We start from the raw sequence: 115,343 nt of genomic DNA on the forward strand, positions 1-115,343 counted from the left end.
CGCTGCCACAGCGCGTTATTGTCATCCAACCAAAACTTCGCAACAGAACCCCACAGGGCTCAGTGTCCCAGGATCTGGCTGAGGAACAGCTTGGTCCGCTCTGATTGCGGGTTGTTGAAGAACTCTTCCGGTTCGTTCTGTTCCACGATCTGGCCTGCGTCCATAAAGATCACGCGGTTGGCGACCTGGCGGGCAAAGCCCATCTCGTGGGTCACACACAGCATGGTCATGCCTTCTTCGGCCAGCTCGATCATGGTGTCGAGCACCTCTTTGATCATTTCGGGGTCAAGGGCTGAGGTCGGCTCGTCGAACAACATGATCCGCGGCATCATGCAGAGCGAACGGGCAATCGCCACACGCTGCTGCTGACCACCCGAAAGCTGGCCGGGATACTTGTCGGCCTGTTCGGGGATCTTGACCTTCTCCAGGAAGTGCATCGCACGCTCTTCGGCCTCTTTCTTGGGCGTCTTGCGCACCCAGATCGGGGCCAGCGTGCAGTTTTCCAGAATGGTCAGATGCGGGAACAGGTTGAAGTGCTGGAACACCATGCCAACCTCGGACCGGATCTTGTCGATGTTCTTGAGGTCATTCGACAGCTCGGTCCCGTCCACGACGATCCTGCCCTGCTGGTGTTCTTCCAGCGCGTTCAGGCACCGGATGAGGGTGGATTTACCCGACCCCGACGGCCCCGCGATCACGATCCGCTCGCCCTGATTGACGGTCAGATTGATATCGCGCAGCACGTGGAAGGCCCCGTACCACTTGTTCATGTTCGAGATTTCGATGGCGACCTCGTCGCTCACCTGCATCTTCGAGCGGTCGATTTCGCGTTCAATTGCAAGTTCAGACATGTGTTGAACTCCCTATTTCTTTTTGTGGCCTTTGTGGAGCTTGTCTTCGAGATACAGGCTGTAGCGGGACATAGAGAAGCAGAAGACCCAATAAACCAGGGCGGTAAACACGTAGACCTCATTCGAAAGACCGATCCATTTGGTGTCGGTGATCGTGGCGTTTGCAATCCCCAGCAGGTCATACAGCCCGATGATTAGAACGAGGCTGGTATCCTTGAACAAGCTGATAAAAGTGCTGACAATGCCCGGTATCACGATCTTGAGAGCCTGCGGCAGGATGATCAGCCGCATCGATTGCCAATAACCAAGCCCCAGCGCGTCCGCCGCTTCATACTGTCCTTTCGGGATCGATTGCAGACCGCTGCGAATGACTTCGGCCATATAGGCGGATGCAAACAGTGAAATCCCGACCAGTGCGCGCAGCATCTGATCCATTGTCGTGCCCGGTGGAAGGAACAGGGGTAGCATGACCGAGGACATGAACAGGATCGTGATCAGCGGTACGCCTCGGATGAACTCGATGAAGATCACGCACAGGCTTGAGATCGCGGGCAGGTTTGACCTGCGACCCAGCGCCAGAATAACACCCAGCGGCAGGGAAACCACGATGCCGGTCAGGCCGCAGACCAGTGTCAACAGCAAACCGCCCCATTTCGAAGTTGCCACCTCGGGCAGGCCTAGGCCTCCGGCCAGCAGAATGGCCGTGATCAGCGGATAGAAACCTGCGAAGGTTAGACCATACCGGCGATAAGGAAGCTTTTCGACCAGACAATAGCCAAGTGCCACAGGCAGGAGGGTAAATGCAATCCAGACCCGCCACACTTGCTCTGCCGGATAGAAGCCAACGATGAACAGGCGGAAACGCGCGGTGATCACAGCCCAGCAGGCACCGCCGCTGGTGCAATCCTCTCGTGATGTTCCTATCCAGTCTGCCGAAAAGATGAGCCAGTTCAACAGCGGCGGGACGTACCGGATCAGAAGGTATAGAATCAGAACCGATACTATTGTGCTGCCGATTGAGCCGAACAGTCGGGTACGTATCAACGTGAGCAGATTGACACGCGCGCTGGCCGGTGGCGGAGACGGGGGGATAAGCTCATCTGTAAAAGACATAACGCCCTTACCTCTCTTTCAGAGCGACACACGCATTGAACCAGTTCATGAAGACCGAGATCAGCAGGCTGATCGTCAGGTAAACGCCCATTGTGATCGCGATCACCTCGACGGCTTGACCGGTCTGGTTCAATGTCGTTCCGCCAAAGGTTGCGACCAGATCGGGATAGCCAATAGCCACCGCCAGAGAAGAGTTCTTGGTCAGGTTCAGGTATTGGCTTGTCAACTGAGGAACGGCCACGCGCATGGCCTGAGGGATCAGGACAAGCTTCATCATCTGGTTGGGTTGAAGGCCGAGCGCGGCCGCAGCTTCGCGCTGACCGGTGGACACCGACTGGATGGCCGACCTGAATATCTCAGCAATATAAGTGCCGGTGTACAGTACCAATGCCAGCAACAAGGCAGTGAATTCCGGTGAGATGACCATGCCACCGTTAAAACCAAAACCTTTTTGCACGGGGAAATCCCATTCAAGCGGCCGACCGCTCAGGAAATAGGTCAGAACCGGCAGCACGACGATCAGGGCGATCGAGCTTTGTATCACGGGAAAAGCCTCTCCCGTTTCGCGCTGTCTTTTCCTGGCCCAGACCGCCAGCGCGACTGAGGCGGCGATCGCGAGGGCGAATGCCAGCAGAACGAGGCCAAAACCGTCTTGAACGATCGGTTGAGGGACGAAGAGACCCCGGTTGTTGAGCTGCGCAATGCCGAACAGGCCGATACTTTGACGGACACCGGGTAACGCCAGCAGAACGCCATACCAGAACAGGATCTGAAGCAGCACGGGTACGTTTCGCAGACTGTCCACATAAGCATAGGCAACGCCGGCCGACAGCCAGTTGAGTGACATCCGCATGATGCCCATGACCAGCCCAAGGATGGTTGCAAGAACAACCCCCAAGCCCGCCACGACCAGCGTGTTCAACAGGCCGACGATGAACATCTGCCCGTGCGTGACGGGCTCGGGGAAGAACACCAGCATCTGGCTGACATCATAGCCGGCCGGCGTCGAAACAAATCCGAAACCGGTGGATATTCCTCGGTCCAAAAGATTCTTGGCTGTGTTGCTTATTATGAAATAAGCAAATGCTGTCACGCCGCCGATAGCAGCGAGCTGCATGACTATGCCTCTGAACTTTGCGTCATAGATGCTAAAGCGCATCTTATTGTGTGACGCCTCGTCAATGGCGGCCATTGTTACCTCCCCTACTTTTTGGTTGAGGCTACTTAAGGAAACCGGATTTGGGGTTTCACTAGGGGGCTCCTTGCTGCGGCTAACCAACCTTGAAAGAGCGCCAAGTAGCGTCAAAAAAAGGAGCCACGTTGCAGCGGCTCCTTTCCGTATTTCTTTCGATCAGGCCGCGTTGGTGTCACGCTTGGGCCAGGCTTCTGGATCCAGATCCAGATCAGCGAAATCGTCGATGTTCAACACCGGCCGTTCTACGCCTTCGCTGAGCTGCTTGCGGAAATCACGCAGGATGCGCATCGCAATCGGGAACAACATCATGATCGCCAGCAAGTTGACCAGCGCCAGCACGCCCATCATCGGGTCCGAGAAGAAAAAGACCGCAGTAGCATTTGGTGCGACGGCACCCAGCAACACGATCCCCATGACGGCAACACGCAGTACCTGAATGGCCATCGGGTTCTTTGACAGAACCGTCATGGCGTTTTCACCCAGATAATAGTTGTAGATGATCGAGCTGAAAGCGAACAACAGGATTGCCGCAGTCAGGAAGTACTGAGTCCACGCGCCCAGATGAGAAACCAGCGATTGCTGGGTCAAGGCCACGCCATCGATGTCTTCGGCACCCGGCACATACACGTCGCCCAAGAGGATCACGAAGGCTGTGCAGGAACAGATCAGGATCGTGTCGATGAATACCGAAAACGCCTGAGTGATGCCCTGGCTGACGGGGTGACGTACTTCGGCTGTCGCAGCGACGTTCGGAGCAGATCCGAGACCCGCTTCGTTCGAGAACAAGCCGCGACGCAGACCCTGAGCAATCGCAGCACCCATGCCGCCACCCACAGCTTCTTCGAGGCCGAATGCGTTGGCAAAAATGCTGGCCAGAACGCTGGGCACTTCACCGATGTTCAGTACTATAATGATGAGAGCCATCGCGATGTATCCGATTGCCATGATCGGAACGACCACATCGGCGGCTTTAGCAATCCGATGAATGCCACCAAATACGATTGCGCCGGTGATTGCGGTCAGGAACAAGCCGGTCCACATCCGATCGATACCCAGGCTGTCATATGCAGCTCCGGCAACAGTGTTGCCCTGGAATGCGTTGAAGCCGATGCCGAATGCCGCGATCAGGCAGACCGCATAGGTGATTGCCAGCCAGCGGTATTCCTTGCCCAGGCCATGCAGGATGGCACGCGCCGGACCGCCGCGGTAAGAACCCGTTCCGTCTGCACGCTTGTAGAGCTGCGCCAACGAGCATTCAACGAGGCTTGTCGCCATGCCCACAAGCGCGATTGCCCACATCCAGAAAACGGCACCGGGTCCGCCCAGAGTGATCGCGACTGCAACGCCGGCAATGTTACCACCGCCCACGCGTCCGCCGACCGAAACCAGCAACGCCTCGCGCGCTGAAATCTTGTTTGGGTCCGCTTCCTTTTTGCTCAGGACGCGAAACATCCGCTTAAAGAACCGGAACTGTACAAATCCGGTCGCAACCGTGATGAACACCCCAAAAATGACGAGAATGGGGATGAGCGACCATCCCCATGTAAGGTCACCTATGACCCCAAATAAGCTTTCCAACAGTTGCATTTCATCCTCCGGTTCATCTGTTCACTGATGATTTGACGAGAGGACGCTAGGGGGGGAGCTGAAGAATAACGATTGGTAAGACAGATAGGGTTGTACGCTAGTTGCACTAGGAGTAGCATCAACTAGCAAAGGATAGGATATGCCACGAGATTTACCAGAAAATCTAAGGTTGCTGTGCAGTTATCACCAGTCTATTGCCGAAGTCTGCCGTCGGCTTGGGGTTAATCGCTCTCAGTTCAATCGGTATCTGAACGGACAGACACTGCCCTCGCTTAGACTGATGCGCAAAATGTGCGATTTCTTCGGTATTGAAGAAGCGGAACTGCTCATGCCGCATGGTCAGTTCAAAGAGTTGATCCGCTTGAAACCACAGGGCGTTGGTGTCGAGATAGACAAAAACATCGTGATGACGAAAGCGGAACAAGTGATACAAGCCTCGCGGTCCAAGTTGGACACTTATGCAGGCTACTACTTCACCTACTACAACTCGATGTCCAATCCAGGAAAAATACTGAAAGGGCTGAGCAAAATCTATCGCACCCCATTCAGCATGAACATCAAAACGCTCGAAGTCATCGGCAAGCGCGGTCACGGCGGATTCACCTGCAAATATGAAGGGGCGTGCTTCACTCTTGGTGATCGCTTGTTCATTACCGCTATGGAAACACTGACATGCAACGAAGCGATCCAGATTATCTTGTATCCAAGTTATACCAATCGAATTCGCTTTCTGAGTGGCATCATGTCCGGAGTGGCCGCACAGGCGACACGCCCCCCTTCGGCGACGCAGATCGTGATGCAGTTTCTGGGGACAAGTGTCGATCTGCGCAAATCGTTGGATATCTGCGGGCTATTCGATGCAGAGGCGGAGCAGATTCCCGCAGAGGTTCGCAAGATGATCAGCGGATCACTCAGAGAGGGCACTCACCTGCTGGAAGCCGCCCCGAACTGAATGGGTGGCGTCAGGAAAACTCGCCGCAAGCCGAGCGTTCGAGGAACTCAAATTGAGCTTTAGGCGTTGAAAACTTACTCAATGCATACATGAGTTTGGCGTAAGATGCCTCGACCGTCGCATCGCGCCCATCAATCACCCCGGCGTCTTTCAGTATTGCGCCAGCAGCATACGTTCCCAAGGAAATACCACCTTCGGAACACTGGCTTACCGCGACCACGGGAATTTCACGTTTGGCTGCCAATTCCAGAGCGGTGTAGAGGCCGGGTATTTCAGGCAGTGTTCCTGATCCATAGCAGCGAAGAACAATACCATTGGCGCGCGCGGCACAATATTCGGCGACACTGCCCGACATACCGGGCGCAACAGCTAATACCGGAATGTCGTATTCGCCAAACTGCTGCACCCTAAAACTGTCCCCATCTCTTTTTGGAGGCAAATTTGTCGGAGATGCGTGAAATGCGTCAAACGCAGTTGAATGTGACTTCCGCACTCTGGTTCCATGCAAGAGCTGCCCGGCAAACTGAACCCAGACACCAGCTTCCGCCCTGAGGGCAGCATTCATGGCATCGGTCAGATTGCCCAACCCATCATTATGTTGGACCGTGAGTGGGAGCATGGAGCCGGTTACAACAACGGGTTTTCCAAGACCCTCTAGTGCGAAACTGAGCGCGGAAGTTGTAAAGGACAGAGTGTCTGTCCCATGGGTGATCATAAAGGCGTTATAATTATCATAGTTTTTTTCGATCTGAGAAGTTATCCAGTTCCAGTCTTTAGGTGACGCGTTGGCGCTGTCGATCAAAGGGTCTGAGACAACAAGATCATATTGGCCTTCTATCCTGCCCTGGCTATGCAATTCGTTCAGGCAATCTTCGACGATGCCCAATTCAGGTGCATAGCCCATTTGCGTCTGAACCATTCCAATGGTTCCGCCGGTATGGATAACAAGTGTTTTCAATGTTCACTCAGCCTTACAGAACGATTTTTCAACAAGGTTTCTAGCCAGAAGACGGGTAACATCTACCAAAGTTTTCTCATCGCTTTCCAACTCAATCAGAGGCAGTTCGGTACATGCCAGCAAAACGATGTCGCTCTGAAGTGTGCCGATCAGTGCTTCGAACCGTTTGATGACGTTCGGGTCGCCTCCTCCAAGTCGTTTGACGTCATAAATGATCTGGTGCAGTTCCGCAGGGTTCTCTGGGATCTCCACCTCAAACTCATTGGACAACCTGTGATAGGCGGACCAGCTGTCCATCTTGCTGACCGGCGCAGCACCCAAAAGCGCGACACAGCTGTGCTCTTCACGACGCAGGTAGTCTTCGACAACATCACCCACCGACACCAACTCCGCTTCTCTGGGGTCCGCCTTGATCTGCCGTTCGTAGTAGTTCAAGGTGTTGCACGCGATAGCGATATAGTCTGTCTGGCTGGCCAGATCCGTGAAGACCCGTTCCAACTCTGGCCAGACTGCAACGTCGTTTGTTTCCAACTCCATGGATAGGCCCAAAATAGGGGAGGATATGATCCTCACGCGAGGGCCGTCCAAATCCCCCAAGTATTTTTCACCCATAAGGTCCTTGGTTTCTTCAATGACCTTCATCCACAGATCAGCGCCGGCCTCGGGCCCTGATCCGGCAATGAGGCCGATTCTGCGGCGTTCACTACGGGGGAGAAATTCCATTTTATGTCCTTGTCGGAAAAAAGGCCCCGGAACCAATTTGTTCCGAGGCAGTTCGGGGAGGGGATTAGCGAATGGGGGCCGCGTAGCGAAGTCCGCCGTTTTTCCAAGTGTCGTTCAGGCCACGTTCCAGACCCAACGGAGTGTCTGGCCCAACGTGACGATTATACGACTCGCCATAGTTGCCTACGCTTTTTAGGATCTGATATGCGAAGTCGTTGCTCAGTCCCAGCGGCTCCCCGATGTCGCCTTCAACACCAAGAATACGTTTGATTTCCGGGCTGTTGGTGTCGGCTTTGATCTGATCGACATTCTCAGAGGTGATCCCCAGTTCTTCACCGGTATCCATCACCCAGAGTGACCAGCGAACGATGTCTCCCCATTGATCATCACCCTGACGCACAACCGGACCGAGAGGCTCTTTCGAGATGATCTCCGGCAGGATCATGTGCTCGTCCGCGTTTGCAAGTTGAACCCGCGCCGCAGCCAATGCGGAGGCGTCAGTCGTATAGACATCGCAACGACCCGCTTCGTAGGCGGCAACGACTTCGGCTTCTTTTTCAAAAGCCACAACCTTGTAAGCCATGTTGTTGGCATCGAAATAGTCTTTGAGGTTCAGCTCGGTTGTTGTCCCGGTCGACGTGCAGACCGTCGCCCCGTCCAGCTCGGTTGCGCTTGAAACACCGAGGTCCTTGCGGACCATGAAGCCCTGACCATCGTAATAGGTGACGCCAGTGAAATCCAAACCCAGAGCCGTATCGCGATTGTAGGTCCAGGTTGTGTTGCGCGACAGCATGTCGATTTCGCCGCCCTGGAGTGCGGTAAACCGGGTTTTCGCTGTTACCGATGTGTAATCGACCGCGTCCGGATCGCCAAACACGGCCGCTGCAACTGCCCGACAAATATCAACATCCAGCCCTTGGAAATTACCTTCATCATCAGGCGCGGCAAATCCAGCCAAACCGAAGTGTACACCGCAAACAACCTTGCCGTTCGCGCGCACGTCATCGAGGGTCCCAGCGGACGCAAACCCGGCTAACAGGCCCAATACAGCGGATGTCCCGACGAGTTTATATATGTTCATTTCAACCTCCCTTGAGTGCAAAGCCGAGACTTCTGGTCCCGGTCGATATGCGCATCACAGCAGAGTTCCAGGAAGGTTGGCCTTTTGTAGCTCTGCATCTTGGCTTCGCCAATCGATCACTAAAAAGCGTCAGATAGCATCTAAAGCACGTATTTTTGCGCCTGCCGAGCTTGCAACAGCCCGCATCCCGGGTGCAGGACCCGATAAACGTGACCGAAAACGGAGAGCCGCTGTGAGACAGGAAAGCGATGCATTGGGAAGCCGGGACATTCCGGCGCAGGCCATGTACGGCGTTCATACTAAACGCGCGTCCGAGAACTTTCAGATTTCGGGACAACCTCTGGCCCATTTCCCCGAACTGGTCGCGGCGCTGGCCCAGGTCAAATTCGCCGCGAGCAAGGCAAACCATGCTCTTGGCATGATAGACAATGTGAAAGCCCAGGCCATACAGCACGCCTGCGACGACATCATCGGAGGCAATCATCATTCCGAGTTCATTGTCGACATGATTCAGGGCGGTGCCGGCACCTCGACCAACATGAATGCAAATGAGGTGATCGCAAACCTGGCGCTGCTCAGGATGGGCAAGGCATCGGGGGAATACGAACATCTGCATCCCAATGACGATGTCAATCGCTCGCAATCGACAAATGATGTGTATCCGACAGCGCTGCGGCTTGCGGTTTTGTCTCATGTTGACAGCTTCGTCGCAGCGCAATCCCATTTATGTGCCACGCTCGAGGCGAAGGCGCTGGAACTTGATCCGGTGATGAAGGTGGGCCGAACCCAATTAATGGACGCAGTCCCAATGACTCTGGGACAGGAATTCAGGTCCTTCGCCAACACGATCGAGGAAGATATCGACCGGTTGAAGGAAGTTTCGCAGCTCTTGCATGAGGTTAATCTTGGCGGAACCGCGATAGGCACCGGGGTCAACGCACCCGTTGGGTATTCCGAACTGGCCATTGCAGAGCTTAGCCAAAAATCAGGCTTTGAGTTAAAGCCAGCGCGCAACTTCATAGAAGCTTCTTCTGATCTTGGAGCTTTGGTCACTTTCTCCGGGATATTGAAGCGTATTGCCGTGAAGCTGTCCAAAATCTGTAATGACTTACGCTTGCTTGGAAGCGGTCCGCGGGCCGGGTTGGCTGAAATCAGACTCCCGGCAGTTCAGGCGGGATCGTCAATTATGCCCGGGAAGGTGAACCCTGTGATCCCCGAAGTTGTGAATCAGGTGGCTTTTCAGGTGATTGGCAATGATCTGACCGTTACACTCGCTTCCGAGGCTGGCCAACTGCAGCTGAACGCAATGGAACCGATTGCCATTCTGAATATTCTGCAATCGCTGCGCATCCTGAAACGTGCCATGCTCACGTTGGCGGATCTTTGCGTTGCTGGAATCGAGCCTAATATTCAAAGTTGCAAAACAACATTGGAGAGTAGTTTGGTCATGGCAACTTTCCTCGTGCCAGAGATCGGGTACGAGGCTTCTTCGCGGCTGGCCAAATACGCGATGGCTAACGGGCTGTCGCTAGAGATGGCGGCCGAAGAACTGGGATTAGATATCACCGAGAAACTGTGCTCATTACAAGGACAAAGCTAGGGTTTTGTTACAAACTTTTGACTATTGACGCGCTCGAATGCAGACTGTGAATGTTCCCCAAAAAGGCTGGATCTGCATCGGATTTGAGGATCTCGGTGAACCCTCCACCCAATGCTAAATGTGCGAAAATCAGGACATACGGTATGTTCACCAGATGCAGCACCCTGACTAAATAACAGGATCGAAGGATCACACAGACCCACTCGAAAGCGTAAAAAGCTGGTGGGTAGGTTCAAATCTCCATGGCAGGCGCAAAGGTTCCTTGTCGCTCACGACCAGATCAACACCGTATTCCAACCCCGCCGCTGTCAACTCTCCATCGTCTCATACCGCCAAGCCAGAACCGATGCTTTCGACTTCTGGGACAGTTATGCTTCCGAAATGAGCCTGACAGGCGCAGGCCAGACTGACGTCAGCAGTGTGCAAACAAGTTGGCTGCCCCTCGAAGGTAAGTATCCAGCGCCGCCCCAACAAGGAGGAAATCCTAACCCTCTTGTCGCTATATCAGGTATCTGTCTAATATCGCTGGCCTTTCAGGCGGTTAATTACCATCTCGGTTGCGTTACCAAGACAGCTTCAGAACCTCAGAACGGCACCGGGCGACCGCATCGCGACCGCCCGGGCACATCATTTATTCTGCCGGAGCCGCTTGTTTTTGCCGTAAACCGTCGCGGTAAAGCGCCTTTGCGAGCGCCACGCACATCAGCCCCATAACCATAGTGAACGGCAACGCACCGATGATCATCGCGTTCCGCAACGCGTCCATGGGGTTGTTCTCACCCGCAGCCAGAATCAGCGCTCCGATCACCGCCGTCAGGATCAGGCCCCAGATGATCTTGTGCTTGTTGCCGATATTCTGATCACCCCCGGACATGATGGTGTTCATCACCAGAATGCCCGAGTCCGCCGATGTGACCAGGAAGGTCATGATCAGTACAACGCACATCACCGTGATACCGGACAGTAGCCCGCCAGTGATCATTTCCTGCAAGGTCACGAACAGTTTTGCGGTGTTCGATGCACCGATGATTGCGCCCTCGGCAGTACCATTCAGTTCGAGGTCAATCGCAGTGCCGCCCAGGATGGTCATCCACGCAAAGCAAACCAGAGCTGGCGCGAAGACACAGCCGATGATGAACTCACGGACCGAGCGACCCTTTGAGATACGCGCCAGGAACAACCCCACGAAGGGCGAGAACGCGATCCACCAGGCCCAGTAGAACGTGGTCCAACCTGCCTGCCAACCGAATTGGCGACCCGGATCACCGGCAGCGTAGACCGAGGCAAGAACCGATTCCGGCAGCGCCGCGGCATCGCCTTCAAGACCGGATTTAAACCCGTCAAACGAACCCCACGGGTTGGTCGCACCGCTGTACAATGCGTCTGCAAATGGTGCAGCCTCACTTGGCAGGGCTGCATCAAACGCTGCCGCCGACTGCGGGTTGAAGGCCCCGAAGCTGAGCGAGATGAAGTGCAGGATGTAGTCGACAAATGCGGTTGCATAAGTCGTCATCGCAAACAGAAACGATCCGAAGACGACAAAGACCAGCAGCAGGATCAGCGACAGCACAAGATTCAGGTTCGACAGATACTTGACGCCACGACCAACGCCCGAAACCGCCGAGACAATCGACAAGCCCATGATCACGAACAGACCCGCAAGCAGGCCAACCGTGCTTGGTGCAGGTGCTTCGCCTTCACCGCCGATGTCCATCATCCATTCCATACCTGAAATGGCGTAAAGGCCATCGATAAACTGCGAAACGCCGTAGCCGATTGTGACCGACACACCCAGAATGGTCGCAACCACGCCAAGTACATCCACCACATGGCCCAGAAAACCGTTCATCAGCTTGCCGAACAACGGCGTCAGCGCGGTGCGGATGGTCAGGGGCATGTTGCGCGTATATGCGTAGTAGGCAAGCGACAATCCGGTTACCACATAGATCGACCATGCATGAAAACCGTAATGCAGGAAGGTGTAGCGATATCCCGACTGCAGTGCTTCTTCGGTGTTGCCAACCACATCGCCGGCGATGACAACCGGGTTCGATCCCCAGAGGCCCAGAGGCTCAGCGGTCGCAAAAACCATCAGACCGACACCGAGACCAGCGCCGAACATCATCGAGAACCAGGAGAAATCCGAGAATTCAGGTTTTTCACCCTCGGGGCCCATAAGCCGCTTTCCGGTTTGTGGCAGCACCGCCACGACAAACAGGAAAAAGGCAAAGAAGCCCACGATGATGATATAGAAAGCGTTGAAGTCTTCCAGCAGACGCGAGTTCAGGCTTCCCAGAACACCATTCGCGTTTGCGGGCCAGACCAGTGCCCAGATGACAAGCGCAACCATGATCGACTTGCTGAGCAAGGCAATCGCGACGCTGTGGCCTTCATAAAACCCACCCGATGACCGCTTGATATCAAGATCGGTGAAAGGTTCCTTCATTGACATGTGTTTCCTCCCTGTTCGCACGTGTCCCGATTTCCAGGATGGTCTTCACCGGCGTCCTGGAATTGCGCCACAAGGCCCTACACGAGCAGGGCCTCAATTTTTGCAAGCGTCGCTACATTGACAGCGACACCATCGGATTTTGCCGCCATACGCTTTGCCCGGCGACCGTCACCGGGCAAATGTGCGCCTTCCTGCGACCGGATCGCTTCGACAAGATCGACAATTCCGGTCGAAAATGCGTCATTTGCGGTCGCAGATGCGTCAATCGCGATGAAAAACTGACCCGTCTTCGGGGGGCCGCCAGCGGTCCCCGAAAAAGGTGAGGCGTGAATACCCAGTGTCGCCCCAGTCAGCGCGGCGGCCAGAACTTCGGTCAGCAGGGCCACGCCGACGCCCTTGTATCCCCCAGACGGAGCCATCGACCCCTTGAGCCCGACATTCGGGTCAGTGGTCGGATTGCCGTCAGCGTCCAGCGCCCAGCCCACCGGGATCGGCTTGCCGTCGCGGGCGTGTTTCATGACCTCGCTTTTGGCGATGGTGCTGGCGCTCTGGTCGATGAGCAGCGCTGGCTGCCCGTCCGAACCCGGTGCCGCAATGGAAAACGGATTGGTTCCCACCACTGGCTTTGCCCCTCCGGAAGGGGCGATCGACGCCGGAGCGTTGGTGAAGCCCAGGCCAACCAATCCGGCCTGCGCCAGCCGGTAGGTATGGTAACCCAGCACGCCACAATTGTAGCTGTTTCGGATCGCAAGCGCGGCAATCCCCTGACTGCGCGCGGCGGGGATCAGCGCCTCGAACCCCGCATCAATAGCTGAATGCGCAAATCCGGTGGCCGCATCGACCGTTACGACGCCGGGGCGCGGCTGCGCCAGAACCGGCTTCGCCGTGCCATCCACCTTGCCGCACTGAACATGCTCACAGTAGATCGGGATATAGGCCAGACCATGGCTGGCGACCCCATCTGCCTCGGTCGCGGCGGTTGCAACCGCCAAGGGGCGCGCGTTTTCTTCGCTCGTTCCCGCAGCCATCAGCGCCCGGAATGACAGGTCCTCGATTTCAGCAAGCGACAGGGTGCGGGTTTCGATCATATCAGTCTCTTTCTCAGTCGTTGTCAGAAAGTCCGGCCCCCGCGCCGAGCAGGCGAGATTCCTCGGTTGCCGGGGCGTAGGTGCGATGGGCAAAGCGGTTGAGTGTCTTCCAGGCCGACGGATCAGGCACCGCGCGTGTCTTCCGCGCAAGCGGCGCGGTCAGGCACCCACCCAATGCAACCTCAATGAGATCAACCCGGGCGGGGCATTGGTTTTTCATTAAAAGCTGCGCCCCATCGGTTGCAGCTAGGAAATCACCGGCGGAAACGCTGACGATCGCCTTCCGGCTGCGCGCGGCATGGGCCGCGAAGGGCATTAGCAGCAGAGGCGATGCAAGCTGTCTGATCCTGATCGAACCCGATTGCAGCAGATCGGATCGATCCGACAGCAAAGCCCCGGTCATCAGCGGGCACAGAACGCCGGCCCCGGTCCATTCGCCCCGCAAATCTGTCGGAACATGCGCGCCCACAGAACCTGCGAACCCGTGTTCCAGCAGCCGAGTCAGTTCTGCCGCGCCGTCAATCCCCTGCGCGCAAAGCCAGCGGGTCGCCTTTGCGGCCTCTTCAGCCACACCCCAGGCGTATCCCGCACCGCGCGCTGCACGTTTTGCCGTGGCTTCGACCTCGTTCAGGGAAAAACTCATCGCGCAAGCTCCGGGTAGACCCACAGATCGGCGCTTTCCGTGGTCAGTTCCTCCGGATAAGGTGCACCTGCATACATGCAGATGCGCACCCAACGGTCCGACCGGGGATCGAAGTGAGTGGCGCCGAAGAACGACAATTTGGCCCGCAACATGTCGATGGGCAGGACGTCCGCACCAATCGTGTTGTCACGGATTTCGCCATAGGGCGCGACACGGCTCATTTGTGCGCGGCGCACTGTGTGACGATGTTCGGGGTGGCGCAACAGGAAGTCGGCAATCAGAGCGTCACCCGACCAATCCGCCAGTGCCTTATAGGCAAGCGCCGCATCACGCGCCGGGGCGAGTGGCTGTTCATAGTCGGCTATCGGTTCGTCAAACCGTTCACCCAGTCGGGGTTCGAGCTTTTCTTCGGATACATACCAGGCGCGTGCGCAGTGCTCGTGGGCGTCCCAATCCAGATCCAGCGCCCAGCCAAAGCTGGTATGGATCAGGTCACGTACCGTATCGACCGGCATCACACCATCGATCACGTGCGCACTGCTGTTGCTGTCGGCCATGCAACTGCTCAGCCCATCAACCAGATCGCCGTAAGGTTCGAGGATCAGAGAGCCAAGCAATTCCTGCCCTTCTTCGCCGAGCGCGGTCTGAGACCAGAGGATCAGACGGTCCCAGGGCCGATTTTCTGACAGGTCGGTCTGGCCGAGATACGCTGAAATCGCGTGCAGGTCAGCAGTCAGTGCGGCAAGCTTCTCGATCTGGATCGGGTGCTCGGACTGCCACCACGAGATCGACAGTTTGCTGCGCTCGAACACCTCGCGGAAATGAGCGGCTTCGGCGTCCGACGCCGTCTGAAGGGAACGAACCCGGGCAATGGCCTCTTCGCGCACCATAATCCAGTTGTTGAACAGGATCGGGTGGTTGACGATGAAAGGCGCCATTCCCAGCCCCGTCGAGTTGCCGATACCCAACCAGCGGGCAATTTGCGGGTTCAGCTGCGCGGTCTGCGCGCCGCCCTTGGCTGCCGCCATGTGCTGCACAAGATCGCGTACAAATACCCGGGTCAGGTAAACCGACAGCATCTCGGCCTGAAACGGACCGTTGGTTTCCGGGCGATCCGCGATCGTTTCCCGATCCGCTGCGCCGAACTTGCCTGATCCGTAGACCGCGGTCGTCCGCATCAGATACCCGACCTTGTAGATCTGTTCGAGATCCGGCTGCTGACCCGCGGCCAGCCGGTCGACCACATGCGCCCACAGCCGGACCGAGCGGTTGGCACGCGACAGCGACAGCTCGCTTTCGCTCACGCGACCTGCCTCCTGCAACGGTACGTTCTGCGACAGGCGTTCGATATCATCTGCGGTGGGCACACCGTCGAACAGGGCAAAGGTGGCATCCCAAGCCTCGGCGATCACCCGATCCGAGCGTTGATCGGGTGGCAGATCGTGAGCAAAGGCAACCAGAGAATAGGTGTGATCGGGGCCTTGTACTGAATAGACCGCATGACCCACGCCTTTGTCGTCAATATCAAAAACGGGACGCGAGAATTCCCACTGCTCGGCGGCCATCCGGCGGGTGAGCTGGCGCATGAAGCTGAGACGGCATTGGTGAAGCGAACCCAGACGCGAAAGGCGCATCACCATTGAGGGATCGCGACGCTCGATATTTGGGTGCGCAGTGTTCATGGGTTTTGCGGTCCAAAGTTCTCGGCGAAGAACCGATACCAGTTGCGCCCCATGATGCCGGCGACCTCCTCGGCATTCATGCCGACATCGCGCAACCCCTGCTCGATATTGCCAAAATCCCGATTGTCCCGGAACCAGTTCGGCATCGGCGGGAACCCGGCATTCGAAGCCGAGCCTTCACCGTAGTCGATCTCTTTCGTCCAGCGCCCGACGCGCATCCATTCGACCACGCTGTCGGGTTGGTCCTGACACAGATCGGTCCCAATCCCCAAATGCTGCGCCCCGTACTTGTCGGCGGTGCGGGCGATCATCTCGCAAAAGCTTTCCAATGTGCAGTCGGACTTGTCCTTCAGGTGATGAGGATAGACCGAAAAGCCCAGCATCCCACCTTTTTCCGTCACCGCGCGGATCACGTCATCCCGCTTGTTGCGCAGGGCCGGAGACCATTCGTGCGGGTTTGCATGAGTGATGGCGATGGGACGTTCCGAAATCTCAGCCGCTTCGATGGTCGAACGATCCGCCGAATGGCTCATGTCAACCACCAGCCCCACGCGGTTCATTTCCTTGATCACCTGTTTGCCCATACGGGTGATGCCAGTGTCTTCGGCCTCATAACAACCCGTCGCCAGCAGAGACTGGTTGTTATAGGTCAACTGCATGAAGCGTGCACCCAGATCGTGCAGGATTTCAACCAGACCGATATCGTCTTCGATGGGGCTGGGGTTCTGAAACCCAAAGAACACAGCCGTCCGTCCGGTTTCGCGCGCCGTGTCGATATCGCTGGCCCAGCGGCCTTTCATGATCAGGTCCGGGTATTGTTCGAACCAGCGGTTCCACTTCTCGAAGTTCAGAACCGTTTCGCGGAAATTCTCATGATAGGCGATGGTGACGTGGATCGCGTCCACGCCCCCTTCGCGCAGTTGGCGGAAGATCTTCTCCGACCAGTTGGCATATTGCAGCCCGTCGATCAGCATCAGACGGGACCTGCGCTGATATAGGCAGTTTTAACGGTGGTGTAGAACTCCGCTGCTGCCTTGCCCTGTTCACGCGGACCGTAAGAGCTGTCGCCGCGACCACCAAACGGGACGTGATAATCGGTGCCTGCGGTGGGCAGATTGACAGTGACAACCCCCGTGCGTGCAGTGCGGCGGAAGTGAGTGGCACGTGCCAGAGATTTGGTGACAATGCCCGAAGTCAGACCGAAATTGGTGTCATTGACCACGCTCAACGCTTCGTCATAGCTGCCGACCTTGATGACGCTGGTCAGGGGCGCAAACATCTCCTCGCGGTTGATGCGCATGTCGTTATTTGTGTTCAGGAACACGCCCGGCGACATGTAGAAGCCGTCATGCGGCATCTCCAAACGCTGACCACCACAAGCCAGTTCCGCGCCTTCGGATTTGCCCAGATCAACATAAGCGAGGTTCTCGCCCAGTTGCTGTTGGCTGACGACAGGTCCCATCTGGGTACCCTCTTCCAGCGCATGACCTACTTTCATCGCCTGTGCGCCAGCGACCAGTTTCTCAACAAAAGCATCGTGGATGCCTGCGTGCACCACCAGACGCGACGAGGCGGTGCATTTCTGACCGGTACCGCCGAACGCGCCGCCCAGCGCAAGCGTCACCGCCAGGTCCAGATCGGCGTCGTCCATAACCGCTAAAGCGTTTTTCGACCCCATCTCCATCTGCACCTTGGTCAGGTTCTGAATGGCTGCAGAGGCGATGCCCTTGCCGACCGGAACTGAGCCGGTGAAGGAAATCGCGTTGACCTTCGGGCTTTCGACCAGACGTTGGCCAATGCTCCGCCCTGAGCCCATTACAAGGCTGAACAGACCCTTGGGGATATCCTGCCGCTCGATGATTTCGGTCAGAGCCACTGCTGAGGCAGGCGTGATATTGGCAGGCTTCCAAACGACTGCGTTGCCATAGCAGAGCGCTGGTGCGATTTTCCATGACGCCGTCGCGGTGGGGAAGTTCCAAGGGCTGATAATTGCGACTACGCCCACAGCCTCGCGCCGTACGTCGATCTCGATATCCGGACGGACGGAATCGGCATTCTCGCCGATCTGACGCAGGCATTCGGCGGCATAGTAAGTAAAGAACTGGCCCGCGCGATAGACCTCGCCCTTGCCTTCGGCCAGCGGTTTGCCCTCTTCACGAGCCAGCAGCGTGCCCAATTCCTCGGCACGGGCCATCAACTCGTTGCCGATTGCGTTCAGAACGGCTTGCTTACGTTCCAGCCCATAAGCCGCCCACTCCGTCTGCGCGACCCGCGCCTGATCAAGCGTCGCCTCAAGCTGGTCGGCGCTGGCTTGCGCGAACATGCCGACCAGATCGCTCAGATCAGAAGGGTTGCGGTTTTCGATTTCGCTTTCGCCCGCCAGCCATTCGCCAGCGATCAGGTTCAGTTTGGTCACAATGCGCCCCAGAGTCAGAATTCGTTTGTCACAGGATGGATTTTTGAGGACGCATCAGTCAAACTCAAATAACTTAAGCAGACTTCAAGGAATCTGAAGTATGGCCATCAAGATCGAAATGCTGCGGTGCTTCTGCGCCGTAGCGCAAACCGGTAATCTGATCGACGCCGCCGACCGTCTTGGTCGCACGCAATCGGCCGTTTCGATGACGCTGAAGCAACTCGAGGACCATCTGGGCAAGAAACTGTTCGAGGGCGAGCGCAAGAACCAGCTCTCACCGTTGGGCGAGCAGGTATTCGATCTCGGCTTACGTCAGGTGCGGCAATACGATCAGGCTGTTCAGAACATCGAAGCTGCAGCACAGGCCCAGCAGGGTCTGATCCGCATCGTTTCAGTTCCCTCTGTTGGCGCCTTGATCTTTCCGCCGCTGCTGGACCACATGACGCAAGAGTTCCCGGGCTTGAAAATCGAATTGCGAGATTCCGATACCCAGCAGGTATTGGATGCCATCGCCCAGGATCAGGCTGATATTGGCATCGCGTCCGGCTATCATCCGTTGAACGGGGTCCGGACTATACCGCTGTTTCAGGACCCCTTTGGTCTTGTCGCAGCCTCGGATCATCCCCTGATCACACGGGCAGAACCGCTGAGCATCGCCGACATCCCGACAGCGCCATTCGTAAGAAATACTCTTTGCGACCTCATTCGGACAGCAGCGTTCCGAACTGCCATCGAAAACGCTGAGATCACAATTCACAACACGCATTCTCTGGTCACCCTCGTACGGACAGGGCAATGGATAACAGTGCTGCCGCAAGCAGTTACTGAATTCTTGCCGGAAGCGGTTTCGTTCCGCCCGATATCGGACCTGCAGGATAGAAGGCAGGTGTATCTGTACATCCGCGAGCGGTCGCGGTTTCAGGATCTGACCGAACAATGCAGCGCGTTCATCCTGTCGCGCAATTTCGCGTAGAGCGAGGTTCAGCCCAACTCAACCGCCCCTTAGGCGCTGCATCAGGTAAACTTCAGCGCCTTCCGGGATCGGTTCAGACAACCCGGTTGCGATGATACGCCCGTCGACGGCGACCGAGACGCCAGCATCAACTGGGGCCTGCAACCGGGGATACAGGCGCACCAGTTCTCTCAACAGCTCCCCCGTGGTAGCCGCCTCGACTTCGACCACCTGCTGACCTCCGGTCAGAGACCGGAGGCTGGACCAGAGGTGCACCTGAATCATTTTTCCTTAAGCGCCGCCAGAATGCGCGGCGGTGACATCGGTAGTTGCTTCATCCGCACACCCGCTGCGTTTGAAACCGCGTTGGCGATAGCTGCCAGAGGCGGCACGATGCCGGTTTCACCCACACCACGCACGCCGAACGGGTGGCCAGGGTTCGGAACCTCGACAATTACCGTGTCGATCATCGGCAAGTCACTGGCGACCGGGATGCGGTAGTCGAGGAAGATCGAGTTCTGCAGGCGGCCATCGTCGCCATAGATATATTCCTCGTTCAACGCCCAGCCGATGCCCTGCGCAGCGCCGCCCTGATACTGACCCTCCACATAGGTGGGGTGAATCGCCTTGCCGGCATCCTGAATGACCGTGTAGCGCGTGATGCTGGTTTTGCCGGTCTCGGGATCAACCTCGGCATCCACGATATGAGTGCCGAAGGATACCCCTGCGCCTTCCGGGGTGGCTTCGAAATGACCCGAGATCGGGCCACCGGTTGCGCCCATATCAGCGGTGATATCCGCCAGCGGCAACGGGTCGAAATCGCCCGCATTGGGGCCCGAGGGCACTGCGCAGCCGTTCTCCCATTTCACCGCCTCGACCGGAATACCCCATTTGACCGCCGCGCGTTCACATAGTTTTTCGACCGCGTGCCGCGCCGCCTTGATCGTGGCCAGCCCGCTGGCATAGGTCACGCGGCTGCCGTGGGACACGTCGTTATAGCCCAATGAGGCCGTATCTGCGACAGTCACCCGGATATTTTCGTAGGGAATGCCCAGAACCTCGGCCGCCATCAGCGCCATGGACGCGCGCGAGCCGCCAATATCGGGTGTGCCGACCATGACCTGCGCTGAACCGTCCTCGGACAAGGCCAGCGAGACGCTGGTTTCGCCACCGTGGTTGAACCAGAAACCGCAGGAAATCCCGCGCCCCTGCCCCGGTTTCAGCGGCGCAGAATAGTGCGGGTGCGCCTTGGCAGCCTCAAGCGTTTCGACAAGGCCGATACGCTCATAGGTCGGGCCATAGCTGGCCTTGGACCCCTCGGCAGCGGCGTTTTTCAGCCGTACATCGACAGGGTCGAGGCCCAACTGATTGCACAACTCATCCAGCACGGACTCCACCGCAAACGCCCCCATCGGCGCGCCGGGTGCGCGATAGGCGGCCTGTTTCGGACGGTTGGCCATTACATCATAACCCACCTGCCGGACGTTGGTCAGATCATAGGGCGCAAAGGCGCACATGGCGGTCATGTCGCCCGGTGCGCCGGGGAACGCGCCGCCCTGCAGACGGAATATCCCTTCCGCCGCCGTGATGGTGCCGTCCTTCTTCATGCCGATCTTGATATCCATCGAGGCCGAGGCGGTCGGCCCGGTGGCCCTGAACACTTCGGAGCGATTCATAACCAGCTTGACCGGGCGGTTGGCCTTGCGGCTCAGCGCCAGCGCAACCGGTTCGATAAACACCGTGGTTTTGCCGCCGAACCCGCCACCAATCTCGGACGCGGTCACCCGCAACTGCGAAGTCTCGATCCCCAGCAGTGCGGCGCAGGTCTTCTGGGCGATCCAGTGACCTTGAGTGGTGCACCACAACTCTCCTTTGCCATCCATGCCCAGCGACGCCAGACAGGCATGGGGCTCGATATAGCCCTGATGGGTGGCCTCTGTGGTGAAACTGTCTTCGATGATCAGGTCGGCCTCGGCAAAACCAGCTTCGACATCGCCATGACCGCTTTCGTGATAGCGCACGACGTTCGGATGCATCCCCGCGGGCACCGAATAGTCCGCCGCGCCTTTTCGGATCACCGGCGCGTCCGGGGCCATTGCCTTGTCGACATCGGTGACATGAGGCAGGATTTCATACTCCACCTCGATCAGTTTCAGCGCATCTCGGGCAGCCAACGCGGAGGTTGCGGCTACGGCTGCAACCGCGTGGCCGTCATAAAGCGCTTTTTCACCGGCCATAACGTTTTCGAGCACGTTATAGAATTCACCTTCCAGTCCGGGCTTGAACGGGACATCTGCGAAGTCCGCACGCGTGACAACGGCCTTCACATCCTTGAGCGCTTCGGCCTTTGACGCATCGATCTTAACGATCCGCGCATGTGCGTGAGGCGAGCGCAGGATCGCACCATGGAGCATACCGGGCGCAGACATATCCGCCCCGAACTTGGCACGCCCCGTAACCTTGTCCAACCCATCCGGGCGATCGGGACGGGTTCCAACAAAACTGAAGATGGATTTACGATCGTCGAGTGCCATTACGAAGCCTCCCGCAGTTCAGCCGCCGTATCCATCACGGCACGGATGATCTTGTCATACCCGGTGCAGCGACACAGGTTGCCCGCCAGCCAGTATCGAGCCTCTTCCTCGGTTGGATCGGGGTTCTTCTCAAGCAAGGACTTCGCAGCAACCAGCACGCCCGGAGTGCAGACACCGCATTGCAGGGCGGCGTATTCGATGAACTTTTTCTGCAGCGGATGCAGAACATCCCCGTCGGCAATCCCTTCGACCGTTTCGATCTGCTTACCGTCGGCCTCGACACCCAGCATCAGGCAGGAACAGACCAGACGCCCATCGACAGTCACCGAACACGCGCCGCAGTCACCGGTGCCGCAGCCCTCTTTCGCGCCGGTCAGATTCAGCTTGTCCCGCAGGCAATCCAACAGGGTTTCGCGCGGATCGCAGAGATATTCGACCTCATCGCCGTTGACGGTGGTCGTAACGTGGAGCTTGCTCATGCTTGTTCTCCCTTGGCACGGGCATAGGCGACTTTGGCGGTGCGCTTGGCCAGCACGCCAGCGACCTCTGTGCGGAACTCAATCGTACCGCGTTTGTCGTCAATCGGGTTACACGCGGCTGACGCGGCAGCGGCCAACGCCTCCAGCGCGGCGTCATCCAGCGCGGTTCCAACAATGGCCCGGGCCGCATCTTTGACCAGCAAGACCGTGGGCGCAACGGCCCCCAAAGACACGCGCGCCTCGGCAATGGTATCACCATCAAGGCGCAGGTTCACACCGACGCCGACAACGGCAATGTCCATTTCGGTCCGGGGGATAAACCGCTGATAGGCATCCCCGCCGTTTTCGCCACGTGCCGGGATGTTGACCGCTGAAATCACCTCACCCCTGACCAGCGAGGTTCTGCCGGGGCCGGTTGGAATATCTTCGACGGCCACTTCACGTGTACCACCGGGGCCGGTGACGCTCAGCGTGACCCCCGCCGCCACCATGGCGGGCACGGAATCAGCTGCAGGAGAGCCGTTGCAAAGATTGCCGGTCAGCGTCGCACGCCCTTGCACCTGCGTCGAGCCGATCAGATCCATCGCCTCGACCACGCCGGGCCAATCGCGGCCGAGCTCCGGGTGTTCACTCATCTCGGCACCAGTCACCGCAACGCCCAGCGTCCAACTGCCGTCGGCGTTGCGGGTGACGTCGTGTACACCATCTATCTTCTTGATATCGATCAGTGTATCAGGCGTCACCAATTCCGAGCGCAGTTGCACCAGAACATCGGTGCCGCCCGCAAGAAACCGCGTGATACCCGTTGCATTTTCTGCCAGCGCCGAGGCTTCGGCAAAACTGGCGGGGCTGTGATAATCCATGAAAGTACCTCGCACCTGTGATCAGGATTCACTGGGTTTTGAGAGGGACGTTAGTGCAGCAACCGCACTTCGTCCATGGCAAGCACGACCTATTTTTTGGTGCAGGTATGTCGGATTCAGACGTTGATCAGAGGTCGATCTCGATCACGCCATCTTTTTCCGCAGCGCGGCTTTGGCACAGGATGATCGCATCCTCACGCTGTTTGTTCGACAGAACAAAGTCACGATGTTCGATGTCGCCCGAGATCACACCGCATTTGCAGACGCCGCAGATACCGTCCGAGCATTTGACATCGACGTGAATCCCCGCCTCGTTCAGAACCTGAGCCGCGTCCTTGTCGGCTGGCACCGTCAGATCCCGGCCCGATCTTGCCAGCTTCAGGGTAAAGGCGTGATTCTCGTATTCTGGCTGCTCGGGAACCGAGAAGTATTCCAAGTGCCGCGCCTCCTCGGGGAATCCCTGCGCTTCGGCAGCCTGCATCACGCCGTCCATGAACCGATCAGGGCCGCAGGTATAGACATGCCAGCCGTCCTGATAGCCGCCAAGGATCACATCCAGATCGGCACGGGTGCCTTCATCGGAGAAATGGTAATGCACAAGATCCGCCCAGGGCATCGCGGCCAGATCATCCAGATACCCTGCTCCGGCGCGGGTGCTGGCGGAATAATGCAGCTCGAACGGTTTGCCCAGAGCGTACAACCGATGTGCAAAGGCAATCATCGGCGTAATTCCAATGCCACCCCCCATCAGGAAGGTATTCGAGGCGGTCTCGTCCAGTTCGAAATGGTTGATGGGTTTCGAGATGAAAACCTTGCGCCCTTCGCTGAAGATGCGATGCAACAGGGCTGATCCGCCGCGTCCCTCGTCCTCACGCAGCACACCGATCTGGTAGGTTGTCCGATCGGACGGGTCGCCAGACATGGAGTACTGCCGCAGAAACTCGGGCGCGACCAGCACGTCCAGATGTGCGCCCGCAGTCCATTCAGGCAGCGGCGCACCATTGAGGGTCGAGAATTCGTACTTGGTAACATCGGCCGTCATCTTGTCGACTTTTGTCAGTTCAACCCGCATCACCGGAGCGTCCCCGGCGATCTGATAGCGGTGGATGACCGACATATCGCCCGCAGCCTTGCGGGCCTTGTATTCATCGGCGGTCAGCATCGCCTCGTAGGCCGCAATCCCCGCCTCGCGGTCCATCGCAAACGGGTAAGGCCACGGGTGCGGCGCAAGGTAGGCCGGATAGACCGCAAGCGTCTGGTCCTCGTATTTCAGATCGAGGTCCTTTTGCAGATCGCGCCGGTTCAGGGGATGTCGTGTCGGGCGATAGGCGCCGTCGGGCTCAAGCTCGATATCCCACCACCATTTCTTGATGTCGTTCAAACCGCCATTACCGACCGCATCATCCAATTTCGCCAACGCCGGAGCCGCTTTTGGGAAACTCATCGCAGCCCAACGGAACGGGCGTTCCTTGAAGATGCCTTCAAGATTCCACGGACAGGTTTTCATGCAGCGCCCACACATCGCCCCGCCTGGCGTCGTAACCCGGTAGGTCGCGCATTTCTGGCTGTCGGATTTCCAGATTTCATAGCCGTTGAACATCAGCTTCGGCCCGGCGGTGATCGCGCCGGACGGGCATTCCCGCGCGCACTTGTTGCAAGCCTCACAAAAGGTCTGCAGGCCAAAGTCGATGGGTTTGTCATGCGCCATTGGCATATCTGTTGTCACCACGCCGGATTTCAGGCGTGGGCCAAGGTAGGGGTTCAGAATGACCTCTCCGATCCGGCTGACCTCTCCCAGCCCCGACAGCAACAACAGCGGTGGCTGCAACACCTCCCCATCCATCACCGTATGGGCCTTTGCCTTGTAGCCGAGATTGCGGATCTGCTGCGCGATCACGCCGCCCAGAAGCGAAAACCGCAGATAGGCCCGCATCGACTGGGCCACGCTGATCCAATCGTCACCGCTGGCGCCTTCCATCGTTTCGTAACCCTGATCGATGATCATGCTGATGGCCTGATCGTGAGGTGGGGTGATCTCCTCGCCGGTCGCGTCGTGGGAATACCAGCTCCATTCCGGGCACCGGCTGAGGCCAACGGCATCGACGCCCAGAAAATAGGTCGCGGCCTTGATGTTGGCCGCGTTTCGGTCGGCATCCGATGTTTGGGTGAGGTCAGCGCTTTCGCCATCCTGCAACAGGACAAACGCGCCCAGCGCACGGCGCTGCGCAAAGCTGGGCGCCGCCTTTCGGACATAATACCCGCCCTTGGCCGCCTCCTGCAGGTTTTTGCCCATGTCACCGAATTGCGCACGCGCGAACATATCGGCTCGTTTGGGGACACGGGCGACGTTTTCCTCGTCGATATAGGTCGTGGGACGATCAACGCGTTTAAGGTTTTCAAACGGATGTGCACCGTCGACATACCGGCGTTTGGCATAAGGGTCGCGATTCAGCGCATTCTTCGCAAACCCCGCCCCCAGCCACCACGCCGGGCCTTGCGTGCGGAACCACGGTTGTTCCGCCATGGGGCAAAGCGGGCGGTCGTGCCCAATTTCCATTTCGGTGGTGACAGCGGCAAGCCCAAAGCGTTTGCCGAGCCACGGCACAACGACTTCACCGTCCTCCACCGAAGCCAGACCTGCCGCCACAGCCAGTTTGTCGAGATCAACCTCGGACGACATCGCCGAATGCGCCCGCGCGTCAAAACCCAGCAATCGGATGTAGTTGGCGATCACCACCGCATTCTCGGTGGCCAACAGACAGGCGCGGTGATCCTGCGCATCAGCGATCCAATCGGCCCCCGGCTCCGAAGGGTCAGGGTCGCGGTTGAATTCATACAGAAACACGATTGCGTGGCGATGGCTGCCGATGGGCTTGGGGGAGGCCTCCATGCTTTCCTTCAGATCGGCCATGATCACATCGATGCCCGACGCCAGCGTCTTGGTCTGCCGCGTCTTAAGTGCATGGGCCAGCCGGTCGATATCCGGATTGCGCCGCGGCTCGGGCAGCATCGCGCCAGAAGAAAGCGGTCCGCAGCCCATCATCGATGCATCGTTGAAATAGCCGAAAGCTTTCAGGTGGGTGGCGCGATCAACAGGGTCAGCGGGGATTTCCGAGGCGACCGGATTCACGAACCCATCGCGGATCGCGTCCATCATCGCCTGAAACTCACCCATCGCGTTTACGATGCTTTCGGGCTGATCAGGCCGATGAAAGCTGAGGCTGCGCATGGGGGAAACCACGGTCAGGTCGGGTATCCGATCCTGCCGCGCCAACCGTTCCAGGGGGTATGGCCCCATGTGAACGGGTCGGTTCTTGTCTGAAAAAAAGCGGGTCCCCATCGCGCGCCTCCTGCTTGCTGCCCTCCCCCTAACCCGGCATGGACACCAAATCCACTCATGAATAATCATAGATGGTATGAGGAAAATTGATTTCACCGATCTGGATGGCAAAGTCCTAAGAGTATTTCTGACGATACTCGAGGAGAACTCGGTTTCAAAAGCCGCTGATCGGCTGGGCGTGACACAATCAGCCATCAGCCATACGCTGGGCAGGTTGCGGCAGGTACTGGGTGATCCGCTGTTTGTACGCTCTGGTCAGGGGCTGACCCCGACCGAACGCGCTTTGTCGTTGAAAGAGCCGGTTCAACGCGTGTTGGATAACATGCGCGCCCTCACGGAAGAGCGCCCGTTTGATCCGCTGTCCGAACAGATAGAGGTCAAGATCGCCGCGAATGATATGCCGCGAGAGCTGATCTTTCCCGGCCTGCTGCTAACGGCAAGGGCCGAAGGGGTCCGGCTGCGGATGGAGTTCATCCCCTCGGGCGTTCCCGACCCGGACCTACTACGGAGCGATCGGTGCCAGTTGATGCTAACTCCACTTCCACCGGATGGGCCGGATATCTTTCAGAAACGGCTGGTGACCAGCCCGCTTATGGTGTTCTACGACGCTGCGCACCGGGACCCTCCACAGAACTGGCGGGCTTATTGCGACAGTGACCATGTCGAAGTGCGCTTTACCGATGGCCGCAACGCCCGTGCCGTGATGCGCGGGGTAGATCAGAGCCAAATCAGGCCACCAGTCGTGACCTTGCCGCATTTCAACGCAATTCCGCCCTTCGTGAAAGGCAGCGATCTGATCTCAACCGATACGGCGCTGATGAAACAGGGTCCGCTGGCCGATCTGGATTGCGCACCGTTGCCGTTCGAATGTGATCCGGTATCGATTTACATGGTCTGGCATCAGCGGTCGGCCAATGATCCGGCACATCGCTGGTTGCGCGGCCGGATCGAGACCATCGCGGCGACGCTTCAGACCTGAGACAATAGCCAGTCGCGCATCTGCTTCACCAACTCCGGCTGGCGTGGTTTTTTAGGGGTCACGATGAAAAAGCTCAGATCGTCGACCAGAACCTCAGACAGGGGCTGCACCAGCCGCCCCGCATCCAGTTCCGCCGAAACAAGCGGCGCATTGGCCAAGGCAAAACCCTGACCCGAGATTGCCGCATCTATCGCAAGGCTCGTCTGGCTGAAACTCATCGTCCGAGGACGACCCTCGACCCCTGCCCGTTCAAGAAACAGCGGCCACAACCCGTGCGAGTCGCTGAGCAGCACATGTTTCGTAAGGTCGGCCGGTCCGGTGATCTGCACCGCCAGTTCCGGGCTGCACACCACAACGAACTCGGTTGAAAACAGCGGTGTTGCAATCAGGTCCGGCGCAATCGACGCACGGCTTTGGCGCACCGCAATGTCAATCCCGTCCGACCGAAAGTCGGCCAACCGCTCACCCGCGTCAACCTGCACCGAGACATCGGGATGGCTGGCCATGAAACCACTCAGGCGCGGCACCAGCCATTTCGAGGCAAAGCTGGGCGTGACAGAGATGGTGATCTGACGTTGACCCGACAGGTCATCCACAGCCTCCTCGATCAGACGAAAGGCCCGCCGCAAGGGGGCATGGAATCTACGCCCCGCTTCGGTCAGGCGTAATCCGCGCGGCAATCGTTCAAACAGACTGGCCCCCAATCGCGCCTCAAGCCCCCGGACCTGTTGGGCAACGGCGCCCTGAGTGACGCTCAGCTCTTCTGCAGCCAAGCGAAAGTTCAGATGGCGCGCGGAAGCCTCGAAGGCGCGCAGTGCATTGAGGGGTGGGAGAGCTGTCATGGCCAAAGCCTGTAGATTTTCTACAGGTTTAACGCAGCAGAACTGATTGGTCAAACAGGCCAAAGACGCCCATTTTCGATGCAAACAACGCATCGGAGCGAAAAGATGACAAAAGTTGCATTAATCACGGCTGGCGGCAGCGGCATGGGCGCGGACTCGGCCAAACGGCTGGCCGCAGATGGGTTCAAAGTCGGCATTCTCTCATCCTCGGGAAAAGGAGAGACTCTGGCGCATGAACTGGGTGGTGTGGGCATCACCGGTTCGAACCAGTCGAACGACGATCTGAAGACGCTGGTCGATGCCGCAATGTCCCATTGGGGGAGGATCGATGTGCTGGTCAATTCCGCAGGCCATGGCCCGCGCGCCCCGGTGCTGGAACTGACGGATGAGGACTGGCATGCAGGCATGGATGTCTATTTCATGAATGCCGTGCGGCCCACGCGGCTGGTGACACCGATCATGCAGGCGCAGGGGGGCGGAGCGATCATCAATATCTCGACCTTTGCCGCATTTGAACCCGACCCGGTCTTTCCCACCTCAGGCGTATTCCGCGCCGGGCTGGCGGCGTTCACCAAGCTGTTCTCGGACCAATATGCCGTCGACAACATCCGCATGAACAACGTCTTGCCGGGTTTCATCGACAGCCTGCCCGAAAAAGAGGAATTCCGCGCCCGCATTCCACTGGGCCGCTATGGGCGCAGCTACGATGAGATCGCCTCGGTCGTGGCCATGCTCGCGTCCGAGGGCGGAGGCTACATCACCGGGCAGAATATTCGCGTCGATGGAGGCATCACGCGCTCAGTCTAGCGTCAGAACCGCGCCTTAATGAAATGCGTCAGCGCCGCGCCGGATTCGAAAAACGCGCGGCGTAGGCCGGTCCAGTTTTCGCTGTATTCCGACACCGGCAGCACGGGCAGTACCGAGGGGTCTTCGTTCAGCAGGCTCTCTGCCATCAACCGTCCGAATACGGTGCCCGGCCCGATGCCGCGCCCCGAAAACCCATGCACGGACAGTGCATTCGGACCGATCTGAGTAATCTTGGGGATGTGATCCGCGGTCATGGCAATCCGCCCTTGCCAGCCCTCGGAAAGCGGTTGACCGGTCAGTTGCGGGTACAGCGCCGCCAGTTTGCGTTTGACCCAGGCTTTGTGTGCGAAGCCACCAGCGCTGCTCAGTTCGCCCATGCCGCCTATGATGAACCGGCCCGCCTGATCCAGACGGAACGACGTCATGATCAGACCGGTATCCCAGCATCCTTCGCCTTGGGGCAAAATGCTGGCCCGCAGATTATGTGACAGCGGTGCGGTGGCGTACTGAAAGTAATAGACCGGCACATAGTCAGGCGCCGTATCGGCAATGCCCTGATGATAGGCGTTTGTCGCCTGAATGACCGATCTGGCGCGCACGGTCCCGGTCTTGCCTTGTATAACCCAGCCCGCCGCTTCCTGCTGCAGAGACTGAACCGGACTTTGGGTATGAATTCGCGCCCCTGCCTCTTGCGCGGCCCGCGCCAGTCCGACCACATAAGCCAGCGGCTGAATGGTGCCGGCGCGGGGGTCAAACAGTGCGCCATGCACTGCCGCGCTACCCGTACGCAGGCGAGCAGTCTCGGCATCGAGCAGTTCGACCGGCGCGCCCGCACCGCTGAGTTGCGCATGTCGCGTCTGCAAGTCCTGATAGCCCGAGGCCGAATGCGCGCAGTGCAGAGTTCCGTTTCGGACAGGTTCACATGCGATCCCATGCGTGCCGATCAGGTCAAAAACCTCTGTAGGCGCATTGGTCAACAGCTCGATCAGCCGGTTGCCCGCCTCTTGCCCCAAATGTCCCCGTATCTCATCGGGCGGCAACCAGAGCCCCGCATTGACCAGCCCGACATTCCGCCCCGATCCGCCATGCCCGATCTGATGCGCCTCAAGTAGACAGACAGACGCGCCCGCTTGTGCGGCCCTCAACGCGGCAGAACATCCGGTGTACCCACCCCCAATGACCGCAAGATCGACCGTCACGTCACCCGAAAGCGGTCGCGCGTCCAACCGTTCGCAATTGGTCTGTCGCCAAAGCGAAAGATCATAGTCACGCATGACGGAACCTCGTCAGGGTTTCGGTGGTCATCGGGCGGGTCTCAGCCGGTTGCTAAGGCGCGCTGGTCATCCCGCCCCATGGCAATCAGGAACGGGTCCGCCTGCTGCAGCGAGTGGAACGACGCCTTGTCCACCATACCCCGCCACTGAGCCAGTATCAAAGACTGCGCCACCGCGCCGCCAAGTGTCGCACCGGGGCCGGTAACAATGAACAAGTCGGGTGCAAACTCGCGCGCGGCGGTCTGGATGGCGCGCGTGAAATCATAGGTCTCGGTCACCTGATGGCCGAGTGTATAGTCCCGCAATGCCTCTGTATCCGTCGCCCCGGGCCACCAGATCTTGCCGCGCCCATCGATCATCGGGCACGCGGGTTGTCCAAAAAGATCGGCGCCGAGCCGGGCCCGGCCTTCCGCAGCCACCGACGCCTGCAGCGCGGTATGGAATGCGGCATGATTGGCCAATCGCAATGGGAACCGATCCTGTACCCTGGGTTGGCTGGCCTCAAACGCTTTCAATCCGGCCTCATTCCCGGCCAGCACAAGCATCCCGCCAAGATCGATAGAAAGCGCCAGAACATGATCTTTCAACGCGTTGATCCGCGCGACCTCGTCCTGCACTTCGGCCTTGCGCTTCGGATCGCTGTTCCAGCCTTCGCCCATGAACGGATACACCAATTGTCCACCGATCAGATGCTCCTGCATCAGCGTGCCCATCGTGTTGACCACACGAAAGCCGTTCTCGGCAGTCAGCGCACCTGCAGCTGCCAGTGCGATGTACCAGCCCATCGAATTGCCGGTCACCGCGACCACTTCGATATCTTCAGCCAGCGCTTGCGCGTCTCCCAGCGACGCTGCGTAGATCAGAGGCGAGGCCACGTCGCCACGCGAATACGTCCCAACACTATAACGATCGGCCGCATCAAGCGCTGTTATCGCATCTTGTCCCCTCTCGGAACGAATGGCATCGAAGCTGCGGAACAAATCCATGCGATCCGCGTGGTGGCGATGCAGATAGCCAAGCTCGGGTTTGTTATAGGTGCCCCGGCCCGGGCAGATCACAACAGCGGTGCGGGTCATGATTTCCCTCCGGTCAAAGCCAAAGCGACGTCAACTATTCCATCTTTTGACGGCAGAGGTGCAGCATAGGCCGGTCCGGTGGCGATAAAGCAATCCTCGGCAACAACGCGCGCGATTGAGGTGGAGGGACTTTCTTCGGCGAAGAAAGTCATCAATGCCTCGGACTGGCTGCCTGTCCGCCGGCATTCGTCCACAATCAAAACATGCTTGCATGTTTTGGTAGCCTCGCGCAGCGCCTCAACCGGTAACGGAGCCAGCCAGCGCATGTCGATAATCCGGGTGCTCAGACCCGCTTCACGCAGTTCCGGAAGGGCCTGATGAGACAGGTAGTGCCCATTGCCATAAGTCACGATGGCCAAATCAGTGCCATCGCCATGCACACCAACCTCGCCCAGCGCGATCCTTTGATCCGGGGACGGATAGGTGGTCATCCATCCGCCATCCTGTGCCCCATGCAAATCGCGCATCGGATAGAGCGCAATCGGTTCAAGAAACACGACAACACGCTGCTCTTCACGCGCCAGTCGCACACATTCGCGCAACATCTGCGCCGCATCGGCCCCATTCGACGGGCAAGCGATGATCACGCCAGGAATGTCGCGCAGTACCGCCAGAGAATTGTCATTGTGGAAATGGCCACCAAAGCCCTTCTGATATCCCAACCCGGCGATCCTCAGAACCATCGGGTTCGAAAACTGTCCGTTCGAGAAGAACGGCAACGTGGCAGCCTCACCCCTTATCTGATCTTCGGCATTGTGCAGATAGGCCAGAAATTGAATCTCTGGGATCGGGACGAACCCGTTATGGCCCATGCCGATTGCGAGGCCGAGAATGGATTGTTCATCCAGCAACGTATCAATCACCCGATCAGGGCCGAAGCGCTGCTGCAATTTCTGTGTCACGCCATAGACGCCGCCCTTGCGTCCGACATCTTCGCCCATGCAGACGATTTCGCCATGTTCCAGCATCAGATCGGTCAGCGCCCAGTTGATCAGACGGCTCATCGGGTGCGGCTCGGCCATCGCACGCATGTCGCCCCCAAAGGCTCTCGCACGCGTCCCTGCGTCTGGCCCATTGTTAGGCTTGCAGGTGCGTTTGGGAGGGATCAGGCTGGCCATCACCTCGGATGCATTGGCCAAATGCGGGCGTGTTGCAGCTTCAGTAGCGACGCGATCCGTGCGGGCACAGGTATCGCGATAGGTTTTTAATGCCTGATCTGGCGATAGCGCCCCCGCCTGATCCAACAAGCGCACGGTATGTAGCAACGGATCGTTGGCCTCATCCGCCTCAACTTCGGATTTCGGCAGGTATGTCGTGGGCACATCCGCCCCGGCATGACCATAGAGGCGCACAGTTTTCAGATGCAGGAAGGCCGGTTTCCGACGCTTGCGGACGTAGTCCGCAGCTTCTTTCGCAACGGCATAGGTTTCATAAATATCCAGCCCATTGGCCTGAAAGTACCTGATCCCCGGCCTATGCTCCATCGATGCCTGAATCCAGCCTTTGGGCGTTTTGACCGAGATGCCAATTCCATTGTCTTCGCACACGAAAAGCAGTGGCAGCGGCGTCGATTGCACGCTGGTCCAGCCTGCGGTGTTAATCGCCCCCTGTGCGGTCGAGTGATTGGCCGAAGCGTCTCCAAATGAACACATCGCGATCCCGTCTTCCGGCAATGCGCGATGTTCCGGCGGATTCCGACGTGCAGCCCCCAACGCATAGGCTGCACCTACCGCTTTGGGAAGATGGCTAGCGATCGTCGAGGTCTGCGGTGGAATCATCAGTTCCTTCGACCCCAACACCTTATGCCGCCCACCTGAGGTCGGGTCCTCTTTCGAGCAAGCGAAGCTGAGCAGCATATCCCACGTGATCTGCTGACCCGGCACCTGCTCTGCCCGCGCGATCTGGAAGGCCGCATCACGATAATGCAGAAAGGCGATGTCGGTCGGACGCAGGGCCTGAGCGACTGCGGCCATACCCTCATGCCCCGATGAGCCAATCGTGTAGAACCCCTGCCCGGCCTTCTGCATCGCACGGCTGGTTCTATCCAACGCCCGGCTAAGAACTTGCGACCGGAACAGTGAAACGGCGTCGGTGCCGCTCAACCCCTGACGCGGTGGCGCGCCGTCGGGAAGGTCACGATCTGCGACGCGTTTCAGAAAATTCTCATGTACGATCTGGGCGCGGTCCATGGCTCTCGCTTTATCTGCTCTGTATCATCGGCTTCCACCTTCGGTGAGGGCTCACGCCGCCTCTTGTTTTGTCCCGCGCTCCGGCGGGAGTTTCAAGATCACATATGGCAATGCGCTCCAGCACTCATCGCTCTGGCGACTGGAAAAAACCAGTGTTATTGCGTTTAGAAGGTATGAGGATTTGTCATATGATTGCGCCACGACGGTTTTTGCCCTCGATCTCGTCCCTGCTCGCGCTCGAGGCCGTGGACCGGCTGGGAAGCGCATCGGCTGCAGCCGCCGAGCTATCATTGACGCAAAGCGCAATCAGCCGGCAGTTGAAGACCATGGAAGACCAGCTTGGGGTTCAACTGATCGAGCGCAGCCAGATGCGACTGCACCTGACACCTGCGGCCAAAGATTATGTGCAAACCGCAAGGTCCGCGGTGCAGGAGTTGGCGCAGGCCGCACTGAAACTCAAAGCAAACCCGGCAGGCGGATCGCTCGATCTATCGATCCTCCCCGCGTTCGGAATGCACTGGCTTGCACCTCGCTTACAGGATTTTGCGCGTTGCCACCCTGAGGTCACGGTCAATCTGGGCACTCGGCTGCAACCCTTCGATTTCACCTCTGAACCGTTTGATGCCGCCATCCACTTCGGCCAGCAGGACTGGGCCAGCGTCCACTATCTGCCCATCATGCGGGAAGAGGTCCTACCCGTCTGCGCCCCGTCCCTTGCTGCCGGTCTCGATAATTTAGATGCGCTACGTTCCGCACCTCTGTTGCATCTGGACTCGCGGCCAGACGCCTGGGAGCGGTGGTTCGAGATGCAAGGGCACGCTGTCACAGGCCTGCGTGGAATGCTGTTCGACCAGTTTTCAACCATGATTCAGGCCACGATCCATGGGCTGGGTGTGGCTCTGTTACCGTCTTATCTGGTGCAGGACGATTTGAGCGCCGGGCGGCTTGTTCAGGCGTGGGATGGACCAAGCGTCAGCCTAGGCAGCTACTATCTGGTCTGGCCCAGTGACCGTTCCACACCAGAGCCGCTGCGGTCTTTCCAGGATTGGGTCAAAGACCAGTTAGAGACCGATACCGTGTCTTAAAACCAGTTCAGAACTTACCGTTGTCATTCTTCCAGGCGCTACGCGGCGCAATGGCTTCAACTGTGTCCCAGTGCTCGACGATCTTGCCGTCAGCCACGCGAAACAGATCGTAGAATGAACTGTGGGCACCCATATATTCGCCTTCACACACGGTCAGAACGAAATCACCCTCGGCCAAAACCCGATGAATATGTTGATAGTTCACAATGCCCGGATCAGATAGCTCAGCCCGCAGGGCTGTCAGGTTATCGGAGAAACGCGGGCTGTGCTCCACAAAAGTTGCGGTGTCTATACAGATATCCATCTGGTTCAGATCTCCTGCAATCAACGCCGTTTCAACGAAAGTACGCACAAAGGTCCGGTTCTCCTCGGTTTTCTCTACATCTCGAACCTCAGTTGGACCATCCACCATGCTGCGCCCCGCACCATTCGGACCTTGCCGTTTCTGGATATTGTCCCAATGCTCAACGGCCTGGCCATCTTCAAAGCGAAACACTTCGAAGCCGATATTCCGGCGTGAGAAATCGTATTCCGTATGCGCAAAAACAAATGCACCGTCTTCAAACGCACGCACGATGTTCACACGCGGTGAGGTTTCAGACAAGCGCTTGAACAAGGCCGCCAGCCCTTCACTGCCTTCATGGGTTTGCGGATTGTGCTGAATGTACCGAGCTTCGTTCACGACCGATACCGGGCCCGGGTCACCGGTCTCGATGCTTTTCAGTAACGCACATATCCGGTCTTTGTTGGACACAGTCATGGCAGGTTTCCTCTCGGTCGGACCATCCCATGATCACAATGGCAGGCGAATTGTGTGGCATCAATGTCAATGCAAGCCAATGATTGCGCGGCCTTCGGCCTTGCGTCCTGCGGACGGCGGGGAGGCCAGGCAGGCGCGGGCTGCGCCCGCGCCTGCCTGGCCCAACGGGAGGAGACGTTCCGTCAGGAATGTCGACGACGGGCGGGAGTGCTTTGAGTCAGACATCCAGCGAGCGGGCGATGAGCTCTTTCATCACTTCGTTGGTCCCGCCGTAGATCATTTGGACTCGCGCATCTGCATAGAGCCGCGCAATCGGGTATTCCATCATGAACCCGTATCCGCCAAACAATTGCAGGCATTCGTGCATAACCTCGTTCTGCACTTCCGAACCCCAGTATTTCACCATCGAGGCCGTGGCGGCATCCAACTCACCGGCCTCCAGTTTGCCAATGCAATCATTGACAAAACTGCGCAGTACTTCAGCTTTGGTTTTGCACTCAGCCAGCTTGAACCGGGTGTTCTGGAAATCCATCACGCGCTGCCCAAAGGCTTTACGTTCCTGTACGTATTTCACGGTCTCGGCGATGGCGAAATCGATTGCGCCCAGCGCCATGATCCCGATGGTCAGACGCTCCCAAGGCAGCTGTTTCATCAATTGATAGAAACCCTCCCCCTCCTCCGGCCCCAACAGGTGCGTCATCGGCACTTTGACGTCCTCGAAGAACAGCTCAGCCGTATCGTTGCCTTTCATACCAAGCTTCTTGAGGTTTCGCCCCCTCCGAAACCCCTCGGCCCCCTCCGTTTCGACCGCGATCAGAGATACGCCTTTTGCCCCCAGAGACTTGTCAGTTTTAGCCGCAACGATGACCAGATCGGCAGATTGCCCGTTCGTAATGAAAATCTTGGACCCATTGAGCCGATAGGAATTACCGTCTTTCTCTGCCGTCGTCTTCACCGCCTGCACATCCGATCCGGTGCCCGGTTCGGTCATCGCCAGCGCACCGATCATCTCGCCCGACGCGAGCTTCGGAAGCCATTTCTGCTTCTGGCCCTCGCTGCCATAGGTGGTGATATAATGAGTCACGATGGACTGGATACCAAAGCCCCAGCCTGCATCCCCACGTGCGGCCTGCTCATACAAAGTCACGGAATCGAAACCCATTCCGCCGCCCACGCCACCATATTCTTCGGCAATCGAACCGGCCATCAGACCCGTCTGACCCGCCTGACGCCAGAACGCGCGGTCAACCACGCCATTCTCGGCCCATTTCTCGGTGTTGGGCACCAGCGCATCATCCATGAACCGGCCCGCCATTTCGGCAAACATCCGGTGTTCGTCAGTAACCCAGGCAGCGGTGCTGGTAAAAAGCGACATCAAAAGCTCTCCAGATCAGATGTTTGCTCAAGGCTACTCTCCCGTGCGTTTCCTTCCAATCCGTGTGACGTGGCGTCCGCGTCAAGCGCTACGCAACGTCGTTTGGAACAGACAGCGATCCGCAGGGCGATGTGTTCACATCTGCGTTCGTCCCCCTGACAGACCGGGCGGCCCCGCTCATATTTAGGATCAGCCACCGCAGATCCCAGGAGACACTGCAATGCCCCGCGCCTTTTCTGAACTGACCTTCACACCAGCCGTTCGTGCGCATCAGGAGCGAATGGGCTCTGCCGCGACCTACACGAAATTCATCGAAACCGGACCAAGGCAGGGCCATCAAATCGGCCCGGCGGAAGAGGCATTCATACGTGCCCGTGATGGCTTCTATCAGGCCACCGTGTCCGAGACCGGCTGGCCCTATGTTCAGTTTCGCGGCGGGCCGGTCGGGTTTCTGAAAGTGCTCGATCCGCAAACTATCGGTTATGCGGATTTATCGGGAAACAAACAGTATATCTCTCGTGGAAATCTCGATGGCAACAATCGCGTGGCTTTGATTCTGATGGATTATGCGAACAAGCGCCGCCTCAAGATTCTCGGGCGAATGGCGTTTTCGGAAGGTGCCGAGGCAGCAGCCGATCTCTATATTGAAGGCGCCGAGACCGAGGCCGAACGCGCCGCGATCATCAAGGTCGAAGCGCTCGACTGGAATTGCCCTCGCCATATAACCCCGCGTTTCACCGAAGCCGAGCTTCGACCCCATCTGAACGATCTGGGCCAGCAACTGGCGGTGTTGCAGGCGGAAAACCAGAGATTGCAAAGGGAACTCGCCGCGCTAAAGGCCGCAGGCGCATAGATAGGCCGAAAGGCCGGGTGCGGCGATCGCGCAAAGAGGCGAACTGGCCCCTTGACCTTCCCGTTACTGGAACCTCTATGTGGAGTACGAAGTTCACTGTCGGGACGACTCGCATGTCCGATTCACTGCATACACATTTCAGGATCACCGGGATGGGTTGCGCCTCGTGCGTTGGCCGGGTCGAAGGGGCGCTGCTCGCGGCACCGGGCGTGCGCGCTGCTGAGGTCAATTTCGCAACCGAAACGGCGGATATCACCTATGATGAATCGTTTGCCGAGGTTCTGAGCGCGCTTGAAGTGGCGGGATATCCGGCTGCAACCCAGCAGATCCGTCTGGACGTCGACGGCATGAGCTGCGCGTCATGTGTGGCCCGGATCGAGCGTACCTTGCGGGCAATCCCAGGCGTGGTAGAGGCGGCGGTCAATCTGGCAACCAACAGTGCCACTGTGACCTATGCCGAGGGCGCGACCGAACCGGTATCGCTGGCCAGAGCCCTGACAGAGGCCGGATATCCGTCACGCCCAACAGATACCCGTGCCGCAGAACGCGACGGCAAGGACGATGCGCTTGCCGATTTGCGCCGTGCCACTATCTTTGCTGCTACACTGGCATTTCCGGTGTTCGTACTGGAAATGGGCGGGCATCTGATCCCTGCATTCCACCATTGGGTCCATGCAACCATCGGCGCACATACGAGCCACCTGATCCAGTTTGCCCTGACCTCGGCGCTCCTCATTGGTCCGGGGCGAGTGTTTTATGCCAAAGGTATCCCCTCGCTGCTGCGCGGAGCGCCCGATATGAACGCGCTTGTCGCGCTGGGGACAGGGGCGGCATATCTGTACTCGGTTCTGGCAACCTTTGCGCCGCAGATACTGCCGCAAGGCACCGCCAATGTCTATTTCGAAGCCGCAGCCGTCATCGTTGTGCTGATCCTGTTGGGCCGCCTGATGGAGGCCCGCGCCAAAGGGCGAACCGGGGCGGCGATCCGCAAACTGGTCGGGTTGCAACCCAAAACCGCACGGGTCGAGCGGGACGGAACCACGCTCGACCGGCCCATCGCCGAAATTGCGGTCGGAGACATCGTGCAAATCCGTCCGGGTGAACGCGTGCCTGTCGACGGCGACGTGCTGGACGGAACCTCGTATATCGATGAAAGCATGATCACGGGTGAACCCGTACCGGTAGGGAAAGCCAAGGGCGATCCGGTTGTCGGTGGAACGGTAAACGGTACCGGCGCGCTGCGTATTCGTGCGACCCATGTGGGCGCTGACTCGGTGCTGGCGCAGGTCATCGAAATGGTCGAGCAGGCGCAGGGGGCGAAGCTGCCGATTCAGGGGTTGGTGGATCGGATCACCTACTACTTTGTGCCCGCCGTAATAGGCCTGGCCGTGCTGACGGTTGCGGCATGGCTGTTCTTCGGCCCGACCCCGGCCCTGCCGCTGGCGCTGGTGGCCGGGGTTTCCGTGCTGATCATCGCCTGCCCCTGCGCAATGGGTCTGGCGACGCCGACATCAATCATGGTCGGCACCGGGCGCGCGGCTGAACTTGGCGTCCTGTTCCGCAAGGGTGAGGCGCTACAGCTCTTGCAGCAGGCGAAGGTCGTCGCATTGGACAAAACCGGCACGCTGACACTTGGCCGCCCGGAACTGGAAGACATCATTACGACAAACAGCTTTGACCGCACCGACGTCCTGCGCCTGTCTGCGGCTGCCGAGGCCCGCTCGGAACACCCGATCGCCACCGCAATTACCCGCGCGGGGCCGGAAGAACTGCCCGATGTAGAGGAGTTCGAGTCTCTGACGGGCCTTGGTCTGTGTGCGCGGATCGAAGGGCGTTCGGTTCTGATCGGCGCCGACCGGCTTATGGACCAACACAAGATCGACCTTAGCGAGTTGCGACACGAGGCGCAGAAGCGGGCTGCCGAGGGCGCTACGCCGATCTATGTGGCAATTGACGGCAAAGCCGCTGCGGCGCTGGCGGTCTCGGACCCGATCAAGCCGGGCACGCCCGAGGCGCTGGCACGTTTGCACGAGATGGGTCTGACTCTGGCCATGGTCACGGGCGATAACACTCAAACAGCGCAAGCGCTGGCCAATAGGCTGGGCATCGACCATGTCACTGCCGAGGTGCTTCCGCAGGGCAAGGTTGATGCCATCGAAGCGTTGCGGCGCCAGTTTGGAACACTCGCATTTGTTGGTGACGGGATCAATGACGCACCCGCGCTGGCGACAGCGGATATCGGCGTGGCAATTGGCACGGGCACCGATGTAGCCATTGAAACGGCGGATGTGGTGCTGATGTCGGGCGATCTGCACGGGGTCGCCAATGCGGTCGAGATCAGCCGTCGCACAATGCGCAATATCCGTCAGAATCTGGGTTGGGCATTTGGATACAATACGCTGCTGATCCCGGTCGCGGCTGGCGTGTTATATCCACTGGGCGGCCATTTGCTTTCACCCGCGCTGGCAGCCGGGGCCATGGCGCTGTCCAGTGTCTTTGTCGTCTCGAATGCGCTGCGTCTGCGACGTATCCGGACCAGCCTGCCCGGGACAGAGCAGAAGGTATCCGGTCAGGAGGCAACCGCATGAATATCGGAGATGTCGCGTCCCGCACCGGGCTGCCGGCCAAAACCATCCGCTATTACGAGGATATCAACCTCATCAAACCACTGCGCGACGACAACGGCTATCGCCGGTTCCGCGATCAGGACATCCATAAACTGAATTTTCTGGGCCGCGCCCGTACGCTGGGATTCACCATCGAGGATTGCCGCACGCTTTTGGCCCTTTATGAGGATGAAACCCGGGCCAGTTCGGACGTGAAACGCGTTGCGCGGGATCATCTGGCGCAGATCGATACCAAAATCGCCGACCTCAAAGACATGCGCGACACGCTCAGCCATCTGATCGATGCCTGCGCCGGCGATGATCGCCCGGACTGCCCGATCCTGAAAGACCTCGGAGGTAAAACCTGACGCAGGGTTGCCCTTTGGTCCAAGCTTTGCTTTGTCTCTGCTGAACATCACGACCAGCTGTGCCGCAGGGGCCTGGGACGGATAACAGAGAGGATCATCAAATGGCGAAAATTGCGTTCCTTGGTCTTGGAGTCATGGGCTACCCGATGGCCGGACACCTTCAGGCAGCAGGCCACGAGGTCACCGTTTACAATCGCACAGCAGCCAAAGCCGAGAGCTGGGTTGCCCAGCATGGCGGCGCGATGGCGTTGACCCCAAAGGAAGCTGCAAACGGGGCACAGTTTGTGATGGCCTGTGTCGGTAACGACGACGATCTGCGCATGGTCTGCGTGGGCGAGGACGGGGCCTTTCATGGAATGCCAGACGGGGCCGTTTTTGTGGACCACACCACAGTATCCGCCAAAGTCACGCGTGAGCTTTACGAGGCTGGCAAGACGCAGGGTATTGCGTTTGTGGATGCCCCGATCTCGGGTGGACAGGCGGGGGCCGAGAATGGTGTGCTGTCGATCATGTGTGGCGGCAACAGGGAAGCCTATGATGCGGCCGAACCGGTGATGCAGGTTTATTCCAAGATCTGCCGTCGCATTGGGGAAAGCGGCGCGGGTCAGATGACCAAGATGTGCAACCAGATCGCCATTGCCGGGCTGGTGCAGGGCCTTAGCGAAGCATTGCACTTCGCCGAGAAGGCCGGCCTGGATGGCCGCGCGGTGGTCGAGGTGATCAGTCAGGGTGCGGCGGGCAGCTGGCAGATGGCGAACCGGTACGAGACCATGCTGGATGATCATTTCGAGCATGGCTTTGCCGTCGATTGGATGCGCAAGGATCTGGGAATCTGTCTGGATACGGCGAATGAGACCGGCGCCTCGCTGCCGGTTACCGCGCTGGTCGACCAGTTCTACAAGGACGTGCAGAAGCTGGGCGGCGGACGGTGGGATACCTCCTCGCTGTTCAAGCGGCTGCGCACGCTGGGCTAAAAGGGGGCTGTCTGCCCCCCATCGCGCCAAGGCGCGATTCCCCCCGAGGATATTTTGAGCCAGATGAAGAGGACCACAGTGGTAACTGCAAGAGGTATCGTATGAGCGCCATGAACGCTTTCTGGGCTGACCGCCTGCGTGAACACTGGGGTCTGGACGCCCGTCTGACGCAGTTGGATGGGGAATATGACCTCAATTTTCTGGTCCAGGCAACCAATGGGCAGGATTACGTGCTCAAGGTGATGCGGGCCGGATGCGATGCCGCGCTGGTGGATTTGCAGATCAAGGCACTGGAACATCTCAGGGCAGCGGCACCGGGCTTGCCGTTTCCCGCCGCCCTCTCCGATCTGAGCGGGACGCCGTTGCCTGAAATAGCCGACGTGCAGGGGCAACCGCGACTGGTTTGGCTGCTTGAACGGCTGCCTGGGCAGAGCTATGCCCGCAGCGCGCCCAAAACCCAGGATCTGATCCTGAAACTGGGTCGTGTTCTCGGTGCGACGGATCGGGCGCTGGAGGGTTTCACGCACGACGGCCTGCATCGCGTGGATTTCAAATGGGACCTGACCCAAGCTGGTTGGATTTTTGATCAACTGGGGGCAATTTCTGATCCGCAGCGACGTGCGCGATTGCAGCAGATCACTGCGGATTTCCATGCCATTCGGGATCGGCTGAACGCCTTGCCAAAACAGGCCATCCACAATGATGCCAATGACTACAATATTCTTGTCGAAGGCGACCTGAGCGAACGCCGCAATGTCTCGGGCCTGATTGATCTTGGCGATATGTGCGCCGCGCCGCGTGTATGCGAGTTGGCAATCGCCGGGGCCTACATCGTTCTCGATCACCCCAAACCAGAGTGCGCATTGGCTGCTTTGGTGCGCGGGTATCACGCTGCAAACCGTTTGCGCCCCGATGAAATCGACCTGATCTGGCCCCTGTTGCAGATGCGCCTGGCGGTGTCTGTGGTGAACTCGGCCCTGATGGCGGTACAGAACCCGGACGATCCATATGTCACGATCAGCCAAGCACCGGCATGGCGGTTTCTGGAAAACGAGTCAATCAATGGCGCGCTTATGTCCGCCCGCCTACGTGCGGCTTGCGGCCTTCCGGTTGTGGAGGGGGCCGAGCGTATCCACGCCTATCTGGCCAGCCATCGAGGGCATTTCGCCCAAATGTTCGGGCAGGACCTGAACGACATACCAATGGGCTCGCTGTCGGTGGAAAATTCGACATGGCCGCAGAATCCGTTCCACATGCCGCTCGACGAGGCGGCGCGCGTGGGCGAAGAGTTCGGAGAGGGTCTTTGGCTTGGTTACTATAACGAACCCCGCCTGATTTACGCTGAGCCGGGTTTCCGCAAGGGACCTTGGAAAGCGTCGGACCGGCGTACGGTGCATCTGGCCGTCGATGTGTTTGCGCCCGCCGGAACGGTGCTGCACGCCCCGCTCAGCGGTCGGGTCGAGGCGGTTGAGAACAGAGACGCTCACCTCGACTACGGCGGCGTAGTGATCCTGCATCACGAAACGCCAGAGGGGGACGCGTTCTATACACTTTATGGCCATCTAGACCCCGAGGTCAGCGCGCGGTTGAAACCCGGCGATCCCGTGGCGCAGGGGGCGGCCTTTGCCCGGCTGGGCGACGCCAGCCAGAATGGCGGCTGGGCGCCGCATGTGCATTTCCAACTGGCGCTGACAACCGACGGGATGCAGTCCGATTGGCCGGGCGTGGCGGACCCGGATGAGCTGGAGCTATGGCACGCGGTTTGCCCCAACCCTGCAGCGTTGTTGAATCTTCCGGATGAGAAGGTATTCTACCGCCCGACCGACAAGCAGATGATCCTGAAGGATCGCCACGATCACTTCGGCGGCAATCTCAGCCTGACATACGACGATCCGGTCATGCTGCTGCGCGGCTGGAAGCATCATCTGTTCGACGAATGGGGGCGGCCCTATCTGGATGCGTACAACAACGTGCCGCATGTGGGTCACGCACACCCACGCATTCAGGCGGTCGCGGCGGATCAGCTGAAGCGGATGAACTCGAATACACGCTATCTGCATCCTGCGCAGACTGCCTTTGCCGATAAGGTATTGTCGAAACTACCGGACCATCTTGAGGTTTGCTTCTTCGTAAACTCTGGGACCGAAGCCAACGAATTGGCCCTGCGTCTGGCGCGAGCCCATACGGGGGCAAAAGGGATCGTGACACCCGATCACGGCTATCACGGCAATACCAACGCTGCAGTGGCGATCTCGGCTTACAAGTTCAACAAACCCGGCGGAATCGGTCAGGCCGATTGGGTGGAGCTGGTCGAGGTCGCAGATGACTATCGCGGGTCGTTCCGGCGTGATGATCCGGACCGTGCGACTAAATTCGCCGATCTGGTCGATCCGGCGATTGAAGTGCTTCGGGCGAAAGGCCACGGGCTTGCGGGCTTCATCGCCGAGACCTTCCCCTCGGTCGGGGGGCAGATTATCCCGCCAAAAGGCTATCTGCCTGCGGTCTACGAAAAAATCCGAGCCGCCGGAGGGATCTGCATCGCCGATGAGGTGCAGACCGGTCTGGGTCGCCTGGGAGACTTTTACTTCGGCTTCGAACATCAGGGGGCAGTGCCCGACATCGTGGTGATGGGGAAACCTATCGGCAACGGCCATCCGCTGGGCGTTCTGGTCACGACCCGCGCGATTGCCGAAAGCTTCGACAACGGGATCGAGTTTTTCTCGACCTTCGGTGGTTCCACTCTGTCCTGCAGGATCGGGAAAGAAGTGCTGGATATTGTCGATGACGAGGGTTTGCAAGAGAACGCCCGCGCGATGGGATCACGCCTGCTGGATGGCCTCAAACAGATCGAAGCAGATTTTGGCTGCGTCGGCGATGTGCGCGGTATGGGCCTGTTCTTGGGTGTGGAACTGATCAACCCAGATGGCTCGGAAAGCGGCGAGATTTGCAGCTACGTCAAGAACCGGATGCGCGATCACCGTATCCTGATCGGTAGTGAGGGGCCGAAGGACAATATCCTGAAAATCCGGCCACCGCTGACCATCGAGGCGGACGATGTGGACATGATCCTTTGGGCGTTACGAAATGTGCTCGAAGAAGTCGGCGATTATAGTCCGGCGCTCTCGTGTGATCATGATCATCACCATGCGGGATGCGGCTGCTGCTGATAAAACAAAACCCCGGCAAAATGGCCGGGGTTTTGCTACCACCGATCAGTGGAGCACCGCGTTCAGGGGTTGGTGCCCGGTCGTCGGCAACGGTATCGCTGCGGTCATCCGCCGCAAAGCCAGACCCAGTTCTTCGGACAATGAGGCCAGCGCAGGGGCAAAATCGGGCCTCACAATCAACGAGGCCATCATCATCGCGTCTTCGCGTGCGCCTTCGGATGCTGCAGCGATCATCTGGGCGAAACAGTTCTCATCCGCCCCCAGACAAGCGCATCCAAGCCCGTGGCGCACCAGAGGCCGACGTCCGTGATGGGCGCAGAGCGAACACAGCCGATCCAGCGCGAGCATGGTTGCACGCCCGCGATCGGCACCCAGCGCGATATCGAAATCGCTCGCGGCATTGGCGCGGCCCGTGGCCCCATCCCCCCAAAGTCGTAGATACATGACTGCGCCAGCCTCGACAGGGCTCAGGTCGGACAGGCGGCCAACCGCCGCCCCACCACGCGAAGTAGGTGCGCTCATTTTGTCAGTATCAGCTTGCCTGCGCGGGTGATCCGCAGCGTATACAGCTGATCGCCCAGTTCGATATGGGCCAGATTCCCGCCATTGGTAAGCTCTTCGGCCTTGTGGGCCGGAAGCATCGAAACAGCATAGCTTTGGGTCGAGGTAGGGGTTTGCGCGTTCATCGGGGCATCTCCAGAGCGTCTATGGCACATGGCCTTGTCTGTTGTGTTTCGCTTGATCTGGCTGACCCCGTCTAGGGTTGGCTATCTGTTCGTGCTCTTAATCTGATAAAAATAGTAAGATTTGTCAAGTCTAGGTTTTTGAAACCTCTTTCCCGGGTCTCTATTGCGCCGTATCGCGTCGCGACTTAGGCATAGGTCATCAGTAAACAAAGGCGGATTCGCAGATGACAGCAATCGTGGTATTTGATCTGGACGGCACCCTGATAGACAGCCTCGCCGATCTCGCGGCCGCCGCAAATCGAATGCTGCATGATCAGGGGCTCCCCGCTTTGCCCAACGAGACGATCGGCAGATTCGTCGGAAACGGCCTGCCTAAGCTGGTTGAACGCGTGATGAAGCACTGCGGCCTGGAACCGGAACGCCTCAAGGAACTGACGCAACTTACTCTGGCGTATTATAATGCGGGCGCATGTGATCGCACCGTGGTCTATCCCGGGGTATTCGAGGCGCTGGATGAACTGCGTGACATGGGCTGCGTTCTTGGCATCTGCACCAACAAGCCTGAGGCTCCGGCCCGGCACGTGCTGGGCGCGCTGAACCTGCTGCCCTATTTCGACGCGGTTCTTGGTGGTGATACGTTAGCGATACGCAAACCCGATCCGGCACATCTGCGCGCCAGCTTCGAGGCGTTGCCAGCGGTGGGGCCACGGATCTTTGTTGGTGACAGCGAGGTAGATGCCGAAACCGCCCGGCGGGCGCAGGTGCCGTTTTTGCTGTTCGAGCAGGGATATCGTAAATCGCCAGTCTCTGAGATGCCGCATACCAGCAGCTATGCAGACAGTGCTGAGTTGCCCACACTTGTCCGGCGAATCTTGCAGAACGAAGCATTGCAAGCATAGACCCCCGCCAAAAAAGCTGAGGGGCCGGCCAAGGGGGTAAGAAGCCAGCCCCTCATCGGGGGAAAATAGTGAAAGTGGATTGGGCGCACTGGCCCGTTGGTTAATTAACAGTTAACCCATCCGTGCCGATCCCGAAATTGGGGGATTCCCGTAGCGCTCGAAATTCTTATACGGCACCCGGAAATTCTACGCTCGCACAAGCCCTGAAAGCGGAGTTTCCGCGTTTGTGTCACAAGCTGTTGGAACGGCTTTCACAGGCGATTTACTGAATACATCTGCCCTGCGTTCTGAGCGACTATCTGAAAGCCTGAAATCGTGGCTTTGGAGAAATGCTACTTCCAATCATGTTCGCGATTGACTTGAAGGCTACAAACCCCAAGGCAAATGAACTCGTCGGCCTCAAACCATTGTTTGCGCACAAACCGTGAATGCACCGCGCCCGGGGTATCTCTGCGCTATAGGGTTTGGGTCCTGCGCATCGGGCGCGCTGCGCAACAAGCGTCCGAGCAGGGCCAAACCATCAGCCTGACTGGATGACCAACAGGGTTAGAAGATCACATTCAGCATCAACAGCGAGACGATCAGGAAAATGATCGTCATGATGCCGCCGGAGCGCACAAAATCCATAACCTTGTACCCTGCAGGTCCCATGATCAACGCATTGACCTGATGGGTCGGGATAATGAAACTGTTCGAGGTCGAAATCGCGACGGTCAACGCAAAGACCGCCGGGTTGCCACCAGCGGCGACCGCGATTGAAACCGCAAGAGGCACCAGTAGGACGGTGGCCCCGACATTCGACATCACCAGCGAAAACGCAGTCGCCATAATGGCAACCCCGGCCTGAAGCGCCCAGATTGGCCATCCGTCCAGGATGATCATGATCTGCTGCGCAATCCATGCTGCAGTCCCCGTATTCTGCACCGCCTGACCCAATGGGATCAGGCAGGCCAAAAGAAAGACTGTGTTCCACCCGACCGCCCGGTAGGCCTCGTCCACACTCAACACGCGGGTCAGCATCATACCCGCAGCGCCCGTCAGCAGGCAAAGCGACAACCGTACATCGGTAAACAGGATCAGCGACAAAGAGATCACGAAAAACAACAGCGCCCAGCCTACCTTTTGCGGGCGCAATTCGTCCTGCGGGAAATCAGACGTGACCACCACAAAATCCGGGTCACGCTTGATCCGCATCAGGTTGTCCCAGCGCGTGTGGGCAACCAGCATGTCGCCCGCCTTGAACTTCTCAAGCCCGATCTGGGTGGATTCATGCGTATCGGTCTCAACATGGCTGAGCGTTTCCTCGCCCCGGTGAATCGCCAGAAGAGACATTCCATACGTCTTGCGAAACAGAAGCTCACGAGGGCACTTCCCAATCAGTTTACTGTCGGGTGTCACGACGACTTCGGCCACACCGGCATTCGTCGGCGCAAACTCCTCGACAAAAATATCCAGATCCGGAAGCACGGTCAGCCCGAACTTGGCGGCGAACTCTTCGACCTCCCATCTCCGACCGACAATCGCCAATCGGCACGGCGCAGCAATTTCGGCCGTCAGCACCTGGACCATCGAGGTCTTGCCGCGATAAAATGTTGAAATGATATAGAGATGGTTTTCAAAGTTTATATCCGCCAGAATCTGCCCGACCAGCGGGCTGTCGGCGGGCACCACCACCTCGAAAACATCCGCCTTCAGCCCGTAAACGCGCTGAAGATACTCCTGCGTCCCGCGCCCGGTACCGGTACTTTCTGACCCTGAATCGCCCGGCAATACCCACCGCCCAAGCAACAGGAAGTATGCAATGCCCGTCAGGATCAGCACCACACCTACGGGCGTGACCGAGAACAACCCAAAAGGCTGCATCTTTTGGGCCTCGGGCAATCCTTCGTTCGCTGTTTGGATCAGGTCATTCAACAGAATAAGAGGTGAGGACCCCACCATCGTCATCGTCCCGCCTAAAATGGCGCAAAACCCCATTGGCATGAGCAAACGAGACAACGGGATTCCCGATCTCGACGAGATGCGGCTGACCACGGGCAGGAACAGGGCCGCCGCCCCGACGTTCTGCATGAATGAAGAAATAACGCCCACAGTACCCGAAACAATCGGCAGCACCCGGTTCTCGGACTTACCACCATATTTCAGAATGACAGCCGCGACTTTGTTCATCAGCCCGGTCTTATCCAACCCCGCCCCCACGATCATGACTGCGATGATCGAAATGACCGCGTTGGATGCGAAGCCATCAAAAAGATGCGGAACATCGGCCAGATTTTCCAGACCCGGAGCGTAACTCAGAAGACCGACAAGTACCAAAACCAGAATGGCCGAGAGATCAATCCTGACGATTTCTGACACAAACAGGAAAACCGTGAATGCCAGAAGCGCGGAAACCACACCCATCTCGTAAGTAAATGCCAATTGCTCCACTAAGATCACCCGGGTCCGTTCGCAAACCTAATAGACATTTCTAGGCAATCAGCGTGGGTCTGTCATGGGTTTTGTAGCGATGTTATCTTCAGGGTCTTGGTAATTTTTGTTGTTGATATCTAACGCAACCAACCGGTTCTGTCGCAAATTCCTTTGAAGGAAGAGAAGACAAAGCAGGCGAGTTGACTATCCTACCAGTTGAACAAACAACTGAAACGAGGAGAGTCCGGGCGTGAATTGACCTTTGCGGATCATGTTGACCAGTTCGATGCCAGCCAGGGCAGATGCGGCTGAATCGAAAGACGTGAAACCCAACATGGGCGTGATCCGATGTTTGATGAATCGATTGCCTTGTTCAATGATGTTGTTGAGATACTTCTGCCTCACCATCTCGATCAGTATCGGTCAACCAAAGCCTTTCAGCATCTTGTTTATTGCATTGATGCCAGCAGTGTTGGTCTCGCTTTTGTCGATAACAATCTTTCGTGGCAAGACACGAACTTCTTCAACAATTGTCTGGAAGGTATGATCCCTGCCGCCACTGTCGCAACGGCGCGCAGAATGTCCGGCCAATTCTGGACGATCAGATTTTCCCGGACATTGCCGCCGATAAAACCGCGCAATTCTCTGGGGCTTTTGCAGGATCGAACACGTACAGGCGTTTGGATGGCAGATTCCGGATACGTGGGATGAACCGATAACCCAACAGGGATGAAACGGCAAAGACATGATCCGTGACGCCGCCCGTATGGGCATATTGCTCTTTGATCCGCTTGCCCGTTTCGTTCATGAGCCGGCCGTCGAGGATGTAGGGCGCTTCGCTCAGTCTCGCACGATCCTTGCATAATGGTGGTCGAGACGTGAAGACAACAATGGAAGCAGCCCGACAATAGATAATCTGTGCCGACCATGAACTCATATTCCATCAAATTCTCCGCAGATGCTCGCGTTCATTCGGAGATCAGAAAGCGCGGCGGGTTTGGTATTGCAGCAGCAACGGTCGTCATCTTTAGATTTTACGAACCCCAGGGCGCAGCTTTGTATAGCTGGCGTTCGCTAGTTCACATGGAAATTGTCCCGGCGCTGCGCATATCAAGACATTTTGTGCGATGGGCTCAAAATCAGCGCGGAAATGGGTTGTGCTTTTAACACATAGTATGCATGCGTCTGTTGGCTCCAGATTGAACAAACGTATTTGCGCTAGATCCAGGCATTGATTTCGAATGCTGGTGACAAGGACGTGGATTTGCGTTCCGGTCAGCTGCAATGCGACCGACGGGCCGAGCGTTGCAATGCCGCCGCCATACATTTCGCCCGTATACCGGCATTGGCCATCGCTCAGGTAGTGCACCCGCACCTGCGCGGCGAACGGGGTGTCGCCGGGGCCTTTGCCGCCAATCCCGACCTCAAATGTCGCGCCTTTGCCCAGTTCGTGGGCCTTGGCAGCCAGTTCCGGGTCATGCAGAAGCCCCAGGATGGTCGAAGGCGCATTCTGACGCACAAGCTCGCGTAGCAGACCAGTTGTGTCTGCCGAAGCACCGGCACCGGGATTGTCCTGCGCATCCGCGATTACAACAGGTCCCTTTCCGGTTGCCTTTCGGGCGGTTTTGACGGCGTCTTTTGGGCTCAGCAAACTGGTATCGAACTGTGTTTCCGCCGTTTGCAGCTCTACGAATATCTGCTCCGCCATTGCGTTGGCCTCGGACTGTGAGTCGCCGTAAGCCAAGACAGATGGTCCACAATCGGCTGTATCCGCTGCGGTAAATCCAACGGCGAGTTCAACCAATCGCGCGCCCGGCCCTTCGAAGGCATCCAGCGCGGCGTACAACGTTTTGGCCGGGGCCACTTCGGTATACTGGCTGTGCAGCGGGATCAGGTACTCACCTTGCCGCCACGCTTTAGCAGGCGGACTGTTTGCACAGATGTGACGCATCATCCGGAAGGCTCGCGCTCCTGTTTCCGCCATGTCGAGATGCGGATAGGTGCGGAAAATGGTCATCGCATTAGACAGATCCACCATTTGGCCAGAGATATTGGCGTGCATATCCAGGCTTGCGACAAGCGGAAGGTCTGACCCAATGACCTGTCTGATCCGAGACAGCAGCTCTCCCTCACCATCATCCCTCGATTCTGTGACCATGGCGCCGTGTAGGTCCAGGTAGACCCCATCCAGCTGCGTCATGTTCGCAAGCGCATCAGCGATGCGCCCGGCAATGTCGTCAAAGGCGTGATCCGTGACCTTGCCACCCGGTTCAGCGGCACACCACAGGATGGGAAGCAATTCTACTCCGTCCGCCAAGGCAGTTTTTGCAAAACCGGCGATAGGCAGGTTCATGCCTCGGGTTACGTTCAGAACGTCCTGACCCCAAAGCAGTTCCGGCCAGCTGTCGGCCTGTTCAAAGTCGCTTAGCTGTGTTGGAGTATCGATGAAGGTATTGGTTTCGTGCTGAAATCCTGCGATTGCAATTCTCATCTGACCCTTCAGCCGCTTATTGCTGCACCAATTCGGCGGTCAAAATCTCACGCAGCTTTGCCGCCACGATATCCGGTTTGTGGCGGGTCATCGAAACATGACCCAGGCCGGGAATTTCGTGGAACACGCCGTTCTGCGCAAGATCAGAAACCACCTTGCACATGACCGGAGCGGTTTGAACATCCTCGGAAAAGGCAACTACATGCATCGGGACCGCGCAAGTTTTTAATCCCTCGCGGCAGTCGAATTCCAAACAGGCCTCCCACTGATCAATTGTCGCCTGCGGGTCGCGATCCCGAAAACGCTCGGTGTAGGAGGCTTTGAGCTGCTCCCAAAGTTTAGGCTCGTGCAGCGCTTTTGCCGGGAATGCGTAAACTGCATAGTGGGGCGCCAGGAAATAATCGGGCAGGGTGATGCCATCCTTGCGCAGGTTGATCTCGGCCTGCATCCAGTCGCGAGTGAACCCGTCAATATAAGCCGAAGTGCCCATCGGAATGGCCAACCGCACCTTGTCTGGGAAGTCTATCGCGGTTTGCTGCGTGACCAGCCCGCCCAACGACAGGCCACATACGGTAGCTTGCCCACCGGCAAAAGCGTCAATCACCGCCGCGCAATCCGCCGCGTAATCATGCATCGTCCAAGGTGGAGGAGGTGACTGCGTCTCTCCCGCTCCCCGTGGATCATAGGTGACGCATTTAAAGTTATCCGACAGACGCGAGAATTGCTCGGAATAGGCCTCAGCCGTCTGATCGCCGCCGGGGACAAATACGACCGGCGGCCCGGCTCCTTCGACGACGACCCGCATGGCGACGCCGCCGATGGTCAATTGATGTGTTTCTGAATTTGGCCCAAATTCAGGGAAAGCTGACATTGGAAGGCTCCTGTGGCCGCAAGGATATGTTACATGCCGTTGCGGGGAATGATGTGTGTCTCTTCTTCTTCGAAAATAAGCTCTTCGCCCGACCAAGCCTTGAGGCGTGAGGTCAGGTGGAACTCGGTCGCTGTCGCCCGTTGCTCGGAATAGGTCCAGATTTTCGCGGACCAGTCGTCGCGGTCGAAACCGGCCGTTTGCTCCATGGTGGCGACGGCGGACAAGGGATCGCTGGGGTGGATCGTGTAGCGCCGGTCCGACACGTCGCTCAGTACTGTTCCGATGTCATCAAGACGGAAATCGCCCACCGGTCCAAACACGCCGCCATCCAGAAAGAACCGGTGGGTCATCTCGCCATTCGTCAGGTCGGTGTGGACCGAGCGTTCCATTGACCCTTCGCGAACACGGGTTTTTCTCGAGGCATCGGCTGGGGGAGCCGGTACCGGCAGCGGGCGCGGTTCAGCGTTGCCTTCAGGCTGGGTTCTGACCGGCAGAGTCAGCCGGGACGCACCGGGCCGGATCGTAAGCGTCACGGGCTGCGGAGATGGCCAAAGAACCGGCCAATAAGCCGAGGCGATTTGCAGCGTGACCCGATGGCCCACCGACACCCGGTATCCGGTTCCGTACAGGGGAATCGAAACGGTCATGTCTTCGCCGGGCGTGATCGGTGTGGGTTGGGTGTCGCTCTCACGGTGGTTGAGGTTGCAAAACCCTCGCGCAATCAGCGTTTGCGCGCCGTCCGGGGCCTCATCCACCAGTAGCGCTGCGACAAACCCCTGTGGCTGGTCAGCGGACACCGTTAGGTCAACGCGAGGCTGTCCCAGCAGGTCCAGCGGTTCGTTCAGGGGCGCCCCCTTGAACTGCAAACCGCCACCCGCGTCGATCCTGCAATCCAAAGCCATATCTCCGGGGATCGCGAACGAGCACATATCGCCCGCAGCGGCTCCGAACGTCTGCGGCGAGCAGATCGACAACGCGGCCCCGGCCTGTGCCGTTTCGCCCAACGTCCGGTCATTTAGCCAGAACGTCTGCTCGAAGATATTGGGCGATGGCCAAGAGGATTCTTCGACCCAGCATCCTGTGCGCTGCAGATGGGTACCCGAAGGGGCCGCGCTGTCTTGCATGAAAAACCGCAACGGGGGTTCATCCATCAGGCCGGTGTCTTTCCCCTTCAGCCAATGATCCCAAAACCGGATCACCTCTCCGACAAAATCGGCTTTTGGTCCGGGGATGCCTTCATGCGGATAAAGATGTGCCCAAGGTCCCATCAGAATTTTAACGGGGCCTTTGAGATGTTCGGCAATCCGGAAGGGCGTGTCACGATACAGGTCCATCCAACCGCCGAAGAAATACACCGGAACCTCAACATCCGCGTAGTTCTCGCAGATCGATCCGCGCCGCCACATCTCATCATGTGTCTGATGTTCCAGCCACATAGCAGGCCAGAATTTCGCGCCTGTCAGCCGCTCCCGCCACATGTCGATCCAGCGATCGGAGCCGACAATCTCGGGGTCGGGTGGCATCGCATTATAAAGCTGCATGATCGAGCCCCACCAGAAATTGTCATTGGCCAGACAGCCGCCGTAAAAATGAATGTCCTCACGCCACCGATCATCCGTGCCCATCACCGGGGCAATGGCTTTCAGCGCCGGAGGTCGCGTCGCCGCGACCTGGAACGCGTTGTAGGCCCCCCAGCTTTTGCCGAACATGCCGACATTTCCATCGCACCACTCCTGAGCGGCAATCCATTGAATGATGTCATGGCCGTCCTGAATTTCCTGATGCGAGTATTCGTCCTCGACCACGCCCTCACTGTCGCCATACCCGCGAATGTCCACGCGGATCGATGCGTATCCCGCAGCCGCAAAATACGGGTGTATGCTCTCGTCACGCATACGTGTGCGATCCCGACGCCGGTAAGGGATGTATTCCAGAATACAGGGCAGCGGTGAGGTTCTGGCAGACGAAGGCAGCCAGAGCCGCGCCGCGAGTTTTGTCCCGTCGGGCATGGGTATCCAAACGGTTTCAAGGACCTCAATGTCACTCATGATGCGGCCTTCTCTACTATTTCCGGCGGGCGAGCGCCGGGTTCGAGGGGGAAATGACAGGCAACTGCACGCCCGTTTGTGACCTGCCGTTCAGGCGCATCCATACTGCATCGCGATTGCGCCCAGGGGCAACGTGTGTGGAACTCACAGCCCGCGGGGCGGGCCAACAAGGAGGGGACTTCGGCTGGGAGCGTGATCCGGTCATGGGTTTTGTCCGGATCTGGCTCGGGGTTGGCCGACAGAAGCGCCGCCGTATAGGGGTGTTGCGGGGCGCTGAAGACCTCTTCGGTGTCGCCGGCCTCGACAAAACGGCCTAAATACATCACCGCGGTTCGATCCGCCACATGGTGCACCACGTGCAGGTTGTGCGTGATGATCACCATCGCCAAGCCCAGCCGTTCACGCAGATCATTCAACAGGTTCAGGACTTCGCCCTGCACCGACACATCCAGACCAGCCGTGGGTTCGTCCGCGATGATCAATGCCGGGTCTAGCGCAATGGCCCGCGCCACGCCGACCCGACGGGCCTGGCCACCGGACAACTGATGTGGAAAGCGCGAGGCGAAACTTGTCGGCAAACCCACCAAGGTCAGAAGTCGCGCGGCTTCCTCGCGCAGATTGCGGCCTTCGATCCCGTGGATGCGAAACGGTTCAGTCACCAGATCGCCGACGGTCATACGAGGCGAGAGAGATCCCACGGGGTCCTGAAACATCATCGACATGCGTTTGCGCACCGGCTTCATCGCCTTGCGATCCAACGTGTCGATGCGCTGATCCTCAAACGTAATCGCTCCGGCGCTGATCTCTTGCAGGCCGTTCGCTGCGCGAGCCAGTGTCGTTTTGCCAGAACCGCTTTCACCGACGAGGGCAAAGGTTTCGCCCCGATTGACCTCAAAGCTGACCCCGGCCACGCCAAGGATTGCGTTTTTACGTCCCAGCCCCCCGACCGGAAATGAGACCTGAACATCTTCGACCTTGAGAATGGGATCGCTACTCATGCCGTCACCCCGGTTTCTGCAGGGGTGTCTGCGACAAAGCAGCGGGCGATATGGCCACCTCCGATATCCTTATCGGGTGGTGGTGCCGAGCACGCATCACTCACGCGGTCGCAGCGGTTGGCAAAAATACAGCCGGTGGGCCGCGCACGCAGATCGGGGATTTCCCCGGGGATCGTCGGCAGATTCCGGGTGCGTTCGCTTTGCCGTGCCGGATCGCATTCCAGCAGCCGCGCCGTGTAGGGGTGGCGCGGGTCCTGGAAAATCTGCCGGACGGTGCCGCGCTCCACGACTTCGCCCGCATACATGACCACCACGTCATCACACAATTCGGCGATGACACCCAGATGGTGCGAAATGAACATGACCGAACAGCCGATTTTTTGCTGCAGGTCTTTCAGCAGCTCGATCGTCGTCACCTCAAGCGTCGCATCCAGCGCTGTTGTGGGTTCGTCCGCGATCAGCAGGGCAGGCTCCATCATCAGGGCCATGGCGATAGCGATACGTTGTTTCATCCCACCCGAGAACTGGTGCGGATAGCGCACCAGTGCAGCGCGGGCATCGGGGATGCGCACCAGTTCGAGCATTTCGACCGCGCGGTTCAGTTTTTCTTCTTTGGACAGGGGCGAGCGATACTGAATGTTCAGCATCTGCTTGCCGACCGAGATCACAGGGTTCAGCGCACCCATCGGGTCTTGAAACACGGTGGCGATACGCGGGCCACGCAAATCTCGCATACGTGACGGGGGCAAAGTGGTCAGTTCATCCTGACCCTCAAACAGGATCGATCCGCCGTCGACGCTGCCATTGTCAGCCAGTAGCCCCAGAATGGCGTTAATCAGCGTGGACTTCCCGCAGCCGGATTCGCCCACGATGCCAACGATCCGGTTTTCGGGCACATCGAAGCTGACGTTTTTCAAGGCGTGCAGGGGCCCGGCCTCGGTTGAGAAGGTGACGTTCAGATTGTCTATGCGCAGCGTGGTCATCAGCGTCCTTTCAGCCGGGGATCAAACACATCCCGCAGCGTCTCGCCCAGGAAGGTAAAGCCCAGCGTTGTGATGATGATTGGAACACCGCCCGCAATCGCGATCCAGGCGGTATCGCGGATATTGGTGAACCCGTCATTCAGAATCGACCCCCAGCTTGGGGTCGGAGGGCGCACACCAAGGCCCAAAAAGCTCATCCCCGCTTCGATGCCGATGACGACAGGGATGTCCATCGACGCGAGAATAACCAGCGGGCCGATCACGTTTGGCAGAATGTGCACCCGCAGGATACGCGCCGAGGACGCACCCATGCTTTGCGCAGCGGTGACGTATTCCGAGGTTTTTAAAGCAATGGTCTGGGTACGGATGATCCGCGCATAACCGGGCACAGTTACGAGAACCACGACGACCATCACTGCAGTCAGCGACGGCCCCATCAGCGTCACCAGCGCAAGGGCCAGCATGACGGTAGGAAAGCTCTTCATCGCGTCGAACAGCAGGATCATCAGGTTGTCCAGCCAACGCGGCCCGTAGCCCGCAATCAGGCCCAGCACGATACCGATCACCAGCGACACGGCGGTCGAGACCAGAGCTACAAACAACGCGATCCGTCCGCCATGCAGCACACGTGCAAACAGGTCTCGGCCCAGTTGATCTGTGCCCATCAGATGCTGTGTACTTGGGCCTTGGAATCGGTCACGCGGGTTGATCTTGGTCGGGTCCCAGCTGGTGAGCAGATCGGCAAAGACGGCGCCAAAGATCACGAACAGCACAAGGAACAATCCCAAAGCGCCCAGAGGCTCTCGCAGAATTTTACGGATTGGGCGCCACAGCTCGGCCATGCGCCCGGGGGCGGGGTTAGAAACTGCTTCTGACACGGGGATCCAAAGCTCCGATGATGAGGTCTGCCAAAAGGTTGAGGAGAACGAACAGGACGGTGGTGATCAGAACGGTGCCTGTCACGATGGGGAAGTTGCGGGTCAGGATGGCGTCATAGACAAGCTTGCCAACGCCGGGGCGGGCAAAGACGATCTCGGCAAACACAGCCGAGGACAACATCTGACCAATACCCACGCCCAACAAAGTGACCGTAGGCAGGATCGCGATCGACAAGGCATAGCGATAGGTGATCGTCCGATCCGGCAGCCCAAAGGCGCGCGCAGTGCGGATATGGCTGGCCTCAAGCACTTCGAGCATCGAGGCACGCACCATGCGGGCGATATAGCCGACCCAGCCCAGACCAACCGCCAGCGAAGGCAGGATCAGATGCGTGAGCTGATCGCCAAGATTACCGGGCTCGCCCGCACCGATGGCAGGCAGCCAGCGCAGTTCAACCGCAAAGATCAGCAGGGCATAAATCGCGATGACAAAGGACGGCACTGCAATCACGGCCACGGACAGGATACCGACAACCCGATCAGCCCAGCTGCCGCGGCTGACCGCCGCCCAGCAGCCCAGCGGAATGCCAAGAGCCACTGACCACGTGATTCCGCCGACGATCAGGGCCAGAGTGTAGGGCAGTTGCTCGAGCACGACCGTGGTGACGGGGCGGCCTGACAGAACCTCATCGCCCAGATCACCTGTCCATGCCCCGATGTAGAAGTTCCAGAACTGAACCAGAACCGGCTGGTTCAACCCCATTTTCTCGCGCAGGGCAGCGCGCATTTCCTCGGTTGCCCGAGGCCCTAGCGCGACCGAGGCTGGGTCGCCGGGGATCAGGTAGATCATGCAGAACAGCAGGAACATGGCGACCGACACGATCGCAGCGGCCAGCCCAAGCCGTTTGATAAAATAGCTCAGCATACGCACCCCCCAAAAGGCCATGCGGGCGGCTGTGCGCCGCCCGTTTGCGTGGATCAGGCGGGTTTGAACAGCGGCAGCAGCGGCTCGCCATTCGGTTTGAGGCCCGGGTTGACCGTATCCTTGTGGATCAGACCAACAACCTCATGCGTCAGGAAGACATAGCAGCCGCTTTCGTCCATGAGACCCTGCATCTTCTTGTAGATCTCATCGCGCTTGGCCGGATCGCTTTCGACCAGACCCTCTTCGTGCAGCGCCTTGTATTCCTCGTTGTTGAAGCGCTCCCAGTTCCAGACGCCAACCTGTTCCGGTGTGAACCAGACGGTCGCCCAGCTTGGGTCGGGGTTCATCGAGAACCGGCTGAGAACCAGCTGAAGGTTCATGAAATAGTCGCCATCCTTCGAGCCCAGCGTCCAGAATGTACCACTGTCATTCTGCTTGATCTCGCAGGTGATGCCGACATCAGCCAGATTGGCCTGAATGACCTGCGCCGCAGTCAGACGTTCTGACTGGTTAAGGATGTCCAGAGTCACAGTCATGCCTTCGGCACCCGCTTCGGCCAGCAACTCTCGCGCCTTGTCTGGGTCATAGTCATAGGTCACGCTGTCCCGGCTACCCGGCAGACCCGGTGCGATGATGCCGTTGCCCACGGCGGCGGCTCCGAAATAGGCCGCATCGACCACGGTCTGACGGTCAATCGCGTGCTGGATGGCACGGCGGATACGAACGTCTTTTAACGCTTCGTTGTCGTGGTTCATGCCCAGCCAGACATAGGCCAGCGAGGGTTTTTCTTCGACTACAGACCCGGCGGGCGGGTTTTCCTTGAGCCGCGGCAGCGAGGATACCGACGTCCAAGTGTAATCCAGGTCGCCCGCTTCAAAACCCAGTTCGGCGGTCGAGGGGTCCTCGATGGGCAGGATGTGAATTTCTTCGTACCCTCCGGGCTCATAGGCCCAGTCCGGGTTCCGCTTCAGAACAGTTTTCTGTTTGGGGACCCATTCTGTCAGAATGTACTGGCCAGATTGCGCCACCGGCTCAGACCCGATCTTGCCGCCTATTTCTTCGACTGCTTTGCGTGAAACGATGCAAGAGGCGGGCGTCGGCAGTGTCGTCGTCCACAGTGGCACGAACTTGTTTTTCAGGTGGATCAGACCCGAGAGATTGTCTTTGACTTCAACCTCCTTCAAAGCGCTCCAATCGCCAGCATAGGGGCTTTCATTGGCCGGGTCTGCGATACGCTCAATCGAGAATTTCACATCATCGGCGGTCATCTGGCCGAAGCCATCGGTAAACCCGATATTGTCGCGCAGTTTGAATGCAATGGTCAGGTCGTCCAGCTGTTCGATGTTTTCAACAGCAATGGGCCGCCAGTTCCACTCGTCGCCCTGTTGGTTGGACACCAGCGGGGCATAGATCGACCGCATGATGTCGGCCTCGGGCAGCGCTAGCCAGAAGGCTGGGTCAAGCACTTGCAAATCGCTATAAGACCGGATTGTCAGGACCGAGCCATCGGCACTGACAGCCATATGCGGAAATGCGAGGCTGGCCGCACCCAATGCACCAGCACCGGCCAGAACGGAGCGTCGGGAAACGTCCCCTTTGAAAATCGAACTCATTTGCTTACTCCCTGTTTGTCTTCGTATCCAGGCATCTGCCCGGTTTGGTTGCTTGCGGGCAGGCGCCCGCGACTTCAGGTGCCAGCAGGCGTTATCCGTTCTTTTTCTTGTGTGACTGTGGCAGTTGCTCTGCAGCACCAAGGGCTGAGAATCTTGGGATGATGACGGGTGAGTTCACCCAGATCATGCGCGCGGGTTGATCGGTTACGTTACGCAGGACGTGCAGAATTTCTCCAGGAAAGCTGAAACTGTCCCCATTGCGCAAGGTGACGGTTTCGTCCTCAAGAACCAGTTCCAGTTCACCGTCCAGAATGACACCATGCATCTCGCCATCGCGCGAGAAGTACTGGTCTACGACCTGTTCGGAATAGGGGCGGTAATCTGAGACGCCCAAACAGAACCCACCGCCAATTGAACTGGATAGCAACTGATCCGCATAGCCCGACTGCGCGATGGGTTCGTCGTACAGAAGGTTCAGGTTTCGACGGTTGGATTGACGCACGACATAGGCGCGCTCCAGCGGCCCAGAGCCGGGGCGATGGTTGAAAAACCATTCCTCGGGAACACCAAGGGCAGCGGCAATGCGTGAAATCTTGTTGAGCGAGGCGCTGACGGTGCCGCGCTCGATCGCGCTGAGGTGGCTGATCGAAACACCGCTGCTGTTTGCAAGCTCGGCCAATGTCATCTGGCGGGCTTTGCGCAGCTGACGCACCTCAGCACCGAAAGCTGCAAGACCCTCTTCGCTGGCCGTGCGGGTGTATTTTTTCGATGTGCCCTGGCTCACGAATCCTCCTTACGCTCGCTGGTGTTTTGGAAATGCTACGTTGGTTTTTCTTTTTCGCAAGAAAAATTATCTATTTTTCTTGTATTGGTGATGCCTCCCTGCGCTTGCTACCATCGGACGCCCATGCGCAGCGCGTCGTAGATTGCTGCGTGAATGTTGCGTGCCGATACAGCGTCACCGATGCGATATAGGCCAAATCCGGCACTGGGATTGGTTTGCGGAAACAGATCGCCTACGCCGGAGACAAGCACACCCTGATCAACCGCTCCGCGATTACGCGACAGAGGTTTGAGATCAAAGTAGAGATCGTCCAGAGGCCGCGTGCCCTGATTGATAACCACCTGATCATATTCTCTTTTTTCGATAAGTTCAGAATAGTCGGTGCCGATATGGGCTTGCAGATGATTGCCTGATTTTTCGATCGATTGCAGAGTTCGGGTGACAGTGAACACGGCCCCGGTTTTCTGCAACGAGCGCATATAGGGCACCAGATTCATCGCCATAACTTCGGGCGCAAAGCTACGATCACGAGTCATGACTTCGACCCGTGCGCCAGAGGCGGCGATGACCTCGGCGGCCATCAGGGCCGGGTGATCGCCTGCATCGTCAAAGATCAGTACGTTCTCACCCGGCTGCACGTCGCCGGACAGGATATCCCAGGCGGATACCGCCAGTTCATTGCCCGAATCTAGGATCGTTGCGTCCGGCAGGCCCCCGGTCGCAATCACGACCATATCCGGTGACAGCGCGGTCACGTCACTGGCTTCGACATAAGTGTTGAACTGAAATTGAACATCTCGCGCAGCACATTGCGCTATGCGCCAATCGATAATCCCGATCATCTCGGCGCGGCGCTTGGATTGCGCGGTCAGGCGAACTTGCCCGCCGGGCTCGGGGGCAGCCTCCAGAACGGTGACATCATGGCCACGTTCGGCAGCAACGCGCGCCGCCTCCAGCCCGCCGGGGCCTGCGCCGACGATTACAGCGCGGCGGGGTATTTTAGCGGCGGGGATGACATGTGGCATCGACAATTCACGTCCCGTGGCGGCGTTGTGAATGCAAAGCGCTTCACCCGCCTGATAGATGCGGTCGAGGCAGTAGGTGGCGCCGACGCAGGGCCGAATGTTATCTTCCTGTCCGGTCTGGATCTTGGACACAATCATAGGGTCGGCCATGTGCGCGCGGGTCATCCCGACCATGTCTAACAGACCCGAGGCCACTGCATGTCGCGCAGTCGCCACATCAGGGATGCGCGCGGCGTGAAAGGTCGGCATCCCGATCTCTGCCCGCACCCGCCCGGCAAAATCCAGATGCGGCGCACTTTTCATGCCCTGCACCGGGATCACGTCCGTCATCGCTGGGTCTGTGTGAATGCGTCCGCGAATGACATTCAGGAAATCGACCTGGCCGCTGTCACGCAGCCTGCGCGCGATCTCGGGCCCTTCTTCCTCGCTGATGCCGCCCTTTTGGATCTCATCCGCGGTATAGCGGACACCGACGATAAACTCTGGCCCCACGCGGTCGCGGATCGCATCCAGCACCATGAAGCCAAAGCGCAGCCGGTTGTCGAAGTCCCCGCCGAATGGCGCGTCCATCGTGTTGGTCAGCGGCGACCAGAACTGGTCCAGCAGATGCCCGTAGGCCTGCAACTCGATCCCGTCCAATCCGGCGGCTTGCATGCGTTCAGCCGCATCGGCATAGTCGGTCACGATCCGCTCGATATCGAAGTCTTCCATTTTCTTCGGAAAGGCCCGATGTGCCGGTTCGCGATAATGCGAGGGCGACAAAGAGGGCAACCAGTCACCTTTGTTCCAACCTGTACGCCGCCCGAGATGGGTCAGCTGGATCATCACCGCGCAGTCATGGGTGTGGCAGGCGTCGGTCAGTTCGCCCATCCAGCGCACGACCTCATCCTTGTAGGCGAGGATATTGTTGAACACCGGCGGACTGTCACGGCTGACGGTGGCCGAACCCGCAGTCATTGTCATCGCAACGCCCGCTTTTGCACGCATTTCGTGATAGGCGCGATAGCGTTCTTTGGGCATTCCGTCTTCTGGGTAGGCGGGCTCATGACTGGTGGTCATGATCCTGTTTTTCAGGGCCAGGTGCTTCAGTTGATAGGGTTGCAACAGGGCGTCGCGGCTCATGGCGAGGTTTCCCGGTCAGACGCCTGAGGTGCAACGACATCCTTGGGAATGACGACCGGTGAGACCGCCCAGATCAGCCGGCACACTTGATCCGTCCGATTGCGGGCATGATGCGGGATGCGCGCGTCAAAGCTGTAGCTGTCACCAGTGCGCAGGGTGATGAACTCATCCCCGATCTGCATTTCCAGCTCGCCCTCCAGAACCAGCCCGTGCTCTTCGCCTTCGTGCTTTTGCAAGGGATCTTCGGGGCGTTCAGAGTGCGGCGCATAGACCGCCATGCCCATATAAAACTGCCCGCCGATCGAGCTGGACAGCAGGTGATCGGTATAGCCCAGCTCAGCCGCGTCCTGTCCGTAGAGCGTATTGAGTGCACGACGGTTTTGGGCGCGCACAACAAAGGCTTGTTCCATTGGGCCGGCCCCGGCCCGGCGGGCAAAGAACCAATCCGGCGTGACGCTGAGCGCGCTGGCGATGGCCTGCAATACATCGACCGAAGGCTTGGAGACCCCGCGCTCGATCGCCGACACGTGGCTGAGCGAGATACCCGCCTCTTCGCTCAGCTGTTTGAGCGTGAGCTGGCGGGCTTTGCGCAGCTGCCGAACCTCACTGCCCAGCGAGGATATTGCGGATGGCAAAGCGACGACGTTGTCAGATGGCATACGGCTCTCCGAAAAATGACTTGAGCGGCTAAACTCTGTCAAAATTGAAATCAGACTAGAATTTTAAAGTCAAATTCTATTTTAGATCGAATACAGCATACCTATTGCAAGTTCGATCTGGATTTGCAGAACTGGGGTGAACACTAAACGCACGCAGCGGATCATTATGGCAGATCAGATCGACTATCCTTTCGACGTGTCAGAGACGGATCATCTGTGGATCGAAATGCCCGACGGCGTGCGCCTGGCCGCGCGGTTGTGGCGCCCGGTGGCGCAACATCCGGTTCCAGCCATTCTGGAATACATTCCCTATCGCAAAACCGACATGGTCCGCGCGCGGGATGAGCGGAACCATCCCTATTTTGCTGCCCACGGCTATGCCTGCATCCGGGTCGATATGCGGGGATCGGGGGACAGCGAGGGGCACATGTCGGATATGTACGCACCGGCAGAGCTGGACGATGCACGACAGGTTATCGAATGGCTAGCTGCACAACCCTGGTGCAATGGTCGGGTCGGGATGTTCGGTACATCCTGGGGCGGTACCGCATCTCTTCAGGCAAGTGCCAATGCGCCTGTACCCTTGAAAGCCACAATCGCCGTCTGCGCCACGCATGACAGATTTGAGGATGATATCCACTATATGGGCGGTTGCGTTCTTTCGGATACGTTCGAATGGGGAGCAACGCTGCCCTCTATCCTGGCATCTCCACCGTCGTTGAATGTCGGGCCGGATTGGAAATCGCTTTGGAAAGAGCGGATCGACACCCTGACATTTCCCTTGGAAAACTGGCTGCGTGAGGAGGGGCGTGGTGACTATTGGCGCCACGGCTCGGTAGTTCACACTGCGGATAACCTTTCGGTTCCGATCCTGTCAGTCGGCGGGTGGAGTGATCGCTATTCCAATTCTGTCATGTCTTTGGTTGATGCGCGCCCCGATCTGGTCTGGGGAATCGTTGGTCCGTGGGGGCATCATTATCCCGACCACGGTAGCCCCGGGCCTTCCGTCGGCTTTCAAGAGCTGGCGCTGGAGTGGTGGGATCATTGGTTGAAATCGGATCAACCCGACACCCCTGAATGGCCGCGCCTGCGAGTCTGGATGCGCGAATTCGATAAACCGAGTAACAGTTTGGCCCAAAGATCCGGGAGATGGGCGCAAAGCGGGCCAGCCTCGCAGGAAAGCGCGATGCAAGATTGGGACTTGTCCACGTTGAAATCCAGCGACGGCACTGCGCCATGGCGGATTCCCGCAGACCCGACCGTTGGGCAAACCGCCGGGGACACAGGGTATTTTGGCCGCCCCGGTGGGCTGCCTCTTGATCAAACCTCAGACGGTGCCCGGTCATTGGTGTTCGAAACGGCTCCTTTGGCCCAAGACGTCATTATCTATGGTTCGGTTACACTGGCTCTGTACGGTGAGGCTGGCGACAAACCGGGGCAGATTATCGCCAGACTTAACGACGTAAATCCAGAAGGGGTCGCTGCACGCGTATGTTACGGCGTTAGAAACCTTTCGCTTGACGAGAATTTAGATCGTGCCCCCTCAACGATGAAAACAGGCGAATTCAAGGGGAAGATCCGACTTCATTCGACGGCCTATCGCGCGCGCAAGGGACACAGCTTGCGACTGGTTTTGTCTTCATCTTACTGGCCTCTCATCCATACGAAGTTCCCGGCCTTGGATATACAGATAAACCACGCAACGCTGTGTTTGCCTATTCTACTCCATGAGCCCGAAGACTTGTCTGAACCATTGCCCCCGGCACAAGACCTGCCCGTGCAGAAGCGGTATTCCACCCATGCGTCTGACACTTTGTCACGCTGGACACAGACCGCTGGGGACAAGATCGAGATGGGCTGGCATCAGCCGCTTCTGAAGACGACCTTTGCCCAGACAGAAACCGTTTTCAGCTATGAAACCAGCATGACGCACAAGCTGGACACTTCAGATGGCGTTGAGACACAGACAAGCGTCCGTCACAGGATGGTTTTCGAACGGCCTGACGGGACTGCGGAGGTTTCGGTCGCTTTGACTGCCTGTACCACAGGCGATCACACAAAGACGGATGCCGAGTTAAATGCGACATGGAACAATCAACCCTTCGCAACAAGACAATGGCGTATTTTGTAACGATTCGTTGGTCGATTCATTGTCGGATTTAGCGCTTCTGCTTTGTCGGATCTGAATTAATGTGGGTTATCGACCTGTGATCCATCGGGATGATGTTTTCGGGCGCTGGCGGTCGATAGCACAGTGCACTGTGGGACGTTTGCGTTGTAGTGTCTCCTCAATTGCGCAATCAGAATTTGGACTTCGCGTAGGCTATAGAAAGTTTCACCGTTGAGCAGTTCATCTCTGAACCAGCCATTGAAGCTGTCACTGCACTCTAATTAATCAGAATTTTCGGATTCACGGCGTTCTGGGGCGTTTTTGTACCCTTAATTGCAATATATCCACAGGTTCCTTGGCTTATGGCTTGACCCCACTTGAGCGCTGCCGGATTGCATCGGCGCGCATCAGAAGCGCTTGACGATTTGCGTCTGCTCCGAGCTCTGAGATGGCCTGACGAACGGCCTGCAAAGCGCTCTCCGGCACTCTCGGGCGGCACAATCCATGTGTTTCGTGGCCGGTTGGATGCCCGGTTTCGTCCAGTCCAGTAAGCGGTCGATCGAGGTCTTGCGACAATCCACGGATCCGCTTGATCACCTGACGATGTTGAGGAAAGACGCGGCTCAGCTCCCGGGCCGCCCGGTCGTTTCCTCGCAATATGATGGCGGCATCCAACAAGGGACGGGTCGTGCCGATACCGACCGCCGCAAGCGCAGTAGCCTTTCGCGCTTGTTCCCGGAGGTGAGCGACCAAAGACGCCCGATCTTCAGCAACGATATGACTTGCAGCGTCAGACTGATCCGGTACAACCGCGCGAGATCGGTCGTGGCGGCAGCCGTCTTCAGAACTTCCGCGCCGCGCAAAGCGCGAGCATGAAGTCCGCCTGATACATCTTTGACTGGATACTTGGCTGCCAGGGCCTGGCCGCAGATTTCGCAGGTCATCAACCATGCTAAGCGCCAATGGCGAAACACCAGATCGGGTGATTTCGCAACATACCCCGGACAATATTGGAAGTCATGTCGGGACACGTATTGCACGTCATGATGCATTGTATCCGGGAATCGCGGAACCGCCCCGCATAGCATGGCCCAGTTCGCCGTCCGCAGGTCGCTTGCGCATTCCGGCTCCCCGCCCTGCCCCAAACCCAGATAGCCACAAAGCTCTTCAACCGAACAATGATTGACCTTCGCCAAGCGACCCATCCAGCTCGACAGAAGCTCATCACGCATACGTGGCGTTCGAAACGGTAGCGGTCTGACGGTCACCCGAATGCAGCGGCGGGTTGTCGAGGTATGTTCCAGGCATGTTTCGTCCAAACCGGTTGCTAGGCATGAACCGCTTCGTCCGTGATCCGCTCTTTTCCGGTCTCGATTGCATCGATAGCCAGGGATTTGATCATGACGAACATGCGCGAGGTGACGCCGCCGGTCACTTTCAGGATCGTCCGAAGCGACGCCACCGTAAGGCCTGAGCGTTGCTCAAGCGCCATCGCCGCGATCAACGTCTGGATCAGGCGAGAGAACCCCACATCATCTTCCCATAGCGGCAGGTAGTGTTCGCCCAAACGTCTTGCCAACTGATCGTTGCCGAGGAACCGGAGCATGTTAAGGAAACGGCGTTGCTCAGACGCCGATAAAGCGACCATGTGTGGTTTTTCGCCAAGCCCAGTTCCCAAGCGGCCTCTCCGGTTGCCGCGCTTATCGGCTCACCTCTCTTCTCAAGCTCCAGGATCGGACGAAGAACCCCTGCACGGTGTTTCGCAAGACGCTCATTTGCCACGCAAATCCCCCGCCCCAATAGGCCGACACTCATCCACAGCTCCGACGGTACAACAATTAAGGGTACGGTATGGTAATTAGCGATAAAATATGAAAATTGAGAGTATAAACCGCCATTGATTTCATAGGACAATTTCAGACAAGATTCTGGTTAATTAGGGTACAGTGACAATTCTACTGACGCGCTTCTCTAAAAATGGGGGGATTACCATCTCTTCCAGATCACGGTGCGAGACGCCGTATCGAACGTAGAAAAACACCGCGAAGAGGATAACATCCTTCGGATACTGCGCGCCTTTGAGGAGATCATGAACCGACTTTCGACTTCAAAATTTTGATAGCCACTCACTCGAAGCAATTATGGACGTCAAATATCAAAAGTTTGCAACAGAGCCCTGATAGAGAGCAGATTGTTTATCTGTTGCGTATTGCACATTGAAGATCAAGAAGCTTAACAATGCGGCACTATTCTTATGTAGTTCACTCTTCCCGAAACGCCTGATTAACCTGATCCAACAACGGCTTGGACAGATAGCTCAAAACCGTACGATCCGACGTGGTCAGATAAGATTCCACGGGCATACCAGGAATAAGTTCCTGATCACCCAGTCTTTCCAACTCTTCGGCCTCTACAGAAACAGTCACCCAATAGAATGAAAGACCCGTGGCCTCATCAATCGATGTGGATGCCGAGACATCTGCAACAGCCCCGACAAGTTCCGGCGTGGTTCGTTGGTTGAAGGCCGGGAACCGAACCTTTGCGGGTTGCCCGATATACACCTGATCAACTGCACTTGGATCAATTCGGGTGCGCAGTACGAAGCCTTCGTTCAAAGGTACGATTTGCAGGATCAAACCGCCTGGTGGGACAACGCCACCAATCGTGCTGAACTGCATCTCGTGTATCCGACCACTGTTTGGCGCCCGGATGTCAACCCGGTCAAGCTGCTTTCTAGTTGTCAGGATTTGTTGCCGAAGCTCCTGAATTGAAGTGGTGGTTTCCCGAAGCTGCGTGACAACTTCCTCCTTGGTCTGGCGCTGCCCTTGGAGGAGTTCTAGTTCCGTGTCACGGATTGAGTTCTGGATTCGTGCAAGTTCTGATTTATGCTCGGCAATCTGGCCCAGAAGGTCGGCCTCATTTCGCTGAAGTGACCGAAGCTGACTGGCACGCGCGAGACCTTTATCGGTCAGTGTTGTCTGCGCTTCGATCTCTTCATTGATGTAGCTGAGCTGGCGTTCCTTGGCTTCGATAAGCCCATTCACCCCGATCGTTTGATTCTCAAATTGTCGAACTTTCTCGGCCAGCTGTTCCTTGCGACCATTCTCCAGATCAATGCGCGCCTGAAATATCTGCTGCTGCCCCGCCTGATGCACATGAACCGCTTCTTCGGCCAGCAAAGGATCAATCTCAGAAAAGGAAATCTCGGTCATTTCCGATTGCTCGGCAATAAGTCGATCTCTTAACGCCAAAGCCTCTGACAGCCGCGTTCGATAGATCGCCATATTTGCTTTCAGTAGCGTGTCGTCCAACTCGACAAGCACGTCACCTTTTTCGATCTGATCCCCATCACGGACATGCAGTGCGTGGATGATCCCGCCATCCAGATGCTGAACGGCCTTGGGGCGACCATGAACTTCAACCGATCCCTGCGCTATGACAGCACCGCTGATTTCGGTGGCGTGGGCCCACCAGGTTCCGCCAGCCAGAAGTGTAACTGCGGCTACCATCCCTAACAGGCCCGGCCAGCGCGTTGATGTCTTAAGCTTGGGCCCCTGCCCCTGCATCGCAATCATCGCTCATACACCTTCGATCGTTGATGTCGGTCTGCTCCGTGACGGCCGCACCGATTTCTGCAGAATTTCTTCTTTGTCGCCGAACTCGGCAACGCGACCGGAATGCAGCACCAGCACCTTGTTGACCGCAGAAATTGCACTGGGCCGATGTGCCATAACAACGACCGTACTGCCCTGTTCACGAAGCGTGACAATCGCCTGCGACAGAGCATCATCCCCGGCCGCATCCAGATTCGAGTTGGGTTCATCGAGGATCACATAGCGCGGCTTTCCAAAGATCGCGCGCGCAAGTCCAATGCGTTGCAACTGCCCGCCGGACAATGGTGCGGTACCGAACCCAAGTTGGGTCGCATAGCCATCGGGAAGCTGCAGGATCATCTCGTGCACTCCCGCAATACGAGCCGCCTCAATGACGTCTTCGTCCTGCGCGTCGCCGTCAAAACGCGCAATATTGTCGCGAATAGTGCCAGACAATAACTCCAGTTTCTGTGGCAAATACCCGATCTGCCGTCCCAGCGCTTCTTCTGACCACTGGTCAAGCGTCGCCTCATCCAGCCTAACTTCTCCCTGATCCGGAAGCAGCGCGCCGACAAGAATGCGGGCCAACGTGCTTTTGCCCGAGGCACTTGGTCCGATGACGCCGACTGCGTCTCCCGGCTCCAGTCGGAAACTCACGTTCTCCAGTATCGGCGGTCGATCTGCGCGCCTGTCTCCTGGGAGTTTTGTGACACCTGCCAGTTTCAGATGGCCCGTTGCTGGAGGCAGGTCGATAATGGGCTTCATCGCGGGCACACTTGCAAAGGCTGTCTTCAAACGCCTATGTGCTTCTCTTGCGCGTACCACATTACGCCACTGGCCGATCACCTGATCGACGGGCGCCAAAGCGCGTCCTGCAATAATTGAAGTCGCAACGATCATCCCGGCGGAAATCTCCTGCTGTAGCGCAAGATAGCCGCCCAGACCGAGTAAGGTGGATTGCAACAACATTCGGAACGCTTTTGAGGCCGCTGCAAAACCCTCGGCACGATCGCCACCGACTTGCCCGGTCGCCAATCCATCGTGATGCATGTCCGCCCATTTTCCGGCCACACGGCTCGCCATGCCCAGCGGCACAATCGCCTCAGCGTTACGCCGGCTTTGTTCGACGAAGAAACTCTCAGTGCCGTCCATCTGCATCGCCTTGGCGTGATGGCGGTTTGTTGACCACTGATTTGCCAGCGCAAGAACGAGAACCACGCTCAAACCCGCGACCGTCAACCATCCAAGCCAGGCATGGATATAAAAGACGACAGCCAGATAAAGCGGGATCCAGGGCAGATCAAAGAATCCAAGCATGGAAGGGCTGGGAAGAAAACCCCGTACAACCGCCAGATCGTTCAGCGGTCGCCCCAGCGCTGGCGTCTCTTGCAGAGCTGAGCGCACCCAGATGTCATAGGCCGGTTTCCCCACCATCTGATCCAGACGATACGATGCGCGTGACATCAGGCGTGTCCGCAGAAAGTCATAAACGCCGAGGAAGACAAACAGCACCAGCACAATCAGATACAACGCCTGCAACGTAGGCACCGAGCCGCTTGCCAATACCCGGTCATAGACCTGCAGCATGAACATCGGACCGGTGAGCATCAGGATGTTCACTGCCGCCGAGAACAGTGCCACGGCGATAAAGGTTCGGCGCAGTTTGCGCACGGCACCTTCATATGCGCTTGCTTCCGCGTGAATTGCGTTCATTGAGCGATATCTCCGGTATGAAAATCCATCGCTTAGTAGAACGTGAACTGGTCGCTATCCAGAGCCGCTAGGCGCGTTCCGGCAAGGAAAATCTCATCACCATTGCCCAGATCAAACAGAACGCCACCATCGGTCTCACTTGCGGCATTCAGCAAGTCATCGAAACTGTCAATCCCCTCAACACGAAGCTTAAGGTTGTCGCCAGCGATAAAGCTGCCTCTGCGCGTTACAGAGCCCTGGAAGCCATATATTGTGTCGCGACCATCACCGGTTTCGAAACGGAAGATATCCTGTCCGCGCCCGGCTAGAAGGGTATCATTGCCGGCACCACCGATCAGCTCATCATCGCCGCCCTGACCGAACAATGTGTCGCGACCTGCGCCACCAACGAGCGTATCATTGCCTCTGCCCCCAAAGAGCAGATCGCGACCGTCGCCACCGTCTAGATAATCATCTCCGCCGCGTCCTAGTAGTACATCACCGCCCGATCCGCCGATCAACAGGTCATCGCCCCTTGAACCAAAGAGAATGTCGGTGCCCTCACCTCCAATCTGGGCATCATCAAACTCGTTTTGGACGGTTACAGACACTGTGGCAGTCGCGGTGTTTTCACCATCGCTGACAGTATAGGTGAACTGATCGGTACCCTCGTAGTCGAAGTCAGCAAGATACTCGACGACACCATTCTCGAAACTGACCTGCCCATGATCCGCCGAACCGACGCTAACGATCTCAAGCGCGTCCCCATCTGGGTCAACGTCGTTTTGCAGCAACGCTGATGGGTCAAGTCTGAGTGCATAAGGGATCTCGACCGTAAAGGCGTCATCCGTAGCAATTGGCGTGGTGTTGAAGCTCTCGAAGGTCAGAGTGAACACGTCTGAAACGGTCTCGGACCCGTCATTCGCAATCAACTCAATCTCGATCGGGCCTGCAGCAGAGCTTGGCGCCATGCCGGAGAAACTGGATCCATTGAACACCAACCAATCCGGAAGCTCATCACCACTCGCCAATCGGGCCGCGAACATCAAGGGTTCACCATCCGGATCAGAGAATACATCGTCAGGTACCGAGATGACAAACGGGGTATTGGTGCGCAGTTGTGCCCCGGCATCGTTCGTGTCAAAATCCGGCAACGGGTTGACCAATATCGGTGCGTCCTGTGTTCCGGCGATCATCAGATTGAAGTCGTCGGAAATCGACGACGTCCCGTCCGAGATGACCAGGCGCAGGCCGAAATCCCCGAACACATCAGTTGGTGCCTGACCTGTCAGGGTCAAAGTATCGGCATCGAAACTGATCCAGTCCGGCAAATCACTGCCATCGCTTTGGGTCAAAGCGAAGCTGAGCGCATCACCATCAGGGTCGGTATAGATCCCTTGCTGCAATTGGATTTCAAACGGCGTATCCTCGATTGCAGATCGATCTGACAGAGGAACCGTCAGAATCGGCAGATCATTAACCGGATCTATAATCAGATCGAAGGCCTGGGTCGAAGACAGCTGCCCATCGCTGACAGTCACTTGCAGCGCCAGCGTGCCTGTGAAATTGACCGGCGGCAAACCGACCAAACGCATGGTTGATGCATCGAATCTCAGCCAATCGGGCAGAGCGGTTCCCCCAACGCGAGTGAGCGTAAAGGACAGGATATCGCCATCCGGATCACTGAAGGCGTCCGCTGGAAGCGTGATATCGATCTCTGTGTCTTCGTCGCTGTGAAATGCATCGATGACGCCGATCTCGGGCGCCTGATTGGCGACCTCAAGCTCAACAATCAACTGCCCATTGCTTTGCAGGACCCCATCCGTGACGACATAGTCGAACACCACCTGACCTCCCAGACGCGGATCACGGGTGATGATAATAACACCGTCATCCGAGATCACGGCATCAAACCCATCGCCACCCGCGATCGAGACGAGCGAGAGCGCATCACCATCCACGTCCACATCGTTACCCAGCAGATCCGAGATCGTCAGCGTGGTCGTGAGATCGGTGCCCATATCAATCAGATCATTGAACGCCTCAGGCGCATCATTGACCGGAGCAAGGGTCAGTGTGACCGTCCGAACGGTTTCAGCCGAACCGTCACTGGCTACGAGTTGCAGATCAATGTCGCCATTAACATCAGCAGGTGGCGTGCCGGTGATGCTCAGTTCATCTGGGTTGAAACTGATCCAATCCGGCAGCGTGGAACCCCCAACCCCGCGCAGCGAGATGGAAAGTACATCACTATCCGCATCACTGAAGACCGCCGGATCAAGTGTGATGTTCAATGGTTGATCTTCGATACCAGTCAAAGAGATGTCAGCAATCACCGGTGCGTCATTCACGGACGAAATCGCCAAATCGATATCGCGCGTGGTCTCGATGTCTCCATCATTTGCAACCAACTGCAGTTCAACAGTTCCGTTGAAATTTGCTGGTGGTTGTCCTGTCACATGAAGGGTGACCGGATCAAACATAAGCCAGACCGGCAAAGTGGCCCCGCCGCGAGACTGGAGCGAAACAGAAACGGTATCACCATCTACATCCCCAAAGATCGCGGGGTCCAAGGTGATATCGAGCGGTTGGTCTTCGACACCCTGAAGCTGAACATCCGCTATCGTCGGGGCATCGTTGACCGGTGCGATGGTCAATGTCACCGGCTCCACCGTTTCCGTCGTCCCGTCAAACGCCGTCAATTCAAGCTCAACTTCCCCATTGAAGTCCTGCGGCGGGGTTCCCGAAATCGTCAGCGTCGACAGCTCAAAGTCGAGCCAGTCCGGCAGGGCTGCCCCACCTGCACCGCGCAAACCGACCGCCAGAGCATCGCCATCCACATCCGAGAAGAGTGCCGGATCAAGAGTGGCCGAAAACGCGGTGTCTTCAGTGCCGGACAGAGATACATCCGCAATCGCGGGGGCATCATTTCTTGCAGCGAAGGTGATGGTCACCGTTCCCGTATCGCTCCGGCCCGTGTTGTCGCTGACCACATAGTCAAATGATGTGGTGCCAAAGAGGTTTTCATTTGGAGTGACCACGATTTCGCCGGTTGGTCGATATTCAACGCTGATACCCGGTGCCGCCGTGACAGATGTGATCGTCAGCGCCTCTTGATCCGGGTCTCTGTCATTGGCCAGGAGCGTTGACGCAAGGATCGTCAGCGGTTGATCCTCAATGCCTGAAAAACTGTCATCCGAAGCGATTGGATCATCAGGTGTGGGCAACAAATCAATTGTGATGGCTCCCTCAACCGGTGCGCCGTTTCCATCCGAAACCCGATAGAAAATGGTGGTTTCGCCAAAGTCATCGGATCTCGGAACAAATTCCCAGTTTCCGTTTCCAAGCTGGTTCAGCGGCCTCTCGACCGATCCTCCTCCAAAGATGTTGGTTTTGGTATAGACCGAGAGCACCGTCAGCGCGTCGCCATCCGGATCAAAGTCATTGGCGAGCAAATCGGCGGCCGAAATCTCCAACGCAGTATCTTCGTTCGTCGTCAATCTGTCAGACACTGCAAATGGCAGATCATTGGCAGGGGCCAGAGAAATCTCTACGTATCCTTCAGATTCCGCGCCACGCGCATCAGTGACCACATAGCGGAAGCCAGCGTTACCAAAATAGTCTGCACGCGGCGTGAAGGTGACAATGCCATTGTCAAGCGACACCGTACCGTTATCCGCGTCATAGACACGTGTGACAGAGAAGGCATCACCTTCAACATCCGCATCATTGGCCAGCAAATCCGCCATATCGATGACAAGCGGCGTATCTTCCGTTCCGTTGATCACTGGATCGGCGATCAGGCGCGGACCGTCGTTAACCGGAGTAACATCCAGAACCACAGTGCCGATTCCTGTCAGACGTCCATCCGAAATCCGATAGGTGAATGTCAACTCACCGTTGAAATCACCATCGGGCACAAATTGGATGTCGCCGTTGGGCAGAATGAAAGTCCGGCCGCCATCAATATCACGATCTATGCTGACGAAGGAGAACGGATCGCCATCGGCATCGCTGTCATTTGCCAGTAGTTCGCTGACGTTGATGGTCAGAGGTGTATCCTCATCGGTTACAAACCTGTCCGTTCCCGCTTCGGGGCGTTGATTGGTCGAGATTACATTGACTCTTACAAATCCCTCATCCGTTCCGTCGGTTCCGTCAGAAACCACGTAGGTAAAGCTGGCTGCACCATCATAGTTAGCTGTCGGCGTGAAGGTGATGACGCCGTTTTCTAAACTTACCGTGCCATTGACTGCATCGCTGACAGACAAAATGCTTAACGGATCATTATCCGGGTCGGTATCATTGGCAGTCAAAGTTGCCGGATCGATCACCAGAACACCATCTTCAAGCACACTGACACGATCATCGACAGCAGTTGGTGGGTCGTTAACAGGTGCAACTTCCAGCGTTACAACAGCCCGGTCGGTCCCCTGCTGATCGTCAGTGATGATGTAGCCAAAGCTGTCGGGGCCATTGAAGCCTGCATTGGGCGTGTAGCGAAGCTGAACACCCAGATTGCCTTCAAGAACTGTTTGCATCGCAATCGGGTTCTCAACAGTGCCATCGGCGCGTGTAACAGTGACCTCGATCTCGAGCGGACCCGTTGCATCAAGCGGGACCAAGCCGGTCAGGATGCCGGTTGCGGGGTCCAAAGACAGCCAGGACGGCAATGGGTCACCATTCGACAGTGCAGCCGAAACCGTATCCCCGGTTGCCAGGGCCGGGTCTACTGGCGTCACCAGCGTCAGTTCGGGCAGCAGAACATCCAAAGTGCCATTCTGCGGCTGCTCGATCTCGATAACACGTATCGCGTGACCATCCTCGTCAAAGTCATTTGCCAGAAGATCCGACAGATCGATCACACGCACCATGTCTTCGGTTGCCGCAACCTCGTCGTTCAGCGCCGTGGGAAGTTCAGGCATCGGTAAGACATTGACGACGATCTCGGCGGGTGATTCAGACACGCCTCCCTTTTCGTCTGCTGCAAGATAGCGCAGCACGATCTGGCCGTTGAAATCTTCTGGCGTGACAAGTTCGAAGCGATCCCCATTGACGATGGTCGAGAAACCATTCGCCTCTGTGACATTATAGGTCGCATCCACCGGCAATTCGGTGAGAACCGAGTAGTTGATCGCACCATCACTGACGTCAATGCGCACCGGCGGCGTACCAACAAAGACCGGAGGCGGTGTGCCATCGAAGGTGAAGGATGCTGGATCAAACCCAAGCCAGCCCGCCAGCGGAGCGCCATTTTCGGTCTGAGCTTCGAGCGTCTCTGCCGGATCAATCGGCAGAGCATAGAGGCCCTGACCGGCAAAGAAGGCGTCGTTGCCGAACAGCTCATTCAGCGCGGGATCGATATCGGATTGCGGATCGATGACGACTTCGATTGCAAAGCCCTGCTGGCCGTGCGCATAGGTGCCATCCGGCAAAACCTGCGGTTCCGGCTCAAAGCGCAACTGTAGCCGAACCGGATCAGTTTCATCCGCAGGAACTTCGCCAACCCGAGTCAATTCCAATGTATCCGCATCGAAGTCCAACCAGGACGGAAGCGGTTGGTTCCCGGCAGCCTGAAGCGAGAAGGCGCCTGTGCTGATATCGAACAAGGCCATTCTGGGTGCCAGAGAAAGACCGTTTGTCAGATCCGTCGCCGGGTCCACAGTGATGGTGTATTCGTAAAGACTTCCATCTGCGGGATTGCTCAGCGTCAATGCCAGATCAACGGGGTCAACGACATCTGCTGGCCAGTTTCCGGTTAGCAGCAGGGTCGAGGCATCGAATGACAAGCCATCCGGAAGCGCGGAACCATCTGGCAGCGCAGCCGTCGCAACCACTGCATCATGCATTCGGTCGAGGTCGAAGCCATAGGAGATCTCGACCGGGTCACGCTGAGAGTAATCTTCCTGAATGACGCCCAAAACCGAAACGCTCTCAAAGAAGATCACATCACCTTCTGGATCAAGGTCATTGCCAAACACTTCACCCGGAATAACTGTGATGGGCAGATCTTCCAGACCCTGCGCAATGTCGTCACGCAGCACCGGCCCATCGTTAGACGGCAGAATGGTGACGCGGACATAGGCAACATCGAAGCCGCCATTTCCATCGGCCACCTGATAGATAAAGCCTGCGTCCCCATTGTAGTTCGAGCGCGGTGTAAACTCGATCATGCCGTCGTCATTGAGTGCGACTTTGCCATTTTCGGCAAAGCGATCGAGACCGGACAGGAACAGCACCTCGTCCAGCGGATCGGTGTTGTCGGTGTCATTTGCCAAAAGATCGGCGGGGTCGATTATCAGAACCTGATCTTCAAGCGTCGTGAACGGTCCATCATCATGTGCAATCGGCGCATCGTTGAGTGGGATGACGGTCAGATCGACATTGATCGTATTGCGTTCACCCCGTTCATCGACAAGATCATAGGAAAATCCTGCCGCGCCAAGCGCGTCAGGCGTGAAGGCAATCACACCCAGATCTGCATCAAAGGTCATCGAGCCGCCAACTGCAGAATGCACACCATCGAATGAGAAGGCGTCGCTCTCGATGTCAAAATCGTTCGACATGAGGTCAGCTACGGTAATCTCATGCGTACGCTCCAGACGGATCGTGAATTCGTCCTGTCCGCTGCGCGGCGCATCGTTGACCGGTTCGATATAGAGCTCGACATCAGCGCTCGACGTCGCTCCATCCGGGTCCACGATCACATATCGGAAACCGGCGAACCCGAAGTGATCCGTTTTCGGCAGGAAGTACACATGCGTTCCGTCCGCATAAAGGATACCGTTGGAGCCGGAAGATGAGAACGGTCCGGAACCAATGCCGGGCTGTGTCCGATAAACAGCATCGCCGTTGTCGTCATAGATCGGCGTCAATTCGAGAATGGTGAACGGATCACCATCCACATCATAGTCGTTCCCCAGCAGATCAGCGTAGGAAATGCGCAGAACAGTGTCTTCGGTCCCGGTGAAGATGCCATCGTCCACACCGACCGGCGCGTCGTTGACCGGTGCAACATTCACTTCAACCCGGGCAGTGCTTTCGCGCCCGAACTGATCGCGCAGCGTGTAGTCAAAGAACGCATCGTCATTAAAGTCCTGATCGCCAAGGAAGGAAATCTGACCTTCAGGCGTGATGCTGACAGTACCGTTGACGGCATTGGAAACCGCAATCAGTTCGATGCCATCCGCACCTTCGCTGACGTCGTTTGCGATAAGCAAGCTCGGGTCGATAATCGCTTCGACATCTTCCAGTGCCAGACGATAGATATCATCCGCAGCATTGAAGCGGCCTACCCGTTGCAGTGCTTCAATCTGATCCCGATCCCAGATCGTTCCATCAGCAAATACAACTTCCTCGATACCCAATTCCGCATTGAGGAAATGATCGCGCACGCGGAGTGTATCGATCAGGAACCCTTCGTCACGTTCCAGTTCCAGAAGAAGGTCATCCCCTTCGCGAATGACCGAGAGGTCTTTTGGTGCGATATCCGAGGCCAGAAGGACACGGTCGGTATCGCCCGCATCCCCGGCTTCGATCACCAGATCGGTGCCGCTGTCATAGCCAAAGACATAACTGTCCGATCCGGCCCCACCCGAGATTTGATCGTCGCCCCAGTTGCCATCGAACTGCTCGTCCGCAGCACTTCCGACAAATGTGTCATCCCAGACCGAACCGCGCAGCGCTTCGATATTGGCATAGGTATCGCCCAGAGCTTCCCCGCCGGTTCCCTGACCGGTTGCCAGATTGACGCCAACGCCCTCATCTGCTGTCGAGAAATCTGCTATGTCAAAGCCGTCACGTCCATCTATGACGTCCGCACCGCGCCCGCCACGCAATGTGTTGTTGTTCGCATCACCACGGATCGTGTCGTCATGGTACGAGCCCTGGATGATCTCGATACTGTCGAAGACATCACCTTCGGCATCACCGCCGCCAGCGCTGCCATCCTGCATGTCAACGGTCACACCTTCCGCTGAAAGGGTGTAGTCCGCTGTATCGATGCCTTCACCACCAAATAGCTGATCTGCCCCTCGACCACCTGACAAAAGATCATTGCCAGCAAGTCCGCGCAGCGTGTCATTGCCACGCCCGCCCGACAGTTTGTTTTCTTCCGCAGAACCCGTAAGCACATCGTCGTGATCAGACCCGAACAGGTTCTCGATGTTCGTCAGGGTATCGCCTTCCGCATCACCGCCAGTCGCCAGATTTTCAGCAAGGGACACCGATACACCGGCACTGGAGTCGCGATAATCCGCTGTGTCGGAGCCTTCACCCCCGTCAAGCGCATCGCCACCCGCGCCACCGACGAGGACATCATCTCCGGCATCGCCAAGCAATGTGTCAGCGCCGCCGCGCCCTTCCAGAAGGTCGTGACCACGGCCACCTTCAAGCCGGTTATCCGCAAGGCCACCCGACAGGCTATCATTCCAGTCCGATCCGATCAGACCTTCGACATTGGTCAGAATATCGCCAGCGGCGTGACCGCCCTGCCCCAAACGTGAGGCCAAGTCGGCGCGCACAGCGACATCAGATGCGGCGTAGGTAACCGTATCGAAACCTTCGCCGCCATCGATGGTATCCCCATCATCGCCACCGTCGATCAGGTCGTCCCCATCGCCTGCAAGGATATTGTCCGCTCCCGCTCCGGCTCGGATCACATCCGCCCCGTCATGAGCTTCGATGATGTCGCCACCATCAAGACCTTCAATGGTCTCTGCCAGATCGGTACCAATCAGCAGATCAATCTCATTTGTGCCTGTGAGAATGCGGCCATAGCTATCTTCTACAACCGCCGTAACTGTCGCCGTGTCCTGAATGCCTTCATCGTCCACAATAGTGTAGGTGAATTCGACCGGGCCAGAATACCCTTCGGGCACGCGTAGCACCAGGAAATCGCCGCGCCGTTCGACTGTACCGACCGTTGCGGTGCCAACCGCGTCGAATTGGAAAGAACGGTCCGCAACCGACACATCTTCGGCATCATCGACATCGAAGTCATTCGCCATAAGTTCTGAAATCCGCACCACAAGCGGAACACCCAATGGTGTGGTTCCGGCATCATCGGCAACGGCACTTGGCTGATCGTTGACCGGGATAATATCGATATCAACAAAGCCTTCCGAAACGCCGTCAGCATTATCCGAGACAAAATACACGAAACCCGATTCTCGTGTTTCGTTCAAACCCGGTGTGTATTGGAAATCGCCATTCGCAAGTCGTTCCAATGAACCGGTAAAGGACCCATGCAGGAATTGTTCCTGCAGATTAAGCGGGCGCCAGCCAATAATTTCCAACGGATCGCGATCGATATCCGTATCATTCGCGAGCAGGACGTCGGCCGGTATGATGATCGGCACATCTTCGTAGACGGTGATCCTGTCAGACCCCGCAACCGGCGGTGCGTCCCCAACATTTTCAAAGAAGAGCGTGACCGTCGCATCGCTCACTGCACCTTCCGGATCGGAGATCAGGTAGTTGAAGGTAGTCTCACCCCAGAAATCTGCGTCTGGTGTGAATATCACCGTGCCCTGGTCGGTGATTTCAATCGCCCCGTTGGCGGGCTCCGAGACGTTTTCGAATGTCAGCGCAAGACCTTCGACGTCATAGTCATTTTTCATCAGCTCCGAGATCGGAATCTCAAGCGGTACGTCTTCCGTCCCTCGCAGAATATTCTCGAAGGCGGAATCCGTGTAGTGATCCGCGCGGGTTACCGGGCGATCGTTTTGGGCTTCGATTTCGATATAGAACGTGCCGGTTGAAACAGCCCCTTCACCATCGCTGACGCGATAGTTGAACTGGGCTGTTCCATCAAAGTTCGCCCAAGGATCGAAACGGATTGTATCGTTGTCGAGAGCAACCGCCCGACCGCCATATCCTCCCGTAGTTATGTCAACGAAGGTGAGCGTATCTCCGTCGCGATCAATATCGTTTATCAACAGATCCTGCGTCTGAATGATCAAGGGATTATCCTCGATCGTATGGAAAGTGTCGGATTGCGGCTCAGGTGCGTTGTTTACGGGTGTGACGGTGACATATGCCCGTCCGGTCGCAGTTGCGCCATCCGGGTCTTCCACTGTGTATTCAAAATATGTCTCGCCAAAGTAGTAAGCCGTGGGGGTTACCAAAATCTGGCCATCATCCGTCAGCACAACGTCCAGATTGGCATTTCCGGTCACGGACGTAACGGTCAGCGGATCGCCATCAGGGTCCACATCGTCAGACGCCAAAGCGGCCGCGAATATCTGGAACGGGACATCTTCGGCGGTCTCAAAACCCGTATTGTCATTCGCAACAGGCGCATCGTTAACCGGCGTAACATTGATCGTGACGATTGCTTCTGCGCGACCGCCTTCCGGAGTATTCGCAACATAGGTAAAGCTATCGATGCCACTGAAATCAGCGTTGGGTGTGTACGTAATCTGGCCATTACTGGCCAAACTGACATTACCATTCTCGGCGCCAAATACCTGACTGACGATCATCCGATCTCCATCCAAATCGTTGGATAGCAGGCGAACAGCATCAATGGTCAGGAAGCCATCTTCTTCAACCTCAAAGCCATCGTCATTACGCGCCTCTGCAACGGGTCTGACCCTGAGATCCACATAGCCTGTGCTGATCCCGTTTCGCCCATCTGAGACGGTATAAGAGAACCGCGTCGGCCCATAGAAATCTGCATTGGGCGTGAACATGATGTTGCCCTGCGCATCAAGCTCGGCAAACCCGGCCTCACCACCATCAACCGCGATGATCGTAAGTGCGTCACCATCCGCATCGAAATCATTGCGCAGAAGCGTGTTCGCATCCAGCATCAACGCTTCGCCACTGGTGGCGGTGAAATACCCATCGTCGGTGACAACAGGTGCGTTGTTACTCAGCAGAGTCTCAATGATACTAGGCGTCCATTGTTGGCCGTCCGAGAACATGATCTGCTCAACGCCGGATCGCCCGTCGGCCAGTGCATCAACGATTGTAAGGCTGTCCTCCGGTGAACTCGCAAAGGTGATGACAATCGTGTCACTGCCTTTGAACAAGCGAGCAACCGAGGCTTCGGAAGACACAAAGTCAGGGAGCTCAATCCGATCATGACTAGGATACTGGCTGTCCACCTCAACAATGGTGTCATTGCCATGGCCACGACGGAAATAGTAGGTATCGCTTCCTTCGCCACCGGACAGCGTATCATCACCTGCGCTTCCGTCGAACGTATCGTTCCCGTCAAAGCCCTCTACGGGCTCGGAATACTCGGTCTGAGCAAAGCGGATCGCCTCAGACCGCATATCGTCACGGGTCCAGATCGTGTTGTCAGAGAATTCGATCCGATCCACGCCATTGGAACTAGTCGAAAGAACGTTCTCCAGAATAATCCGGTCGCGACTGTCCTTGAACAACAGCACGAGATCCAGACTGTCTGCACCAGCCCGAAGCGCATAGGACAAATCTTCTGGCGCATAATCCGGCAAGCGCAGCACATCGTTGTTTGAGTACGCGCTATCCGAGATGCGATCATCCCCGTCACCGGCCCGGTAGACATAAGTATCATCTCCGCCCCGGCCGTCGATGAGATCCGCTCCCGCGCCACCGGTCAGCGTTTCGGCAGCCGCGGTCCCAATCACATAGTCATCGCCGCTTGTTGTCTGCTCAGCCAACAGCGCCGCTTTGATCTCATCAATCGTGACGATTTCAGCAGAGCCGGCAAGCTCGATCTCATCAATTGCGTTGGAGCCGGACTCCAGCCCATTACGGATCGTAATCTGATCGCCACCATCAGGAAGCCGGATAATCAAATCCCGCCCTTCCGCGCCCAGACGGTCAAACTCAAGATCCGAGCTGTCATAACCCGTAATAACGATACGGTTTGTCCCGGCACCGGTTTCCGAGATCACATCCGAACCGTCACCTCTCGTAAAGAGATAGGTGTCGTTACCGATCCCACCCGACAGAAGGTCATCACCCCCGAGGCCCGTAAGAGTATCATCACCATTCGTACCGGTGATGATGTCATTGCCAGACGTTGGTTCAGTGACTGAAAGCTGACGGAGAATTTCCGCGCCGTCCCATTCGGTGCCATCATCGAAACGGATGAACTCGATCGCGCGGGACGAATAGCGCGCGCGCAGGGTTACAATGCCTTGATCCCCGGCACCTTCCGAGCTTTCGTTAACGATGACTTCGACATCGCCGTCAAATCCACGGCGCAATGTCACATCGCTCGGATCAATGTCGCGGAGTTCCAAGACGTCGGCACTACCGGCTTCGTCGGCGATTCGGTCGAACCCATCTCCCCGCACGTAGATGTAGGTGTCATTCCCCTCAAAACCTTGGAGAAGGTCATCACCCCGCCCGCCAGTGATCGTGTCGTCTCCATGCGTTCCCTGAAGCAGGTCGTTGAAGACAGTTGTCCGGTCAGCCAGTACTTCGGAGGCTATTTCGCCGAGGGTCAAAATAGAGCCGTCGCCGAACTCAATTCGCTCAATTCCGATTCCTGCCTCAACGCTGCCGTAGTCGTCAGACCGGCCCATCAGCATCCCATGAACAAGAATAGCTCCTCCGTCCGCTGCACCGGGTGCAGTCTCGGCGATGCGAAGTACGAGGCCCTCCGGCGTGATCTCGAAACTGATCTCGTCCCGATTTATGTCACTCAGAACAATTTCGTCGATATCGGTAGCGGTGTCATCTGAACCGGCTTCGAGAATTTCATCGTCGCCATCGCCGCGTGCATAGATATAGCGGTCGGACCCATCCAAACCGCGCAGAATATCATCACCCAATCCACCGGAAAGCGTATCCGACAGGTTGCTTCCCTGAAGATCATCCGATTGATCCGTATCAGCATCCCGAACCAAATTGGCAATCTCATCCGACAGTTGGACGATATCTCCGTTCGAGAATCTCAACAGCGGGATTAGAGATTGGTTGTATGCGTCTGATACAAAAGCATCCCGAATAGTGATGCTACCTGCTTCAATACCGCGCGTTGTGTCTTCCACAATACGGATGATCAAATCGTGCCAATCGCGTTCGAACACGACGTCAGAAATCTCTAATCCGTTAAGCTGAAGCTGCTCTGCTGAAAGAGCTCCCGAAATCACATAGGTATCGTGGCCATCACCATTGGAATAGGTGAAACTCGCCACTGCGCGATGAACAACCACCACATCATCGCCCTTGCCCATTTCAAAACGAGTAGGCTCTGATTCGTACTCCACTTTGATGAAGTCGTCGCCATCCGTTCCCAGTTTCGGAACCGACATGTCAAAGATTGTTTGGGCGTCCCAGACAACACCGTTATCAAAAATCACTTGCTTGAGAAGCGGCCGCGAAATGGAGGTCTCGCCTTCTTCCGTATAACGACGTTCCACAGAAAACCCATCGACGAACCGGAGTACGCCACCGTCCCCGGCACCCGGCGCACTTTCAGCAATCCTGATCAGTAGGTCTCTCTCGTGATTAGTAATTTCTACTTCGGTAGGTACAATCCCGCGGAGATCTAAAATACCTGAAGCGATCTCCGGTCCTTGCAGATAACCAAGGCGGACCACGTCATTGCCGTCACCACGCTCATAGACGATTGTTGCTTCACTGGTTTCGTTGCTCGGTCCACCGAATGGTCCATCCAAGACAGCCGCTCTGGTATTGATGACATCATCACCTTTTCCCGCGTCTATGATCAGCGGTCCGGCATTGTCTGTATAGTTCAGGAAATCGTCGCCATCTGTCGCTTCGATTGTGGGCACCAAACCTAGCAGATCTTCTCCGTTGAGGATCGTCCCATCGTCTAGAATGACTTCGGCTCGAGCGAGGTCGTCGAGCGAACCCAACAGGACTTCACCGGAATCCGAACCATCTGACAAACGGCTCGCAATTTTAAGGGCAACTAGACCTCCACGGCTTTCGACGGACAATTCGCTTTCAAGAACACCGACAAGTGAAACACTGATCTCAGCCGGTGGAAGCGGAATATCAAGGTACGTTTCAGCAAGGCGGTTATATTCGCTTTGCGAGATGTTTCCGTCTTGAAGCGCTACTTCCAAAGCAATCTGAAGTGGCATGCCAATGCTTTCGCCATCTGAAAAGTCAATCCAGAAATTATCCAGACCAGGCTCCGATGCGATCAGATATCTGTTGAGCTCGGGCCCATCCGGAGTGATTGCTTCAACAACAATGAATAAACTCCCTAGCTCGAATTCATAGGTGATTTGTGGGCCTGAAACAGGGCCGAAAAACTCAGAGCTGGTGATTGGAAGCTCTACCGCAGGCAGATCAAGCCTGGACTCTGTAGCGGAATATGTAGCTGTTAAGTAGTCAACGTCAGCTTGAGAAATACTCTCAATACGAGCGGCGTTCCGCAATTCATCCGACAGCAAGCGGAAGATAGTGTCACCATTTGAAAACTGGATGAAGAACGAGTCGATTTCGGGCTCGCTTGCAATAAGAGTGCGAATTGCGTCGGATCCATCGGGTGCAGTTCCCGGTAAGAACAGATACAAATCGCCTGCGTCGAACTGGAGCTCTCGGTTCCCTCTGTTGAAAAACTCATCGATGGTAAGATCAAATGAAACTACCGCAAGACCCGGTAAGTCCAAGGGTGTGGGTTCCGGGAAAACAGGAAGACCACCCGGCGGGCCACTTGGGGGGCCATTGGCTTCACTTTCAGAGTAGACAGCATAGGAGCCATTTTGCACTCCCCGCTCGAAGGTGAAACTGTCTTCAAAATTCCGCTGGCTGGATTGCTCGGCGTTCTGAGCCATTATCAGCAAATCGTTCAACGTCAGAGTTTGGCCGTCGGAGAATATGTAGGTGCCAATTGAGGTACTATCGTATTCGGCCTCAGCGGCGGCAATCCGAATGCTGCCTTCAGTCGAGCCGTAGGTCAGGAGGAGATCGCGTCTTTCATCAAAGGAATCCGAGCGGAATGGCAGCAACCACGCTTCGATTTCATCGGAGGCTATATCAACGAAATTGACCGCGCCCTCTGCATCTCCGTAAAACTTGATACTAGAAATGACATCATGACCGCCATTGCGCGCATAGTTGAAGGTCGTTGCGAGGTCACCGTCGTCCTGCCCTTGAAAGAAGTTCTCGCTTGCAGATGTTGAAGTGATTTCATTTTGATATGGGCTGACAGAAACGTCGATGGAACTACCCGCCGGAAGTTCGTAGGTCTTCCAAGCCGATGCAATGTCCGCGATACCCCAGATCGTTCCATCCGCGAACTCGATCTCTTTGAGTGCATTTTCAGCTTCACCAAGCCAAATACGGTCACTGCTTCCAACAACACGCATTTCGCCTTCGAAAAAATTCTCCCTCTGCCCAAGCGGTAGAGGTGATCGTACCAGTTCGATATCATCTGGATTTAGATCATTCAGTTTCAGACGGTACTCGAGTCTGCTATATTCATCTGGGTCGCGCAGAATGGAGTCCACCCCATCCCCTCGAGAATACACAACCGTGTCGAGACCATCTTCCGGCAACAGCAGGTCGTCACCACCTAGACCTTCCAACGTTTCCGCTGCGTCACTGCCTTTGACACGGTCATTGCCCTCTGTTGTGGATGGAAGCGGGCGCGGCAATGTCCTTTGATTGATCTGATAGACTGACCACGTTGTCCCGCCCTCAAATCTGATTTCATCAATGGCAGTTTGTTCGTCCTGCTTGTATCCGCGAACTTCTACCCGATCATTCGTCCCTTCAAAGGTCAGTATGTATCCTTGATCATCGACAGGGTGCCGCGTAATTGTGACTTCATCTGGAGTGTAGCCGCGAATTTCAAGGGTGTTGAACCGTTCGTCGAGTTGGTTGAGGATTGTGTCCTGACCATCGCCGCGATTGAAGACGATATCGTCGTTGCGATAGGTGCCTGCTACAATGGTATCATTGCCCGCGCCCCCTTCGATATCTGAACGCACAGGCGTGCCATAGATCACATCGTCGCCATCGGTGATCTCGGCTGCAAGAAGAGACGCTGCAATATCTTGCAAATCCAGTGTCCCATCATCGAACACAAAATCACGAACGACACGCTGATAGTCGTCAATGCTGTGGCCAGAGACATCAGACAATCCATTCGAAACAACGACTCTGTCATCGCTATCGTCAAAGGTTATGACCAGGTTGTAGCTGCTTGCAGCCGACAAAGAGAAATGAGCATCACCAATATTGTAGCCTTCGAGGCGCAATGTGTTTACGTCGTAGTAGTCTCTGCCTCCGTCAATGAGGTCTTGCCCACCGCCCCTGGTGAACACATAGGTATCCGAACCATTGCCTCCATCATAGATTTCATTGGCGTCCGATCCGGAAATCGTGTCGTTTCCGTTTGTTCCTTCAAGAACTCTCGGACCCGCTGGAACCGTCGCGCGCTGCATCGCAACAAACAAGTTTTCCTGGTTCCAAACAGACCCGTCGGCGAATTCGACGTGGGTGACGCGTGGTCGCCAATCATCAAGAGCGTCTATTAATGTTACCTCATCACCGTTCCCCAGGCGCAGGACAATATCCGCGCTGACGCGAACAACCCCTTCATCGCGGAACAAAGTGACATAGTTTGCTGAGTTTTCGACCGGGACCACCGAGATCTCTGAAGCCAGATGATCCGGGAGAACCAGTGTATTCACCTGGTAGCGCGATCCCGATTCCTCAATGATATCTCGGCCATCGCCTCGCCGGAAAACAAACCGGTCATTCCCGGCTCCACCGTCCAACTGATCATAGCCTTCGCCACCTTCGATGACGTCGTTATTGTTCGTTCCAACAATAGTGTCGTCGAATCTGGTCCCTTGCGTCAGCGTCGCAGTGAACATCTGCGCTTGCGTCCAAACCGTTCCATCACTGAACGAAATACGATCTACGCCATTCAGCGCATCATCATAGCGCAGTAGAATTTCGTCTGATGTGCCATTGAAGCGGAGAACAAGCTCACTCCGGTTCGCATCCGGACGAGACAGAATGACTTCCTCAGGATTGTACCCGAGCAGTGACAACGTGTCGGTCCCACCGGTGTCAGAGATGATGTCCCGACCATCCCCCCGACGGAACGTGTAAGTGTCATTCTCGTCGCCACCGCGAATGTCATCGTCACCGCGGCCTGCGTCGACATGGTCCTGCTGGCTGGTGCCGAAGATCAGATCATCACCGTCGCTTTGCTGTTCCTCTATCAGAGCACGCAAGAGGTCGGACTTGTCCCATTGGGTCCCGTCCGCAAAGGCGATGGTTGGAACAACAGCCGCAGTACGGGCGCCCACCAGAACAATCTGGTCCCCGGTTTCGGAGAAAGACAGCGTTAGGTCATCACCATCAATGCGGGTTACGCGCACTTCGATGTCAGCGACCGTCAGATCATCCAGCGCAATGACGGCGTTTCCAGCTGTGCTCGGTAGAACAACCCGATCAATTCCGTCACCCGGACGGAAGGTCAGCTGAGTATCTGCATCCATGATAACACTGTCAAAACCGGCACCCGGCGTAATGGCGATATCGCTTGGCAGATCACGCGCATCAATATTATCCATGCCGCTGTTCTGACGCGCTTGCAGCGCAAGAACTCTTGCCTCCTGCAGGCTCAGTTCGCTACCATCTGCAAAGACGAAGAACTCAATCCAGTCCGCACTGTCAGACGATGCGCCTTTCAGAATGACAAGCGTTTCACCCGTTCGATCCAACGTAATCAGGAAGTCTTCGCCAACTTCTGCAAACGACACATCAGTCTGCGTGATACCTACGCCAAATTCGACACGGTCATCTCCGCCCGAGTCGCTGGCCGAGTCCGCATCGTCCCCATAACCGAATTGATAGGTATCGTTGCCCGTTCCACCTACCAGGGCATCAGATCCAGCCCCGCCTGCCAACACGTCATCACGATTATCAAAGCCGATGAGCTGATTGTCGGTGTCATCCCCTTCCAGAAGGCGATCCCGGAAATCATCCGTTGTCAGCGTAGTACCATCCGCGAAAAGAAACTCTTCAATTGTTGTGCTTGCCAGACCGCCAACAATGGTCAGAACGTCCTCGCCATTCCCCAGGTCGATGAGCAGATCGTCTCCGTTCCGTCGCACGATAAGGCTATCCGCGCGAACGGTTTCACCAAAGATCACCCGATCGATGATACCGTCTGCATCTGTGCGTTCCTCAATCCGGTCGAGATCGTATCCGGCACCAAAGGCATAGAGATCTCCCAGATCTCCACCCCGCAGGATGTCGTCGCCCTGACGCCCGTCTAATTCATTGACCTGATCCGGCAGTCCTTCGATGACGTTGTCGCCACGGTTACCGCCTGCGATCTGGAGCATCTCCTCGACATCAGAGATTGAAATGACACTTTGATCATAGAACTTGAACAGTTCGACGCCTGTGGTCAGCGAAGCAAATTGGTCGCGAATACGCAACGTATCCGAGCGGTCTTCGATAGAGACAACAAGATCATTTCCATCTTTGGTAAAGATTACATTGTCTCGCGTGATATCCCCGCCAAACTCGACAGTGTCTGGGGTGATATTCGGAACGAAACGCCGATCCTGCCATGCGGCGCGCTCTTGCGCGTCCACGATAACATCCTGGCCATATCCTGCATCGAACTTGTAGGTATCGCCACCATCGCGACCGATCAGGATATCGTCACCGCCGCGACCATCCAGGGTTTCCGTCAGATTTGACCCGGTGATGGTTTCGTCAGCAGAAGTGCCGACAAGATCGATATCTTCTGCGTTCACATCGGTGAACACTATGATGCGATCATCGAAGTGGAATTCTTCTACCGCATGGATCTGCTTTTTATCGCGCACATATTGATCGCGCAGGATCAGACGATCGCCCGTATCGTTGATCGTGATGATCAGATCAAGATCAGTTCGGCTGAATGTCACATCCGCAACATTCACACCGTTGAATTCGACCCGGTCAAAGCCTCCATCAGATACGATGGTGTCTTCGCCATACCCCCGTTCAAACACATAAGTATCATTGCCGCCCTGCCCGATCAGGATATCGTTTCCAGCCCCGCCATCGATGCGATCGGAAACGCTAAACCCATAGATGACATCGTCACCTTCAGTTTTGGCAATATCGACATAGTGTTGAAGCAGTTTGGTCCAGGACCAGACCGTCCCGTCGCCAAATTCAATCTCTTCGATCTTGTTTATTAGTCCGGTAAACGGAGGCCCTACTTTCAGGAAGTCCGTGAGCGTAATTCTATCCTGAGTGCCGGAAATACGGAACGTCAGCGTATCGCTGCCACCATCACGTTCAAAGTCAAAATCGCTCCACCGCAGGTCGTCTTTGAACTGTATGCGATCTGTCGGTTCTCCAAAGATTTTGATGCTCAGATCATTATCTTCAACGACATCATGACCATATCCCCGACCAAACACATAAGTGTCGGCCCCTTCAAGACCAGTCAGATAGTCATCGCCACCGCGACCATCGAGTGTATTGTTATTGACCAGACCATAAATGGCATCATCACCCGATGTGCCCGCCTCATCGATAACACGTGCAGCGATTTGTTCGAAATCCAGTGTTTCGCCATTGTCGAACACGAACCGTTCGATCAGGTAGGGTGAAATGTACTCTTCGTCGAAACCCGCAGCAGCCCCGATGGCGCCAAGGTTCAGCGAGATGCCGTTGAACTGTCCTTCGACATAAAGGCTGTCACCGGTCTCAACTCCATCTGCATCAAGCAGATAGATTTGGAGATCGTCTGAATCCCCGTCTCGTTGCAACCGCAGGGAGTCAGACGTGATCCCTTCTCCGAAGAAAAGAAAGTCCATACCAGCCCGGATCGGCCCCAGGCTCGCTTGCGATAGGACAGAAACTCCGACCAGCGCTTCGCCAATAACGTCCTGACCATCGCCGATATCATAGAAGTAATAATCCCCTCCCGCGCCGCCGCGCAGAACGTCATTACCCTTGCCCCCGCGCAGCACGTCGCCCGAGCCAGACCCCACAACAATATCGTTAGTGTCCAGTGGATTGCTGACCTCGATGGCCATTTGGAATCGATTCCAGAGCACACCATCGCCAAATGCGATTGTATCTACGCCGGATTCCAAACGGGATCCATTGGACAGCAGCGGGTTCAATTCACCCAGGAACTGATCTTTGATCCGGACGACATCATCACGCCCGGCAATGGTCAGGACCAGATCCTCGCCATCACGCATAGCGGTCACATCAGATGACAACACCCCTGCCAACCGCAGGCTGTCCTGCTGTCCGGTATCCACGTCATCTATCACATCCGAGCCGGAGTTCTGCCCGAGGAAATAGAAATCCGCGCCGCGACCCCCTTTGTAGACCTGATCCCCTTCTGTCATGTGGAAATAGTCGACACCCGTGGAGCCCAGAACCTCAGTGGCATCGGCATCATGATCGCGCAGGCGGTTTTCGTTCAGCGACAGCGCATACATCACGCTGCGCAAATCCAGATCAGTTGGGATCGTCTCAAATGCCGGCAGCATCATTTGCATGATGAAGGCCTGATCCACACTGATGGAACTGCCTGCAACATTGCCCTCACCCGAAGGTAAGTAGTCAGGGTAGACCTGCAGCAGGATTTCGTTCCAATCACTCAGATAATCGCGCGCTGCGTCATACCCGCTTGGGACACTTTGGAATATGGCTTCGAATACGGGCTGCAACTCGTAATCTGTTGTCGCAGTGTAGCGATCGATCTCCGGCTGGTATTCGATGCCATTGGCAAATTCGGACAGGCCGCCCTGAAACGCCATGCGCACGGCAAACGCGCGGCTGAACGACACATATTGGTCTGCGACAGGCCCCAGCAAATCCAACATCAATTCGATTCCAGAGACATAACCGTCCGGTCCAGCCACGCCGGTATCGATTTCCGGGCTGACTGTATAGCTCAGATCACCCGAGGCATCATCGATCGAAGCGGTCAGCATCTCCGGCTGGAATTCCAGCCCGGCCAATAGCATAGCCAGTTGGAACTGCGCTGGCGTCAGTAGTTCAACACGGAACTGGCTGTCATCATCCGAGCCAACCTCGTCAAGCGTATCGAAATCAATCTCATAGTTGCGCAGATTGAAGTCCTGCGCCGATCCGTATTTCGACTGCAGTTCCAGCGCCCGGTCCAGATTGCGCGCCCAGACATAGAAACTGCCATCCTCGTCTGTCACCAAAACGGTATAATCGACCGCTTCACCGTCGATAAAATTGATCCCGATGGTTGGGACCGGCAGGTCAGCGAGCGGTTGGTGACCAAATTCTTCCACGCGCCATTCGCGGCCAGCGCCGGGAGACATCGCCACAATGTCGTCGATACTCGGCTCCGCGATGATCGACCCGTCCGGCGCGGTCACATCTGCGCCGCTCGCCAGCGTCCAGATGTTGTTTTCTTTGACGGCATAATCCAGAATAACCGCACGCCCATCGATCACCTCGACCAGATAAGCCGTCTCTTCACGATGATTGAGCGGTTCCGAACGATCCGATGGCGAGAAGACCTGTTCGATCTGCCAGTTTGTCCCAACGCTCACTGCTTGCGCCATGATGTCGGATAGCTGGGGGCGGTCGATCGTCGAACCGTCAGCTGCCTGCACAGGATTGCCGCTGGCCAGTTGCCAGAAACCACCCTCTGAATCTTCAGCCCAGATGGCGCGATCAATAAGCGCGCCTGTCTCATCAAGAAAAACCGGCACCAGTTCACGGGTAAGCGGCTGCGACAGCGCCCATTGGCCAAGAGTTTCGCCCGCAGCTTCGACGAGTGCGTTCAGGTTGGGTTTATCCATGGCCGCGCTAGCAGCAAGCGCCAGCTCTCCGACACGGAAGTCGTTCGACATGACAATGTCAAAATTGACAACCTGTCCAAACCCTCTCGAATAGATTGCGTCATCCTGAATCCACGAAGCCGCGCCATGCTCGCCGCGGAAGATCGTATTTACCTGATCAGCGGCCAGTTCCGCATCGAACAGATTGCCCGTACTTCCATCTGTACGAGTAAACGTGCCTTCCCGCAGCAACTCGTTGTTCTGAGGCGTCGTAATACCCAGTTCAGTTGTTGTTAGAGAGATAGACGCGATATCCAGATCTTCCAGACCGGAAAGCTCATCCGCCGTGGTCTGCGCGTCCTGATTCAGATCCTGCCAGACCTGCAACTCAGAATAGGCACTATCGCTTGCATCGATAACACCATCACCGTTTTCGTCGTGTTGGGAAAGCTCCTCAAAGCCGGACAAGCCAACGCCGCCGAACATTTCTGAGATGTCGTCGATCTGGCCGTTGCCGTTTAAGTCCAGAACGAGAAAGCCGTCATCTGGGGCCACCCAGCCTACTTGCTCTGCGAAGAAATCACCATCCGTGTCGAAGAAAACGCCGGATTCTTCACGAGCAATGGTTTCGATGCCGTCACCGTCCAGATCGAGGATCAATGGATCTTCGCCGTCAGACCATTGCATGGCCTTAGTGAATAAGTTCAACGCGCCCGCAAGCGTGAGCAGTTTGTCGATCAGCGGTAGGAAACGGTTAATACCTCCTGGGAAACCCGGGATCATTGCGTTTATCGAAAGATGCGGGTTGGCATTCTTGAACAGCATGCCAAGATCGCCCGCAGCGTCAGGATTGAAACCCTCACCTGCAAAAACGAGATCGACGAGGCTATTCGCGTTCTGAAAATCCTCTTCCGCGCCTTGCCGAAAGCCGGCACTCCAGAAAGTAGCCCGGTCCTGATAGTTCTCGAACTTCATGGCGCCGTACAGTGGGGTGCCGTCTGCAAGTTCATGAACCGACTGAGCTCCCGTCAGCTCATCAGCCAAGCCGCTAAACATATTAATTACATAGAGAGTACTCTTGCCGTTTTCGTCCCTAGTCAGTTGGTAGTTTATGAAGGGCAAGAAGTAGTCGAAATAGACTGAGCTTTGGAATGTAGCCAATCCACTGACACCCGTCACGGCATCAAGCATCACCCCGGGCCCGAAGTACAAAGGCAAGTCATTGGTGCCGCCCACAAGTGGAATACCAAAGAACTTCAGAACGTCATTGGGAGCCGGATCCCTCATGGTCGTATTGGGCCAGAACCAGATGTTGTCACTGTTCTCCGACCCGTCTAAATCCGTTCCGTCAGGGCTCCGCCCATCCTGAGTATCACCATAGATTTCGCCGCCAAATGACGTGTTAAAAATCCAATCACGACCATTACCGCCGACAACTGTTGCACCTTCACCCCTGGAGACGAAAAGCCAGTCGTCGCCTTCTCCACCGGAGATAGTGAGGTGCAGGTCCGTTTTTGCAACTGCACTCCCATCGGGGCTTGCGAGCGAAGTATCAGGGACTTGTTCGCCTGCGCGAATAATCGAAGGGTTATATACGACGATGTTATCGTCGCCTTTTCCACCATCGACCTCGCCAAATTGCAGAGGATTGTCATTCTCATGCCACCCACCAAACGCCTTTGCGAGAGTCCCGATTTCGCCGAAGATCAGATTGTCGGCAAAGTCAGTCCCCTCAACAGTCTCAAAACCGGCTAGTTTCAATGGTGACTTACCGCCGAATGGTTGGAATCCTGTCAGCAGCAATGGTAATTCTGTAGGCGCGAAAATTACCGTGAGAACGGAGGCTAAGTTACCTGGTCGATCGTTTTCCGCGTTTGCGTCAGCTTCACGCATTGCACCGTTAACAAGATCGATACCGAAGCTCAGATCTGCAAATGAAACTTCGTCATAATCAGACTCACTGACTTCCCCTGCCGAAAACCCGTTAAAATCAATATATATTGGTGCGGCAAGCGCCGAATCCTGTACGCGAAACTCATCTCCACGGCGTGAAAGCTGTACACGCTCGATATTTACAAGTGTATCCCGGCTTAGTCGGTTGGTATTGCCGTCTCGGATATCGATTTCGACCGTTGTAACGTCACTACTTGAGCTCAGGCGCGCGGTCTCCAAACGAAGAAGCTCGAAGCCATCATCACTCAGAGAGTCCTCGTCACTCGAGTCCTCCAGCGCTGAATAAACTACTGTGTTTTTTCCTTCGTCTTCTACCCACCAATTGAGGAACCTCTCAAGCCAACCACCCCTCTTCCATGTACCCACATATGTGTCGTTATTGAAATTTTCGGGTAGCTCTTGTTCGGAAGGCAGGCTAAAATCTGGTTGCTCTCCAATCGCGTCGAAGATTTCTTGATCAACACCTGTGGTAAAAACAACGTCCGCCCCAAGGCCTGGATTGATCAAAGGGGTTGCGTTCGCAACGATAATGTTTGACCGAGCATCAGCTCTGATCTCATCTTTTGTGTTCGCATCGAAGTATGCCGCCACAAGCTCAATGTTGGTCAAATCTTCAAATCGAAAACTACCAAGATCTGCTTTGTCCAACGGAGCATCGCTCAACTTAAAGAATACTGTATCCGCAAAGGCAGCAACCAGATCTTTGTTGTTTTTCAACTCCGGCGCGGGCCCATAGGCCTGTTCCAGGATTTCTTTGACGTCTTCGGAATCCAGTTCTCCGACATTTTCACTACCTGAGAGGCCAATGAAATTGAGAGCTTTCCGCAGGAGGCTGGGGTTCTCCTGATAATATTCCTGAATCAGACGTCTGACGCCTACAATTTCGCTTCGGTCAAAATTCAGTTCTGCGGCGCCCTCATGTGTTCTGTGGTCGATGGTCCACAACTCTTCGCTAAGATCCAGAAGCAGAAAGTCTGCCGTTTTGGGATCTTCATAGCCATACCGCTGCTTCTCAAAATTCTCAAAAAACGAAAGAACGCCTTCTTCTGGACGCAAATCGTTAGCATTATTGTAGCTTACTTCCTGCCGCGCCATCGCACCAGCGAACTGCACAGCGATTTCCACAAGCCCCGGCACAAGGGATTCGGCTATCCTTCCGTCTTTAACCAACTGCCCCAGCTCGTTCGCATCATCAAACATGGCCCTGATACCGGTATCACCGAACACCAATCGTCCAGCTGTATCCAAAGCAGAATAGGCTATCGCCGTCTGCATTTTGCCGTCTGCGGTTTTGGTACCCAGAATATCCTTAGGCGTGAAACCTGACGCGCGGCCTATATCTTCTCGGAAAAGTGTTGAAAGGAGTTCATTTGACACTTCGCGCCAAGCAGCTTGTTCCTCACCACCGGTTTGAGCCAGTTCCTCAGCAAACAGCAAGGTTGTTAGCAATGCTTGACCGTGTCGCTGACCCGGGTTTGTTTTCGGGATGGGCGGTGACCAATTAAATGTATCCAACTCTGTCTTGCTCGGAATGTTTTTTTCCGAAGACACTTGGCCGCTGGCAATTGCCTCCCCCAACCAAGCAAGCGCATCGTCAACGCCTGCACTCTGCAGGATGGGGACCTTCCCTGCAAGGAATGCTAGCGCCTTTCCGGTGTACTCCGCCGCCTGTCCGTTCCTGAGGTAGGTATTGATTTCGTCTTTGACGTGATACGCACTAATGTTCTCGTAGTTTGGGTTGATCAGACCAAGCGAACTCAGAACCGACTGCGTCAAGCCGTCATCCAAACGGTTTGGATACCCCGCAGCTTCTGCCAAGGATTGCGCCAGTTCGGCGAGTAACGCAGCTGAAGCTACCCCAAATGGCATATGGTCGAATACGACTGCTTCGGAGCCACTATTCAAAGCAACAAGTCCAGCAAGTCCACCACCCAGAGAATGACCCGTCAGAACGATGTCTCGGTTCATGTGCTCTTCTGGCTTATAGTTCAGAGTTCGATTGGTGTTGTCTTCAAAGAAATTGATTGCGTGATACGCTTGCGATCCTGCCCGTATCAGACTGTCTTCGGACCCTTCACCACCAGCTCCGATGATCCAACCGTTGTATATATCGCTGCCACTAGTATCCGAGCCAAATTTGTTATCTGTCCCTCTGAAGGATAATACCTGAGTGCCGCTCTCAAGTGGCGCGCCGCCGCCAGAAGCAATTACATACGCAACAGCAGCGAACCCGTCTTCTCGTTGTTTTTGATCAGAGCTGCCGACAAATTTGTTTACATCCGCATGTCCTACCGATCCGAAGCCGAGGCCGTCGCCAAGAATATCGTCTTCTTTGTATAGACCGGCGTCGTATCCACGGTTGTAGGCATCCATTGCCAATACTGAAAGAAACAGTTCCTTAGAAATACTCATGTAGTTACCTATTGTTTCTAATAAAGCTGGAGCTGCCTAGCGAGTTAGCTGTCTGGTTTATTGCGTCATGTTCGCGATAACGCGCCCCATCCAAAGCGGAGTTTCTTGGCCATTCAGAAAGCCACGGTAGAAAAGCTTCGATCTCATCGGTGTATCGCGGGCGGTCGCGTCCTGGCTCAATCTCGACACGTTCAATCGAATAACCAAGACCGATCAGATCTTCGATTGTTTTGGGAGTTACGCGCTGAACAGTTATGGGGTCTGCCAGATCTTTGAACATCACGATTTTGGGATATTCCAGTTCGGTGAGTACAATAGTGTCGTCCGTCCGACCAAACATGGCAATTGAAACACGTCCATCGTGTACAGGGTCCCCTCGGGTATACAAAGCATAGAGCAACCCATGCCGTATCGATCCGGGTAAGAGAATCGCGTGTTTGCCGTTCTCAAATTCCACCACATCCGCTTCGCCTTCAACGGGATCAGATTTGGCGTAAGCCATGCCGTCGTTGGACGGTCCAACCTCATGCCGTATCAGGTCTGTAGTTTCGGCCACCACTGGCCCCAAAGGCGTGCCGAATATCACCCGAGTCGTCAGGTCGTAATACATGACGTGACCCTCCATTTCCGGAGGGAACTCCGGGATGTCATCGGCGAACCCGCCTGACATCTCCCAGAGCACGAAAACACCTGGGACCACTAAAAATACTAAGAGGACAGTCAAAACACGAAAGCGACATTTCATGCTTCAGCCTGTGAAACTGCCCCCAACTTCTCCAATGTCTCTTTGTCCAGCAAGCGCGTTATGATCGGGTGCATTCGCAGGTCTCCATCTTTTACAACCTGCTTAAAGTTCGCAATTACGCTAGCTGTTGTCTTACGGTCAGGTGCAATGACGTCGAGCAACCAGTTTATCTCACCGCTGCTCCATTCGTCCGTGCCCAGGCGAACAGGAAACACACCAGCTTTGATCTGCTCACGGATTTTGGCATCAACCTCCTCGGAAACGCTGGCCCAGATAGCCATGCCAGCAACGTCCGCCATTGGGTTTTCTTCTTGCTCTGCAGGATACGCGATCGAAACACGATCGCGGATTAATGGTTCCAGAACAAGATGCTGCAGATCAGCGATCGTCTGATTGCGATACCGAGGCAAGCCCATCATTGCCATCACAACTTTGCCGAAGGTCTCGCGAAGCCGCGTTCTCACTTCGGCTATTTGCTTCATTATTTCCGGATTGTCTCCTGAAAGGATCGTTGCTTCTTGTGAAGCCTTGGACTCGCTTTTCTTAGCCATTATTCCCTCGAAAACTTGCATTCTGCAGTAGTTTATTGGATTGACTTTCAACCAACGCGGTACCGTTGTCATCGACTTATTGTGTCGAAATCAAGGCTTCTGATTAAAGAATTACACCAGGGTATGGATAACCTGACCAGACGTGGCGGTCAGCAGAATTTAAGGCCTACGTTTTGCTCGCACGGATGACATTATGATCGCGCATAATTTTTGAGAAGTCATCGGATCGTTGAAACGAGGTGTGGAGCGCAACGCTTCTTAGCGAACGACGGATCTGTTACAAAGATTTTGCCATTGACGCTCAAGAACGCAGAGAGTGAATAGCGGCCGGTGTAATTCAGCCGAAAGGCAGTTCTTGATTTCTTTCAAGGGTGCGCAGTATCCGAAGGAAGTTATCCTCTTCGGGATGTTTTTCTACGTTCGATATGGTGTCTCGTACCGTGATCTGGAGGAAATCGTGGGTGAGCGTGGTATTTCGGTAGACCACACCACACTGAACCGATGGATGACACGGTACTCCGGCGCGATAGCTGAAGTAGCGCGCCGCCGAAAAAGGTCATGCGACCGTTTCTGGAGAAGGGACGAAACTTATATCAAAGTGAAAAGTGCGTGAGTTTACCTCTACCGGGCCGTCGACAAACACGGCAAGACCCTTGACTTCATGCTTTCTCGACTTCGAAACAAACCTGCAGCCACAAAGTTCTTCGCTCGGATGTTGGAGATCAACGGTCTTCCGCGAAAGACTGTCATCGACAAAAGCGGCGCAAACACATCAGGTATCAAAGCCATCAACAAAATGCTGAAGGGCTTTGGATGTCCGATTCCAACCTAGATGGTGAGGCAGAAGTTCTCAAACAACATCGTTGAACAGGATCACCGATTCATCAACAGACGCACGCGGCCAATGCTGGGGTTCAAAGCTTTCGATTCTGCTGAAGCAACCCTCTCAGGAATCGAAGTCGCTAACATGATCCGCAAGGGCCAGATCACGCCCGGACCCTGTCCTTTCAAACAATTCGCTGAGTTGGCTGCTTAACTTGAAGACACGATGCAATCTCCTCGGCTAGCAAAAAGCTTTGCAACACAACCTCTTGATGCACCGTACTTGGAACTTGCAACGTTCATGGCTACGCCGTTGACACTGTGTGATGCCCGATGCTGTTATCACAGCGGAAATCTTCTCCAGAGGAGCTTACAGAATGAATGACGCCGCAGACGGGTCCACTGTTATCGACGAACGGATTCTAATCTGTGACGACGATGTGGAATTTGCCGAGAATGTCTGTGTTTTCCTGCGTCACAAAGGCTACCAGATTGATCATGCGCCAAATGTTCCAACGGCCCGAGAGAAGATAGAATCCGAGGATTATGATCTTTTTCTGCTGGATCTCGTAATGCCGGGCACAAGCGGTAAAGTGCTTTGCCGAGAGATTGCTTCGCGTCTTGATGCCGGGATCATCATGATCAGTTCGATTGACGACGATGCCGAGCGCATTTCATTGCTCGAGCTGGGTGCGGACGACTATATCATCAAACCCTTCAATGATCTTGAGCTTTTGGCTCGTATTCGGGCGCTCATGAGACGTCGGCAAGCGGGCCAGGAAAGTCAAAAACGCCTGACCCGATTTGGTCCTTGGGAGCTTGTCGAAAACGAACGACACCTCAAGCATGAAGATGGACGAGTGATCACCCTGACTTCAAGTGAGGCGCGGGTCATGCGGTTTTTCGTCGAGAACTCGGATGTTCTTTGCACGCGGGAGGACCTTTTGGCCGTCGCACGCACAAGGCAACACGGTGGGGCAGGCGACCGCAGTGTTGATGCCTTGATCAAGCGATTGCGGTCCAAGATCGAGAGCGATCCTGCCAATCCCGAACATATCCGCACTGTTTGGGGGCAGGGCTACATTTTCCGACCCGGCTAATTGTGCTTATCAATCGGTAGGAAGACGCTTGCCCTCAGGCCTCCGCCTGCACGGTTTTCCAGAGACACGGTGCCGCCCTGATCAACAACAATGGTTCTGACAATCGCCAGTCCAAGCCCACTGCCGGGCCCCTCAGCGCCGAGTCGTTGGAATGGTTCAAATGCGGTCTCTAACTGTTCGGCCGGGATGCCCGGCCCTTCATCGTCGATGTGAATTGCGGCCATGTCATCTACTCTGGTCAGAGTAACACTTGTACGACCGCCATATTTGACCGCGTTCTCCAGGAGATTTCGCAGAACACGGGTAAGCGCATTGTGGCGCCCGTTCACTATGGAAGACTGCTCGATGGTGTAGGTCACGTCGCGGCCTGCATCCACCTGCTCTTCGACCAGAGCTTCGATCAATGAGCGCAGATCCAATCGCACAAGATCTCCATCGTGATGCGTTTCGCGATTGAGGTCGGTGACAGAGTTCACAATTTCGCTCAGGGTATCTAACCGATTGAGAAGCTGCTCTTTGGGCGCCGTTGGCTCCAGTTTCTCGATGGCGTCTTGCATCCGGGCAATCGGCCCTTTCAGGTCATGCCCAAGGCTACGAAGCAAGGTGGTCTTGTATTCGAGCGCCAGAACAATCCGGGCTTCCATACGGTTGAACGCGATGATCGTATGGCGGATGTCGATGGCACCTGTCTCGATCAGCGGGCCGACCTCTTCACCGCGGCCAATCAACTCGGCATTGACGGCCATGGCGCTGAGCGGGCGCATGACTTTCTGGATGAGAAATGCGAGAATACAGAGCAGGGTAAGTGCGACAAGGCTGTCGATAGAGCCAACAATGACCAAAGGCGCGATGCTCTTGTTTTGCATCAGCAAATAGCAGTTCAGCCACTCCTCGTCATCTTTGAGCCGTACCGAGAAAACGTTTACCAGAAACGCGTCAACGCTTTCTGCGTCGAGGGGTTCGCCCGCGTGACTATTGAACAGTTGCAGCAGCGCGCTTTGGTCGTGTCTGGCGTCAATGACTGTCTCTGCCACGGACAGTTCCGCGACAGCGATCCCTCGGTGTTCCAGCCGCGCCGCCAGCCACTCCGCCATGTTCGGTCGTTGGCGGCCATGTACCAGAGCGGTTGCTGCATCCCGCGTGCCTACTCTGACGCTCCATTCCGCCGGAAAGAAGCCAAGCGCCGCTTCAGCGCGGCTGTCAGGCGGTAAATGGGCCAGAGTTGAAACGACCTGAGCAAGAAAGGCATCGCCCCGATTTCGGATCTCTTCAGCGCGAGAACTGCGGATCTGAACCAAGTCGGTGACAACCGAGAACACGCCGACAATCGCCCAGCTGATGAGCACGATGCTCATAACCTGTGTTCGAAGTGTCAGATCATTCCAGCGCATCGCGCGTAGTCTCCGTAACCCATCCCCTTAGATAGGACGCTAGTTCAATTTCGGCTGCTTTCCCAAGCGGAAATTGCATCTGTGGTGCAGCGACGGATTTGAGGGGTTTGGGCCCTGACCCAGAACATGGCTGAGCGTGCGGTTCAGTCAACTCGCCCCGCTAAAGGCAGAAAAGCCAAATGAATCAAAGTGTGACAAAAGCTTGGGGCTTACTCTGCGGGCTCCCACGTATTTCGCACAGACATGATTATTGGAGGCCCGTTATGAATTCCCATTCGTCCGTTCACCCGCAACTCGCCGACGCGCGTCGCGCACTCCGCGGCAACCTGATCGCTACTGGCGTGTTCAGCGGTGCCGTGAACCTGCTGATGCTTACGGGGCCGATTTTCATGCTCCAGATCTATGACCGCGTCATGTCCAGCCAGAGTGTGAACACGCTTGTCGCGCTCAGCACGCTGGTGGCCGGTCTGTATCTGTTCATGGCTTTGATTGACGGTGCGCGGACCCGTGTGCTGGTTGCCATGGGCCATCGGTTTGAACAACGCCTGACCCGGACCGCGTTTGACTGCGCGCTGACCGAACCTTCGCGCACGCGCCCCGGTGGAAATCCTGCCGCGGCCATTCAGGATGTCGAGAAAATTCGTAGCTTCCTGTCAGGTCAGGGTGCGGGTGCACTGTTTGATCTGCCCTGGATCCCGGTTTATCTGGGCCTTGTCTTTGCCATGCATATTTGGCTGGGTCTTGTTGGTGTCGTCGGCGCTGTGGCTCTGATCGCCATCGCGATTGTCACCGAAATCAAAGTGCGCGCTGCGGCTTGCGTTCAGTCTGAACATGCAGCCAGGCGCACTCGTCTGGCCGAAGCCAGCCGCCGCAACGCCGAGATGATCCGCGCCATGGGCATGCAGTCCAATCTGGGCCGGACATGGCAAGATGTGAACGACCTGCATCTTGGTGCTAGCGCCAATGCCGCAACAACGGTTGGTGTTTCGGGCAGCTTTACCAAGGTCTTCCGTCTTGCGCTACAGTCTGGCGTCCTGGCGGTCGCGGCTTATCTAGCCATCCACGGGCAAATCTCGGCAGGCTCGATTGTCGCCGCTTCGGTCATCATGTCCCGTGGCCTGCAGCCCATCGAAACCCTTGTCGGCAGCTGGCGCAGCCTCGTGGCGGCCCGGCAGGCTTGGGCACAGCTGAAGACCACATTGTCGGGTGACGAGGCGGATCATAGAATCTCGCTGCCCAAAGCGCAAAAATCACTGACCGTCGATGGGCTGATCGCTGCCCCCCCTATGGCAACCACCGCTGTTCTCAAAGGCGTAGGGTTTGACATGAAGGCGGGTGAAGCACTGGCTGTTATCGGTTCGACCGGCAGTGGCAAGTCGACCCTCGCCCGCACTTTGGTTGGTGCGTGGTCGGCAGCCAAAGGCAATATCAACCTTGATGGTGTGCCGATCGATCAATACTTGCCTGAAGAACTGGGCCCTCAGATCGGCTTTCTGCCGCAGGATGTCGAACTGTTTGACGGCACCATCGCCCAGAACATTGCGCGCTTTGATCCCGAAGCGAAAGACGAACAGGTCATTGCCGCTGCCAAGGCTGCCGGTGTCCATGAACTGATCGCCAGCTTCAAAGACGGCTATGCCACATCGGTGGGCGAGCGCGGAGCGGCCCTGTCCGGAGGCCAGCGTCAGCGTGTTGCCCTTGCCCGCGCATTGTATGGAAACCCTTTCCTGGTGGTTCTGGATGAACCGAACTCGAACCTTGACGCCGTTGGTGAGGCTGCGCTGAACCACGCGATCCAGGCAGCCAAAGCGCGCGGCGCAATTGTAATTGTCATCGCCCACCGGGCCAGCGTGCTGGGTTCGGTCGACAAGATTCTGATAATGGAGGAAGGCCGTGTCGGAGATTTTGGCCCCCGCGCCGAAGTGATGGAGCGGTTGCGCCAGCGCAATCAGGCCGCCGCTTCCGTGCAGACGAACCACAAAACAGTCAAACAAACCCCGCAGGCAGAGCCCGCAGACGCAACACTTGCCGCTGCAGCTGGCTGACCTGAGCCCGCGTTGAAACCGAATGAATGGAGGAGACCATGAAAACCAACCCGAATTCCAACACCCCGATCGAAGGCTTCAAGGACAGCTCTATCCGATCCATCGGATTTGGCCTGGTCGCTATCGCTGTACTTGCCATTGGCTTTGGCGGTTGGGCGACGACGGCACGCATGTCCGGCGCGGTTGTGACATCTGGCAATGTCGTGGTCTCATCTGACCTCCGCGCCGTACAGCATCCCGACGGCGGCATCGTTGGAGACATTCACGTCAGAGACGGAGATCGTGTTCTGGCCGGAGATGTGGTTCTGACGCTCGACGACCAGCTGCTTTCAGGAAGTCAGGCGCTGGTCGATGACAGGCTTGTCGCGATCAAAGCGCAACTGGCCCGTCTGACAGCCGAGCGGGATGGGTTGGATGATCTGGTGCTGTCCGATGAACTCATGTCGCGAAAAGATGAGGCCAAAGTTCAGCGTGCCTTGGCAAGCCAAAGGGCGGTAATGGAAGCACGTCGTCTGTCCCAGGACGGAGAGGTTGCTGCGTTGACCGAACAGATCACGCAGATTGAGCAGGAGATCATCGGCCTCGAAGCGCAGCGCGACGCGGCAGAGGAAGAGATCGAACTGATCGAAAGCGAACTTGCCGGCCAGCAGCAACTGCTGGAAAAAGGCCTGACGCCAGAAACCCGCGTGACCGCCCTGAAGCGTCAGCGCAGCGGTCTGGTTGGCAATAGCGGAGGTCTGATCTCGCGCATCGCCGTCGCCCGTGGTCGGATCAGTGAAACGCGGATCAATATACTGCAACTGGAAAAGACTTTCCGCGAGCAAGTTATGAACGAGATTTCAGCGCTTGAGGTCGAACTGGACGGTCTGAAGGAACGCCGCAGCGCTGCGGAACTGCAACTGGCCCGGGTCGATCTTCGGGCTCCGACGGACGGGATCGTACACGAGATGATGGTGCATACGGTTGGCGGCGTTGTATCGCCGGGCGAGACCTTGATGCAGATCGTGCCCGAGGGGGACGGTTTGGTCGTGACAGCCAGCGTTATGCCGCAGGACATCAACAACGTTGCAGTGGGGCAATCGGCCAGTGTGATTATCGCAGCCTTTGACCAGCACATTGTGTCCCGATTGGATGGCAACGTCGAGTTTGTCTCCGCTGACCTCAAAACCGATCCAATCTCGGGAATGCCGTACTACGAGGCCAGGGTCGCTCTGGATGAAGATGCGTTCGCGCTGCTGGAAGAACGTCAGCTCAACCTGCTGCCAGGTATGCCAGCCGAGGTCTATATAGCGACCGGGGAACGAACCTTGTTCGAGTATCTGATCGACCCACTCAGCAAGCAGATCCGGACGACCTTCCGCGAGGTTTGATCAGTCTGACGGAACGGCATTGGCCGCAGACTAAAAGGCATGACCAGCGCCAGAAATGGCGCTGGTTTTTTTGCAATCTAGCGGCGGGTGAAATCCAAGCCGATCTAGCGGGTTTATGTAGGCTCAAATTAATGCTTTGAGAGAGATTTTTGTCATACTTTGTAACATTTTAGACCCCTTTTCCGCATTGTAACACCGGGCCGGAATAACCACCTTTTTATCATACCCGAGGAGGAAGTTTTCAACATTTTTTGGGTGTTAAACAACGTGTGAAACAAGGAGAAATACTATGACAAATGTAACCACTACACGCTTCGAGTCGGCCAATGACGATGTGATCGCCGTGCCCCCGATCCTGCCCTTTCCCAAGTGCGGCACCGAAGTGCCGAACGATGGTGAAGACCTGGTGGCCGTAAACCCGCTGCCGGTTGATCCGCTGGTTGCCGATCCCATCGAAGATCTGGTTGCGGTGAACCCGCTACCCTATGGTGCAGTGCCGGCCGCAGAAGGTGATGACCTTACCGCAGTATCTCCAATCATGCCTGACCCGAGATGCGGGACCGAGGTTCCGCAGGACGGCGATGATCTGGTCGCAGTAAACCCACTGCCTTTCGGTGCGGTTCCTGCCGGTCAGGGTGATGACTTGGTCGCGGTAGCGCCTCTGCCATTTGGCGCAGTTCCTGCCGGTGAAGGTGACGATGTCACTGCGGTTTCCCCGATTATGCCTGATCCGCGCTGCGGCACCCCGGTGCCTCAGGATGGTGAGGATTTGGTCGCAGTGAACCCGCTGCCTTTTGATCCGATTGTTCTAGACCAGGGTGACGACGTCATTGCCGTACCCCCGATCATGCCTTTGCCCAAATGCGGCACCGAGATTCCGGAGGACGAGATGGAAATGACCCCGCCGCCGCTGTGCGAAATCGTACCGACTGCGGGCGGTGAAGACATCTGTGGGACCCCGGTTCCGACTGACAGCTTCTTTGTCGACTTGGTCGTCTAAGTGGGGCGAAACTCAGCGATCATCTCTCGCTGCGCACCCAAATCCCGGGCGTCGAGGTTCCTATCGAAACAGACGCCCGGACAAGCAGAAGGAAAACCATACTCACCGGCTGGGGCCTTAAACGGCGCCAGCCGGATTGCCGGCTTCCTCAGGCTGTGATTTCTATTTTTGTCATACTTTGTAACAACTTAACGGGCTTTCCGCGGTTGAGATCAACGGCCTGGAAAACCACATCTTTCCTATGATCCGCGATGCGTATGGGCCCGACAACCGGACACCAACCATCGAGGAAATAGGAGGAAAGAAAATGAAACATGTAAACAAATCCAACAACCAATCTTTTGCGATGGGCTCGGTCAAAACAGATGATGCTCTCGAAGAACAGAACAAAGAGCTTCTCTCGGTGAAGACGAACTGTGAACCGCTGGAGTCTTCCGGGCAGGCATCGCTTGCTGACCCCGATGCATCGATCTTACCAGAAATGATCGCCGATACGTCCTATGAAGTTCAGCCTTCAGGTACGGCCAATGAAGTTGATCCCGAGATTGGGATGACGCCTGATCAGATGCACTTCAACGGTTATGATCATGAGTATTGGTCCAAGAAGTCTTTCCAGTATCCCACCAATTACAGCAGGATCGAAGTGACCGAGAAGGTCAAAGCCGGCTTTGTTAAATGGATGGGTGAGAACGAGACCAACTTCACCAACAACATTTTTCATCACTTTGACCACAAGAAAGGCGGCAAAAAAGACGTCGTCTATCGTGTCGAAGAAGGCGTGATCGGCAATGACAAAGGCAACGTGATCTATGGCGCTGACAAGCATAGCGGGAGCTCATACAAGCATGATGACAAGATCTTTGGCATGGGTGGAGATGACGTGATCTTCGGCCAAGCCGGAAACGACACGCTCAGCGGTGGAACAGGCAATGACTATATCGATGGCGGTGCTGATGATGACCTAATCTATGGTGGCATCGGCAACGATGTTCTTTTAGGCGGAACCGGTGTGGATACGCTTTATGGCGGCGCCGATAATGATTGGCTGTATTCCGGTAACAAGGATGGCCAAGTCGGCAATGACCAGTTGTGGGGCGGCTCTGGCTTTGACACATTCGTACTTGGCGATGCAAATGCGCCCGCAAACGATGGCAAAGACTTTACGGATTACATGGCCAATGGATTGTGGACAGGCATGGGTGCGGCTGCCAAGGCCATTTTGCCCGGGCCGCTGGGCGGTTTGGTGAAGCTGTTCTTCGGAATGGGCGAAGCGCTCTCAAATATGGGCGGCCAAGCCGGCGGCGAGTTCCAGGATGGCAATGCCACGCATGTGCGTGATTTCGATCCGACACAGGATACGATCATCATTCCATTGACCGAGGACAACTTTGACGACATCACTATCAAGCATGATGGTCTGCCAAAGGCACAGGCGTTTCGGATCTATGATGAATCGAACGACACTCCCCAACTGATCGCTGTCATCTACTGGGACGATCTGAAGAACTCTTTCCCTGCAAGTTTGGATTGGGATAATCTGACCACCCGGAAAGCTTGGGCAAATCAGATCATCGAAAGCGCGCTTTTCATCGACAAAAACGGCGTCGACATGAATTCGGGCCAGTCCTTTGATTTGCCGAACGGATCGCTTGACGCATTGGGCAGCAGCAAGTTCCTGATGCTGGGTGCTTATGGCGGCACCGAGCTTTATGGGGAAGATGGTGTTGCTGACAAACTCTTTGGTACGGATTACGGCGATATCCTTATGGGATATAACCGGTTCGGCGAAGATGGTGAGGAAAGTAACGCTGGCGATGACAAATTCTGGGGCTTTGGCGGCGACGACCTTTTCATCGCCGGGTCTGGAATTAACTACATCTACGGCGGCGCCGACAACGATACCATCGCGTATCTGGATGCCAGCAGTGGTGTCACCGTGGACATGCGCAAGGAAGACGGCAAAAACTACTTCGAGGTGAACGGCGTTGAATACTACGGTCACACAGATGCGAATTGGCGTGATTATGTCTACGAGGTGGAAAACGTCATTGGCAGCCAATTCGATGACCGTCTGACCGGCGATAGTGGCGATAACGTCCTGAACGGGCTGGGTGGAAACGACATCCTGGATGGCGGAGAAGGCAACGACACATTGGTTTCGGGTGAAGGTAACGACACTTTGACCGGTGGCGCCGGAGCTGACACTTTCGTTCTGGACGGAGGCGAGAACACGATCACCGATTTCGACGCCAACGAAGGCGACCGGATCGAAATCGACCTCGACGCCTATGGCATGACCGGTTGGTTCGATCTGGATCACCGTATCGAAAACGGTCAGATCGTACTGTTCAGCAAGTCCACTGATGAGGTCATCGTGCGCTATGACGATGACGGAAACGGATTTGACCCATCCTATATCGATCTGCGCAGCCTTCAGGACGGTGAAATCGTCTATGAGCCTGCCTTTGCTTCGAACACGCTGGCGTGGTTCGAAAAATACGGCAACCGGTTCGATGTTGAAACCGGCGAAACCGGTCATGGTACCGATAGCTGGGACTATATGGTTGGTGGTGACGGCAACGATCTGACCAACCTCTATGGTGGTGCCGGAGACGACTTTCTCATCGGCGGTGGCCATTCACTGACCACACTTGATGGGGGTGAGGGGAATGACATCCTCATGATCCGCAAAGGCGCGTTGTTCACCAACGCATATGGCGGAGATGGAGATGACGTGATCATTCTCGATGCGGACCAATCGACTGAGGCAGGTTTTGCCGGCCTATTCGGCGGTGAAGGCAGCGATACTTTTGTCATCACCGGTCCGGGCAGCCAGTATGGCGGTCAGGTGATCCGGGATTTTGAGGCTGATGACTCGATTGTCATCGATCTGGAAGGGTTCGGGATCTCGTCTATGGATCAACTTCAGATCGAATGGCGTTCCAGCACTCACTGGATCACGGCAAATGGCCAAAAGGTGATCAGCGTTCAGGGTGTTGACGAGCATTTCGACGTCATGCAGCATATCAGCGAATTGACGGCTCAGCAGTCGCAAGACTGGGGTCTCTGATAATCGCCTGATTAATTATATTGCCTCAGCTGGTCTGGATCGGCTGGGGCTTCCTTAACAATTCGATCCGGCAATTATGCAAAGTTAATTATTGCGACACTCCAAATTTGGCAAAGACTTGCGCAATTGCGCCGATCTCTTGCTCAACATCCACGTAACACACTGACTAATGGCGTTTTTATGCGCATTAAGAATCCTGACCTGAGCCTGAATCCGCGCAGATTTATTCGTTAATGAACTCTTAACATAACCGCGACGGCTAACTTGTTACGCAAGTTGGGTCCGAAATAATCGGGTTAATAAAGCCGAAATACTTGGGCTGAAACAACGACAAGATGGGAGTCTGTTTCAAGATGAGTAATGGAACATATGAAGAATTTCGTGATGCCTTGCGTGCGTTTGAATCTGGTTGGGATCGAGATCGCTATGATGCTGGGGTCATTCAGGATTGGCAACTGAACCAATGGGCCGGAGGGGTGGTCACAGATTTCTATCCAAACTACTCCAACTGGTCGGATCTGAGTAGTGATGAATGGGACGCCATGTCCTATCGTTCGATGAACTCATTGGGTTTTGTCGGCTATCAATTCGGCGAGGCATTGCTGATCGACCTGGGGTATTACACCGATGACGTCTATTACGGAAACGGCGCTGCATCGAACACGTGGGACGGAATCTGGACCGGGAAAAACGGGGTCAATTCTCTGGCGGATTTTACCACCGCCCAAGCGCAGGAGCGCGCCATACAGGAAGCCTTCGGATATAACCTTCAGGTTATTGAAACCGGGCTGGGACATCAGGGGGAAAGCCTGTCGGACTATATCGGCACAACCCGCACCTATATCGAGAATGGTCAAGAAGTGTCCGTGACCCTCGGTCTGACAGGCATCATGGCCGCTGCTCATCTGCGCGGCGCTTGGGGCACATTGTCACTTCTTCAGGGCGGGAACGTGTCTGTCGATGAATACGGCACGTCGATCTTGCGCTATATTTCGCAGTTCGGTGGTTATGACGCGCCTTCGATAGGCGATGCGATCAAGGTTTACACGGATGGCATTTTGCCAACAGACACCGGAGGAGGCACCGATACCGACAACACGTCTCCGCCGGTCGTTCCGTCGACCACGCCCCCCGCTCCGACCGGTAACGGCACAGCGGGTACCACCGAGACCACCGCGGATGTTGTAATAACATGGGCCTGGGGCACGAGTGTCACGATCTCGGATTTCGATCCAGCGACCGGTACGATCTTTATCTCATGGGTCGGCGCGGACGCACTGGATGTCAGTGAAGTGAATGGCTCGGTCGTGTTCGCCATTCCGTCGAACAATCAGACCACGACACTTAGCGGTGTCACCCTCGCCGACCTGAGTGCCGCAAACTTCACCATTCTGGACGATACCGCAGCGACCGAGGTGCTGAGCCTTGTGGGGGCCGGCGTCACCACACCGGGGGGAGGTGGCAACGGCCATCAGCACATGCATATTGTCCTGAGCCTTGCCAGTGCAGCCCAGGTCATAGACGGGTTCATGCCCGCGATGGGCGATGTCATCGAAATCGGCGCGGATATCACGGCCGGGAGCTTCGCAATTTTTGAAGAGAGCGGGGATGCACTGGGCCAGACCGTCCGGATCGAATTGACCGACGGGAACGTGACCAAGCAGATCGCTTTCACGGGTTTTGGCTTGTCCGATCTGTCGGTCAGCAACTTCTCAATTACGGATCAAGCTGTGCTAAACGAGGTATCCTCAGCCCTAGGACAGGTCGTCGTTATTCCGGGTGCCGGTGAAGGGTATGGGCTCAGCTACGATACAGATGGATCAAATCCACCTGTAACCACCGGGACCACAGATGCGGGCGGTTCAAAATACCGGGCCGACAGCAATGCCGATGACATAACCGGGTTCCGCCCTGGCGTGGACGAACTGGATTTCGGCGGCACGTCTGTACACGGCATGATTGTCACCAAATCCGAGGCCGGAGAGATCGTCGTTGACAGCCCGTGGTCAGACGCGGCGCAAATCGTGCAAGGCGTCACTTTCCAGGACGTGACCATCGACAGCTTGGGTGTGGTTGGCAACGAACATTTCCGTCAGGATATCGGCGGCGTCATCAGTTGGGAGCAAGGCATAGGACCCCGTGTAGCCGACACCGTCTATGTTCGCAGCCACGAATACGGAGTGCACGAAATCATTGATGGCTTTGATCCGTCTACAATGAAGATCAGCTTTCTGTATTTCGGAACCCGCGAACGCCTCAGCGTCGAGGATAGCACCGAGGGATTAGTCATCTCGTCCCTGCCGACTGGACAAAGCGTCACTCTGACAGATGTAACCAAAGCTGACTTGGTGCCCGGTCTGGTCGAATTCCATTTCGATCAGGTGATGGAGGATAACCTTGAGGTGCCCTTTGGCTTTGATCAAAACGATGTAACACTGGTAGACCGCACAATGCTGCTGACGCCCGAAGCCCCGGCAGGTGCGACAACCGATGGCCATCAGACCAGAACAGGAGACTTGAAGGGCGGATCTACCCAGCCGGACAGCGGGGGTACGACAACCGATCCGGATGAAAATTCAACTCCGGATGTCGAGACATTTGGAGCAGGGGCCGATTTGGCCGAGCTGACCTGGAACTGGGGCGCCAAGTCTCAGATTTCTGGCTTCGATCCCGCTGAGGACGTCATCGACTTCAACGCGTTGAGCGAGCGTGACGTGTCAGTCACCGAAGTCGAAGGTGATCTGGTCTTTGAAGTCATCGGTAACGGCGGCCATACAATGACGCTTCAGGATATTCAGGCCGAAGATCTGGACCTGAAAAATCTGACAGCTTATGACTGGAATTCAATCACTGAAGCAGGAAGCGTATTAACGCTCCAACTCGAAGCGCTCGGAATGTCCATCGCCTGAGGCGTATTTGCAATTGTTACTCGGCCTGCGGTGAGGCCGAGCAACATAAGGATTTCCTCGCCAGTGCAATTTCAAACCGAAACGCATTACACCGAAGAAGGATCTGATGGTGCTGTCCAATCTCTCTTCTAAAGCAGATTGACGCTATCTGATGCTGCATGCCATTTTGCGCGTTGGATTGGGAGAGGTTATATTTGGTGACAATGTCACCGTGGCGGAGCTGGTCCAGAACATTGTTCAGTTCGGGCCGCTTACGCCTCGACGCTCTGATCTTGTAAGCAAACGGCCGCTAGACCCCGGTTAATATAAAGATTGATCTATTGGCTCCGCAGGTTTGGGTGGTACTCCACAACTAGCCATCTGTCTTAGATCAATTTCGATGGACCGACATAAGGCTGATATAGGCACATCGTTCACGTCGCCTTCGAACGGATCTTCCATCGAGGCACTTACGCGTTCGGTCACAAAAAATATCCAACAAACCAAGGCGCCGATCGGGGCAAGCGTTAGCCAGTCGATTACGATAATAGACAAGGTCGATGTATCCATGCCTGAAACGACAGAGGGTTTATCGCTAAACGCCAGCGGGAGCAGAAAGATGAAAATCCAGCTGAAAATGCGTCCGACCTCAGCAACTTGACGCGGGAACGGGGTATTTTTGATACGCTCACATTGACCTTGCGCGTTCGTGAAACGGGAAAGCCGACCCATTAGCGCCACGTGCCAATATGAATCTATCGTGCCTTCGCGTGCCATTCAGTTCATCTATCGACTTGATCGCGTCTATCGGAAGAACAGCGCCGATCTCGGTCAGGAGCATATTGTGTATCCGGCGATACAGGTCGGGGGTTTGAAGCACCAATGGTCTAATCAAACCGCCTGAGTAAGAGAGTTGCTAAGCGAAAGTTACCCTCTGCCTGCCAAAACCAACCGATCTTCGCCAAAAAAGTGTAACTTGTCCTGCGGAAACTGCAGCCCGATCTTTTCTCCGGGTTTCAATGCCGTATCGCCGTTCAGGCGCACTGTGACGTTTTCTTCACCACCACAATCAACGATCAGGAACGTGTCTGCGCCCAGGTATTCTATGACTTCGATGATGCCATCCGTTTGACCTTCTCCCGCCTCAACCACGTCAATATGCTCAGGCCGCACGCCAAGACTGGTGGCCGTTCCCAAGCGGTCAAAACTGCCACTGCGACCATGCTTCAAACTGTAGCTACCGTCCTTCGTCGTACACGGCAGAATATTCATCTTGGGGCTACCAATGAATTGGGCCACAAATAGATTTGCAGGCCGTTCGTACAGCTCACGCGGCGTGCCAACCTGTGCGATTTTTCCGAATTCCAAAACGACGATACGATCGGCCAAGGTCATTGCTTCGACCTGGTCATGGGTTACATAGATCATCGTTCGCTTCAGGTTTTGGTGAAGCTTCGCAATTTCGTAACGTGTTTCGACCCGAAGGGCCGCATCAAGGTTAGAAAGCGGTTCGTCGAACAGAAATGCAGTTGGATCGCGTACGATAGAGCGGCCAATCGCGACGCGCTGCCGCTGGCCGCCCGAAAGGTCCTTGGGTCGACGCTCCAGAAACGGCCCCAGCTTGAGAACCTCGGCGGCCTTGTTGACCTGCTCGGCAATTTCAGCCTTCGGAGTGCCAGCCACCTTGAGGGAGAACCCCATATTCTCGGCGACCGTCAGGTGCGGGTAAAGTGCGTAGGATTGAAAGACCATGGTTAGACCCCGCTTGGAAGGCGGATGGTCCGTGACATCTTTGTCGTTGATCAAAAGCGATCCGCGAGAAATGTCCTCAAGCCCACCGATCATGCGTAACAATGTGGACTTTCCGCAGCCAGACGGGCCCACGAAAACAATGAACTCTCCCTCTTCGATTTTGAGGTCTACGCCCTTGATCACTTGGGCCGAGCCAAACCATTTTTCGACGGATTTCAGTTCAATGCTACCCATTATTTCCTCCCTGCCCAGTGCAGCCAGACGGCTGCAGTCCACGTGAATGAATTGCCGCCGGCGGGGCTGCCGATGAGTGGATCGTAGTATTCCGCAAAGCCGTTCGTTGCGATCAATTGCGACGTTTTCTGGCGTAGTACCTCGGCTTCCGGTAGGTGTCCCATATCGACCAGTCCAAACCCGATCAGCATATTCATGAATCCCCAGGTAGGACCCCTCCAGTACCTGCGCTGGTCAAAATTGGGCATCGCAGGGTCATAGCTGGGAACCGGGAAAGGCACATTCGCAAGCGTCCCCTGCAACCGCTCCAGCATGGATTGAGACTCCAGACCTGCATACCAGCAAAGATAAGACGCGTTAGAGACGCTTCCCGCCCATTCGCCGGTCAGCGCATCGCGCGAGTCAAACGAGTTCAGCGCCTCATTCCACAAAGATCGCGCGCCTTCTTCGAGCTTTTGAATGTCATCGCTTACCCCGTCAGCAGCGATGCCGAGTTTGTCGCTGATCACCATCAGATCGCGCGCGGCGCGCAGGGTGATGAAGGTCATCGTTGGATCGGCAACCCGGAATAGGTTCAGACTCAGCAGTTTCTGTTGGTCCCAGTCGACCTCGCACCCGATCTGAACCAGTTTGATATAACGATCATAGTCGTATTTGGTCGGCCTATCGGCGCTGTTGACGTGGCTTGTGTCGCGACGCTGATACTCTCCAACGCCTGTGGGGTCGACGCCCTCCATCGCCTTGTCCCAATCTGGCGCGTTGTCGCGCCCGGCTTCCCAGGGGTGGGTGGTGCAAACGGCGCCATGATCATCAAGCCGCCATTTCATGATCCATCGATGCCAAGCCAGTAAAGCCGGGAACAGCGTGCGAATTCGATCTTCGCCTGCGCCACCGTCTTTTTCCCAGATCTTGCGTGCGACGGTTGCAGCCACCGGGGGTTGGATGATGCCCGAGGACGGGATCGGCCCGTGGCCACCCCAGACATCCGGGCCGGGGAAATAACCATCATCCTGCTGGTGGAACAGGATGTGTGGCACCATGCCGTCGTCCCATTGTCCTGAGAAAAGCGTCTCAATCTCGGTCCAGGCGCGGTCGATGTCGAACTCGGCAAAGCCAAGCGCTGCAATCGCGCTGTCCCAGTTCCACTGGTAGGGGTACAGCCCTTCGGTGGGGATGGTGTAGCCGCCACGATCATTGGCAATCAGGATGTTTCGCGCCTCGCGGTCGGGGTTTGTATGTTGGTTCATCTCAGTCATCCTTTGACGGACCCCGCAGTCAGGCCCTTGGTCATGAATCGTTCAAGCCCCAAAAACAGCGCCATGATCGGGACGGTCGCGATCACCGCACCGGCCATCAGGTGCTGTCGGGGGATTTCCGAGGAGTTCAGCATCGTGACGCCTCGGGTCAGGGTAAATTTCGACGGGTCGTCCAGCAGCATGAAGGCAAGCAGGAACTCGTTCCAGGCAATCATGAAGACATAGAGCGACACCGACGCCAGCGCCGGCAGGCTGAGCGGCAGTGTGATCTTCCAGATCACTGCCAGCCGCGACAGGCCGTCCATCAGACCGGCCTCTTCCACCTCAGTCGGCAGACCGCGGAAATAGCCTTGCAGCATGTAAAGCGCGACGGGGA

The 115,343-nt window shown here is 56.5% G+C and carries 69 protein-coding genes and 5 pseudogenes (1 of these 74 running past the window's edge); 21 read left to right on the plus strand and 53 right to left on the minus strand.

All coding sequences use genetic code 11. The features are described 5' to 3' along the window. Positions 1-59: 59 nt before the first annotated feature. From RA27_RS08870 to RA27_RS08885, 4 genes are read right to left on the minus strand one after another with little or no spacing between them, the layout of a single operon-like run. Positions 60-851, minus strand: a complete 792-nt coding sequence (locus RA27_RS08870; protein ID WP_039537380.1) for an amino acid ABC transporter ATP-binding protein — start codon at positions 849-851, stop codon at positions 60-62. Between the two features lie 12 nt (positions 852-863). After that, positions 864-1,964, minus strand: coding sequence for an amino acid ABC transporter permease (locus RA27_RS08875; RefSeq protein WP_039537383.1), 1,101 nt, complete (start codon positions 1,962-1,964; stop codon positions 864-866). A 7-nt stretch (positions 1,965-1,971) separates the two neighbouring features. Then, a complete protein-coding gene (locus RA27_RS08880; protein WP_241484036.1) occupies positions 1,972-3,270 on the minus strand; it encodes an amino acid ABC transporter permease in 1,299 nt (432 codons plus the stop codon). A 45-nt stretch (positions 3,271-3,315) separates the two neighbouring features. Next, complete coding sequence (locus RA27_RS08885) at positions 3,316-4,746, minus strand: alanine/glycine:cation symporter family protein (protein ID WP_039537387.1); 1,431 nt, start codon at positions 4,744-4,746, stop codon at positions 3,316-3,318. 139 nt (positions 4,747-4,885) lie between these two features. On the opposite strand from RA27_RS08885, the gene RA27_RS08890 reads away from it, so the two are divergent. After that, the gene (locus RA27_RS08890) at positions 4,886-5,698 is read left to right on the plus strand and encodes a helix-turn-helix transcriptional regulator (protein WP_039537390.1); all 813 of its coding nucleotides are present in this window, start codon (positions 4,886-4,888) and stop codon (positions 5,696-5,698) included. 10 nt (positions 5,699-5,708) lie between these two features. On the opposite strand, the gene RA27_RS08895 is transcribed toward RA27_RS08890, so the two are convergent. The 3 genes from RA27_RS08895 to RA27_RS08905 form a co-directional block, all read right to left on the minus strand. Continuing rightward, positions 5,709-6,656, minus strand: a complete 948-nt coding sequence (locus RA27_RS08895) for an asparaginase (protein WP_039537394.1) — start codon at positions 6,654-6,656, stop codon at positions 5,709-5,711. Positions 6,657-6,659: 3 nt separating this feature from the next. Further along, a complete protein-coding gene (locus RA27_RS08900) occupies positions 6,660-7,379 on the minus strand; it encodes an aspartate/glutamate racemase family protein (protein WP_039537397.1) in 720 nt (239 codons plus the stop codon). 64 nt (positions 7,380-7,443) lie between these two features. Continuing rightward, positions 7,444-8,460 carry an amino acid ABC transporter substrate-binding protein gene (locus RA27_RS08905; protein WP_039537400.1) on the minus strand — a complete coding sequence of 339 codons (1,017 nt, stop codon included), beginning with the start codon at positions 8,458-8,460 and terminating at the stop codon, positions 7,444-7,446. Here RA27_RS08905 and RA27_RS08910 point away from each other — a divergent pair. Then, on the plus strand, positions 8,453-10,060 hold the full coding sequence (locus RA27_RS08910; protein WP_152610690.1) for an aspartate ammonia-lyase: 1,608 nt from the start codon (positions 8,453-8,455) through the stop codon (positions 10,058-10,060). The two genes, RA27_RS08905 and RA27_RS08910, sit on opposite strands and share 8 nt — an antisense overlap. Before the next feature lie 168 nt (positions 10,061-10,228). Next, positions 10,229-10,447: pseudogene (locus tag RA27_RS24685) on the plus strand (IS6 family transposase); the annotation flags it as partial. A 244-nt stretch (positions 10,448-10,691) separates the two neighbouring features. Here the strand turns inward: RA27_RS24685 and RA27_RS08915 are convergent. The 6 genes from RA27_RS08915 to RA27_RS08940 form a co-directional block, all read right to left on the minus strand. Then, positions 10,692-12,512: a BCCT family transporter gene (locus RA27_RS08915; RefSeq protein ID WP_039537402.1), complete on the minus strand. Its 1,821-nt coding sequence runs from the start codon at positions 12,510-12,512 to the stop codon at positions 10,692-10,694. 77 nt (positions 12,513-12,589) lie between these two features. Next, a complete protein-coding gene (locus RA27_RS08920) occupies positions 12,590-13,600 on the minus strand; it encodes an Ldh family oxidoreductase (RefSeq protein WP_039537405.1) in 1,011 nt (336 codons plus the stop codon). 13 nt (positions 13,601-13,613) lie between these two features. After that, entirely contained in the window at positions 13,614-14,243 is a 630-nt protein-coding gene (locus RA27_RS08925; RefSeq protein WP_039537407.1) for a DUF3726 domain-containing protein, read from the minus strand. Continuing rightward, the gene (locus tag RA27_RS08930; RefSeq protein ID WP_039537410.1) at positions 14,240-15,925 is read right to left on the minus strand and encodes a hypothetical protein; all 1,686 of its coding nucleotides are present in this window, start codon (positions 15,923-15,925) and stop codon (positions 14,240-14,242) included. The genes RA27_RS08925 and RA27_RS08930 overlap by 4 nt, the downstream gene beginning before the upstream one ends. Next, complete coding sequence (locus RA27_RS08935; protein WP_039537413.1) at positions 15,922-16,899, minus strand: membrane dipeptidase; 978 nt, start codon at positions 16,897-16,899, stop codon at positions 15,922-15,924. The genes RA27_RS08930 and RA27_RS08935 overlap by 4 nt, the downstream gene beginning before the upstream one ends. Beyond that, the gene (locus RA27_RS08940) at positions 16,899-18,341 is read right to left on the minus strand and encodes an aldehyde dehydrogenase family protein (RefSeq protein WP_039537416.1); all 1,443 of its coding nucleotides are present in this window, start codon (positions 18,339-18,341) and stop codon (positions 16,899-16,901) included. The genes RA27_RS08935 and RA27_RS08940 overlap by 1 nt, the downstream gene beginning before the upstream one ends. Before the next feature lie 100 nt (positions 18,342-18,441). On the opposite strand from RA27_RS08940, the gene RA27_RS08945 reads away from it, so the two are divergent. Further along, positions 18,442-19,314, plus strand: a complete 873-nt coding sequence (locus tag RA27_RS08945) for a LysR family transcriptional regulator (RefSeq protein ID WP_039537419.1) — start codon at positions 18,442-18,444, stop codon at positions 19,312-19,314. Positions 19,315-19,332: 18 nt separating this feature from the next. Here RA27_RS08945 and RA27_RS08950 read toward each other — a convergent pair whose 3' ends face one another. The 5 genes from RA27_RS08950 to RA27_RS08970 form a co-directional block, all read right to left on the minus strand. Next, the gene (locus tag RA27_RS08950; protein ID WP_039537422.1) at positions 19,333-19,578 is read right to left on the minus strand and encodes a MoaD/ThiS family protein; all 246 of its coding nucleotides are present in this window, start codon (positions 19,576-19,578) and stop codon (positions 19,333-19,335) included. Continuing rightward, positions 19,575-21,827, minus strand: a complete 2,253-nt coding sequence (locus tag RA27_RS08955) for a xanthine dehydrogenase family protein molybdopterin-binding subunit (protein WP_039537425.1) — start codon at positions 21,825-21,827, stop codon at positions 19,575-19,577. The genes RA27_RS08950 and RA27_RS08955 overlap by 4 nt, the downstream gene beginning before the upstream one ends. Continuing rightward, on the minus strand, positions 21,827-22,306 hold the full coding sequence (locus RA27_RS08960) for a (2Fe-2S)-binding protein (RefSeq protein WP_039537428.1): 480 nt from the start codon (positions 22,304-22,306) through the stop codon (positions 21,827-21,829). The genes RA27_RS08955 and RA27_RS08960 overlap by 1 nt, the downstream gene beginning before the upstream one ends. After that, complete coding sequence (locus RA27_RS08965; protein WP_039537430.1) at positions 22,303-23,169, minus strand: xanthine dehydrogenase family protein subunit M; 867 nt, start codon at positions 23,167-23,169, stop codon at positions 22,303-22,305. The genes RA27_RS08960 and RA27_RS08965 overlap by 4 nt, the downstream gene beginning before the upstream one ends. A 127-nt stretch (positions 23,170-23,296) precedes the next feature. Beyond that, positions 23,297-26,509, minus strand: coding sequence for a reductive dehalogenase (locus RA27_RS08970; protein WP_039537433.1), 3,213 nt, complete (start codon positions 26,507-26,509; stop codon positions 23,297-23,299). A gap of 76 nt (positions 26,510-26,585) precedes the next feature. Here RA27_RS08970 and RA27_RS08975 point away from each other — a divergent pair, with 76 nt between their 5' ends. Next, a complete protein-coding gene (locus RA27_RS08975; protein WP_039537436.1) occupies positions 26,586-27,488 on the plus strand; it encodes a LysR family transcriptional regulator in 903 nt (300 codons plus the stop codon). On the opposite strand, the gene RA27_RS08980 is transcribed toward RA27_RS08975, so the two are convergent. Next, positions 27,479-28,330 (minus strand): LysR substrate-binding domain-containing protein, encoded by an 852-nt coding sequence (locus tag RA27_RS08980; RefSeq protein ID WP_039537438.1) that lies wholly within the window; start codon positions 28,328-28,330, stop codon positions 27,479-27,481. The two genes, RA27_RS08975 and RA27_RS08980, sit on opposite strands and share 10 nt — an antisense overlap. A 105-nt stretch (positions 28,331-28,435) precedes the next feature. Here RA27_RS08980 and RA27_RS08985 point away from each other — a divergent pair, with 105 nt between their 5' ends. Beyond that, positions 28,436-29,137 carry an SDR family oxidoreductase gene (locus RA27_RS08985; protein WP_193746489.1) on the plus strand — a complete coding sequence of 234 codons (702 nt, stop codon included), beginning with the start codon at positions 28,436-28,438 and terminating at the stop codon, positions 29,135-29,137. Positions 29,138-29,139: 2 nt separating this feature from the next. On the opposite strand, the gene RA27_RS08990 is transcribed toward RA27_RS08985, so the two are convergent. From RA27_RS08990 to RA27_RS09000, 3 genes are read right to left on the minus strand one after another with little or no spacing between them, the layout of a single operon-like run. Beyond that, positions 29,140-30,411, minus strand: coding sequence for an FAD-binding oxidoreductase (locus RA27_RS08990; protein ID WP_039537445.1), 1,272 nt, complete (start codon positions 30,409-30,411; stop codon positions 29,140-29,142). A 41-nt stretch (positions 30,412-30,452) separates the two neighbouring features. Further along, complete coding sequence (locus RA27_RS08995) at positions 30,453-31,487, minus strand: acyl carrier protein (protein ID WP_039537448.1); 1,035 nt, start codon at positions 31,485-31,487, stop codon at positions 30,453-30,455. After that, positions 31,484-33,676, minus strand: a complete 2,193-nt coding sequence (locus tag RA27_RS09000; RefSeq protein ID WP_039537449.1) for a thiamine pyrophosphate-dependent enzyme — start codon at positions 33,674-33,676, stop codon at positions 31,484-31,486. The genes RA27_RS08995 and RA27_RS09000 overlap by 4 nt, the downstream gene beginning before the upstream one ends. A 188-nt stretch (positions 33,677-33,864) precedes the next feature. Here RA27_RS09000 and RA27_RS09005 point away from each other — a divergent pair, with 188 nt between their 5' ends. Further along, complete coding sequence (locus RA27_RS09005; RefSeq protein ID WP_039537452.1) at positions 33,865-34,761, plus strand: LysR substrate-binding domain-containing protein; 897 nt, start codon at positions 33,865-33,867, stop codon at positions 34,759-34,761. Positions 34,762-34,768: 7 nt separating this feature from the next. On the opposite strand, the gene RA27_RS09010 is transcribed toward RA27_RS09005, so the two are convergent. After that, positions 34,769-35,521 (minus strand): nuclear transport factor 2 family protein, encoded by a 753-nt coding sequence (locus RA27_RS09010; protein WP_039537455.1) that lies wholly within the window; start codon positions 35,519-35,521, stop codon positions 34,769-34,771. A gap of 217 nt (positions 35,522-35,738) precedes the next feature. Beyond that, positions 35,739-36,896 carry an acyl-CoA dehydrogenase family protein gene (locus RA27_RS09015; protein ID WP_039537458.1) on the minus strand — a complete coding sequence of 386 codons (1,158 nt, stop codon included), beginning with the start codon at positions 36,894-36,896 and terminating at the stop codon, positions 35,739-35,741. 220 nt (positions 36,897-37,116) lie between these two features. Between RA27_RS09015 and RA27_RS09020 the strand changes: the two genes are divergently transcribed. From RA27_RS09020 to RA27_RS09040, 5 genes are all read left to right on the plus strand, one after another. Then, a complete protein-coding gene (locus RA27_RS09020; RefSeq protein ID WP_039537461.1) occupies positions 37,117-37,749 on the plus strand; it encodes a pyridoxamine 5'-phosphate oxidase family protein in 633 nt (210 codons plus the stop codon). A gap of 113 nt (positions 37,750-37,862) precedes the next feature. Next, on the plus strand, positions 37,863-40,337 hold the full coding sequence (locus RA27_RS09025; protein WP_039537464.1) for a heavy metal translocating P-type ATPase: 2,475 nt from the start codon (positions 37,863-37,865) through the stop codon (positions 40,335-40,337). Continuing rightward, positions 40,334-40,723, plus strand: a complete 390-nt coding sequence (gene cueR / locus RA27_RS09030) for a Cu(I)-responsive transcriptional regulator (protein ID WP_039537467.1) — start codon at positions 40,334-40,336, stop codon at positions 40,721-40,723. Before RA27_RS09025 ends, cueR begins: the two co-directional genes overlap by 4 nt. 101 nt (positions 40,724-40,824) lie before the next feature. Then, a complete protein-coding gene (locus tag RA27_RS09035) occupies positions 40,825-41,697 on the plus strand; it encodes an NAD(P)-dependent oxidoreductase (RefSeq protein ID WP_039537470.1) in 873 nt (290 codons plus the stop codon). Between the two features lie 101 nt (positions 41,698-41,798). Next, on the plus strand, positions 41,799-44,864 hold the full coding sequence (locus RA27_RS09040; protein ID WP_039537473.1) for an aminotransferase class III-fold pyridoxal phosphate-dependent enzyme: 3,066 nt from the start codon (positions 41,799-41,801) through the stop codon (positions 44,862-44,864). Positions 44,865-44,909: 45 nt separating this feature from the next. Here the strand turns inward: RA27_RS09040 and RA27_RS09045 are convergent, their stop codons facing one another. Together RA27_RS09045 and RA27_RS23555 are read right to left on the minus strand one after the other, a co-directional pair. Further along, a complete protein-coding gene (locus RA27_RS09045) occupies positions 44,910-45,386 on the minus strand; it encodes a hypothetical protein (protein WP_039537477.1) in 477 nt (158 codons plus the stop codon). Beyond that, positions 45,383-45,550, minus strand: coding sequence for a hemin uptake protein HemP (locus RA27_RS23555; protein ID WP_082025076.1), 168 nt, complete (start codon positions 45,548-45,550; stop codon positions 45,383-45,385). Before RA27_RS23555 ends, RA27_RS09045 begins: the two co-directional genes overlap by 4 nt. A 224-nt stretch (positions 45,551-45,774) precedes the next feature. Between RA27_RS23555 and gph the strand changes: the two genes are divergently transcribed. After that, on the plus strand, positions 45,775-46,449 hold the full coding sequence (gene gph / locus RA27_RS09050; RefSeq protein ID WP_039537479.1) for a phosphoglycolate phosphatase: 675 nt from the start codon (positions 45,775-45,777) through the stop codon (positions 46,447-46,449). A 546-nt stretch (positions 46,450-46,995) separates the two neighbouring features. On the opposite strand, the gene RA27_RS09055 is transcribed toward gph, so the two are convergent. From RA27_RS09055 to RA27_RS09120, 14 genes and pseudogenes are all read right to left on the minus strand, one after another. Then, entirely contained in the window at positions 46,996-48,852 is a 1,857-nt protein-coding gene (locus tag RA27_RS09055) for an SLC13 family permease (protein WP_039537482.1), read from the minus strand. A gap of 213 nt (positions 48,853-49,065) precedes the next feature. Next, a pseudogene (locus RA27_RS23560) lies at positions 49,066-49,383 on the minus strand (DDE-type integrase/transposase/recombinase); the annotation flags it as partial. Continuing rightward, a pseudogene (locus tag RA27_RS23565) lies at positions 49,371-49,711 on the minus strand (Tn3 family transposase); the annotation flags it as partial. The pseudogenes RA27_RS23565 and RA27_RS23560, both read right to left, overlap by 13 nt. Before the next feature lie 177 nt (positions 49,712-49,888). Continuing rightward, the gene (locus RA27_RS09070; RefSeq protein WP_039537490.1) at positions 49,889-51,352 is read right to left on the minus strand and encodes a M81 family metallopeptidase; all 1,464 of its coding nucleotides are present in this window, start codon (positions 51,350-51,352) and stop codon (positions 49,889-49,891) included. A gap of 16 nt (positions 51,353-51,368) precedes the next feature. Further along, positions 51,369-52,223: an alpha/beta hydrolase gene (locus RA27_RS09075; protein ID WP_039537493.1), complete on the minus strand. Its 855-nt coding sequence runs from the start codon at positions 52,221-52,223 to the stop codon at positions 51,369-51,371. Between the two features lie 29 nt (positions 52,224-52,252). Beyond that, positions 52,253-54,271: a CocE/NonD family hydrolase gene (locus RA27_RS09080; RefSeq protein ID WP_039537496.1), complete on the minus strand. Its 2,019-nt coding sequence runs from the start codon at positions 54,269-54,271 to the stop codon at positions 52,253-52,255. Continuing rightward, positions 54,268-55,269: an ABC transporter ATP-binding protein gene (locus RA27_RS09085; protein ID WP_039537499.1), complete on the minus strand. Its 1,002-nt coding sequence runs from the start codon at positions 55,267-55,269 to the stop codon at positions 54,268-54,270. The genes RA27_RS09080 and RA27_RS09085 overlap by 4 nt, the downstream gene beginning before the upstream one ends. After that, positions 55,266-56,252: an ABC transporter ATP-binding protein gene (locus tag RA27_RS09090; RefSeq protein WP_039537501.1), complete on the minus strand. Its 987-nt coding sequence runs from the start codon at positions 56,250-56,252 to the stop codon at positions 55,266-55,268. Before RA27_RS09090 ends, RA27_RS09085 begins: the two co-directional genes overlap by 4 nt. Then, complete coding sequence (locus RA27_RS09095) at positions 56,252-57,130, minus strand: ABC transporter permease (RefSeq protein WP_241484037.1); 879 nt, start codon at positions 57,128-57,130, stop codon at positions 56,252-56,254. The genes RA27_RS09090 and RA27_RS09095 overlap by 1 nt, the downstream gene beginning before the upstream one ends. After that, entirely contained in the window at positions 57,111-58,055 is a 945-nt protein-coding gene (locus tag RA27_RS09100) for an ABC transporter permease (protein ID WP_039538101.1), read from the minus strand. The genes RA27_RS09095 and RA27_RS09100 overlap by 20 nt, the downstream gene beginning before the upstream one ends. Positions 58,056-58,108: 53 nt before the next feature. Continuing rightward, on the minus strand, positions 58,109-59,668 hold the full coding sequence (locus RA27_RS09105; protein WP_039537507.1) for an ABC transporter substrate-binding protein: 1,560 nt from the start codon (positions 59,666-59,668) through the stop codon (positions 58,109-58,111). Positions 59,669-59,759: 91 nt separating this feature from the next. Beyond that, entirely contained in the window at positions 59,760-60,452 is a 693-nt protein-coding gene (locus tag RA27_RS09110) for an XRE family transcriptional regulator (protein WP_052265230.1), read from the minus strand. Between the two features lie 107 nt (positions 60,453-60,559). Then, entirely contained in the window at positions 60,560-62,599 is a 2,040-nt protein-coding gene (locus tag RA27_RS09115; RefSeq protein ID WP_039537510.1) for an NADH:flavin oxidoreductase, read from the minus strand. Then, complete coding sequence (locus RA27_RS09120; RefSeq protein ID WP_052265231.1) at positions 62,596-63,258, minus strand: helix-turn-helix domain-containing protein; 663 nt, start codon at positions 63,256-63,258, stop codon at positions 62,596-62,598. The genes RA27_RS09115 and RA27_RS09120 overlap by 4 nt, the downstream gene beginning before the upstream one ends. Positions 63,259-63,424: 166 nt before the next feature. Between RA27_RS09120 and RA27_RS09125 the strand changes: the two genes are divergently transcribed. After that, a complete protein-coding gene (locus RA27_RS09125; protein WP_052265232.1) occupies positions 63,425-65,389 on the plus strand; it encodes a CocE/NonD family hydrolase in 1,965 nt (654 codons plus the stop codon). A 28-nt stretch (positions 65,390-65,417) separates the two neighbouring features. On the opposite strand, the pseudogene RA27_RS23570 reads toward RA27_RS09125, so the two are convergent. From RA27_RS23570 to RA27_RS09160, 8 genes and pseudogenes are all read right to left on the minus strand, one after another. After that, positions 65,418-65,637: pseudogene (locus RA27_RS23570) on the minus strand (integrase core domain-containing protein); the annotation flags it as partial. Between the two features lie 354 nt (positions 65,638-65,991). Then, complete coding sequence (locus RA27_RS09130; RefSeq protein WP_343294155.1) at positions 65,992-66,636, minus strand: TniQ family protein; 645 nt, start codon at positions 66,634-66,636, stop codon at positions 65,992-65,994. A gap of 59 nt (positions 66,637-66,695) precedes the next feature. Next, positions 66,696-67,046 (minus strand): hypothetical protein, encoded by a 351-nt coding sequence (locus tag RA27_RS09135; RefSeq protein ID WP_193746490.1) that lies wholly within the window; start codon positions 67,044-67,046, stop codon positions 66,696-66,698. 583 nt (positions 67,047-67,629) lie between these two features. After that, positions 67,630-68,943 carry an HlyD family type I secretion periplasmic adaptor subunit gene (locus tag RA27_RS09140; RefSeq protein WP_039537515.1) on the minus strand — a complete coding sequence of 438 codons (1,314 nt, stop codon included), beginning with the start codon at positions 68,941-68,943 and terminating at the stop codon, positions 67,630-67,632. Positions 68,944-68,946: 3 nt separating this feature from the next. Further along, positions 68,947-70,674 (minus strand): type I secretion system permease/ATPase, encoded by a 1,728-nt coding sequence (locus RA27_RS09145; protein ID WP_052265234.1) that lies wholly within the window; start codon positions 70,672-70,674, stop codon positions 68,947-68,949. Between the two features lie 32 nt (positions 70,675-70,706). Beyond that, on the minus strand, positions 70,707-96,743 hold the full coding sequence (locus RA27_RS24050) for a tandem-95 repeat protein (RefSeq protein ID WP_152610674.1): 26,037 nt from the start codon (positions 96,741-96,743) through the stop codon (positions 70,707-70,709). 4 nt (positions 96,744-96,747) lie between these two features. Next, positions 96,748-97,425, minus strand: coding sequence for a hypothetical protein (locus tag RA27_RS09155; protein ID WP_152610675.1), 678 nt, complete (start codon positions 97,423-97,425; stop codon positions 96,748-96,750). 59 nt (positions 97,426-97,484) lie between these two features. Then, positions 97,485-98,039: a toxin-activating lysine-acyltransferase gene (locus RA27_RS09160; RefSeq protein ID WP_039537525.1), complete on the minus strand. Its 555-nt coding sequence runs from the start codon at positions 98,037-98,039 to the stop codon at positions 97,485-97,487. A 406-nt stretch (positions 98,040-98,445) separates the two neighbouring features. On the opposite strand from RA27_RS09160, the pseudogene RA27_RS09165 reads away from it, so the two are divergent. Further along, positions 98,446-99,075, plus strand: a pseudogene (locus RA27_RS09165) (IS6 family transposase). Positions 99,076-99,238: 163 nt separating this feature from the next. After that, complete coding sequence (locus tag RA27_RS09170; RefSeq protein ID WP_039537528.1) at positions 99,239-99,961, plus strand: response regulator transcription factor; 723 nt, start codon at positions 99,239-99,241, stop codon at positions 99,959-99,961. On the opposite strand, the gene RA27_RS23120 is transcribed toward RA27_RS09170, so the two are convergent. Next, positions 99,958-101,352: an ATP-binding protein gene (locus RA27_RS23120; RefSeq protein ID WP_052265235.1), complete on the minus strand. Its 1,395-nt coding sequence runs from the start codon at positions 101,350-101,352 to the stop codon at positions 99,958-99,960. The genes RA27_RS09170 and RA27_RS23120 overlap by 4 nt on opposite strands. Before the next feature lie 263 nt (positions 101,353-101,615). Between RA27_RS23120 and RA27_RS09180 the strand changes: the two genes are divergently transcribed. The 5 genes from RA27_RS09180 to RA27_RS09200 all read left to right on the plus strand — a co-directional run bounded on the left by RA27_RS09180 (position 101,616) and on the right by RA27_RS09200 (position 111,746). Then, positions 101,616-103,397: a type I secretion system permease/ATPase gene (locus RA27_RS09180; RefSeq protein ID WP_039537531.1), complete on the plus strand. Its 1,782-nt coding sequence runs from the start codon at positions 101,616-101,618 to the stop codon at positions 103,395-103,397. 38 nt (positions 103,398-103,435) lie between these two features. Then, positions 103,436-104,767 carry an HlyD family type I secretion periplasmic adaptor subunit gene (locus RA27_RS09185; RefSeq protein WP_193746491.1) on the plus strand — a complete coding sequence of 444 codons (1,332 nt, stop codon included), beginning with the start codon at positions 103,436-103,438 and terminating at the stop codon, positions 104,765-104,767. A 289-nt stretch (positions 104,768-105,056) separates the two neighbouring features. Beyond that, entirely contained in the window at positions 105,057-105,767 is a 711-nt protein-coding gene (locus RA27_RS09190) for a hypothetical protein (RefSeq protein WP_039537534.1), read from the plus strand. Between the two features lie 307 nt (positions 105,768-106,074). After that, positions 106,075-108,837: a hypothetical protein gene (locus RA27_RS09195; RefSeq protein ID WP_193746492.1), complete on the plus strand. Its 2,763-nt coding sequence runs from the start codon at positions 106,075-106,077 to the stop codon at positions 108,835-108,837. A 353-nt stretch (positions 108,838-109,190) separates the two neighbouring features. After that, entirely contained in the window at positions 109,191-111,746 is a 2,556-nt protein-coding gene (locus tag RA27_RS09200) for a hypothetical protein (RefSeq protein ID WP_152610676.1), read from the plus strand. 300 nt (positions 111,747-112,046) lie between these two features. Here the strand turns inward: RA27_RS09200 and RA27_RS09205 are convergent, their stop codons facing one another. From RA27_RS09205 to RA27_RS09220, 4 genes are all read right to left on the minus strand, one after another. After that, positions 112,047-112,502: a bestrophin family ion channel gene (locus RA27_RS09205; RefSeq protein ID WP_052265238.1), complete on the minus strand. Its 456-nt coding sequence runs from the start codon at positions 112,500-112,502 to the stop codon at positions 112,047-112,049. A gap of 150 nt (positions 112,503-112,652) precedes the next feature. Further along, a complete protein-coding gene (locus tag RA27_RS09210) occupies positions 112,653-113,711 on the minus strand; it encodes an ABC transporter ATP-binding protein (RefSeq protein WP_039537540.1) in 1,059 nt (352 codons plus the stop codon). Next, a complete protein-coding gene (locus RA27_RS09215; RefSeq protein WP_039538128.1) occupies positions 113,711-114,958 on the minus strand; it encodes a hypothetical protein in 1,248 nt (415 codons plus the stop codon). Before RA27_RS09215 ends, RA27_RS09210 begins: the two co-directional genes overlap by 1 nt. 5 nt (positions 114,959-114,963) lie before the next feature. Beyond that, positions 114,964-115,343 carry the 3' portion of a carbohydrate ABC transporter permease gene (locus tag RA27_RS09220; protein WP_039537542.1) on the minus strand. Its footprint extends 829 nt past the window's final position, so the window shows 380 of its 1,209 coding nt (coding positions 830-1,209); the start codon falls outside the window, past its right edge; it ends in the stop codon at positions 114,964-114,966.

Source organism: Ruegeria sp. ANG-R (genome assembly GCF_000813985.1).
Taxonomy (GTDB): domain Bacteria; phylum Pseudomonadota; class Alphaproteobacteria; order Rhodobacterales; family Rhodobacteraceae; genus Ruegeria.

Bases quoted from the DNA above. Each gene is read 5' to 3' on its own strand.
- RA27_RS08960 (WP_039537428.1), bottom strand. From the start codon at position 22,306: ATGAGCAAGCTCCACGTTACGACCACCGTCAACGGCGATGAGGTCGAA.
- gph (WP_039537479.1), top strand. From the start codon at position 45,775: ATGACAGCAATCGTGGTATTTGATCTGGACGGCACCCTGATAGACAGC.
- RA27_RS08945 (WP_039537419.1), top strand. From the start codon at position 18,442: ATGGCCATCAAGATCGAAATGCTGCGGTGCTTCTGCGCCGTAGCGCAA.
- RA27_RS08955 (WP_039537425.1), bottom strand. From the start codon at position 21,827: ATGGCACTCGACGATCGTAAATCCATCTTCAGTTTTGTTGGAACCCGT.
- RA27_RS23555 (WP_082025076.1), bottom strand. From the start codon at position 45,550: ATGAACGCGCAAACCCCTACCTCGACCCAAAGCTATGCTGTTTCGATG.
- RA27_RS23120 (WP_052265235.1), bottom strand. From the start codon at position 101,352: ATGCGCTGGAATGATCTGACACTTCGAACACAGGTTATGAGCATCGTG.
- RA27_RS08920 (WP_039537405.1), bottom strand. From the start codon at position 13,600: ATGATCGAAACCCGCACCCTGTCGCTTGCTGAAATCGAGGACCTGTCA.
- RA27_RS09015 (WP_039537458.1), bottom strand. From the start codon at position 36,896: ATGTCGCTTTTTACCAGCACCGCTGCCTGGGTTACTGACGAACACCGG.
- RA27_RS09190 (WP_039537534.1), top strand. From the start codon at position 105,057: ATGACAAATGTAACCACTACACGCTTCGAGTCGGCCAATGACGATGTG.
- RA27_RS08965 (WP_039537430.1), bottom strand. From the start codon at position 23,169: ATGGATTATCACAGCCCCGCCAGTTTTGCCGAAGCCTCGGCGCTGGCA.
- RA27_RS09120 (WP_052265231.1), bottom strand. From the start codon at position 63,258: ATGCCATCTGACAACGTCGTCGCTTTGCCATCCGCAATATCCTCGCTG.
- RA27_RS08930 (WP_039537410.1), bottom strand. From the start codon at position 15,925: ATGAACACTGCGCACCCAAATATCGAGCGTCGCGATCCCTCAATGGTG.
- RA27_RS08990 (WP_039537445.1), bottom strand. From the start codon at position 30,411: ATGCGTGACTATGATCTTTCGCTTTGGCGACAGACCAATTGCGAACGG.
- RA27_RS09020 (WP_039537461.1), top strand. From the start codon at position 37,117: ATGCCCCGCGCCTTTTCTGAACTGACCTTCACACCAGCCGTTCGTGCG.
- RA27_RS08890 (WP_039537390.1), top strand. From the start codon at position 4,886: ATGCCACGAGATTTACCAGAAAATCTAAGGTTGCTGTGCAGTTATCAC.
- RA27_RS09185 (WP_193746491.1), top strand. From the start codon at position 103,436: ATGAAAACCAACCCGAATTCCAACACCCCGATCGAAGGCTTCAAGGAC.
- RA27_RS08970 (WP_039537433.1), bottom strand. From the start codon at position 26,509: ATGGGGACCCGCTTTTTTTCAGACAAGAACCGACCCGTTCACATGGGG.
- RA27_RS09210 (WP_039537540.1), bottom strand. From the start codon at position 113,711: ATGGGTAGCATTGAACTGAAATCCGTCGAAAAATGGTTTGGCTCGGCC.
- RA27_RS09180 (WP_039537531.1), top strand. From the start codon at position 101,616: ATGAATTCCCATTCGTCCGTTCACCCGCAACTCGCCGACGCGCGTCGC.
- RA27_RS09170 (WP_039537528.1), top strand. From the start codon at position 99,239: ATGAATGACGCCGCAGACGGGTCCACTGTTATCGACGAACGGATTCTA.
- RA27_RS09005 (WP_039537452.1), top strand. From the start codon at position 33,865: ATGATTGCGCCACGACGGTTTTTGCCCTCGATCTCGTCCCTGCTCGCG.
- RA27_RS09080 (WP_039537496.1), bottom strand. From the start codon at position 54,271: ATGAGTGACATTGAGGTCCTTGAAACCGTTTGGATACCCATGCCCGAC.
- RA27_RS09115 (WP_039537510.1), bottom strand. From the start codon at position 62,599: ATGAGCCGCGACGCCCTGTTGCAACCCTATCAACTGAAGCACCTGGCC.
- RA27_RS08905 (WP_039537400.1), bottom strand. From the start codon at position 8,460: ATGAACATATATAAACTCGTCGGGACATCCGCTGTATTGGGCCTGTTA.
- RA27_RS08975 (WP_039537436.1), top strand. From the start codon at position 26,586: ATGAGGAAAATTGATTTCACCGATCTGGATGGCAAAGTCCTAAGAGTA.
- RA27_RS09055 (WP_039537482.1), bottom strand. From the start codon at position 48,852: ATGGGTGTGGTTTCCGCGCTTCTGGCATTCACGGTTTTCCTGTTTGTG.
- RA27_RS09075 (WP_039537493.1), bottom strand. From the start codon at position 52,223: ATGTCAGCTTTCCCTGAATTTGGGCCAAATTCAGAAACACATCAATTG.
- RA27_RS08885 (WP_039537387.1), bottom strand. From the start codon at position 4,746: ATGCAACTGTTGGAAAGCTTATTTGGGGTCATAGGTGACCTTACATGG.
- RA27_RS09215 (WP_039538128.1), bottom strand. From the start codon at position 114,958: ATGAACCAACATACAAACCCCGACCGCGAGGCGCGAAACATCCTGATT.
- RA27_RS08985 (WP_193746489.1), top strand. From the start codon at position 28,436: ATGACAAAAGTTGCATTAATCACGGCTGGCGGCAGCGGCATGGGCGCG.
- RA27_RS09145 (WP_052265234.1), bottom strand. From the start codon at position 70,674: ATGAACGCAATTCACGCGGAAGCAAGCGCATATGAAGGTGCCGTGCGC.
- RA27_RS08910 (WP_152610690.1), top strand. From the start codon at position 8,453: ATGTTCATTTCAACCTCCCTTGAGTGCAAAGCCGAGACTTCTGGTCCC.
- RA27_RS09100 (WP_039538101.1), bottom strand. From the start codon at position 58,055: ATGCTGAGCTATTTTATCAAACGGCTTGGGCTGGCCGCTGCGATCGTG.
- RA27_RS08925 (WP_039537407.1), bottom strand. From the start codon at position 14,243: ATGAGTTTTTCCCTGAACGAGGTCGAAGCCACGGCAAAACGTGCAGCG.
- RA27_RS09085 (WP_039537499.1), bottom strand. From the start codon at position 55,269: ATGAGTAGCGATCCCATTCTCAAGGTCGAAGATGTTCAGGTCTCATTT.
- RA27_RS09140 (WP_039537515.1), bottom strand. From the start codon at position 68,943: ATGATTGCGATGCAGGGGCAGGGGCCCAAGCTTAAGACATCAACGCGC.
- RA27_RS09035 (WP_039537470.1), top strand. From the start codon at position 40,825: ATGGCGAAAATTGCGTTCCTTGGTCTTGGAGTCATGGGCTACCCGATG.
- RA27_RS09195 (WP_193746492.1), top strand. From the start codon at position 106,075: ATGAAACATGTAAACAAATCCAACAACCAATCTTTTGCGATGGGCTCG.
- RA27_RS08870 (WP_039537380.1), bottom strand. From the start codon at position 851: ATGTCTGAACTTGCAATTGAACGCGAAATCGACCGCTCGAAGATGCAG.
- RA27_RS09000 (WP_039537449.1), bottom strand. From the start codon at position 33,676: ATGGACCGCGCCCAGATCGTACATGAGAATTTTCTGAAACGCGTCGCA.
- RA27_RS09105 (WP_039537507.1), bottom strand. From the start codon at position 59,668: ATGAGTTCGATTTTCAAAGGGGACGTTTCCCGACGCTCCGTTCTGGCC.
- RA27_RS08900 (WP_039537397.1), bottom strand. From the start codon at position 7,379: ATGGAATTTCTCCCCCGTAGTGAACGCCGCAGAATCGGCCTCATTGCC.
- RA27_RS09160 (WP_039537525.1), bottom strand. From the start codon at position 98,039: ATGGCTAAGAAAAGCGAGTCCAAGGCTTCACAAGAAGCAACGATCCTT.
- RA27_RS09040 (WP_039537473.1), top strand. From the start codon at position 41,799: ATGAGCGCCATGAACGCTTTCTGGGCTGACCGCCTGCGTGAACACTGG.
- RA27_RS08935 (WP_039537413.1), bottom strand. From the start codon at position 16,899: ATGCTGATCGACGGGCTGCAATATGCCAACTGGTCGGAGAAGATCTTC.
- RA27_RS09090 (WP_039537501.1), bottom strand. From the start codon at position 56,252: ATGACCACGCTGCGCATAGACAATCTGAACGTCACCTTCTCAACCGAG.
- RA27_RS09010 (WP_039537455.1), bottom strand. From the start codon at position 35,521: ATGACTGTGTCCAACAAAGACCGGATATGTGCGTTACTGAAAAGCATC.
- RA27_RS09125 (WP_052265232.1), top strand. From the start codon at position 63,425: ATGGCAGATCAGATCGACTATCCTTTCGACGTGTCAGAGACGGATCAT.
- RA27_RS09200 (WP_152610676.1), top strand. From the start codon at position 109,191: ATGAGTAATGGAACATATGAAGAATTTCGTGATGCCTTGCGTGCGTTT.
- RA27_RS09205 (WP_052265238.1), bottom strand. From the start codon at position 112,502: ATGGCACGCGAAGGCACGATAGATTCATATTGGCACGTGGCGCTAATG.
- cueR (WP_039537467.1), top strand. From the start codon at position 40,334: ATGAATATCGGAGATGTCGCGTCCCGCACCGGGCTGCCGGCCAAAACC.
- RA27_RS09045 (WP_039537477.1), bottom strand. From the start codon at position 45,386: ATGAGCGCACCTACTTCGCGTGGTGGGGCGGCGGTTGGCCGCCTGTCC.
- RA27_RS08995 (WP_039537448.1), bottom strand. From the start codon at position 31,487: ATGACCCGCACCGCTGTTGTGATCTGCCCGGGCCGGGGCACCTATAAC.
- RA27_RS08980 (WP_039537438.1), bottom strand. From the start codon at position 28,330: ATGACAGCTCTCCCACCCCTCAATGCACTGCGCGCCTTCGAGGCTTCC.
- RA27_RS08950 (WP_039537422.1), bottom strand. From the start codon at position 19,578: ATGATTCAGGTGCACCTCTGGTCCAGCCTCCGGTCTCTGACCGGAGGT.
- RA27_RS08875 (WP_039537383.1), bottom strand. From the start codon at position 1,964: ATGTCTTTTACAGATGAGCTTATCCCCCCGTCTCCGCCACCGGCCAGC.
- RA27_RS24050 (WP_152610674.1), bottom strand. From the start codon at position 96,743: ATGAGTATTTCTAAGGAACTGTTTCTTTCAGTATTGGCAATGGATGCC.
- RA27_RS09025 (WP_039537464.1), top strand. From the start codon at position 37,863: ATGTCCGATTCACTGCATACACATTTCAGGATCACCGGGATGGGTTGC.
- RA27_RS09070 (WP_039537490.1), bottom strand. From the start codon at position 51,352: ATGAGAATTGCAATCGCAGGATTTCAGCACGAAACCAATACCTTCATC.
- RA27_RS08915 (WP_039537402.1), bottom strand. From the start codon at position 12,512: ATGTCAATGAAGGAACCTTTCACCGATCTTGATATCAAGCGGTCATCG.